The organism is Kitasatospora sp. NPDC093679 (genome assembly GCF_040683455.1).
Lineage (GTDB): Bacteria > Actinomycetota > Actinomycetes > Streptomycetales > Streptomycetaceae > Kitasatospora > Kitasatospora arboriphila.
The window spans coordinates 1-114,174 of sequence record NZ_JBFBDW010000018.1 but is presented as its reverse complement, the minus strand read 5'-3'; the positions used below and the strand labels follow the sequence as shown (position 1 = coordinate 114,174).

Sequence of the window (114,174 nt, the reverse complement as noted above, 5' to 3'; positions counted from 1 at the left end):
TAGGCCTTGCCGCCGCTGTGCTTCTTGCCGAAGCGGGCCTCGAAGCGGGCCACGCGGCCACCGGTGTCCATGATCTTCTGCTTGCCGGTGTAGAACGGGTGGCACGCCGAGCAGACCTCGGCGCGGATCTCGCCGCTGGTCTCGGTCGAGCGGGTGGTGAACTCGTTACCGCAGGTGCAGGTCACCTTGGTCACGACGTACTCGGGGTGAACGTTGGCCTTCAAGGGTCTCTCCTAGGTTTCGGGAGGGCACCGGGTCGGCGGCAGGCAGCCGCGCGTGAACCGGGACCGACGGACCAGTGTGCCAGCACCGGCCGCCTCTTCCCAAACCGGGAGGCGGCCCGGACTATTCCCGGCCCGCAGCGCCGACCGGACTGCGGGTCGCGCCGCCCGGGGTGCGGGTGGCGGTGCCCGTGGAGGGGCCGGGGGTGCTGTCGGCGGGGTTGGACGGCTGGATGCTCACCACCGACTGCGGGACGGCCCCGTCGGCCTGCAGGGCGGCCCACAGCTGGCCGGCCTGGGGGGTGCGCGGCACGACCCGGTTCGGGTCGCTGGGGGCGGACACCACCGGCAGCGTCACCATGGTCATCTGGTCCGGGCCGATGCCCTTGAGGGTGTTGGCGAGGCCGACCAGGGCGCTGACCGAGGCGAGCTCGGAGTCGGTGGTCATCGACTTGGTGAGCTTGTCGGCGATCGACCACAGGTGCGCCGGGTTGGAGGTGAGCCCGAGCGCGCCGATCTGCTTCATGATCGACTTCACCATCTGCTGCTGCAGCTCGATCCGGCCGAGGTCGCTGCCGTTGCCGACGCCGTGCCGGGTGCGGACGAAGGCCAGCGCCTGGGTGCCGCTGAGGTGGTGGTTGCCGGCCGCCAGGTGCAGTCCGCTGTCCTGGTCGGAGATGTCGACCGTGGTGGTGACGTCCACCCCGCCGATGGCGTCGATCAGGCCCGCGAACCCGGCGAAGTCCACCTCGACGAAGTGGTCCATCCGCATCCCGGTCAGCTGCTCGGTGGTCTTCACCGCGCAGGCCGGTCCGCCGACCTCGTACGCGGAGTTGAACATCGCACTGCGCAGGGCCGGGGTGCCGGTGCCGTCCGGGGCGGTGCAGGCCGGCCGGGCGACCAGGGTGTCGCGCGGGATGCTGATCACCGAGGCGGTGGTGTGCTCGCGGTTGACGTGGACGACCATCGCGGTGTCCGAGCGCGCGGTGTCGCCGACCGCTCCGCCGGCCAGCGAGTGGTTGGCGCCCGCCCGGGAGTCGGAGCCGAGCAGCAGGATGTTGAAGGCTCCGCCCACCGAGGCGGGCGGACGGCCGGGGCCGAGCTGGGTGTCGATGTCGACGCTGCGGATGTTGCCGTTGAGCTTCCAGTACGCGTAGCCGGCCGCACCCGCACCCACCAGCAGCAGCCCGACCGCGGTGAACACCGCGATGCGCAGCACCTTGCGGCGTCTGCTCCGGGGCTCTCGCTGATCGGACATCCCTTCCCCTTTCTGCTCGAACGGGGTTTTTCGAGCATAAGGGAATCCCGTCTCCGCCGATCGGCGGGGACGGGAGGGCCGCCCCGGGCACGACGGCGCCTGGTGCACGCAAAGGGCGAGGCCCCCACCGCGGGTGCGGTGCGGGGCCTCGCCCTGCGGAACGCAGCCGGGTCAGTCGCCGGAACCGGGGGTGGTCTTGGCGATCTGCATCAGGAACTCGGCGTTGCTCTTGGTCTGCTTCATCTTGTCCAGGAGCAGCTCGATGGCCTGCTGCGAGTCGAGCGCGTGCAGCACCCGGCGGAGCTTCCAGACGATCGCCAGCTCCTCGTTGCCGAGCAGGATCTCCTCCTTGCGGGTGGAGGACGCGTCGACGTCCACCGCGGGGAAGATCCGCTTGTCGGAGAGCTTGCGGTCGAGCTTGAGCTCCATGTTGCCGGTGCCCTTGAACTCCTCGAAGACCACCTCGTCGGCGCGGGAGCCGGTCTCCACCAGGGCGGTGGCGAGGATGGTCAGCGAGCCGCCGTTCTCGATGTTGCGCGCGGCACCGAAGAACTTCTTCGGCGGGTAGAGCGCGGTCGAGTCGACACCACCGGACAGGATGCGGCCGGAGGCCGGCGCCGCCAGGTTGTAGGCGCGGCCGAGGCGGGTGATCGAGTCGAGCAGGATCACCACGTCGTGGCCCAGCTCCACCAGGCGCTTGGCCCGCTCGATGGCGAGCTCGGCGACGGTGGTGTGGTCCTCGGCCGGACGGTCGAAGGTCGAGGAGATGACCTCGCCCTTCACCGACCGCTGCATGTCGGTGACCTCTTCCGGACGCTCGTCGACGAGGACGACCATCAGGTGGCACTCGGGGTTGTTGTGGGTGATCGCGTTGGCGATCGCCTGCATGATCATCGTCTTGCCGGTCTTCGGCGGGGCGACGATCAGACCGCGCTGGCCCTTGCCGATCGGCGACACGAGGTCGATGATCCGGGTCGTCAGCACGCCCGGGTCGGTCTCCAGGCGCAGCCGCTCCTGCGGGTACAGCGGGGTCAGCTTGCCGAACTCGGGGCGGTTGCGGGCGCCGTCCGGGTCCATGCCGTTGACCGAGTCGAGGCGGACCATCGCGTTGAACTTCTCGCGGCGCTCGCCGTCGCGGGGCTGGCGCACCGCACCGGTGATGGCGTCGCCCTTGCGCAGGCCGTGCTTGCGCACCTGGGCGAGCGAGACGTAGACGTCGTTCTGCCCCGGCAGGTAGCCGGAGGTGCGGACGAAGGCGTAGTTGTCGAGGATGTCGAGGATGCCCGCGACCGGGATGAGGACGTCGTCCTCACCGATCTGCGGCTCGGGGGTGCCGCCCTCGAAGCCCTCGCGGCGGCCGCGGCCACGGCGGTCGCGGTAGCGGCCGCGACGGCCCCGGCGGCCGTCGCCGAACTCGTCGTCGTCGTAGCCGCCGGCCTGCTGCCCGGCGGGCTGGCCCTGGCGGCCGGCCTGGCTGTCCTGCTGGGTGCCGGCCTGCTGCTGGCCCTGGCCGGGCTGGCGCTCGGCCCGGTCGCGGTCGCGGCGGTTGCGGCGGTCGCGGCGGGACTCGCGGCCCTCGCCGTCCTGGCCCTCGGCGGCGGCCTCGGTGCGCTCGCCGCCCTCGCGGCGGTCGCGCCGGTCACGGCGGTCGCGGCGCTCGGTGCGGGTCTCGCCCTCGGCGGGACGCTGCTCGGCGGTGCGGGTCTCGGCCTTGGCCTCGGCGACCACGGTGCCGGCCTGCTCGGCGGCGGCCTCGGCGGCCGGGGCGCCGGCGGCCGAGGTGGCACGGCGGCGGGTGCGCTCGGTACGGGCTGGCGCGGCCTCGGCGGCGGCCTGGACGGGGATCTCGATCTGGGCCTGCGGCTGCTCCGCGGGGGCGGCGGCAGCGGCGGCGGCAGCACGGGTGCGGCGGGCCGGCTTCTCCTCGGCGGCCGGGGCGGCGGGCGCCTCCTCGGCCGGGGCGGCGGCAGCGGCCTTGGCGGTGGTGCGCTTGGCGGCCGGAGCGGGCGCGGCGCCGCCGGCGAGCAGCGGGTCGCCGCCGCTCTTCTCCTTGATGGCCTCGATGAGCTGGCTCTTGCGCATCCGTCCGGTACCGCTGATACCGAGGCCCGTGGCGAGCTTCTGCAGCTCGGCGAGGACCAGGCCGTCGAGGCCTGCGGCGGCGCTGCGACGGCGCCTGGCCGGGGCCGCGGGGGCGGCGGCTGCGTCCGACGCGTCTGCGTCCGGGCGCGCGCCCATCAGATCGGTGGTGTCGCTCACTAAGGGTCCTTCCCTGGAGCGGACGTCGGCCTGTCTGGCTCGGCGACCGGTTGTGCTGTCCTGACCAACGCCGAATCACGCTGGTCCGAGGCGGTCGTCCCCCCGAAAGGACCAGCCGATCGGGTGGACGCTGCGAAAGTGCGGTGCACTGTGGTGCGAAGTGGCGCGGTGGGCCGGTTCTCGTGCCGGCCTCGCTGCCTGTTTGGTTCCCGGGCCCCCGTCGCGTGGCGGTACCTCGGGCTCCGCCCGCCCGTGCCTCAGTGCGGAGGCCGCGGGTGGGAGTCAGGTGCCGTCACGGCTTCGGGATGCGCCCCAATCGCGCAGGCAGGCTGCGTACGCGCTGTGGTGGGCTCCCGGAAAATCGTGGTCCCGTCCTTCCGGACCCTGCAGGTGCGGACGGTGCCAACCTGAAGGGGCGGGATCGGGACGTGGCGCACCGAACCCCGGAGGATGTCTGGTGCAGCAATGAGGTTAACACTACCGACCCCCTGACACATTCCCCAGCCCTGTTGTTGTCAATCGTTTCCGTTCCCGCGGGTGTGGCCGCGTTCGGTGTCGGCTCAGACGTCGAGCGGCAGGACGCACGCACCGGCACGGTCCAACTCCAGCCGGTGGGCGGCGAACCCGGGCCCGGCGAGGCCGAGCACCTTCTCCGCCGAGGCCTCGTCGGTGAGCGCCAGCACGGTCGGGCCCGCGCCGGAGATCACGGCCGGGACGCCGTGCGCGCGCAGGGCGGCCACCAGGGCGGCGCTGTCGGGCATCGCCGAGGCGCGGTAGTCCTGGTGGAGGCGGTCCTCGGTGGCGGTGAGCAGCAGCTCGGGACGGCGGGTGAGGGCCTCGACCAGCAGCGCGGCACGGCCGGCGTTGACGGCGGCGTCGGCCAGCGGAACGGTCTTGGGCAGCAGGCCGCGGGCGGTCTCGGTGAGCACCTCGGTGGCGGGCACGAAGACCACCGGGACGACCTGGTCGGACGGGTCGAGCACGATGGTGCGGGCGCCGTCCTCGGCCGTCCAGGCGACGGTGAAGTTGCCGCGCAGGCAGGCGGCCACGTTGTCGGGGTGGCCCTCCAGCTCGGAGGCGAGGGCGAGCAGGGCGTCGTCGTCGAGCGCGTGCGCGCCGCCGATGGTGACGGCGCGGGCGGCGACGATGCCGGCGCAGATGGCGGCGGAGGACGAGCCGAGGCCGCGGCCGTGCGGTATGCGGTTGGCGCAGACCACCTCCAGGCCGCGGGGCTGGCCGCCGAGGCGGTCGAAGGCGGCCCGCATGGCGCGGACGACCAGGTGGCGCTCGTCGCGCGGCAGGCTGTCGCTGCCCTCCCCGGCGATGTCGACCGAGAGGCCGGAGTCGGCGACGCGGACGACCAGGTCGTCGTAGAGACCCAGGGCGAGTCCGAAGGCGTCGAAGCCGGGGCCGAGGTTGGCGCTGGTCGCGGGGACCCGGACCCGGACGGCGGCGGCACGGAACGCAGGACCGGCCATGCGGTGGACTCTCCTGGGGAGTGAGGGCTGCCCGACGGGGTGGGGCCAGCGGTGGTACGGCGGCGGGGGACCCGCATTGCAGGGACACCCGGCGGGTGCGGGAATGTGCGCACCGATGCGCGTCCCGACGGAACCAGCCTATCGAAGACAGGTTCCACAGCGGTACACCCTGCTCGGCACCGATCTGCCGTGTTGCCGTTTGTGGCCGGATTCGATGCGGGAATGGGTCGGGAAATCGGCGCGGAATCAACACGTACGTGTCATCGCGGGACGGCCGCGGGCCGACCCCCGAAAGGGTCGGCCCGGGGCACGCGGTGCGGCTGAACCGCCGTCAGTCGAGCAGTCCGAGGCGGAGCGCGGCGGCCTCGGCGTCGACCGGGACGATCTCCGGGCGCTGCGGGGCGCCGGCCACCGCCCAGTCCGGGTCCTTGAGGCCGTTGCCGGTGACGGTGCAGACGATCCGCTGGCCGGGGTCGACCAGGCCGGCCTCGGCCTTGGCCAGCAGGCCGGCCACGCCGGAGGCCGAGGAGGGCTCCACGAAGACGCCCTCCTTGGAGGCCAACAGCCGGTAGGCGGACAGGATCTGACGGTCGGTCACCTTGTCGATGAGGCCGCCGGAGTCGTCGCGCGCGGCGATCGCGTACTCCCACGAGGCCGGGTTGCCGATCCGGATCGCGGTAGCGATGGTCTGCGGCGAGCGGACGGGGGCGCCGTCGACGATCGGGGCCGAACCCGCCGCCTGGAAGCCCCACATGCGCGGGGTGCGGGTGGCCAGGCCGTCCGCGGCGTACTCCCGGTACCCCTTCCAGTACGCGGTGATGTTGCCCGCGTTGCCGACCGGCAGGACGTGGATGTCCGGGGCGTCGCCGAGCATGTCGACGATCTCGAAGGCGGCGGTCTTCTGGCCCTCGATGCGCACCGGGTTCACCGAATTCACCAGCGCCACCGGGTACTTCTCGGACAGCTCGCGGGCGAGCGTGAGGCAGTCGTCGAAGTTGCCGTCCACCTGCAGGATCTGGGCGCCGTGGATGATGGCCTGGCCCATCTTGCCGAGGGCGATCTTGCCCTGCGGCACGAGCACCGCCGGCACCATCCCGGCCCGCACCGCGTAGGCGGCGGCGGAGGCCGAGGTGTTGCCGGTGGAGGCGCAGATGACGGCCTGGGCGCCGTCCTCCTTTGCCTTGGAGATGGCCATCGTCATGCCGCGGTCCTTGAAGGACCCGGTGGGGTTGGCGCCCTCGACCTTGAGGTACACCTCGCAGCCGGTGCGCTCGGAGAGCACCCGGGCGGGGACGAGGGGCGTGCCGCCCTCCAGCAGGGTCACCACGGGCGTGGCCGCGGTGACCGGCAGCCGGTCGCGGTACTCCTCGATCAGGCCGCGCCACTGGTGGGTGCGGGCGCCGCTCACTCTGCTCTCGGCGATGGCGTTCATGTCGATTACTCCCCTTCGACCCGCATGATGCTGGCCACGTCGCGCACGCTGTCCAGCGCGCGGAGCTTGTCGACCGTCGCCGACAGCGCGGCGTCGGTGGCGCGGTGGGTGACCACGACGAGCGAGGCGTCGCCGTCGCGGCCCTGCTGGCGCACGGTGTCGATGGAGACCCCGTGCTCGGCGAAGACGGACGCGACCTGGGCGAGCACGCCCGCGCGGTCGTCGACGTCCAGGCTGACGTGGTAGCGGGTGACGACCTCGTCCATCGGCTTGGCCGGCAGCTTGGTGTACACCGAGTCGCCCGGGCCGGTGGCGCCGGCCAGCTTGTTGCGGCAGACGGCGACCAGGTCGCCGAGGACGGCGGAGGCGGTCGGCGAGCCGCCGGCGCCCGGGCCGTAGAACATCAGCCGGCCGGCCGCCTCGGACTCCACGAACACCGCGTTGTACGCCTCGCGGACGGAGGCCAGCGGGTGCGTCAGCGGGATCATCGCGGGGTGGACCCGGGCGGTCACCGACTCGCCGTCCGCGGCGCGCTCGCAGATCGCCAGCAGCTTGACCACGCAGCCCATCTGCTTCGCCGAGGCGATGTCCGCGGCGGTCACCTCGGTGATGCCCTCGCGGTAGACCTCGGCGGCGGTCACCCGGGTGTGGAAGGCGATGCCGGCCAGGATCGCGGCCTTGGCGGCGGCGTCGAAGCCCTCGACGTCGGCGGTCGGGTCGGCCTCCGCGTAGCCCAGCGCGGTGGCCTCCTCCAGCGCCTCGGAGTACCCGGCGCCGGTGGTGTCCATCTTGTCGAGGATGAAGTTGGTGGTGCCGTTGACGATGCCCAGCACCCGGTTGACCTTGTCGCCGGCCAGCGACTCGCGCAGCGGGCGGATCAGCGGGATCGCGCCGGCCACCGCGGCCTCGTAGTACAGGTCGACACCGGCCGCGGCGGCCTTCTCGTGCAGTTCGGCGCCGTCCTGGGCGAGCAGCGCCTTGTTGGCGGAGACCACCGAGGCGCCGTTGGCGAACGCCGAGAGGATGTGCTGTTTGGACGGCTCGATGCCGCCGACCACCTCGACCACCACGTCGATGTCGCCGCGGTTGACCAGGGCCTGCGCGTCGGTGGTGATCAGGTGCTCGGGCACCCCGGGGCGCGGGCGGCCGGCCCGGCGCACGGCGATCCCGGCGAGTTCGACCGGAGCGCCGATCCGCGCGGCGAGGTCGTCGGCCGTCGTCGTCATGATGCGCGCCACCTCGGAGCCCACCACACCACAGCCCAGCAACGCCACCTTCAGCGGGCGCGTACGCATCATCCGACTCCGCTCTGCATTCTCGGTCTCCGCCGGGCAATTCCCCGTGCCCGACGGTATTCGGTCTCTACCAGTCTCCGGGACTTTCCGCACGGATCTACGGCCGGTCCATGATCTGAGACAAGGATTTCGTCAGCCGATATCCAGACGCAGGAGATCCTCCTCCGTCTCGCGCCTGACGATCACCCGGGCCGCACCGTCCTGGACGGCGACCACGGGAGGCTTGAGGGCGTGGTTGTAGTTGCTGGCCATCGACCGGCAGTACGCGCCGGTGGCCGGCACCGCGATCAGGTCCCCGGCGGCCAGGTCGGCCGGCAGGAAGGCGTCGCGGACCACGATGTCGCCGGACTCGCAGTGCTTGCCCACCACGCGGACCAGCATCGGCTCGGCGTCGCTGGTGCGGGAGACCAGGGCGACGGAGTACTCGGCGTCGTACAGCGCGGTGCGGATGTTGTCCGACATGCCGCCGTCCACGCTGACGTAGGTGCGCAGGCCGTCCAGCGGCTTCACCGTGCCGACCTCGTAGAGGGTGAAGGCGGTCGGGCCGACGATCGCACGGCCCGGCTCCACCGAGAGCCGCGGTGCGGCCAGGTCGGCGGCGGAGCACTCGCGGCGGACGATCTCCGCCAGCGAGGCGGCGATCTCGGCGGGCTCCCGCGGGTCGTCCTCGCTGGTGTACGCGATGCCGAGGCCGCCGCCGAGGTCGATCTCGGGCAGCTCGATGCCGTGCTCGTCGCGGATCTGCGCCAGCAGGCCGACCACCCGGCGGGCCGCCACCTCGAAGCCCGCGGTGTCGAAGATCTGCGAGCCGATGTGCGAGTGGATGCCGCGCAGCTCCAGGGCCGCCGGGTGGGCGAGCACCCGGCGGACGGCCTCGGCGGCGGCGCCGCCGTTCAGCGACAGCCCGAACTTCTGGTCCTCGTGCGCGGTGGCGATGAACTCGTGGGTGTGCGCCTCGACGCCGACCGTGATCCGGATCAGCACCTTCTGGCGGACGCCCTGGCGCTCGGCGACCGCCGCCAGCCGCTCGATCTCCTCGTAGGAGTCGACGACGACGTGGCCGACCCCGGCCTTCACCGCCTGCTCCAGCTCCTGCACCGACTTGTTGTTGCCGTGCAGCGCCAGGCGCTCCCCCGGCATGCCGGCGGCCAGCGCCACGGCCAGTTCGCCGCCGCTGCACACGTCGAGGTTGAGGCCCTCCTCGTGCAGCCAGCGGACGACCGCCTTGGAGAGGAACGCCTTGCCGGCGTAGTAGACGTCCGCGTCCGTGCCGAACGCGTCCCGCCAGGCGCGGGCCCGGGCCCGGAAGTCCGCCTCGTCCATCAGGTAGGCGGGGGTGCCGAACTCGGCCGCCAGCGCCCTCACGTCGAGGCCGCCGACGGTCACCACGCCGTTCCCGTCGCGGGTGACGGTCTTCGACCACACCTTCGGGTCGAGCGCGTTCAGGTCGCTCGGCGGTGCGAGGTAGTGCCCCTCGGGCAGCACGTCGCCGTGGCGGGGGCCTGCGGGGTGGGCGGAGCGGCTCATCTGTGGCTACTTCCTTGGCTTATGGCGAGGGGCGGCGCACGGTCTCCTTCGACCGTCCGCCGCCCCCGTCGTGCGCATGGGGGTCGTGCTTACATCCGCTCGGGGGCGGAGACGCCGAGCAGCGTCAGGCCGTTGGCGAGCACCGTTCGCGTCGCCTCGACCAGCCAGAGGCGCGCACGGTGCGTGTCCGTGAGCTCCTCGTCGCCCTTCGGCAGGAACATGCAGTTCTCGTACAGGCGGTGGTACTTGCCCGCGAGGTCCTCCAGGTAGCGCGCGACCCGGTGGGGCTCGCGCAGCTCGCCGGCCGTGGCGATGACGCGCGGGAACTCGCCCAGCGCGCCGAGCATGTCGTTCTCCCACTGGGTGGCGAGCAGTTCCGGCTTGAAGTCCTCGGCCGCACCCTTGTCGACGCCGAGCTCGGCGGCCTTGCGCGCGACGCCGCACATCCGGGTGTGCGCGTACTGCACGTAGAAGACCGGGTTCTCGTTCGACTGGCTGGTGACCAGGTCGATGTCGATGGTGATGGTGGAGTCGGTGGAGGAACGCGCCAGCATGTACCGCGCCGCGTCCACGCCGATCCAGTCGACGACGTCGTCGATGGTGATGATGTTGCCGGCGCGCTTGGAGAGGCGGACCTCCTGGCCGTCGCGCAGCATCTTCACGAACTGGCCGATGCGGACCTCGATGTTGCGGTCCATGTCGTCGCCGGCGCAGGCCGCGATGGCCTTGAGCCGGTTGACGTAGCCGTGGTGGTCGGCGCCGAGCATGTAGACGGAGACCTCGGAACCGCGGTCCCGCTTGCTCAGGTAGTAGGCGGCGTCGGCGGCGAAGTAGGTGGTCTCGCCGTCGGCCTTGATCAGGACACGGTCCTTGTCGTCGCCGAAGTCCGTGGTGCGCAGCCAGATGGCGCCGTCCCGGTCGAAGACGTGGCCCTGCTCGCGCAGCCGGTCGATGGCCTGCTCGACGGCGCCCGAGTCGTGCAGCGACTTCTCCGAGAACCAGGTGTCGAAGTGCACCCCGAACTCTTCCATCGACCGCTTGATCTCGGCGACCATCAGCGTGAGGCCCTCGGCCCGGAAGACCCGGAGCTGCTCGTCCTCGGGCAGGTCGAGCACGCCCGGCACGCCGTCGGTGATCGCCTTGGCGATGTCGGCGATGTACTCGCCGACGTAGCCGTCCTCGGGGACGGGCTTGCCGTTGGCGACGGCCTGCAGCGACCGCGCGAACTTGGTGATCTGCACGCCGGCGTCGTTGAGGTAGTACTCGGTGGTGACGTCGGCACCGGTGGCGCGCAGCACGCGGGCCAGCGAGTCGCCGACGGCCGCCCAGCGGACGCCGCCGATGTGGATCGGGCCGGTCGGGTTGGCCGACACGAACTCCAGGTTGATCGTCAGGCCCTTGAGGGCCTCGTTCCGGCCGTACGCCTGGCCGGCCTCGACCACCGTGCGGGCCAGCAGGCCCTGGGTGGCGGCGTCGAGGGTGATGTTCAGGAAGCCCGGACCGGCGATGTCGACCTTCGCGACGCCGGTGGTCTCTCGCAGGCGGGCGGCCAGCAGGTCCGCGACGGCTCGCGGCGGCATGCCTGCCGGCTTCGCGAGCTGGAGGGCCACGTTGGTGGCGTAGTCACCGTGGTCCCTGTTCTTGGGCCGCTCGACCGTCACGTGCTCGGGCACGGCGACGGCCAGCTCGCCCGCCTCGACGGCGGCGCTCACTGCGGCCTGGACTGCCTGGGAAAGCTCTGCGGGTGTCACGACGCCAAGCGTAGGCGAGACGGGGTGTCCGTCCGCCACCCGGTTTACCCGTTGAGACGCGTTGCACCAGGGAGCGGGACCGTCAAGGGCGATCTGTTCGCCGAGAGCGGAATGCGGCGGAGGGCTCGGGGCGCTCGCCGCCGCCGAAGGCGTAGCCGGACGGGCCGTCCCCGCCGGCCCCCGCCGCCGGGCCCTGCCGCACCAGCCGGCGCACCAGCGCGACCAGGTCCGCCGGGTCGAAGGGCTTCGCGAGGTAGCCGTCCACGCCCACCGACTCCCCGCGGTCGAGGTCGGCCGGCGTGCAGGCGCTGACGATGGCGATGGGCAGCGCCCGGGTCTCGGCGGAGGCGCGCAGCCGGGCGGCGGTCTTCAGGCCGTCGAGCCGCGGCATCACCACGTCCAGCGTCACCACGTCGGGGCGCACCCGGCGGACGACCTCCAGGCACTCGGCGCCGTCGGCAGCGGTGACCACCTCGAAGCCCTCGAGCTCGAGGTTCACTCTGATCAGCTGGCGGATCACCTCGCTGTCGTCCACCACGAGGACCCGCCCGGACGTTCCCGGCACATCACCGAGGGTAGCCGCGCGCCCACCCCCGCGTCCGGCCTTTCCCCACTTCCGCCCTCCGGGCCGCGGCCGCGCCGCCCCGCGAAACCCGTGCACGGATCACCCGTCGGGCCTGGTAGTGTTCTCCACGTCGCAGCAAGCGACGGCCGAAAGGCCCCCGTAGCTCAGGGGATAGAGCACCGCCCTCCGGAGGCGGGTGCGTAGGTTCGAATCCTACCGGGGGCACTTCACCGCAAGTGTCACGAAGGCCCGGGTCCACTGGACCCGGGCCTTCGTCGTGTCCGCGGGCTTCGCGCCGGACGGCGGACCCCGGGCTGAGCGTCCGTCAGCCGCTCGGGGACACTGGGCCGCACGCTCTGGTTCGTGCGACGGAGGAGACGGCATGAGGTACGCGGACGGGCCCACGGCGCAGGGCGGGATCCGGGTCGGGGCGGCGCCCTCGCGGGTCTGGGAGCTGGTGACCGACATCGGGCTGCCCTCCCGGCTCAGCCCCGAACTGCACCGGGTCGAATGGCTCGGCGGGGCCGTCGCACCCGCGGTGGGTGCGCGCTTCGCGGGCTTCAACCGGCACCCCGTGGCGGGCGACTGGCGGACGGTCTCGCAGATCGTCGAGTTCGACGCCGAGCGGGTCTTCGGCTGGGCCGTCCTGGACGCGGACGGCCGGTTCGGCGAGCCGGCGGACGACCTCCGGGACCGGATGGCCACCTGGCGCTTCGAGCTGTCGCCGCAGGCGGACGGCACCCTCGTCCGGCAGTCCGTGCGGATCGGGCCCGGCCGCTCCGGGGTCAGCGCCTGGATCGAGCGCATGCCGGAGCGGGAGGAGGAACTGGTCGCCCGCCGGCTCGACGAACTCCGCACCGGCATCGGGGCCACCCTCGCCGGGATCAAGGCGCTCGCCGAGCGCGGCCCGGCGGCCTACCGGCCCGGCGGCTGACGCGGCACCTGCGGGTGCGGGCCGCGGCGCGCGGTCAGGCCGGGCGGGTGCGGTGGGTGCGGTGCTTGACGAGGAGGGTGAGGGCGAGGACCTCGGCGGCGCCGCAGAGGACGGCGGCCCAGGCGGGGAGCAGCAGGACGCCGGGGACGAGCAGGACGGCCGTGAGGACGAGGCAGGGGACGTACCAGCCGAGGACGGACCGGGTCGGCTCGCCGTAGCGCAGGGCGATCGCCGCGTTGGTGGTGTAGAAGCCGAGCACGCCGCCGCAGAGCGCCCAGTCGGCGCCGGACGGCAGGTGGTGGGTGGGTTCCGCGACGGCGGTGCCGAGGGCGGCGGCGAGCAGGGTGACCGCGGCGACCAGGAAGTACGGCAGGTACATCACGGTGTCGCGGATGATCCGGTGCGCCCGGTCGGCCTGGGCGCGGCCGAGGCCGCGGGCGGCGACGGTCGTGCCCCAGACGAAGAAGACCGCCGCGAGCTCGGCGACCAGCAGGAAGGCGGCGAGGGCGGCGGCGCCGGAGGCGGCGGTGAGGTGGTCGGCGAAGGTCGCGACGACGGTGAAGACGCTCTCGCCGAGGACGATCACCACGAACAGGGTGATCCGCTCGACCAGGTGCTCGATCGACAGTTGGGCGTACAGCGCGGTGCCGTACTCGCTGCGGATCGCGAGCAGGGCGATCTCCAGGGCGATGGCGATCCCCCAGAGGGCGAACCGCCAGCCGTCCGGGAGGAAGGCGGAGACCGTCCACAGCGCGGCCGGGACGAGGCAGTAGGTCACCGGGCGCCAGAGCGGCAGTGCGGTCTCCCGGCGCAGGGCGGGACGCAGCCAGACCAGGAAGCAGACCACCCGCACCCAGGCGGCGCCGAGGGCGTAGAGCCAGGCGTGTCCGCCGAGGCCCTCGGGGGCGGCGGCGGCCATGACGCCGAGGCCGGGCATGGCGGCGATCAGCATGGGCTGGCTGAGCGCGCGGTCGATGTCCCGGCCGGAGACGTTGACGGTGGCCATCAGGTTGACCCAGGCCCACCAGGCCGGGAAGAAGAGCACCAGGAACCTGCCGAACTCGGCGCCGCCCGGGTCGCCGTGCAGGCCGCGGGCCAGGATGGCCACGGTCACCACGAAGACCAGGTCGAAGAAGAGCTCGAACCAGTCCGCCCGGCGTTCCTCGGGCTCGGCTGCGGCCGGCGCGCTGTCGGCGGCGGTCACGGTGTGCGGCACCTCCCGTTGTCCCGGTGCCGGGAGTGTACGGGGCAACCGGCGCACGCGAGCCGGAACGCGCCCCCGGCGCGCGCGAGGCAGGCGCGAATGCCCCGGGTCAGCGGAGGACGTCACTCTCCGGGGTGATCTCGGCGGGCACGCCGATCTCGTAGACCAGCCGGCTGCGCTCGGCCGCGAGGACGATGTCGGCGGTCTCCACGGGCAGGCTTCCGGCCCAGTGGGTGCGCTCGATCGAAAGCACGGTGGAGCCCAGCGCCACGTCCAGCGGGCCGGACTCGGCCTCCAGCACCGGGCGGGCGGTGACGTCCTCGGTGACCCGGGTGACGGTCAGTCCGATCCGGGCCATCCGCTCGACCACGCCGAGCCCGGCCAGCGGTCCGTACTCGGGCCGGGCGGCCGCGGTGCCGCCGGTCAGTGCGAGCGGCTCCCAGCTGGTGGAGAGCTGCGCGGGCCGGTCGGCGGCGAGGAAGACGTACTGGGTCTGCATGATCGGGTCGCCCTCGGCGATCCGCAGCCGCAGGGCGAGTGCACCGGTGGCCCAGGTCTTCTGGGAGTCGTGCGTCCAGTGCGGGACGCCGCCGGGTCCGGGGTCGCGGGACGCCCCGGCGAAGGGGCTGCCGGCCGCGTCGTAGCGTCCGCGGGGGATCCGGGCGGGCGCCGGACGACGGCGGACGTAGGTACCGGAGCCCGGACGGCCCTCGGTCAGGCCCTCGGCGTTGAGCACCCGGAGCGCCTGCCGGACGGGCTGTTCGGAGAGTCCGTGCTGGCGGCAGAGGTCGGCGATGCTGGGCATCCGCGCGCCCGGCTGGTGCTCGCCGGAGAGGATCCGCGAGCGCAGCAGGTCGGCCAGTCGCAGATAGGCCGGTCGCCCCAACTCGCCCACGTCAACCCCCGTCTCACGGATCCTCGGATCAGCTTGACAACGCCGTACGCGAGCTTTCAAGCTCGCATTCGAGGCTGACGATACGTGGTCGGCCGGCTGCGGAGTGTTCGTCGGAGGGGTGCAGCAGCATGATGTGGATCGCCCGGTTCCCCGGTGTGCCCGAGTCCGTGCGCGCGGCGCGGCGGATGGTCCGCGAGGCGCTCGGCCCCTCGCCCGGGGCCGAGGACGCGGCGCTGGTCGTGTCCGAGCTGGTGACCAACGCGGTCGTGCACAGCCGGTCCGGCGCGGGCGGCGTGCTGTGGGTGGAGGTCCGGCGCCGGCACGGGACGGTCCGGGTCTCGGTCACCGACGGCGGCACGGCGGCCGGCCCGGCGCCGCACGGCCCGCCGCCCCCGCTCCCGCACCGGCCGCCGGTCGACGCGGGCGACTTCGGCCGGGGGCTGCGGATCGTCGACGCGCTGGCGGCGCGCTGGGGGTCGGTCGGCGAGGCGGCCGACGGGCGGCGCACCGTCTGGGCCGAACTGGCACCCGCTCGGGGCGAGGGCCCGCCGGAGCGGCCCGCCGACCCCGCCGGCCCCGTCGGTCCCGCGGGTGACGTCCCTGCACCGGAGGCGGAGCCGCCGTCCGTCCCGGCGCGGCGCTGCCGGCTGTGCGGCACGCCGCGGCCGCCGCGTCAGGGTGCCGCGGTGACGGCCTGGCGGTAGAGGGTGGTCATGGTGTGGTCGAAGTACGAGCTGTAGGAGGTGTCGTCGGTGTCGCCGCCCTCCTGGTAGCCGCCGATGACGCCGACGACCTCGCCGGTGCGGGTGCTGATCCAGGGGCCGCCGCTGGTGCCGCCGGGGTAGCCGGGGCAGTCGATGCGGCGCTGGGTGGTGGACCGCCGGGTGACGGTGTCGGTGCACAGCAGCGGGGCCTCGGTGCGGGCCGGGTAGCCGTAGAGGCGGACCTGCGAGGTGAAGGTGTCGTCCAGCCCGAGGGCGTTGCCGCCGACGACGTCCTCGATCCGGTGGCCGTCGGAGGCCGGGGCGACCCGGAGGATCGCGTAGTCGGCGTCCTCGTCGCGGTCCTGCGTCCAGTCGTCGGGGGCGTAGATCGCGGTGACCTTCCAGCTGCCGTACGGGGCGCTGCCGTCGCGGTACGCGGGGACGAAGCTCAGGCCGTCGGTGCTGCCGACGCAGTGGGCCGCGGTGAGGACGAGGTCGCGGGTCGGGCTCTGCAGCACGCTGGCGGAACAGAAGTGGTGGCCCGGCCCGACGGTGCCGCTGAACAGGGCGCCGACCCGGGCGGCCGACGGGTCGGCGGGGGCGGTGGCGGTGGTGCCGAGGACGGGGGCGGCGTCGAGGACGGCGGTGGCGGCGGGCGAGGCGGTGGCGGGCGAGCTGCCGAGGACGTGGGCGGCGGCGAGCAGTCCCGCCGTGGCGAGGGCCGCCGGCGTGGCGAGCAGCGACCGGAGCCGGGGGCGGGACGTGCGGGGGCTGCTCATCGGCGAACTCCTCCTGACCGGGGGTGTCGGCTCCACTCTGGGCCGCCGGGCTGTGAAGCGGGTGATCCGAAGGTGGGAAAGCGGTGAGAGATCCGTACACGATCCCGCCCCGGCCCCGGAGGAGTCCAGGGCCGGGGCGGCGTGTCGCCGGGCCGGGGAGGTGCGGTTCAGCGCGGTTCGGCGGCGGGGCGGGCGGTGGCCTGGGCCGGTTCGGCCGCGGTGCTCCCGGCCTCACCGGGCGCCGGCCTGTGGTCGATCATCAGGAAGGCGATGACCGCGGCGACCAGCAGGATGCCCATGGCGACGGTGGTGGCGATCGCGTAGCCGTGCACCTGGCCCTGTTTGAGGACGAGCGGATCGGCCGCGTTGCGGGTGGCCAGCCAGGTCGCGGTGGCGCTGGCCGCGATGGTGTTGAGCAGCGCGACGCCGATCGAACCGCCGACCTGCTGGGCGCTGTTGATGATGGCCGAGGCCGCGCCGGTCTCGTTCGGCGCGACGCCGAGGGTGGCCAGGCTCAGCGAGGGCATGAAGACCAGGCCCATGCCGAAGCCGAGCAGCAGTTCGGCGGGCAGCACCATGGTCGCGTAGGGGCTGTCGACCTTCATCTGGGTCAGCCAGGCCATGCCGCCCGCGCCGAGCAGCAGGCCGGGGACGACGAGCGCCCGCGAGGGCACCCGGGTCATCAGGTTGGCCGCGATGCCGGTGGCGCTGATGATGATGGCCGCGGTCATCGGCAGGAAGGAGACGCCCGCCATGACCGGCGAGAAGCCCTTGACCACCTGCATGTAGTAGGTGAGGAAGAGGAACAGGCCGAACATGCCGATCACGGCCAGGCCGACGGCGATGGCGCCGCCGCCGCGGTTGCGGTCGGAGACGATGTGCAGCGGCAGCAGCGGGTGGTCGGTGCGGCGCTCGAAGAGGACGAAGACGAAGAGCAGCGCGACACCGACGCACAGCGAGGTCAGCACCAGCCAGTCGCCCCAGCCGCGGGAGACGGCCTCGGAGGTGCCGAACACGATCAGCAGCAGTCCGCCGCAGCCGAGGACGGCGCCGGGCAGGTCCAGCTTGACGCGGTGGCCCTTGGCGACGTGGTCGCGCTTCAGCAGGGCGTACGCGGCGAGGGCGGCGCCGATGGCGATCGGGATGTTGACGAACAGGCACCAGCGCCAGTTCAGGTACTCGGTGAGCAGGCCGCCCATGATCAGGCCGATCGCGGCGCCACCGCCGGCGAGGGCGCCGAAGATGCCGAAGGCGGTGGCACGTTCCTTCGCGTCGGTGAAGGTCGTGGAGAGCAGCGACAGCGCGGAGGGTGCGAGGAGTGCGCCGAAGGCGCCCTGCAGGGCGCGTGCACTGAACAGCATCCAGGGTTCGGTGGCGAATCCGCCGATCGCGGAGGCCAGCGCGAAGCCCAGCAGGCCGATCAGGAAGGTGCGTTTGCGGCCGAAGAGGTCGCCGATCCGGCCGCCGAGGAGCAGCAGGCCGCCGAAGGCCAGGGTGTAGGCCGTGATGACCCACTGCCGGTTGCCGTCGGATATGCCCAGGTCCTTCTGGGCGGAGGGCAGGGCGATGTTCACGATCGTCGCGTCGAGGACGATCATCAGCTGGGCGATGGCGATGACTGCCAGGGCCCACCAGCGACGGGGGTCGACCGCCTGCTCGTCCTGTGCGTGCTGGAGGGACACCGTGGGCCGCCTTCCGGAGGGGATGGTGGGAAGGGCGCACGCAGCGCTCCTCCCAGGGAATCTCTCGGGATGGCGAGGGGCAAGGTTTTTTGTCAGTAAATGTCTGAATTAGGACTAAAGTCCTAAACATCTCACCGTCTTCCGGCCGACCCCGGCCGGTCTCCGGCCCGGTCACGGGTCGCACCGGCCCGCCGCGGCGGCGGGCCGGTGCGACCCCCCGGGCGCGGGGATCCGACGGCTGCGGTCAGAGCGCGGACAGCTCCGCCACCAGGTCGTCGAGGCCGAGCGAGCCCTGCGACAGCGCGGCCATGTGCCAGGCCTTGAGGTCGAACTCCTCGCCGCGGGCCTCGGCCGCGGCCCGGGCGGCGGCGCGGCCGGTCAGCCAGGCGCGCTCGCCCAGCTTGTAACCGATGGCCTGGCCGGGCATGCCGAGGTAGCGGACCAGCTCGCTGTCCAGGAAGTCGGCGGACAGGCCGCAGTACCGGCCGAAGAACTCCCGGGCGTCGTCGGGCAGCACCGCCTCGCCCGGCTTGAACGGGGAGTCCGCCGGGAAGTCCAGGCCGGCGTGCATGCCGATGTCGACGATGACCCGCAGCACCCGCATCATCTGCGCGTTGAGGTAGCCGAGCCGGTGGCCGGGGTCGGTGAGGTAGCCGAGCTCGTCCATCAGGCGCTCCGCGTACAGCGCCCAGCCCTCCAGGTTGGCGCTGACGCTGCCGAGGGTGACCTGGTAGGTCGAGAGCCGGTCGGCGAGGTACGTCCACTGCGCGAGCTGCAGATGGTGGCCGGGGACGCCCTCGTGGTACCAGGTCGAGACGAGGTCCCAGACCGGGAAGGACTCGCGGCCGAGGGTGGGCAGCCAGGTGCGGCCGGGACGGGAGAAGTCGAGCGAGGGCTGGGTGTAGTAGGGCGCTGCGGCACTGCCGACCGGGGCGAGCCGTGACTCGACCTTCAGCAGCGGCTCGGCGAGGTCGAAGTGGGTGCCCTGGAGGTCGGCGATGGCGCCGTCCATCAGGCCCTGCAGGTAGTCGCGGGCGTTCTCCTCGCCCTTGATCGCCGGGCCGTCGGTCTCCAGCCAGTGCATCGCCTCCATCGGGGTGGCGCCGGGCAACACCTTCTCGGCCTCGGCGCGCATCTGCGCGTCCAGGTCGTGGAACTGCTCCCAGGCCCAGGCGTACGCCTCGTCGAGGTCGAGGGCGGCGCCCGTCCAGTAGCGCACCCAGCGGGTGTAGCGCTCGCGGCCGACGGTGTCCGGGACGTCGGCGGCGGCCGGGCCGTACACGTCGCGCAGCCAGTCGCGCAGGGCGGCGAGCGCGTCCGAGGCGGCGACGGCGGTGGCGGTCAGGCCCTCGCGCAGCGACTCGGGGGCGTCCTGCACGAACGCGCCGAACCAGCCGCCGGGGGCCTCGCCCTCCAGCCACTCGCCGATCTGGCCGACCACCGTGGCGACCTGGCGGGGGCCGGACAGCAGGCCGCGCTCGACGCCCTCGGCGAGGGTGGCGCGGTACTGGTCGAGAGCGGCCGGCACCCGGGCGAGACGACGGCCGATCAGCTCCCACTCCTGCTCGGTGCCGGTCGGCATGAGGGTGAACACCTCGCGCACGTCGTGCACCGGCGAGCCGAGGTTGCGCACCGCGCGGTACTCCTCGCCCGCTTCGTGCAGGGCGAGTTCGGCGGTGAGGCGCTCGCGGAGCAGACGGGCGCAGCGCCGCTCCGCCTCGTCGTCGGCGGTTCCGGCGGCCTCGGCGGCGTCGAGTTCGGCGAGGGTGGAGCGGGCGAGGTCGGCGAGCGCCGCGCGGCCGGCCGGTGAGAGGTCGGTGATGCGGTCGTCGTCCGGGTTGAGGCCGAGGTACACCGCGGTCAGCGGGTCGAGGTCGGCGAGGGCGTGGACGTAGGCGTCGGCGATACGGCGCGGGGTGGGGCCGTCGACAGCGGGGGTGATCGGTTCTTGGACCATTCGGCCATCCTGTCGCAGCATTCGGCGATTTCAAGACCCTTTCGGTACGGGCTCGCACGATTGACGGAGGGTCCGGCCCGCCCGGGGTGGACGCCGCGGCGCAACGGGTCACCGGGTGTGCGCGGGCCTGCGCCGAGGGTGCCGGGACACGACCGCGGCCCCGGTGCGGCCCCGGTGCGGCCCCGGTGCGGCCCCGGTGCAGCCCCGGTGCAGCGAGGTGCGGAAACGGGCGGTGCGGGCGCTCCCCCGCGGCGGGCCGAAGCCCTAGGCTGGCGGCCATGGCAGCCAGACCAGCGAGTTCTCCCGCCGCTCCCGCCGCTCCCGACGACGACGCTTCTACGGAGGAGCGGCCGCGCCGCGCCGCGTACCGCCGGCTGTCGGTCGAGCAGCGCCGGGAGCAGCTGATCGCGGTGGCGTTGGAGCTGTTCAGCTCGCGGCCGCCCGAGGAGGTCGGCCTGGACGACGTGGCGCAGGCCGCCGGCGCCTCGCGCCCGCTGGTCTACCGCTACTTCGCCGGCGGCAAGCAGCAGTTGTACGAGGCGGCGCTGCGCAGCGCGGCCGAGGAGCTGAGCCGCCGGTTCACGGTGCACGGCGGGGGTTCGCCGACCGAGCAGTTGTCGAGTGTGCTGGACGCGTACTTCGACTTCGTGGCCGAGCACGCGGCGGGCTACGGCGCGCTGCTGCGCGGCGGTTCGGTGGTGGAGACGGCACGGACCTCGGCGATCGTCGACGAGGTGCGGCGGGCGGCGCTGAGGCGCACGCTGCGGCACCTGGGGGTGCGCTCGCCGGGGCCGCGGATGACCCTGCTGGTGCGGTCGTGGATCTCCGTGGTGGAGGCGTCGGCGCTCAGCTGGCTGGACGAGGGCCGGCAGATCCCGAAGGAGTCGCTGCGGGACTGGCTGGTGGACGAGTTCGTCGCGATGAGCGCCGCGACGGCGGTGCACGACCGGCAGGCGGCCCGGATGCTGGCCGGGGTGCTGGCGATGGAGCCTCCGGACGGGCCCGCGGCCGCGCTGGTGGCGCGGCTGCGGGCGCTCCTGCCGGCACAGCCGGGCGCACCGGACCGGGGCAGGGCCTGAGGGCGTCTCTTGAACGGCGTGCGGATGGCCGGCCCGGGAGGTGCCCCCACGCGCCTGCGAATCGGCCTCCCGAGCGCCCTTTGAAGCCGGCCCCTACGCGCTGCCCAGGAGTTGGCACTGGCGGCCGAGGTCGCCGACTTCGAGTTCGACGACGTCGCCGGGGCGCAGGAAGGACGCGCCGGGGTGGCCGAGGGTGACGCCGGCCGGGGTGCCGGTGACGACGACGTCGCCGGGTTCCAGCACCATGAAGCGGCTGAGGTAGCGGACGGTCTCCAGCACCGGGAAGATCATGTCGGCGGTGCTGCCGTCCTGCCGCAGCGCCCCGTTGACCCAGAGCCTGAGCGGGAGCCGCTGCGGGTCGCCGACCTCGTCGGCGGTGACCAGCCAGGGTCCGAGCGGGGTGAAGGTCTCGGCGGACTTGCCCTTGTCCCACTGGCCGCCGCGCTCGTGCTGGAAGGCGCGTTCGGTGACGTCGTTGGCGGTGGTGTAGCCCGCGATGGCGGCCGCCGCCTCGGCGTCGCTCTCCAGGTAGCGGGCGGTGCGGCCGATCACCACGGCGAGTTCGGCCTCGTAGTCGGTCTTCTCGGCGCCGCGCGGGATGAGCACGGTGTCGTTGGGCCCGACCACGGTGTTGCTGGGTTTGAGGAAGACGACCGGTTCGGCGGGGATCGCGGCGCCGGCCTCGGCCGCGTGGTCGCGGTAGTTGAGGCCGATGCCGACCACCTTGCCGGGGCGGGCGACGGGGGCGCCGATCCGCAGGCCGTCGAGGTCGATCCGGGGCAGCGCGCCGGAGGCCGCCTCGGCGGCCAGTGCGGCGGTGGCCGCCCGGTCGAGGCCGGCGAGGAAGGCGCCGTCGATGTCGCGGGTGCGCCCGGAGAGGTCGTACGCGGTGCCGTCGGGGCCGAGGACCGCGGGACGCTCGGCGCCCGCGGGGCCGACTCGGAGGAGCTTCACTGGCCGTCACCACCTGGTTCGTCGCATGTCGACGGGAGCTCACACGCCTCGCCGCCCTATGCATCCGAGGTATATCAAGGGATCTGACCTGCGAACCAGTGGGTGACCTTCGGCGAATTCCTATCAATTCACACAAGGCCGGGAGGGCCGGAATCGGCTGGCCGTACGGTTGACAACCCGCCGCCCGGCTGACCACCGCAGGGCGCGACCGCCACCGCCGGCACCACCGGTCAGGTCTCGCGCTCCGGCCGGTACTCCTCCTCCGGTACTCCGAAGGTCCAGGCGACGCCGGCCCGGGCGGTGCGGGTCGACGGCGGCACGCGCAGCCAGTAGGTGCGGAAGGTACCGTCCGGCTCCGCGGTGGAGTTGACCACCTCGACCATCACCACCGGCTCGTCGTCCGGCAGGACGATCCGCCAGAGCACGCCGGTCTCGTCGCGGTGCAGCGGCTCGGCGCCGGACTCGGCGAGGTACCGGTCGTAGCCGTAGTGCTCCAGCATCACCCGGCGCAGCTCGGCGTTCTCCTCCGCGCGGATCCGCTCCGGGGTGAGGCCGCCGAGGCCGTCCAGGAAGTCCGCCGGCACCGGCATGCCGCGCCAGGCGTGCAGGGCGGTGCCGTCCGCCCAGGCGAGGGCCGGGCCGTCGGCGCGGTCGAGCCGGCCGGCCTCGTCCCGGTGCAGTTCGGTGGGCCGCTCGGCGATCAGCGCGACCTGCTCGTACGGCCACCACCAGCCGGTCTGCCGGGCGGCGTCGGCGAGCGGGGCGAGCGCCGGCCCGTCGAGTTCGCCGGCGGCGTCGAAGGCGGCCAGCCAGGGCGCGTCGTGCTGGCCGAGGACGGCGTCGAGCAGCGCGACCCGGACGGCCGCGCGGGCGGCACGCGCCCGGCTGCGGATCTCGGTGTCGTCGTCCGGACCGGCCTCCGGGGCGAGGCCGTCCAGGACGGCGCCGCGGATCCGGCCGGCCAGGGCCTGGTTCTGCGTCCACAGTTCGCCGCCGGTGAGCGCCCACAGCTCGGCCCAGCCGGGGGCGCCGAGCCGGGCGTGCACCCGGGCGCGGGCCTGCTCCCAGGGGTGGGTGCGGACCTCCTCGCGGACACCGGCCGCGCCCTCGGCGCGCAGCGCGAGCGCGGCCCGGACGGCGGCGAGCGGTGAGTCGTACCAGCGCACCTCGGCGGGCTCGGGCAGGCCGGCCGCGCGGTACGCGGCGCGCACCGCCCGTTCGGCCGCGGCGCGGTCCGCCGCTCCGGTGGCCGCCGCGGCGGCCCGCCAGCGGGCGGTCGCCCCGGCGGGGGCGCTCTGCTGCAGGGTGTCGGTCATCGTGCCGTCCTTCCTCGTCCCGTCCGTGCTCGATCGGTGCCCGGGTCCGTGCCCGGACGGTGCTCAGTCCGCCACGACGCGCACGGCGCCGGGCACGTACTCGCGCTGCCGCACCACCCGGTACCAGCCCTTGGGCAGCGGGATCACGGCGTGCTCCTCGTGCACCACCCGGCCGCCCTCGGGCAGGTGCAGCCAGGCGGTGCCGAACGGCCCGGCCTCCCGCCGCAGCGTGCCCGGCCCGACCACCGCGTGGGCGTGCCCGGTGACCTCGCCGAGCGCCAGCACCAGCCGGCCGCGGGTGTCCCGCGGCAGCGGCGGCAGGTCGGCCACCACGCGCGGCACCGCGGCCTCCCCCACCGGCACGATCAGCACGTCACCCTGGCGGTACATGTGGCACTCCCCGGCTCCGGGCCGACGGGGTGCCGGCCGCAACGAGGGGAAAGCTAGGGCCCGGCTCTGACAGCGCGTCGGCGCGCGGCCCCTCGCGCCGGGGTGTCGGCGCGGCCTGGTAGACAGAACCCGGCCGACCGGACGTCCCCAGGAGCAGCGCATGGCGATCAGCAAGCACATCGAGGAGTTCGGCGGGCTGCCCGTCGTCGACGTCCTGGCCGCCCTGGAGGACGGCCGCGAGCTGCCCGCCGCCGACGCCGCCGCCTGGCGGATCGCCCTGGACTACGACGACGAGAAGACCTTCGCCGAGGCCTGGCAGCGCTTCCTCGGCGCCGTCGACACCCGGCGGGTCACCACCGTCGTGATCGGCAACTGGTCGCAGGAGGAGCCGGAGCCGCTCGCCGGCCCGCTCGCCGAGATCACCGGTGCCGCGGGCCGGCTGCCCGCGCTGCGCGCCCTGTTCGTCGGTGACATCACCTTCGAGGAGTGCGAGATCTCCTGGCTGCAGATGTGCGACATCACCCCGCTGTTCACGTCCTTCCCGCGGCTGGAGGAGCTGGTCGTGCGCGGCGCCGGCCAGGACTGGGAGGGCAACGGCGGGCTGGAGATCGCCCCGCTGCGGCACGAGCACCTGCGCCGGCTGCGGCTGGAGGCCGGCGGCCTGCCTGGCAGCGTCCTGCGGTCCGTCGCCGCCTGCGACTTCCCCGCGCTGGAGAGCCTGGAGCTCTGGCTCGGCGTCGAGATGTACGGCGGCGACTGGACGCTGGACGACCTCGCGCCCTTCCTCGCCGGCACCCGGCTGCCGGCACTGCGCAGGCTCGGCCTGCAGAACACCACCCGGCAGGACGAGGTCTGCGCCCGCGCCGCGCAGGCCCCGGTGGTGGCCCGCCTGGAGCACCTCGCGCTCTCCATGGGCGCGCTCACCGACGAGGGCGCCGCCGCCCTGCTGGAGGGGCAGCCGCTCACCCACCTCGCCTCCCTCGACCTGCACCACCACTACCTCTCCGCGGAGATGCAGCAGCGGCTGCGCGAGGCCCTGCCGGACGTGGCGATCGACCTCTCCGACGCCCAGAAGTGGGACGACAACTGGCGCTACGTCGCCGTCTCCGAGTGACCCGGACAGGCAGGAGCCTCCGATGAGCAGGACCTTCCACGGGCTTCCCGTGTGCAACGTGCTGACCGCCCTGGACGCGGGCGAGGAGCTGCCCGCCGCCGGGGCGGCAGCCTGGCGGATCGCCCTCGGCTACCGGTACGACGGCAAGACGGAGTTCGCGGAGGCCTGGCAGCGCTTCCTGGACGCGGTCGACACCACGCGGGTGCGCGCACTCGTCGTGGGCGCCTGGTGGGCCGGCGACTACGACGGCCTGGCCGGCCCGCTCGCCCGGATCGTCGACGGCGCCGACCGGCTGCCCGCGCTGGAGGCGCTGTTCGTCGGCGACGTCCGCTCCGAGGAGTGCGAGATCTCCTGGCTGGAGATGTGCGACATCACCCCGCTGTTCGAGTCCTTCCCCCGGCTGACCGACCTCGCCGTGCGCGGCGGCAACGGCCTGCGGCTGCGGCCCGTCCGCCACGAGCGCCTCCGGTCGCTGGCCTTCGAGTCCGGCGGCCTGCCGGCCCGGGTGGTCCGCGCCCTCGGCGCGTGCGAGTTTCCGGCGCTGGAGGAGCTCGACCTGTGGCTGGGCGTCGACGAGTACGGCGGCGACCACACCCTGGAGGACCTGGCGCCGCTGCTCACCGCCACCCGGCTGCCCGCACTGCGCAGCCTCGGCCTGCAGAACAGCGAGTACCAGGACGACATCGCCGCCGCCGTCGCGCAGGCCCCGGTCGTGGCCCGGCTGGAGCACCTGGCCCTCGGGATGGGCGTGCTGACGGACGAGGGCGCCGCCGCCCTGCTGGAGGGGCAGCCGCTCACCCACCTCGCCTCCCTCGACCTGCACCATCACTACCTCTCCGCGGAGATGCAGCAGCGGGTCGCCGAGGCGCTGGCCGGTGTCGACGTCGACCTGTCCGAGGCGGAGGACGAGGAGGACGAGGAGGACCGCTACGTGGCGGTCTCCGAGTAGCCCATGACCGACCGGCTCACCGTCCTCGGCAACCCGGGCCACCGCCGCGTCGCACTGTTCGCGGCGGCGGCGCGGGCCGCCGGGCTGCCCGAACCCGCCGTACTGCCCTGGCTGGACGTGCTGCGCGGCGGGTACGCGCTGCCGCCCGGCACCGTCCTGCGGATCGACTCCCCCGGCGAGGACGCGGCGGTCGACGCGCTGCTGCGCGGGCCGGTGCTCGGCGCCGGGTACGCGCCTACCCGGGTCGAGGGCGGCGCCGCCTGGTACGCCGGGGTGTGCGCGGCGCTGCACGGCCTCGCGGCGCTGCCCGGGGTGCGGCTGCTCGGCGACCCGGCGGAGATCGCGGTGATGTTCGACAAGCGGTCCGCGCACCGGCGGCTCGCGGCGGCCGGCGTGCCGGTGCCGCCCGCGCTCGACGGGCCGCCGCCGCGGGGCTGGGCGGAGCTGGCGGACCGGCTGGCCGCGGCCCGGATGCGCCGGGTGTTCCTGAAGCCGGTGCACGGCTCCTCGGCCTCCGGCGTGGTGGCCCTGGAGTTCGGGCCGCGCGGCCAGGTGCAGGCCACCACCTCCGCCGAGCTCGCCCCGGACGGCCTGCACAACTCGCTGCGGGTCCGCCGCTACCGCACCCCGGCGGAGGTCGCCGCCCTGGTCGACGCGCTCGCACCGGACGGCCTGCACGTCGAGCAGTGGGTGCCGAAGGCCTCCCAGGGCGGCCGCTCGGCCGACCTTCGGGTGGTCGTCGTCGCCGGCCTGGCCACCCACGCGGTGGTGCGCACCAGCACCCGCCCGATGACCAACCTGCACCTGGGCGGCGCCCGCGGCGACCTGGCGCTCGCCCGGGAGGCCGCCGGCCCGGCCTGGCCCCGGCTGCTGGAGACGGCGGAGCGGGCCGCGGCCTGCTTCCCGAACTCCCCCGTGGTCGGCGTGGACGTCCTGCCGACCGCCGGCTGGCGGAGCGCCGTGGTCGGCGAGGTGAACGCCTTCGGCGACCTGCTGCCCGGCCTCACCGGCCTGCCCGGCGGCCCCGCCGAGGGCCTGGACACCTACGGCGCCCAGATCGCCGCACTGCTGCACGCCGGCCCCCACCGGGCGCCCGGTCGCACCACCCGGACGGAACCACCCCGATGAACCATCAGATGCCCGACATGAACGACGTGATCGGCAGCCACGACCTGCTGCTGGTCACCCTGGACACGCTGCGCCTGGACGTCGCGCAGGAGCTGGCCGCGGCCGGCCGCATCCCGCACCTGGCGGCGCACCTGCCCGGCGGGCGGTGGGAGGAGCGGCACACCCCGGGCAGCTTCACCTACGCGGCGCACCAGGCGATCCTGGCCGGGTTCCTGCCGACCCCGGCGAGCCCGGACGGCCCGCACCCGCGGTTGTTCGCGGCCCGCTTCGCCGGCTCGGAGACGACCGAGCCGCGCACCTGGGTGTTCGACACCCCCGACCTGCCCTCGGCGCTGGCCGCCGCCGGGTACCGGACGGTCTGCATCGGCGGGGTCGGCTTCTTCAACAAGCAGGGCCCGCTCGGGTCGGTGCTGCCCGGGCTGTTCCAGGAGTCGCACTGGGCACCGGAGATGGGCGTGCCCTCCCCCACCTCCTTCGAGGCGCAGGTCGCCCGCGCCGAGCAGGTCTGCGCCGAACAGCCGGACGGGCAGCCGCTGTTCCTCTTCGTCAACGTCTCCGCCCTGCACCAGCCGAACTGGTTCCACCTGCCCGGCGCGACCCGCGAGCACGGCGACACCCGGGAGAGCCACGCCGCCGCGCTGGAGTACGTGGACGCGCACATCGGCCGGCTGTTCGCGGCGATGGGCCGGCGCCGTCCCTGCTTCGCGATCGTCTGCTCCGACCACGGCACCTGCTACGGCGAGGAAGGCTACACCGGCCACCGGCTGGGCCACCCGGTCGTCTGGACGGTCCCCTACGCGCACTTCGTGCTGAACGCCACCGAGGAGTCCGCCCGATGAGCACCGCACCGGCCACGGCCGACTCCCCGTACCGGGCGTACGTCTACGCCTACCCGCACAAGACCGCCTACCGGCCGCTGCCGGGGCGTCCTGCGCTGCGCGAACTCTGGGCGGGCGAGCCGCAGCACGCCCTCTCGCTCTACCTGCACGTCCCGTTCTGCGAGGTGCGCTGCGGCTTCTGCAACCTGTTCACCCGGATCGGCAGCCCCGAGGGGCTGACCACCGCCTACCTGGACGCGCTGGAGCGGCAGGCGTCGGCGGTGCGGGAGGCGCTGGACGTGGACGCCCGGTTCGCGCTCGCGGCCTTCGGCGGCGGCACGCCCACCTATCTGACCGCGGCCGAGCTGGAGCGGCTCTGCGACATCGCCGAGCAGCGGATGGGCGCCGACCTGCGGGCCGTCCCGCTCTCGGTGGAGGCCTCCCCCGACACCGCGACGGCCGACCGGCTCGCCGTCCTCGCCGAGCGCGGCACCACCCGGCTCAGCCTCGGCGTGCAGTCCTTCCTCGACGAGGAGGCCCGCTCGGCCGTCCGCCCGCAGAAGCGCGCGGCGGTGGAGGCGGCGCTCGGCCGCGTCCGGGCGGCGGGCATCCCGGTGCTCAACATCGACCTGATCTACGGCATCGACGGCCAGACCGAGAAGAGCTGGCTCGCCTCGCTGGACGCCGCGCTCGCCTGGCAGCCGGAGGAGCTGTACCTCTACCCGCTGTACGTGCGGCCGCTGACCGGTCTCGGCCGACGCACCGCCGACGGCCCCACCCCGGAGTGGGACACCCAGCGGCTCGCGCTCTACCGGGCCGGCCGGGACCACCTGCTGGCGTCCGGCTACGAGCAGGTGTCGATGCGGATGTTCCGCCGGACGGGCGCGGCCACCGCGAGCGCCGGCGAGTACGCCTGCCAGACCGACGGCATGGTCGGCCTCGGCTGCGGCGCCCGCTCGTACACCTCGTCCCTGCACTACTCCTTCGACTACGCGGTGGACGCCCGCGAGGTGCGCGGCATCATCGACGACTACGTCGCCGCCGAGGACTTCACCCGGGCCGAGGTCGGCCGGGCGATGGACGCCGACGAGTCGCGCCGCCGCCACCTGCTGCAGTCGCTGCTGCAGGCCGACGGGCTCGAACTCGCCTCCTACCGGCGGCGGTTCGGCTCCCTCCCGGCCGAGGACTTCGCCGCCGAACTGGCCGTCTTCGAGGCCCGCGGCTGGCTCGCCGAGGCTCCCGGGCGGCTGGCGCTCTCCGCCGAGGGCCTGGCGCACTCGGACGCCGTCGGTCCGATGCTGTTCTCGCCCGCGGTCCAGGCCGCGATGGACGCGTACGAGGCGAAGTGACCGTCGACCTGGGGATGCCGGGGCCGCGCCCGGCCGAGATCCCGATGGACCTCACCCTGCTCTACCGCGGCCCGCTGGCCTCCTGCGACTACGACTGCCCGTACTGCCCGTTCGCCAAGCGGCGGGACAGCCCCGAGCGGCTGCGCGCGGACCGTGCCGCGCTGGAGCGGTTCACCGCCTGGGCCGCCGCGCGGACCGGCGACACCCTGTCGCTGCTGTTCACCCCGTGGGGCGAGGGCCTGGTGCGCTCCTGGTACCGGCGGGCCCTCGTCGACCTCTCGCACCTGCCGCACGTGCGCCGGGTGGCGATCCAGACCAACCTCAGCTGCCGCACCGACTGGCTGGCCGCGGCCGATCTCGACACCCTGGCCCTGTGGATCACCTACCACCCGGGGCAGGTCGACCGCGGACGCTTCCTGGCGAAGCTCCGGGAGCTGGCCGCACTCGGGGTGCGGCACAGCGTCGGCATCGTCGGCGAGCCGGAACACATCGATGCCGCACGGGAGTTGCGGGCAGATCTGCCCGCCTCGACCTACCTGTGGGTGAACGCGGCGGACGGCCGGAGCTACACCGACGAACAGGCCGCCGCCTGGACGGCGGTCGACCCGCTGTTCGGCTGGAGCAGGGACCCGCACCCGAGCGGCGGCCGCCCCTGCCGCACCGGCGAGTCGGTGGTCTCGGTGGACGGCGACGGCACGGTGCGGCGCTGCCACTTCGTCCGCCCGCCGCTGGGCAACCTCTACGACGGCTCCTACCGTGCCGAGTTGCTGCCCCGGCCGTGCCCGCTTCCGGTCTGCGACTGCCACATCGGCTACGTCCACCTGGAGGGCCTGCCGCTGTACGACGTCTTCGCCGGCGGCGTCCTGGAGCGCATTCCGCACGGCTGGTGACCCGCGCCCCGGGGCGCGGGCCACCCGGTCAGCCGGTCAGGCCGGGCCGAGCATCAGCTGCGCCGCCTGCTCCGCCGTCATCTCCTCCGGGACGGCGGCCAGTCGGGCCGCCAGGCTGCGGTGGCCGGTGGCCCGCTCCAGCTCGGTGAGGAAGGCGTCCGCCTCCTGGTCGGAGGCGAAGTCCCAGACCAGCAGCCGGTGCACCATCGCGACCGCCGCGACCTGCGGCAGCCCGCCGCCGCCCGCCGCGCGCCGCCACTGCGGCACCAGCCGGCCGAGCGAGCAGCGGGCCTCGCCGACCAGCGGATGGGCCGGGCCGAGGTGGTGCTGCACCACCGGGATCAGCTCCAGCAGCATGCCGAAGGCCGACACCAGGTCCCCGGTCAGCGCGACGGCGTGCGCCAGCCGGGCCTGCGAGGCGAGCGCCCGGGCGTCGTACGGGCCGAGCGCCTGCACCAACGCCGGCTGCACCTCGCGCAGCAGGTGCACGGCGCCGAACGGGTCGCCGGCCTCACCCAGCGCCCGGGCCTGCTCCAGCCGGACCTCCAGGGTGTCGGGGTCGCCCGGGCCGAGCGCCTGCGCGGCATCGGCGGCGACCTGGCCGAGCAGGTGGACGGCGCCCGCGGCGTCGCCCGCGGCGCACCGCCGGTCGCCGAGCCGCCGCCAGGCCGCGAGGGCGTCCCGGTCGTAGCGGCCGAGCAGCGCGGTCATCTCGCGGGCCACCGACTCCAGCAGGTGGACGGCCGCGTCCGGAGTCGGCGCCTCGTCCGCCCGGTCCCGCAGCCGCACCAGCAACTCCCGTACGGCGGACGGGGCTTCGGGGCTCGCGGGCACGGCCCCGTGCGGAGCGGCCGGGGTCGGGGCCGCTGCGGGGGTGGGGATCGGGGCCGGGGCGGGGGCGACCGGGCCGGCCGGCACCGGCGAGGGCCCGAAGCCCGGCAGAGCGGCGGGCTGGGCCGGAACGCCGACCGGGCCCGCGGACACGGGCGGCGCGGGCTGCACCGGGGGCGCCGGCTGCGCGGACGGTGCGGGCGGGAATCCGGCGGGCGGCTGAACCGGCGGGGCACCCGCCGCCGCCGACGGCCCGAAGCCCTGCGGTACGGCGGTCTCCAGCACGGTCGCGACCGGCGGCGCGGCCGACGCCGGCACCGGGGCCGGAGTCGGCGAGGGGGCCGGGGCCGGCACTCCCGCGGCACCGGTCTTGGCCAGCCGGATCCCCGACGGCGCCGCCGGGGCGGGCAGCACGTAGTCCTGCGCGGCCTCCTCGGCGGCCGGGGCGACGTCGGCAGCAGCAGCGGACCCCGCGGCGGCAGGTGCTGCAGGCGCGGCCAGCGCCCAGCCGTCCGCCGGCAGGCCGTCCACGGACGCGGCGTCGGCGGTCCCGGGGTCCTGCGGCGGGGCGGCGGGGGCGGTCGGCTCGGGCACCTGGCCGAACCGGTCGGCGGGCTCCTCGATGGGCGGCATCCTCGGTCCTCGTTCGCTGCGGGTCGTCGGCGGTGGACGGGCGCCATCCTCCCATCGACCGGGGCCGTCCGGATCCCCCGGACGGCCCCGGTGCGAGGATGGAGGCGGGCCGCGGCGACGATGCCGCCGCCCGGGTGGAGGAGGACCCGTCATGGCCAAGCAGGCCCCGCAGAGCGATCCGGTGCAGGACGCGCCGCAGATTTCCGCGCCGAAGCACGCGGCGGCCGGTGTCCCGGCCGTGCTGCACAGCCTGAGGATGGCCGGCGAGCAGATGAGCGCCCGCCGCACGCTGGCCGTGCTGAGCAAGGTGAACCAGCCGGACGGCTTCGACTGCCCCGGCTGCGCCTGGCCCGAGCCGGGCAAGACGCACACCGCGGAGTTCTGCGAGAACGGCGCCAAGGCCGTCGCCGAGGAGGCCACCGAGCGCCGGATCACCGCCGACTTCTTCGCCGCGCACCCCGTCCCGGAGCTGGCGCAGCGCTCCGGCTACTGGCTGGGGCAGCAGGGCCGGCTGACCGAGCCGATGCTGCTCGACGAGGGCTCCGACCGGTACGTGCCGGTCTCCTGGGAGCGGGCCTTCGAGATCGTGGCGGAGGAGCTGCGCGCCCTGGACACCCCGGACGGCGCCGCCTTCTACACCTCGGGCCGCACCAGCAACGAGGCGGCCTTCGCCTACCAGCTGTTCGCCCGCCGGCTCGGCACCAACAACCTGCCGGACTGCTCCAACATGTGCCACGAGTCGTCGGGGTCGGCGCTCACCGAGACGCTCGGCGTGGGCAAGGGCAGCGTCTCGCTGAAGGACCTCTACCAGGCCGACCTGATCATCGTGGCGGGCCAGAACCCGGGCACCAACCACCCGCGGATGCTCTCCGCGCTGGAGCGGGCGAAGCGGGCCGGGGCGACGATCGTCTCGGTCAACCCGCTGCCGGAGGCGGGCCTGGAGCGGTTCAAGAACCCGCAGAACGCCCGCGGCCTGGCCGCCAACGGCACCAAGCTGACCGATCTCTTCCTGCAGATCCGGCTCGGCGGCGACCTGGCGCTGTTCCGGGCGCTCAACCAGCTGGTGCTGGCCGCCGAGGGCGGCACGGACGAGGCGTTCATCGCCGAACACTGCCACGGCTTCGAGGAGTTCGCCGCCGAGGCGAAGTCCACCGACCGCGCCGAGGTGCTGGCCGCGACCGGTCTGCCGTGGGAGCAGATCGAGGAGCTGGGCCGCCTGGTGCTGGCCTCGAAGAAGATCATCGTGTGCTGGGCGATGGGCCTGACCCAGCACCGGCACGCCGTGCCGACGATCCGCGAGGTCGTCAACTTCCTGCTGCTGCGCGGCAACGTGGGCCGCCCGGGGGCGGGCGTCTGTCCGGTGCGCGGGCACAGCAACGTGCAGGGCGACCGGACGATGGGCATCTTCGAGCGGCCGAGCACGGCGTTCCTGGACGCGCTGGGCCGGGAGTTCGACTTCGAGCCGCCGCGCGAGCACGGCCTGGACTCGGTCGACACCATCCGGGGGATGCGCGACGGCCGGGTGAAGGTGTTCTTCGCCATGGGCGGCAACTTCGTCGCCGCGACCCCGGACACCGAGGTCACCGAGGCCGCGATGCGCCGCTGCCGGCTCACCGTGCACGTCTCCACCAAGCTCAACCGCTCGCACGTGGTGACCGGAGCCCGCGCACTGATCCTGCCGACGCTCGGCCGCACCGACCGCGACTGGACGGAGGCCGGCGCGCAGTTCGTCTCGGTCGAGGACTCGATGGGCATGGTGCACTCCTCGCGCGGCGGGCTGCGGCCGCCGTCCGACGGCCTGCTCTCCGAGGTGGCGATCGTCTGCCGGCTGGCCCGGGCCGCCCTCGGCCCCGAGGACCCGACCCCGTGGGAGGAGTTCGCGGTCTCCTACGACGCCGTCCGCGACCGGATCTCCCGGGTGGTGCCCGGCTTCGAGGACTTCAACGAGAAGGTGCGCCGGCCCGGCGGCTTCGCGCTGCCGCACGGGCCGCGCGACAGCCGGACCTTCCCGACCGCGACGGGCAGGGCCAACTTCACGGTCAACCCGCTCACCGCGCCCGAGGTGCCCGAGGGCCGGCTGCTGCTGCAGACGCTGCGCTCGCACGACCAGTACAACACCACGATCTACGGCCTGGACGACCGTTACCGCGGCATCACCGGCGGTCGGCGCGTGGTGCTGGTGAACCCGGCCGACGCCGAACGGCTCGGCCTCGCCGACGGCCTGTACGTCGACCTGGTCGGCGAGTGGAAGGACGGCGTGGAGCGGCGGGCCCCGCACTTCCGGGTGGTGCACTACCCGGTGGCCCCGGGCGGCGCGGCCGCCTACTACCCGGAGACCAACGTGCTGGTGCCGCTGGACTCCACGGCGGAGATCAGCAACACCCCGACCTCCAAGGCCGTGGTGATCCGCTTCGAGCCGGACACCGGCGCGCCCGTCGGCTAGTGCCGCGCACGGCGGCGCGCGGGGGGCTCCCCCGCGCGCCGCTCTGCGTCGTGTCCGTGAACGGTGGGCCGCCGGCCCCTTGCCTACTGGGCGGTCGGGCTGCCGGAGGCCGGGGCCGAGGCGGTGCGGGAGGCGGATTCGGTGGAACCGGCCGAGGCGGACGGGGTGCCGCTGCCGGTGGGCGTGCCGGAGCCCGACGGGGTGCCCGAGCCGGACGGGGTGCCGGAGCCGGACGGCGTGCCGCTGCCGGTGGGCGTACCGGAGCCGGTCGGGGTGCCGGTCGGGGTGCCGCTGGCGGGCGGCGGGGTGGGCTTGGTCGGGGTGGGCTGGGTGGGCCGCGGCGGCAGGGTGGTCGGCTTGGCCGGGGCGATCCGCGAGGCGCCGACGGTGACCTGCGGCACCTTCCAGTCGCCGCCCTTGTCGTCGGCGGCCGAGTCCGGGTCGGGCCGGACGGCGCCGAGGATCGGCATGGCACCGATCTTGGAGACCTTGACCACGTCGCCGGTGTGCGGCGCCTGCACGATCAGGCCGCCGCCGATGTACATGCCGATGTGGGTGGCGCCGCCGAAGTAGACCACGAGGTCGCCGGGGCGGATCTGGTTCAGCGGGACGTGCTTGAGCTGCGCCCACTGCTCCTGGCTGGTGCGCGGGATCGGCTTGCCGGCGTTCAGCCAGGCCTGCGAGGTGAGGCCGGAGCAGTCGAAGACGTCCGGGCCGGCGCCGCCCCAGACGTAGTCCTTGCCGAGCTGCTTGAGCGCCCAGGCGACCGCCTTGCGGCCGGCCTCGGAGGGGGTGCGCTCGCCCTTGCCGAGCGCACCGGAGGCGAGGAAGGCGAGCTGGGCCTCGTCGGCCTGCTGCCGCTCCAGTGCCTCCAGTTCGCTGCGCTGGGCGCCGGTCAGCGAGCCGACCATGTCCTCGACGGCGGCGAGCCGCTTGGCCACGTCGGCCTTGGCGGCCTCCTGCTGGGTGGCGAGCGCGGTGGCCTGGACGAGCGCCTGCTCGGCCTGGGCCTGCAGCTCGACGAGGGTGGCGCGGTCCGACTTGAGGCGGTCCAGGAAGGCCTTCTGGGAGCGGCCCGCGGCATCGAGCAGCTGGGCGATGACGACGGCCTGGTAGGGGTTCTCGGCGAGCATGAAGTCGGCGAGGTCGGAGGCCCGGCCGCTGCGGTACTGGGCGGCGGCGAGCTGGGCGGCGATGTCCACGCCGGCGTTGACCGCGGCCTGCTGGGACTCGACCCGGGCGCGGAGGTCGGCGACCTGGGCCTGCTGGGCGGCCTGCCGGGCGACGGCGGCGTTGTACTGCTCGGTGGCGGCCTCGGCCTCCTGGTAGAGCTGGTGCAGCCGGTCGAGCATCGGGCCGAGGGTGGTCTTGGCGTCGGCCAGCGGGTCGGCGCCGGCGGCCGCGGTGAGGGTGGGCGCCGGGGTCGGCGCGGCGTACGCGGCGGTGGCCAGCGGCAGCGACAGCGCGGCCGCGGCGAGCACGGCCCCGCACCGCATGGCGGCCCGCACCCAAGGTCGGACGCCGTTCTCCGTACGCTGCCCAGCCGACATCGGCCGCCCTCCCCAGTCCAGCCCGGCCCGGGCCCGCGCCCGGTGATCTCTCCGGAGAATCCTGCCATGTGACCGGCAGGTAACGGCAGGGGGCCTGCGGTCCGTCCGGTGAATTCTCAGCGAGTCCTCACCCGGGGGGTTCACCGGCCCGGTCGAGGGGGTGTGAGGCAAGTCTCACCAAACCCCCACGAAGGTGGATCCAAGCGGACACAACGGCCCTACAGAGCCTCGGTTTCCACACTTTCGCAATGTTCGTGCAACCCTCGATCCACCATCGGAACCACGATTCCCAACCCTGTTCACCTTCCGTTCACCCGGGCTCCCTACGGTCACGCCTGACAGCAGCGTCAGTCCGACAACTACGACGATTGTTTGGTTATGGAACACATCACGTTCCTGGTGGCCGTTGTGATCATCACGGCGCTCGCCTTCGACTTCACCAACGGGTTCCACGACACCGCCAACGCGATGGCCACCTCCATCGCGACGGGAGCCCTCAAGCCCAAGGTCGCGGTCACCATCGCCGCAGTCCTCAACTTCGCCGGAGCCTTCCTCTCCGTGAAGGTGGCCACCACCATCTCCGGCGGCATCGTCAACGAGAAGGCCGGCCTCCAGCCGTCGATCATCTTCGCCGCCCTGGTCGGAGCGATCCTCTGGAACCTGCTGACCTGGCTGAAGGGCCTGCCCTCCAGTTCCTCGCACGCGCTGTACGGCGGCCTCATCGGCGCCACCGTGGTCGGCGTCGGCATGAACGGCGTGAACTTCGACGTCGTCGTCACCAAGATCCTGATCCCGGCGGTCGCCTCCCCGCTGGTGGCCGGTCTGGCCGCCTGGGGCGCCACCCGCCTCGCCTACCTGATCACCCGCGGCGGCCGCGAGGAGACCACCGAGAAGGGCTTCCGGCGCGGCCAGATGTTCACCTCCTCGCTGATCTCGCTGGCGCACGGCACCAACGACGCGCAGAAGACCATGGGCATCATCACCCTGACCCTGGTCTCCGTCGGCGCCCTCAAGCCCGGCGCGCTGCCCCCGACCTGGGTCATCGTCAGCGCCGGTGCGGCGATCGCGCTCGGCACCTACATGGGCGGCTGGCGCATCATCCGCTCCATGGGCAACGGCCTGACCGAGATCCGCCCCCGCCAGGGCCTCGCCACCGAGACGGCCGCCGCCACGGTCATCCTCACCTCGACCCACATGGGCTACGGCCTGTCCACCACCCAGGTCTGCTCCGGCGGCATCATGGGCGCCGGCCTCGGCGGCCCGAAGCGCGAGCTGCGCTGGAGCCTGGTGCGCCGCATGGTCTACACCTGGGGCCTGACCCTGCCCGCCGCCGCCGCGGTGGCCGGTCTCGCGGCCTTCGTCGCGGACCAGGGCGCCTGGGGCGTGGCCCTGGTCGGTGCGGCGCTGGTCGCCGGCTCGGGTGCGATGTGGATCGCCTCCCGCCGCCAGCCGGTGCACGCCGGCAACGTCAACGACGTCCAGGAGGTCGAGGTGCCCGCGCAGGCCACCCCGACCCCGGCCACCACCACCGTCGCGGCCTGACCGGCCGACCAGTCAGAGAGGACGGGTAGCCGTGCACATCAAGTGGGACGCCCTCGCGCAGACCGCGGGCCTCAGCTTCGCCATCACCGTCGCGGTGGTCGCCGCCTTCGCCCTCGGCATCCTGGCGCTGTCGCGCCGCGAGGCCGCGCAGGAGGCCGTCCGGTCCGGGATCCCGGGGGCCGGCAGCGGCAACCTGGCCCTGGCCGGTGCCGCGCTCTGCTTCAGCATCTGCGCCTCGGTGGTCTTCTACGGGATCACCCTGATCGCCGGCCACTGAGCCGCACGCACGACGGAAGGGCCCGCGGGGTACGCACCCCGCGGGCCCTTCCGCGTGCCCGGGCCGGCCGGACCGACCCGGCCGGGTCTCAGTCCTCGACGAGCTCCGGGGTGCGCGCCGCCGGCGCGTCCATGGTGGTGCGCAGCGGGGTCTCCCGGATGAACAGCACGACCAGGAAGGCGAGCAGCGCGAACGGCGCGGCCAGCAGGAAGACGATGCCGACGCCGTGGCCGAAGGCGTCCGTCACCAGCGGGACGATCGGGGCGGGCAGTCGGTGCAGGTCGGGGATCTCGCCGCCGCCGAGGGCGCTGCCGGTCGGGTGGACGCCCGCCCGGGCGAGGTTCTCGGCGAGGTAGCGCGCCACCCGGTCGGCCATCAGGGCGCCCAGCGCGGAGACGCCGACCGCGCCGCCCATGGTGCGGAAGAAGGTGACGACGGAACTGGCCGAGCCGAGCTCCTCGCGCGGCACGGTGTTCTGCACGGCGAGCACGAGGTTCTGCATGGTCAGGCCGAGGCCGAGGCCGGCCACCGCCATGTAGAGGGCGAGCGGCCCGTACGCGGTGTCGGCGCGGGCGGTGCCGAGCAGTCCGAAGCCGACGGCGAGCAGCAGGGTGCCGGCGACGAGGTAGCCCTTCCAGCGGCCGTAGCGGGTGATCAGCTTGCCGGCGACGGTGGAGGAGACGGCGAGGCCGAGGATCATCGGCAGGGTGAGCAGGCCGGCCGCGGTGGGCGACTTCTCCTTGGCCAGCTGGAAGTACTGGCTGAGGAAGGTGGTCGCGCCGTACATGCCGACGCCGACCAGGACGCTGGCGACCGCGGAGAGCGTCACCGTGCGGTGGCGGAAGAGGTGGAGCGGGATGACCGGTTCGGCGGCGCGGCGCTCGGCGGCGACGAAGAGCACGGCGAGCACGGCGGTGCCGGCGAGCATCGCGGCGGACTGCCAGGACACCCAGTCGTAGTTCTTGCCGGCCAGGCTGACCCAGATCATCAGCAGGCTGGCCGCGGCGGTGACGAGCAGCGCGCCGAGGTAGTCGATCCGGGCCTTGCGCCGCGGGGCGACCGGCAGCCGCAGGGTGCGCTGCAGCACGGCGATCGCCAGCAGCGAGAACGGGATGCCGACGTAGAAGCACCAGCGCCAGCCGAGCCAGTCGGTGTCCACGATGACGCCGCCGATGAGCGGGCCGCCGATGGTCGCCAGGGCGAAGACCGCGCCGAAGTAGCCGCTGTAGCGGCCGCGCTCGCGGGGCGTGACCATCGCGGCGAGGCAGATCTGGGCGAGTGCGGTGACGCCGCCGGCGCCGATGCCCTGCAGCACGCGGCAGGCGATCAGCTCGCCGGTGTTCTGCGACAGGCCGGCCAGGGCGGAGGACAGGATGTAGATCACCAGGGCGATCTGCACCAGCAGCTTCTTGCTGACCAGGTCGGAGAGCTTGCCCCAGATGGGGGTGGAGGCGGTCAGCGACAGCAGGGTGGCGGTGATCACCCAGGTGTAGGCGGACTCGCCGCCGTGCAGGTCGGTGAGGATCGTGGGCAGGGCGTTGGAGACGACGGTCGAGGAGAGCACGGCCACGAAGAGGCCCAGCAGGAGGCCTGACAGCGCTTCCAGGACTTGCCGGTGCGTCATGGGGGTCGTCGGGGTCATGGAGGTCCTTCAGCGTGAATTTTCGTTGCCTAAAGCAACCGTAAGCGGGATGGTTGAGTTAGGCAACTTTCTTCAAGCGCAAGCAAAGCCCGGCCCCGCCGCGACGGCGGAGGGCCGGGCGGCACCCGGAGGACTGTCAGGCCGGGGCGGACTCCTCGGCCCGCATGGACTCCGCGGCCAGCTCGTTGAAGCGGCGCAGCAACTCGGCGAAGCGCTCCACGTCCTCCTCGTCCCAGGCCGACATCAGCTCGCGGAACCGCTCCATCCGGGCGTCCCGGGCGCGCAGGTAACGGGCGGCGCCGTCCTCGGTGAGCGAGAGCAGCGAGGAACGGCGGTCCAGCGGGTCGACCTCGCGGCGCAGCAGGCCCAGCGCCTCCAGGTGCTTCACCTGCCGGCTGATCGAGGCCTTGCCGATCCCGAAGTGCAGCCCGATGTCGGTCAGCCGCACCCGACCCGACTCCTCCACGTACGCGAGCATCACGTACGCCGCGGCCTCCAGCTCCGGATGCACCCGCCGCGCCATCTCCGCGGCCCGCGTCCGCCCGCGGCGGAAGAGCAGCGCCACCTCCCGCTCGACCGCGCGGAACGCCTGGTCGGCCGACTCCTGGTCATTCATGGCGCCAGTATCCCGTAGGCCGCGCCTCCACCCCCGGACAACTGCTTCATGTTATGAAGCATCCGTTTCACACCCTTTGCCCCTCGCCCTCAAGGAGGCGGCCGATGGCCGGCCCGCGCCCCGGATTCCTCGCCGAGGTCAAGGACGCGGTCACCCCGCGCGCCTTCCTGCTCGTGCTCGGGGTGCTGCTGCTCCAACTCGCCTTCACCGCCAGCTACGTCGGCGCGCTCCACGACCCGACCCCCCATCAGCTCTCCGTCGCCGTGGTCGGCCCCGCCCAGGCCGTCCTCCAGGGCACCTCGGCCCTCCACGACGTCCCGGACCGGGCCGTCCGGCCCAGCACGGCGGAGGACCGGGCGAGCGCCGTCCAGCTGATCAAGGACCAGAAGGTGTACGCCGCCTGGCTGATCGACCCCACCGGCAGCAAGGACACCCTGCTGGTCGCCACCGCCCGCGGACCGGCCGCGGCGACCGCCGCCGAACGAATCGTCGGCTCGCTGGAGTCCGCCCAGCAGCGGACCCTGGGCACCGAGGACGTCGTCCCGCTCGCCCCCGGCGACGCCGAGGGCCTCTCCTCCTTCTACCTGGTGGTCGGCTGGTGCGTCGGCGGCTACCTGGTGGCCTCGATCCTCGGCATCAGCGCCGGCTCCCGGCCCGCCGACACCGACCGCGCGCTGCTGCGGCTCGGCACGCTCCTCCTCTACTCCGCCGCGGCCGGCCTCGGCGGCGCACTGATCACCGGACCGGTCCTGGACGCCCTGCCCGGCCCGGTCCTGCCGCTCTGGGGGCTCGGCACCCTGGTGGTCTTCGCGGTCGGGGCCTTCACCATGGCGATGCAGTGCCTCTTCGGGGTGGTCGGGATCGGCATCGCCGTGCTGATCTTCGTGGTGCTCGGCAACCCGAGCGCGGGCGGGGTCTATCCGCCGCCGCTGCTGCCGCCGTTCTGGCGGGCGATCGGCTCCTGGATCCCGAACGGCGCCGGCACCGACGCCGCCCGCTCCATCGCCTACCTCGGCGGCACCGCCCTCACCCCGCCCTTCCTCGTCCTCGCCGCCTGGGCCGTCGCCGGCGTCGCCATCACCCTCCTCACCGCCGACCGCACCGGCGAGACCCCGGCGGAGGATGCCGCCTAGGGGCGTGGGGAACTGCACACCCCCCGTACGACGAACCGTCCGAAGTGATGGGCCCCGTCGGCGGCATGCCCTCAGGCTTCGGCGGCGGCGAAGCGGCCCGGATCGGCGACGACGGCGCGGACGACCCCGATCCCCGCGCCGAGCAGCGGCCCCCGCCGCCCCAGCCGTGAGGCCGTCAGCCAGTCGTCGCGCCAGGCCCGGACGGTGACGCGGTCGGCCAGTTCGGTCCGCATGGCGGGGAGCAGCCAGGCGGCCAGCTCCGCGTAGCCGCCGCCGAGCACCAGCGCCGCCGGGTCGAGCAGGTTGACGGCGCCGGCGGCGGCCACGCCGAGCGCCGAGCCTGCGGCCTCCAGCGCGGCGAGGACGGCCGGGTCCCCGTCGGCGGCGCGGCGGGCGAGCAGGGCGACCCAGTCGCCGCCGGTGTCGGCGAGTCCGGCGGCGCGGAGCACGGCGGCCTCTCCCGCGTACTGCTCCAGGCAGCCGCGGGCGCCGCAGGGGCAGGCGGGCCCGTCCGGGTGGACGGGGACGTGGCCGAGTTCGCCGGCGTAGCCGCGGGCCCCGCGCAGGAGCCGGCCGTCCACCACGAGGGCGGCACCGATGCCGGCTTCGGCGGAAAGGTGGAGGAAGTCGTCGGGGCCTTCGCCGAGCCAGAGTTCGGCGAGGCCGCCGAGGTTGGCCTCGTTGTCGACGTCGATGGGCAGGTCGGCGAGGGGGTTGGCGTCGGCCTCACGCAGGGCGCGGCGGAGTTCGGCGGAGAGCGGCAGGTCGGACCAGCCGAGGTTGGGGGCGCGTTCGACGACGCCCTCTGCGGCGCCGACGAGGCCGGGGACGGCGACGGCGAGGCCGGCCGGGGTGAGGCCGCAGGAGTCGGCGACCTCGCGGAGCAGAACGGCGAGGTCGCGCAGGACGGCTTCGGCGGGGCGGTCGCGGTTGGTGACGTCCTGGCGCAGCCAGCCGCGGACTTCGCCGCGGAGGTCGACGACGCAGGCGGCGAGGTGTTCGACGCCGATCTCGCCGCCGAGGCCGGCGGGTCCCTGCGGGTCGAGGGCGAGGGCGGTGCCGGGCCGGCCTACCTTGCCGCTGGGGACGGCGGGGCCGCATTCGGTGAGGAGGCCGGCCGTGGTGAGTTCGTCGACCAGGGAGGAGACGGCCGCCCGGGTGAGGCCGGTGGTGGCGGCGACCTCGGCGCGGGAGCGTGGTCCGGCCGCGAACTCGCCGAGGACGAGGGCCAGGTTGGCCCGGCGCATGCCCTGCTGACTCGCGGGCCGGGCCCGTCTGGCGTCCGTGTCCCTCATCTCCTCGTCACCTCTCGTTCGACGGCCGAACACCCGGTCGACCGGTTGCAGGGTATCCACGTGCGCCCGTCCCGTTCGCGCGGCACTCGGGGCCGCGCGAACGGTACCGGCCGCACGGGCCCCGACCTGCACCGGGGCCCGCGACCGCGCTCGTCGCGGGCCGACTCGCGGGCGGCCGGTCAGGCGCCGAGCAGCGGGGCGCCGGCGGCGAGCACGGCGGCGATCCTGGCGGCCGCGGCCTCGTCCTTCTCGACCGGGTCGAGGACGGGCCCGGCGGCGGTGCCCCAGCGGCGGGCGACCTCGGCGGGGTGCTCGCCGGTGAGCAGACCGGCGGCCTGGGCGGCGGCGCCGAGGGCGACGAGTTCGCCGGCGGCGGGCACCTGGACGGCCCGGCCGGAGAGCCGCCGCACGGTGTCCTGCCAGGCGCGTCCGCGGGCTCCGCCGCCGATGAGCAGCAGCGGCGCGTCACCCGCGGTCTCGCTGCCGGCGGCGAGCACCAGGTCGAGGGCGGCGAGCAGGGCGTACGCGGCGCCGTCGTAGGCGGCCTGGAGCAGTTGGCCGGGGGTGGTGTCGTGGCGCAGGCCGTGGACGAGGCCGGCGGCGTGCGGCAGGGCGGGGGTGCGCTCGCCGTCGAGGAACGGCAGGACGACGGCCTCGCCGCCGGGTTCGACGGCCTGCCGGTCGAGGCCGAGCAGGGTGGCGAACCGGTCGACGGCGAGGGTGCAGTTGAGGGTGCAGGCGAGCGGCAGCCAGTCGCCGTGGGCGGCGGCGAAGCCGGCCACGGTGCCGGTCGGGTCGGCGGGCCGGCCGCGGGTGACGGCGTAGACGGTGCCGGAGGTGCCGAGCGAGAGGGCGGGCTGTCCGTGGACGGCGCCGGTGCCGCCGCCGAGGCCGAGTCCGAGGGCGGCGGCCGCGTTGTCGCCGGCGCCGAGGGCGACGGGGATGCCGGGCCGCAGTCCGCCGAAGGGGCCGGTGGTCTCGCCGGCCGCGGTGCCGGGCGCGGCGAGCGGCGGCAGCAGGCCTGGGTCGAGGCCGACGAGGTCGAGGATGCCGGTGTCCCAGCCGTGCTCGCCCCACCAGCCGGTGCCGGAGGCGTCGCTGCGTTCGGCGGCGGGCCGACCGGTGAGCCGCTCGGTGAGGTACTCGTGCGGCAGCCTGACGGCGGCGACCCGGCCGGTGAGGCCGCGGTCGCGCAGCCAGGCCCACTTGGTGACGGTGAACGAGGCGTTGGGGACGCTGCCGGTGCGCCGGGCCCAGTCCTCCCGGCCGAGTTCGTCGACCAGGGCGGCGGCCTGTCCGGCCGAGCGGGTGTCGTTCCAGAGCAGCGCGGGGTGCACCGGGTCGCCGTCGGCGTCGAGGGCGACGAGCCCGTGCTGCTGGCCGCCGATCGCGAGGGCCTCGGCCCGCCCGGCGCAGCCGGTGCCGGCGATCGCCTCCTGCAGTGCCTGCCACCACTGCCGCGGGTCGCTCTCGCGGGCGCCGCCGCCGCCGGTGACGGTGTGCGCCGCCCGGCCCTCCCCGAGCACCTCGCCGGTGGCGGTGTCCACCGCGAGCGCCTTGGTGGACTGGGTGGAGCTGTCCACCCCGATGACGATCCCTGCCATGACTTCCTCTCCGTCCGCCGCGTCGGGGCCTTCCCTTCCGTACGCTGGGATATTAGTTTGTTTTCTGCCCTGACGAATAGACCCCCTGGAGCACCGAGATGCCCACCCCCACCCCCGCGGACAAGTTCACCTTCGGCCTGTGGACCGTCGGCTGGCAGGGCCGCGACCCCTTCGGCGACGCCACCCGCCCGGCCCTCGACCCGGTGGAGACGGTGCACCGGCTGGCCGAATTGGGCGCCCACGGCGTGACCTTCCACGACGACGACCTGATCCCGTTCGGCTCCTCGGACGCGGAGCGCGACGCGATCGTCAAGCGCTTCCGCACCGCCCTGGACGCCACCGGCCTGAAGGTCCCGATGGCCACCACCAACCTCTTCACCCACCCGGTCTTCAAGGACGGCGCCTTCACCGCCAACGACCGCGACGTCCGCCGCTACGCGCTGCGCAAGACGATCCGCAACATCGATCTCGCGGTGGAGCTCGGCGCCACCACCTACGTCGCCTGGGGCGGCCGCGAGGGGGCCGAGCACGGCGCCGCGAAGGACGTCCGGGTCGCGCTGGACCGCCTGAAGGAGGCCTTCGACCTGCTCGGCGAGTACGTCGAGGAGCAGGGCTACGACCTGCGCTTCGCCATCGAGCCCAAGCCGAACGAGCCCCGCGGCGACATCCTGCTGCCGACCGTCGGCCACGCGCTGGCCTTCATCGGGAGCCTGGAGCGCCCGGAGCGGGTCGGCCTCAACCCGGAGGTCGGCCACGAGCAGATGGCCGGGCTGAACTTCGCGCACGGCATCGCCCAGGCGCTGTGGCACGGCAAGCTCTTCCACATCGACCTCAACGGCCAGTCCGGCATCAAGTACGACCAGGACCTGCGCTTCGGCGCCGGCGACCTGCGCAGCGCCTTCTGGCTGGTGGACCTGCTGGAGTCGGCGGGCTACGACGGCCCGCGGCACTTCGACTTCAAGCCGCCGCGCACCGAGGACTTCGAGGGCGTGTGGGCCTCGGCCGCCGCCTGCATGAGCAACTACCTGATGCTCAAGGAGAAGGCCCTGGCGTTCCGCGCCGACCCGGCGGTGCAGGAGGCCCTGCGGGCGTCCCGCCTGGACGAGCTGGCCCGGCCGACCGCCGAGGACGGCCTGGCGGCGCTGGTCGCCGACCGCGGCGCGTTCGAGGACTTCGACGTGGACGCGGCGGCCGCCCGCGGCATGGCCTTCGAGCAGCTCGACCAGCTCGCGATGGAGCACCTGCTCGGCGTCCGCTGAGCGGCGTGCCGCACCGGCCGTCCGCCGGGGGCGCTCAGACCCGCTCGGGTTCGAGGTCCTCGGCGGGCGGCTGGAGCCCGCTGCGGGTGAAGACCCAGCGGTTCATCGCCCAGAAGCGGAAGATCATGGCCAGGAAGGTGCCGACGATCATGCCGCTGAGGAAGTCGGCGACCTCCTGCGTGAGCGCGGTGACGTCCGGCTCGCGGAGGTCCAGGACGTACCGGGAGAAGATCAGCGGCAGGTCGTTGACGACCACCGCGAGCGCGCTGACCACGAAGAAGAGGATCGCCTCGCGCTGCCGGCCGTTCGCCCGGAACGACCACTGGCGGTTGAGGACGTAGGAGACCACCGTCGCGATCACCGTGGCGACGGTCAGCGCGACCACCGGCTTGTGCTGCAGCACGGTGAACTTCAGCCCGAGGTCGATGACGGTGGTCAGCACGAAGCAGGTGCCGCCCACCAGCAGGAACTTCACGAGCTTGCGGTGCCGCACCAGGAACGGCCGGTACCGCTCCGGGACTCGGGCCAACGCGCGTTGCGTAGGGGACGGCATTTCGGCAGTCTCGCACGCCCGGGTCCGTACGGCGTACTCGTGACGTCCGCACGGGGTAACGACCCGGGGCGCACGCCGCAGGGGCGCGCGGTGCCGCTCGGCACCCCGCGCCCCTGCGCCCGCCGCGCCTCAGGCGGCGACCAGTACCTCCGCCGGCTCCAGGGCCAGCTTCAGCACCTCGCGGACGTCGGCGACGGCGTGCACGGTGAGCCGCTCCAGCACCTCGGCGGGCACGTCGTCCAGGTCCGCCTCGTTGCGCCGCGGGATGATCACCGTGCTGACCCCGGCCCGGTCGGCGGCGAGCAGCTTCTGCTTGACGCCGCCGATCGGCAGCACCCGGCCGGTGAGGGACACCTCGCCGGTCATCGCCACGTCGGTGCGCACCTTGCGCCCGGACAGCAGCGAGGCGAGCGCGGTGGTCATGGTGATGCCGGCGCTCGGGCCGTCCTTGGGGACGGCGCCCGCCGGGACGTGCAGGTGGATGCCGCGGTCCCGCAGCCCGGTGACGGGCAGTTCGAGTTCGGCGCCGCGCGAGCGGAGGTAGGAGAGCGCGATGTGCGCGGACTCCTTCATCACGTCGCCGAGCTGACCGGTGAGGGTGAGCCCGGTGGAACCGGTCTCGGCGTCGGCGAGCGAGGCCTCGATGTAGAGGACGTCGCCGCCCGCGCCGGTGACGGCCAGCCCGGTGGCGACGCCGGGGACGGCGGTGCGCCGCTCGGCGGGCTCCTGGGCGGACTCGGGGGTGTGGTGCGGCCGGCCGATCAGCCCGCGCAGGTCGTCGGCGCCGATCGCGGCGGGCAGCCGCCGCTCGCCGAGTTCGCTCTGCGCGGCGACCTTGCGCAGGATGCGCGCGATCGAGCGCTCCAGGTTCCGCACGCCCGCCTCGCGGGTGTACTCGCCGGCGAGCCTGCGCAGCGCGCCCTCGTCGACCGCCACCTCGTCGTCCCTCAGCCCGGCCTTGGCGAGCTGCCGGGGCAGCAGGTGGTCGCGGGCGATGACGACCTTCTCGTCCTCGGTGTAGCCGTCGAGCCGGACGAGCTCCATCCGGTCGAGCAGCGGCTCGGGGATCGCCTCCAGCACGTTGGCGGTGGCGAGGAAGACCACGTCGGAGAGGTCGAGCTCGACCTCCAGGTAGTGGTCGCGGAAGGTGTGGTTCTGCGCCGGGTCGAGGACTTCGAGCAGGGCGGCGGCCGGGTCGCCGCGGTAGTCGGAGCCGACCTTGTCGATCTCGTCGAGCAGGACGACCGGGTTCATCGAGCCGGCCTCCTTGATCGCCCGGACGACGCGGCCGGGCAGCGCGCCGACGTAGGTGCGCCGGTGGCCGCGGATCTCGGCCTCGTCGCGGACGCCGCCGAGCGCCACCCGGACGAAGGAGCGGCCCATGGCCCGGGCGACGGACTCGCCCAGCGAGGTCTTGCCGACGCCGGGCGGGCCGACCAGGGCGAGCACCGCACCGCCGCGGCGGCCGCCGATCTGCCCCAGCCCCTGGTCGGCGCGGCGCTTGCGGACGGCCAGGTACTCGACGATCCGGTCCTTCACGTCCGAGAGGCCGGCGTGGTCGGCGTCGAGCACGGCGCGGGCGCCGGCGATGTCGTAGGAGTCGGTGGACCGCTCGTTCCAGGGCAGTTCGAGGACGGTGTCCAGCCAGGTGCGGATCCACGAGCCCTCGGGCGACTGGTCGCTGGACCGCTCCAGCTTGTCGACCTCCTTGAGGGCCGCCTCGCGGACCTTCTCCGGCAGGTCGGCGGCCTCGACGCGGGCCCGGTAGTCGTCCTCCTCCGAGGCGGACTCGCCGTTCAGCTCGGCGAGCTCCTTGCGGACGGCCTCCAGCTGGCGGCGGAGCAGGAACTCCTTCTGCTGCTTGGCGACCCCTTCTTCCACGTCCTTGCGGATGGTGTCGTTGACCTCCTCCTCGGCGAGGTGGTCGCGCAGCAGGGTGAGCGCGTACTCCAGACGGGCCAGCTGGTCGGCCTCCAGCAGCACCTTGAGCTTCTGCTCGGCGGTGGCGAAGGGCGCGTAGCCGATGTTGTCGGCGAGTTCGCCGACGCCGTCGATGGCCGCGACCCGGTCGACGATCTGCCAGGCGCCGCGCTTGCGCAGCCACTGGGTGGAGAGCGCCTTGTACTCCTTCACGAGGTCGGCGGCCCGGCCGGCCACGGCGGTGCCGGCGGAGGACTCCCGGAAGGGCGTGGTCTCGACCCACAGGGCGGCGCCGGGGCCGGTGGTGCCGGCGCCGATGCGCACCCGGCGCACGGCGCGCACCAGCGCGGCCGGGTCGCCGTCGGCGAGGCGGCCGACCTGTTCGACGGTGGCCAGCGTGCCGGCGGCGGCGTACGAGCCGTCGAGGCGCGGGACCAGCAGCACCTGGGGCTTGCCCGGGCCGGTCGCCGCCGCCCGGGCGGCCTCGACGGCGGCGCGGACCTCGGCGTCGGACAGGTCGAGCGGGACGACCATGCCCGGGAGCACCACCTCGTCGTCGAGCGGCAGCACGGGCAGGGTGAGCGGAACGGACGTCGATGCCATGATCTCTCCCCAGTCAGTGAAGTTGAGCTGACCTGACTAAGGATTGGCGGGGCACGATTGTTCCCCGGGCGTCGTTCGCTGTGAGCGATCACCGACGGCGACCGGCGAAGCGCAGGTCGGGCGGGCGGAGGCGCAGGGAAGCGCCGCCGGGCGCGGGCGGGCGGGCGGGGGAAGCGCGGGTCAGACGCGGACGGGCAGCGGGGCCGGGGCGGGCCGGCGGCGCCGGAGCGGGCGCCGGGGGCCGCGGCGCAGCGGGCGCCAGAGGGCGATGCCGATCAGCAGGGCGGCCGGGTGGCCGATGCCGGTGACGAGGTCGGTCCCGTCGAGGAACTGCTCGCCGACCAGGACGGCGGCGATGCCGAGGGCGAGGTTCCGGCCGGCCGGGGGCAGCAGGCCGGCGAGCGCGCCGAGGCTGGCGAGGACGCCGTAGCTGACGCCGATGTCGAGGTCGCCGAGGGCGTCGACGGGCAGCGCGCGGACGGCGACCGCCGCCAGCACCACGGCCTGGGAGAGCAGGGTGGCGCCGACGTGCCCGGCGGCGAACACCCCGGCCGCCCGGCGGCCGCCGACCCGGCGCTCCAGCGGGGCGACCGTCAGCAGGAAGGCCCATAGATAAGGGGTCCACACCGGGCCGGCCACCCAGAGGCCGCTGGCCGCGAGGGCGAGCACGGGGTGGTGCGCGAGGTTGTGAACGTCGGTGGAGGAGAGCGCCTGCAGCCGGTGCACCAGCTGCGGGTCCCCGAACCGGGTGAAGAGGGTGGTGCCGAGCAGCAGGGCCAGGTAGCCGAGCGCGAAGGGGTTGCGCCGCGGAGTGGGGAGCGCTGCGCGCAGCCCCCGGAGCAGATCGCGCGCGCGGTCGCGGACCAGGTCGCGGCGCGCCGCCGCACGGCCGGTACCGCTCGCCGCCATGGGGCCCTCCGTCCGCCGGACTGCCGTCACCCGCCCCCGTGTGCAACGTGTCGAGGGCGTGCGGGGATCCGCACGGACGGTGCCCGCGGAGACACCGGTGGCCCTTGTCGTGACCACGATACGTTCCCAGGCTGGGAGCCCGCTGGGGAAGAGCTGTGAAGAATGCTTGAGCTTCGACGCACCGGCTGCACGCCTTGGTCCGTACCTGCCCTCCGTTCACGGAGAAGCAGCCCAAAAGTAAGGGGCACAAGCCGCACTCGGAACCATACGGATCGTTACAACTGCGAATTTCGCCCGGTAAGGTATCGCCCCGTGCCCGGTCCCGACGGGGATCGGCATCGATCCGTGGCCCGGATGTGTCCGGGCCACCTGCCGGAACGCCCCCGGTGTCCGTACTCTGCGTGGAGTGCGGGTCGGGTGTGCGGACCACACACGGCGCATCCACGCCGCGCAGGGGGCCGACGGCGGAACGGCACCCAGCCGACGCGGCAGGCCGGGCACAGCCCACATACGGACCGAAACGACTACGACGCGGCGCCGCCACCCCCACAGGTGTCGGCCCGCAGCCCTGGGGGCGGTGGCGTGACCGTGACAGAGATTCAGCAAGAGACCGGCAGCAGCCCGGTCGGTACGCAGCGGCGAGTACTGGTGGTGGAGGACGAACCGACCATCGCCGAGTCCATCGCAGCCCGCCTGGGAGCGGAGGGCTTCAAGGTCGCCGTGGCCCACGACGGGCCCGGCGCGGTGGACGGCTTCCACACCTGGCAGCCCGACCTGGTGGTGCTCGACATCATGCTGCCGGGCTTCGACGGCCTGGAGGTGTGCCGCCGGATCCAGGCGCAGCGCCCGGTGCCGGTGCTCATGCTGACCGCGCGGGACGACGAGACGGACCTGCTGGTCGGCCTCGGCGTCGGTGCGGACGACTACATGACCAAGCCGTTCTCCATGCGCGAGCTGGCGGCCCGCGTCAACGTGCTGCTGCGCCGCGTCGAGCGCGCCCAGCAGGCGGCGAGGACGCCGGCGCTCGGCTCGCTGCGCTTCGGCGAGCTGGAGATCGACCACGTGCAGCGCCGGGTGCGGCTCGGCTCGGGCGACGTCCACCTGACGCCGACCGAGTTCGACCTGCTGGCCTGCCTCGCCGCGCAGCCGCGCGCGGTGCTCACCCGCGAGCAGCTGCTCGCGGAGGTCTGGGACTGGACGGACGCCTCGGGCACCCGCACGGTCGACAGCCACGTCAAGGCGCTGCGCCGGAAGATCGGCGCCAGCTGGATCCGCACGGTGCACGGCGTCGGGTACGCCCTGGAGGCACCCCTTTCCTGAGCCGGTGCACCGAGGGCTGGGCCGCCGGGGGGCCCACGCCTTCAGCCGACGCACCGCTCCGACCGCAGGGGCACGATGACCTTTCCACAGCAACGCAGAGGGGACGCCGCCGAGCGTCCCGGCCCCGGCCTGGCCGGCCGGGCCGCCCGCCGGGTGTGGGACGACATGCGGCCGTTCGACCCGGTGCGGTCCATCAAGGGCAAGCTCGCCCTGCTGGTGATCGTCTCCGTCTGCCTGGCCACCGGGATGGTGGTCGTGGCGATCCGGTCCGAGACGCAGATCCGGATCATCATGATCTTCTCGATGATCGCGTCGCTGCTGTTCATGCAGTTCCTCGCGCACGGACTGACCGCGCCGCTGCGCGCGATGACCGCCGCGGCCCGGGCGATGGCCCGCGGCGACTACAGCACCCGGGTGGACACCTCCTCCCGGGACGAGATCGGCGAGCTCGCCGACTCCTTCAACCGCATGGCGGCCGATCTGGAGGCCGCCGACCGGCACCGCCGGGAGCTGATCGCCAACGTCTCGCACGAGCTGCGCACGCCGATCGCGGCGCTGCGGGCCGTCCTGGAGAACGTGGTGGACGGCGTCGTCCGGCCCGAGCCCAAGACGCTGGGCGCCGCGCTGGAGCAGACCGAGCGGCTGGGCCGGCTGATCACCCACCTGCTGGACCTCTCCAAGCTCGACGACGGCGTGGTGCCGCTGGACACCCGCCCGTTCGAGGTGCGGCCGTTCCTGGACGGCGTGCTCCGCGGGGTGACGGTGGACGGCGCCACCGCGGGCGGCGCCTACGGCCGCCGCGGCGACGTGCGGCTGAGCCTGGACGTGCAGCCGGACGGCCTGACCGCCGTCGCCGACGAGGAGCGGCTGCACCAGGTGGTCGCCAACCTCGTCGACAACGCCTGCAAGCACTCCCCGGCGGGCGGCACGGTGACCGTGCGGGCCCGGCCGGGCGAGCAGGGCGGCGCCCTGCTGCTGCAGGTCGAGGACGAGGGCCCCGGCATCCCGCTACAGGACCGCGCGCGGGTGTTCGAGCGCTTCGGGCGCAGCGGCAGCGCGACCGCGCAGGGCCCCGGCAGCGACGGCGGCACCGGACTCGGCCTGGCCATCGCCCGCTGGGCGGTGGACCTGCACGGCGGCGAGATCCGCGTCGCCGAGACGGACCGGGGCTGCCGGATCGAGGTCACGCTGCCCGGCGAGGCACCCCTCGCCACGGGGCTCCCCACCGGGTGACACGCCGTACCCGAACGTTGTCACACAACTGGGACACAACGGGGCCGGTCCGACATCGGACCGGCCCCCGCCCGCCTCCGGGTGCCCATATTGTCTGATTTTGTGGGGATAATGGTGCAGACCGAACGTGTCCAGCTACCCCTACCCGCGGGTTTCTAACGCGCACAACCGGCCAAATTCCGGCCTATCACTGTGATCTGGGCGACGCCTGGCCAGGGGGGACTGCGCGATCACTGGTCGGAGGCGTAGCCTTAATCCCCGCTGTCCACCATCCCAAAAGGAAGCGGAAGAGGGCGGTTGCCCCGATGTCGCCACACCCTGAAACCCCCAGCTCGGCAAGCTCCACTGGCTTCGGCCCCAATGAGTGGCTCGTCGACGAGATCTACCAGCAGTACCTCCAGGACCCGAACTCGGTCGACCGAGCCTGGTGGGACTTTTTCGCCGACTACAAGCCCGGTACCGAGGTGACTCCAGTGACCCAGGCCGCAACCCAGGTCGGCTCCGTGCCGACCCCCGTTGCTGCTCCTGCTGCCCCTGCTGCTCCCGCCGCCGCACCGGCGCCCGCTGCACCGGCCGCGCCGGTCCAGCCGGCCGCCGCGCCGCTGGCAGCAGCCCCTGCCGCGCCGCCCGCGCCGAAGGCCGCCGCCCCGGCTGCGCCCGCGCCGGCCGCGCAGGGAACCGAGCTCGTCCAGCTGCGCGGCCCCGCGAAGGCCGTCGCCACGAACATGGACGCCTCGCTGGAGGTGCCGACCGCGACGTCGGTGCGTGCCGTCCCGGCCAAGCTGCTGATCGACAACCGCATCGTCATCAACAACCACCTGCAGCGCGCCCGCGGTGGCAAGGTCTCCTTCACCCACCTGATCGGTTACGCGCTCGTCCAGGCCGTCAAGGCCTCGCCGGGCATGAACCACAGCTACAAGGTCGAGGACGGCAAGGCCTACCTGGTCAAGCCGGAGCACGTGAACCTCGGTCTGGCGATCGACCTGGTCAAGCCGAACGGCGACCGCCAGCTCGTGGTCGCGGCGATCAAGAAGGCCGAGACCCTCGACTTCTTCGGCTTCTGGCAGGCCTACGAGGACATCGTCCGCCGCGCCCGCGCCAACAAGCTGACCATGGACGACTTCACCGGGGTCACCGTCTCGCTGACCAACCCCGGCGGCATCGGCACCGTCCACTCCGTGCCCCGCCTGATGCAGAACCAGGGCACCATCGTCGGCGTCGGCGCCATGGAGTACCCGGCCGAGTTCCAGGGCTCCTCCCCCGACACCCTCGCGCGTCTCGGCGTCTCCAAGATCATGACGCTGACCTCGACCTACGACCACCGCGTCATCCAGGGCGCCGCGTCGGGCGAGTTCCTGCGCACGATCCACCAGCTCCTGCTGGGCGAGCACGGCTTCTACGACGAGGTCTTCGAGTCGCTGCGCATCCCCTACGAGCCGGTGCGCTGGGCGACCGACGTGGCCGCCACCCACGACGACGAGGTCAACAAGACCGCCCGCGTCATGGAGCTCATCCACGCGTACCGCGTGCGCGGCCACCTGATGGCCGACACCGACCCGCTGGAGTACAAGCAGCGCAAGCACCCCGACCTGGACGTCGTCCAGCACGGCCTCACCCTGTGGGACCTGGAGCGCGAGTTCGCGGTCGGCGGCTTCGGCGGCCAGAAGATGATGAAGCTCCGCGACATCCTCGGCCTGCTGCGCAACACCTACTGCCGCACCGTCGGCATCGAGTACATGCACATCCAGGACCCGAAGCAGCGCAAGTGGCTGCAGGAGCGCCTGGAGAAGCCGTACACCAAGCCCGAGCGCGAGGAGCAGCTGCGCATCCTGCGCCGCCTCAACTCCGCCGAGGCCTTCGAAACGTTCCTGCAGACCAAGTACGTCGGGCAGAAGCGCTTCTCGCTGGAGGGCGGCGAGTCCCTGATCCCGCTGCTCGACGCGACGATCGACGCCGCCGCCGAGCACCGCCTGGACGAGGCCGTCATCGGCATGGCCCACCGCGGCCGCCTGAACGTGCTGGCGAACATCGTCGGCAAGCCGTACGCCCGGATCTTCGGCGAGTTCGAGGGCAACCTCGACCCGAAGTCGATGCACGGCTCCGGCGACGTGAAGTACCACCTGGGCGCCGAGGGCACCTTCACCGGCCTGGACGGCGAGACCATCAAGGTCTCGCTCGCGGCGAACCCCTCGCACCTGGAGACCGTCGACCCGGTCGTCGAGGGCATCGTCCGCGCCAAGCAGGACGTCCTGGACCAGGGCGGCACCACCTTCCCGGTGCTCCCCATCCAGGTCCACGGCGACGCGGCCTTCGCCGGCCAGGGCGTCGTCGCGGAGACCCTGAACATGTCTCAGCTGCGGGGCTACCGCACCGGCGGCACGATCCACCTCGTGGTCAACAACCAGGTCGGCTTCACCGCCGCCCCGGCCTCCTCCCGCTCGTCGATGTACTGCACCGACGTGGCGCGCATGATCGAGGCGCCGATCTTCCACGTGAACGGCGACGACCCCGAGGCCGTCGTCCGCGTCGCGCGGCTCGCCTTCGAGTTCCGGCAGGAGTTCCACAAGGACGTCGTCATCGACCTCATCTGCTACCGCCGCCGCGGTCACAACGAGGCCGACAACCCGTCCTTCACCCAGCCGCTGATGTACGACCTGATCGACAAGAAGCGCTCGGTCCGCAAGCTGTACACCGAGGGCCTGATCGGCCGCGGCGACATCACCATGGAAGAGGCGGAGCAGGCGCTCCAGGACTTCCAGGGCCAGCTGGAGAAGGTCTTCGCCGAGGTGCGCGAGGCGGCCACCGCGCCGGCCCCGGCCACCAACGGCAAGCCGGTCGCCGACTTCCCGGTCTCCATCCAGACCGGCATCTCCGAGGAGATGGTGAAGCGGATCGCCGCCTCGCAGGTCAACCTGCCGGAGTGGCTGACCGTCCACCCGCGTCTGCTGCCGCAGCTGCAGCGCCGCGCCGCCTCGGTCGAGGACAACACCATCGACTGGGCCATGGGCGAGACCCTCGCCATCGGCTCGCTGCTGATGGAGGGCCACCCCGTCCGCCTCGCCGGCCAGGACAGCCGCCGCGGCACCTTCGGCCAGCGCCACGCCGTCCTCATCGACCGCAACACCGGCGAGGACTACACCCCGCTGCTGTACCTGACCGAGGACCAGGCCCGCTTCACCGTCTACGACAGCCTGCTGTCGGAGTACGCGGCGATGGGCTTCGAGTACGGCTACTCGCTGACCCGCCCCAACGCGCTGGTCATGTGGGAGGCGCAGTTCGGCGACTTCGTCAACGGCGCCCAGACCATGGTCGACGAGTACATCGCCTCCGCCGAGCAGAAGTGGGGCCAGCACTCCGGCGTCGTCCTGCTGCTGCCGCACGGCTACGAGGGCCAGGGCCCGGACCACTCGTCCGCCCGCCCGGAGCGCTTCCTCCAGCTCTGCGCGCAGAACAACATGACGGTCGCCATGCCGACCTCGCCGTCGAACTACTTCCACCTGCTCCGCTGGCAGGCCCACAACCCGCACCACAAGCCGCTCGTCGTCTTCACCCCGAAGTCGATGCTGCGTCTGAAGGCCGCGGCGTCGGCCCGGGCCGAGTTCCTGTCGGGCTCGTTCAAGCCGGTCATCGGGGACACCACGGTGGACCCGTCGCAGGTGCGCAAGGTCGTCATCACCTCCGGCAAGTTCTACTACGACCTGGAGGCGGCCCGCGCCGAGCGCGGTGTCACCGACACCGCCCTCGTCCGCGTCGAGCGGCTCTACCCTCTGCCGGTGGCCGAGCTCCAGGAGGAGCTGGCCCGCTACGGCGACGACGTCCAGTTCGTCTGGGCGCAGGAGGAGCCGGCCAACCAGGGTGCCTGGCCGTTCATCGCGATGAACCTGGTCGACCACCTGCAGGTCGTCGTCGGCCGCAACGCCAACGGCGCCCGCCTGCGCCGGGTCGCCCGGACGGCCTCCTCGGCCCCCGCGGTCGGCTCGGCCAAGCGCCACGCCGCCGAGCAGCAGGCCCTCGTCGACGAGGTGTTCTCGCTCTGACGCGCCGTCGCTGACGCACCGTCACAGGGCCCGGTCCCGCCGTCCAGGCGGGGCCGGGCCCCGGCCTTTCCCACGCACGCCCCGGCGTCCCCGGCGCCCCGGCTCTCCTGCCGGGGTGTCAGGTCGCTACGGTAGGGCCCGTCGTACCGCACCTCCGGGGGAGCCGCCGCATGTCCAACGATCTGCCGTCCGTGTTCCAGCCGCTGCAGCCGGAGGACCCGAGGGAGGTCGGCGGCTACCGGGTCTTCGCCCGGCTCGGCGCCGGCGGCATGGGCCGGGTGTACCTCTCCTACACCCCGGGCGGCCGGCCGGTCGCGCTGAAGGTGGTGCGCGCGGAGTTCGCCGAGGACGGCGAGTTCCGGCGGCGCTTCGCCCAGGAGGTCGCCAACGCGCAGCGGATCCACGGCCTGTACACCGCGCAGGTGATCGACGCCGGCCCGGACGCCGATGCCCCGTGGCTGGTCACCGCGTACGTGCCCGGGCCCTCGCTGCAGCAGGTGATCCGCGAGCACGGCGCGCTGCCGCCCCGCACCGTGCTGCTGCTGGTCGGCGGCATCGCCGAGGCGCTGCAGGCGATCCACGGGGTCCAGGTCGTGCACCGGGACCTCAAGCCGGCCAACGTGCTGGTCGCCTCGGACGGCCCGCGGGTCATCGACTTCGGCATCGCCCGGGCCGCGGACGCCACCGCGCTCACCGGGACGGGGTACCGGATCGGCTCCCCCGCGTTCATGTCGCCCGAGCAGGCGCAGGGCAGACCGGTCACCGCCGCCACCGACGTCTTCGCGCTCGGCGCGCTCGCGGCGTACGCGGCGGGCGGCGCACCGCCGTTCGGCGAGGGCCCGGACACCGCGGTGCTCTACCGCGTGGTGCACGAGGAGCCGGACCTGGCGGCCGTCCCGGCCGGCCTGCGGGAGCTGCTGGCGCGCTGCCTGGCCAAGGACCCGGCGCGGCGCCCCGCTCCGGCCGAGGTCATCGAGGCGGCCCGCAGCCATCCGGCGGTCGGCGGCCAGCTGCGGTTCGCCGACGACTGGCTGCCCGACCGGGTGAACACCGAGATCACCCGCCGCTCGGACCTGCCGCGCACCCCGCCGACCCCGTTGCCGGTGCCGCCCGCCGCGCCGCCGATGCCGACCGCTGCGGCCACCGCGCCGTCGATCGGCGCCCCGCCGGCCGCCGCCCCGCCGTACCCGGCGCCGCAGTACCCGGCCGCGCAGTCCCCCTACCCGGCGCCTCCCCACCCGGCGTCGCCGTACCCGACCGCGCCGGCCGGTGCGGTGCCGCCGCCGGTGGGCGCGTTCGGTCCGCCGCAGCCGGCCGGCGCCCCGACCGTGCCGGTGGCGCCCGGCCCGCAGCCCGGTCCGCACTCCGGTCCGCCGGCCGCGGGCGGGCCCGTCCGCCGGGGCGGCGTCTCCTGGAAGACCCTGCTGGCCGTGGCCGCGGCGACGGCGGTGGTCGGCACCGGGGTCGGCGTGGCCCTGTCCTCGGGGAACGGCGGTGGCGGTACGGGCGGCAGCACGCCGAGCGCACAGGCCGACGGCACCCGCCGGACGGCCGGCGGGTCGCAGGACTCGGCGGCGCCGACCGCCGCGCAGGGCGGCAAGGGCGGGTCCACCGGGAAGCCCGCCGGCGGGTACACCCCGGTCTACACCGACCAGGTGCTCTCCAGCCCCGACTACACGTACGTCTTCGACCTGACGACCGGCAAGGTGGTGTCCTCCTCGACCAACCCGGCCTGGGTGCTGGAGCCCAGTTACGGCCACTTCAACTGGTCGAGCGGCTCGGACGCCTTCCTGACCACCGAGAACCACCTCACCCCGGCCGAGTGCGCGACGGGCGTCGAGCAGCAGCCGGTCGCCGACGTGAAGTACGAGGCGCTGCCGGTCGGCGGGCTGTTCTGCCTGCGCAACCGGGAGAACGGCGGCATCGTCGTGGTGAAGACCGTCGAACAGGGCAACACCAGCGACTCCCGGGCGAAGGTCTCGATCAGCTACTTCCGCCGCAACGGCTGATCGGCGGCGGACTATCCTGACCGGGTCACACCCCACCGGACCGGAGCACAGCGTGTACTTCACCGACCGAGGCATCGAGGAGCTGGAGAGCCGTCGCGGCGACGAGGAGGTCACCTTCGAGTGGCTGGCCGAGCGGCTGCGGGAGTTCGTCGACCTCAACCCGGACTTCGAGATCCCGGTCGAGCGGCTGGCCACCTGGCTGGCCCGGCTCGACGACGAGGACGAGGACTGATCCGCAGCACCGCGAAGGGCTGCGGACGCCGCACGACGAGGGCCCGGAAGGCATCCGCCTTCCGGGCCCTCAGGCGTCTCGGGGTCGCGGTGTCCGGGTCGGGTCGGGGTTGACTTCGAAACCTCGCGATATATCGTGTCTATCAGTCGACGCGATATACATCGCGAAACGGGAGGACGGGGAACCATGAGCGAGTGGACGGTCGAACAGCCCGACAGGATCACCATCGACGAGCCCGTCGAGGCCCTGCACGTACGGATCATGAGCGGCGCGGTCAACGTCGTCGCCGCCGAGGGCCCGGCCCGCCTGGAGGTCACCGAGCTGGAGGGCGAGCCCCTCAACGTCGACCTGACCGGCGGCGTGCTCACCGTGGCCTACAAGGACTTCGACTGGAACGAGCTGAGCGAGACGGTGAAGTCCGTCCAGTCGGTGAAGGCCTTCCTCTCCTCGCTGCGCCGCAAGCGGCGCGCCGTCGTCTCGCTGGCCGTCCCGGCCGGCACCGAGGTCAAGATCGGCTCCGCCTCCGCGGACACCACCGTCTCCGGGGTCACCGGCCCGGTCGCCGTGCACGGCGCGAGCGGCGCCACCACCCTGGTCGGGCTCTCCGGCCGGATCCAGGCCAACACCGTCTCCGGCGACGTGGACGCCCAGTCGGTCTCCGGCGAGCTGCGCGTCAAGTCCGTGTCCGGCCAGCTCACCGTGGTCGCCGGCACCGCCGACAAGGTGCAGGCCAAGACGGTCAGCGGCGCGGTCACCCTCGACCTCGACGTCCAGACGCCGACCGACATCACCGTCACCACGGTCAGCGGCCCGGTCGGCGTCCGGCTGCCCTCGGTCGCCGACGCCAAGGTCGAGGCCGGCACCACCACCGGGGACGTCACCTCCACCTTCGCCGAGCTCACCGTGGCCGGCAGCTGGGGCGCCAAGCGGCTCTCCGGCCAGCTCGGCAGCGGCACCGGCCGCCTCCAGGTGACCACCGTCTCCGGCGCGATCACCGTGCTGCACCGGCCGGAGGACGAGGACGCGCCCCCCGCCAAGGAGCTCACCGCCGGCCCGGACGGCCCCGACCTGACCAAGCCCGACCTGACCGAGGAGGCCTGAGCGATGTCCCCCGTCTTCGGCCACGGCCGGCTCCGCCTCTACCTCCTCAAGCTGCTGGACGAGTCCCCCCGGCACGGCTACGAGGTGATCCGCCTGCTGGAGGAGCGCTTCCAGGGGCTGTACGCGCCCTCCGCCGGCACGGTCTACCCCCGGCTCGCGAAGCTGGAGAAGGAGGGCCTGGTCACCCACAGCACCGAGGGCGGCCGCAAGGTCTACCGGCTCACCGACGCGGGCCGCGCCGAACTGGCGGCCCGTCAGGACGAGCTCGCCGAGCTGGAGGTGGAGATCCGCGACTCCGTCGCCCATCTCGCCGGCGCGATCCGCGAGGACGTCCGGGACACCGCGAAGGACCTCCGCGAGGAGCTCTGGGGCGCCGCCCGCCAGGCCCCCCGGCCGGAGCCCGCGTCCGGCGGCGGCGACCCATGGGCCGGCCCCTGGGGCGACAAGGAGGCCTGGCAGCGCGCCAAGGAGGAGTACGAGCGGTTCAAGTCCCAGGCCAAGGAGCAGGCCAAGCGCGCCAAGGAGCAGGAGCGCGCCGCCAAGGCCAAGGCGAAGGCCGCCGAGGCGGAGGCCCGTCGGCTGCGCGAGCAGTCCAGGGCCGCCCGCACCGCCGCTCAGCAGGAGGCCCTGCGGATCAAGCGGCGGGTGGAGGAGCAGGTCCGCGAGCACACCGCCCGCGGCGAGTGGTCCACCGGGCTCGCCGAGGGGCTGGCCGAGCTCACCCGCAGCCTCGGCGGCCTGGCCGACGCCGCCCGCTGGGGCCACCCGGCGCCGGCCGAGGAGGTCCGGATCACCCGGGTCGACCTCGACGAGGACGGTGCGGACGACGCCGCCACCGAGGAGCTGCCCGGCTGGGCGCGCACCGACCCGGACGCCGACCCGGCCCGCGAGCTGGAGCGGCTGCTCGACCGCTTCCGCGACCACGTCCGGGACACCGCCCGCGACGGCGGGGTGAGCGCCGATCAGCTCGCCCGCGCGCAGGCCACGCTGGCCGCCGCGGCCCGGCGGCTGTTCGGCTGAGCGCACGTCACGGCGGAGGGGCCCGACGGACCGTCGTTTCTCGGGCCCCTCCGCCGTGTGTCAGGGCTCCCGTGTCAGGGCGTCAGCACGATCTTGCCGAAGACGTCGCCCTTGGCGAGACGGGCGAAGCCCTCGCGCGCCTCGGTGAGCGGCAGCACCGAGTCGATCACCGGCCGCACGCCGGTGTTGGCGCAGAGCGCGAGCAGGCCGGCGAGCTCCTCCTTGGTGCCCATGGTGGAGCCGACCACCTTGAGCTCCAGGAAGAAGATCCGGTTCAGCTCGGCGGCCTTCGGGCTCGGGCCCGAGGTGGCGCCGGAGATCACGATCGTGCCGCCGGGGCGCAGCGACTTCACCGAGTGCGACCAGGTGGCGGCGCCGACCGTCTCCATCACGGCGTCCACCCGCTCGGGCAGCCGGGCGCCGCTCTCGAAGGCGGCGTCGGCGCCGAGCTCCACGGCGCGGGCGCGCTTGGCCTCGTCCCGTCCGGTGACCCAGACCCGCAGGCCGGCGGCCTTGGCGAGGACGACCAGCGCGGTGGAGACACCGCCGCCGGCGCCCTGGACGAGGACGGTGTCGCCGGGCTTGACGCCGGCGTTGGTGAAGAGCATCCGGTAGGCCGTCAGCCAGGCGGTGGGCAGGCAGGCGGCCTGCTCGAAGCTGAGCTCGGCGGGCTTGGGCAGCAGGTTCCAGGTGGGGACGGCGACCTTGCCGGCGAAGGTGCCCTGGTAGCGCTCGGTGAGGATGGAGCGCGGCTCGGCCGGGCCGACGCCGTGGCCGCTCTGGCCGACGACGGAGTGGATGACCACCTCGTTGCCGTGCTCGTCGACACCGGCGGCGTCGCAGCCGAGGATCATCGGCAGGCGCTCGGCGGGCAGGCCGACGCCGCGCAGCGACCAGAGGTCGTGGTGGTTGAGGGTGGCGGCCCTGACGTTGACGACGCTCCAGCCCTCGCGGGCTTCGGGCTCCGGGAGTTCGCCCAACTCCAGTGCGCTCAGCGGGTCGTCCGGATCGATGCGGGCGGCGTAGGCAGCGAACATGGTCCGGACGATATCGGCGCGGGCGGGGCGGCCGGTACCACGCAACCGTGTGACCTGCGCTACCGGAGGAACGCACCGGGGGCGCGTGGAGGCATGGCCTCCGCGCGCCCCCTGGGTGGTACGCCCCGGGCGACGGGCCGTCAGGCGCGGGCGACGCCCTCGGCCCGGGCGGCCTCGGCGACGGCCTTGGAGACCGCCGGCGCGACCCGCTCGTCGAAGGGCGAGGGGATGACCTTCTGCGGGGTCAGCTCGTCGGCGACCACGGCGGCGAGCGCCTGGGCGGCGGCGAGCTTCATGCCCTCGGTGATCCGGGTGGCGCGGACCTGCAGGGCGCCGGCGAAGATGCCGGGGAAGGCCAGCACGTTGTTGATCTGGTTCGGGAAGTCGCTGCGGCCGGTGGCGACGACCGCCGCGTACCGGTGCGCGACCTCGGGGTGGATCTCCGGGTTCGGGTTGGCCATGGCGAAGACGAAGCAGCCCTCGGCCATGGTCGCGACGACGTCCTCCGGGACGGTTCCGCCGGAGACGCCGATGAAGACGTCGGCGCCGGCGAGCGCGTCGGCCAGCGAGCCCTTGAGGCCGGTCCGGTTGGTCAGGGCGGCGATCTCGGCCTTGACGTCGGTGAGGTCCTCGCGACCCTGGTGGACCACGCCGCGGCGGTCGCAGACGGCGACGTCGCCGATGCCGGCGGCGAGCAGCATCTTGGCGATGGCGATGCCCGCGGCGCCGGCGCCGGAGATGACGGCGCGCAGGGTGCCGACCTCGCGGCCGGTCACCTTGGCGGCGTTCCACAGCGCGGCGGTGGTGACGATCGCGGTGCCGTGCTGGTCGTCGTGGAAGACCGGGACGTCCAGGGCGTCCTGCAGCCGGCGCTCGATCTCGAAGCAGCGCGGGGCGGAGATGTCCTCCAGGTTGACGCCGCCGAAGGACGGGGCCAGCCGGACGACGGTCTCGACGATCTCGTCCACGCCGGTGCAGGCCAGCGCGATCGGGACGGCGTCCACGCCGCCGAACTGCTTGAAGAGGATCGCCTTGCCCTCCATCACGGGCAGCGACGCCTCGGGGCCGATGTCGCCGAGGCCGAGCACGGCGGTGCCGTCGGTGACCACCGCGACGGTGTTGGACTTCCAGGTGTAGTCGTTGACCAGCTCGGGCTGCTCGGCGATGGCGGTGCAGACCCGGGCGACACCGGGGGTGTAGGCGAGGGACAGGTCGTCCGCGTCGCGCACCGGAACCGTGGCCCGGACCTCCATCTTGCCGCCGCGGTGGAGCGCGAAGACGGCGTCGACCGGATCGTCGGTGTCCTGGGTGTTGGGGTGGATGATCTCCGCTGCCACGTTGACCTCTTCGTCAATGATCAGCGAGGACGCCCGGCCGACGGTCGATCGACACCGCGGACGCCGCCACGGGGGACGGCGACGCCGGGTACGCGAGGCGTACCCGGTGTCCGGGGTCGGGGCGCGGCCGTCGGGCGACGCCCTCGAAATGAGGGTTTTGGGTTCTGCGTGCTGTCCGGTCGTGCCCAGGCGCATCCGCATCGGGACGGACGGTGACACACCGGCGAGCCTAGGTGGGACAAAGGCACCGCACCTGTGCCTTTTCGTCCTCGTCGTGTGCCGTTCACCGCACGGAGGCCCTTGACATTGCCCGGATCCCGGTGGAATCCGACAGCCCGGACCGACCCGCGGCAGGACGGTACACGCACCCGCAGGAGTGAACGCAGACACGGAGGGGAGCTGGTGCCTCGGCTACGGAGTCGGCGTCGTCGACTTCCGGTCCTGCGCACCCCGAATCCGCCCCGCTCGATTGTGAGCAGCGGAATCGGCGGTCTGCCTTCGTTCGTCGGGGGTTACCCGATACCAGATTCTGACATACCCGCGACCTCGGACAGCAGGGCGGGATGGCAGGATCACATTTCCCACACCGACATCCGGACGCTCCCGTTCCGCTCGCGGACGGTACCTTCCGGCCAGCAGCGCCACCCTCGCCTGCTCCACCGCTCCCCCGCTCCCCCAGGAGGACCACCGCATGCACGCCTTCGCGCCCCGCCCCGCCCGCACCATCGCCGCGGGGGCTGCGCTCGTCGCGGGAACCCTGCTGCTGACCGCGTGCGGCAGCTCCGGCCCGGCCAAGCCCAGTGAGGACGACCTGCACGGCCGGCTGCCGGAGAGCATCCGCACCAAGGGGGTCCTCAAGATCGCCTCCGACCTGAACTACGCCCCGGTGGAGTTCAAGGCCTCGGACGGCTCGGCGGTCGGCATCGACCCGGACATCGCGGCCGAGCTCGGCAAGCAGCTCGGCGTGAAGGTGGAGATCGCCGACACCGCGTTCGACAAGCTGATACCGGGCCTGCAGGCCGGCGACTTCGACCTGGCGATGTCCGCGATGACCGACAACCGGCAGCGCCGGGAGGGCACCGACGACGCCGGCAAGGTGGTGAACCCGGGCGTCGACTTCGTGGACTACTTCATCGCCGGCACCCAGATGCTCGTCCCCAAGGGCAACCCGGAGAAGATCGCCAAGCTGGACGACCTGTGCGGCCACACCGTGGCGCTGCAGCGCGGCACCACCCAGGACGCGATCGTCGAGCGGCAGGTCGGCGCCTGCGCCCGGGCGCACAAGCCGCTGACGGTGAAGCTGTTCGACAACGACACCGAGGCGCTCGCCGAGCTCGCCGCGGGCCGCGCCGACGCCGACCTGAACGACTACCCGGTGGCCGCGTACGTCGCCGCGAAGGGCGGCCCCAACGGCGCCAAGTTCGACATCGCCGGCGCGCAGCTCCAGCCGTCACCCTACGGAATCGCCGTGAACAAGAAGAACACCGAACTGCGGGACGTTCTGGTCAAGGCGCTCAACCAGATGATCCGCGACGGCTCCTACGAGAACATCCTCCAGAAGTGGGGCGTCGCCGCAGGTGCGGCGCAGAACGCCGTGGTCAACGGCGGCTTCTGAGTCCGGACGCTCCGGCCGGGTTCCCCGGCCGGGCGCCTCCAAGTCTGCATACTTATACGCAGGGTGACAGGGGGCCGGAATTCGTCCGGATAGCGGACAAGAAGGCCCCCCGTTATCCGATTTTGATCTGAATCGGGGCCCGTTCACCGTCCGTGAGTGGCAGGATTCCACCCAACTCGGATCGAACACCGCCTCCCCCGAGGCGCCCCTCTCTGCGAGGCGGTCCGACGCGCGCTCACCTCGGCGGAGGGTGGCGACATGCACGGCTTGAATTTTCGAACAAGTGAACGGCCGGCCCGGCGCCGCACGACGGAGTGCGACCAAAGGCCGGGCGACCGCCACCCCCCGGCGTAGCGCTCCGCTCGTCTCTCCCCCAGGAGGAGATCCCCCTCATGACCGCTCGCACCCTGCGCCCCCGTCTCGTCGCGGCCGGCGCCGCCCTCGCGGCCGGCACCCTGTTCCTCACCGCCTGCAGCTCGTCGTCGAGCAGCTCCGGCTCGGGTGCCGCGACCCCGACGAGCTCCGTCAAGGCCGCGTCGGCCGACCCGTCGCTGGCCGCCCTCGTCCCGGCGGACGTGAAGTCGGGCGGGAAGCTCACCGTCGCCACCGACGCCTCCTACGCCCCGAACGAGTTCAAGGACGACAAGGGCGCCATCGTCGGCATGGACGTCGACCTGGCCAAGGCCATCGCCGCGAAGCTGGGGCTGCAGGCGGACGTCCAGAACGCCGACTTCACCTCGATCATCCCGGGCATCGCCGCCAAGAAGTACCAGCTCGGCATGAGCTCCTTCACGGACACCAAGGAGCGCGAGCAGACGGTCGACATGATCACCTACTTCACGGCCGGCTCCGCCATCGCCGTGAAGAAGGGCAACCCGGACAAGATCGACCCCAAGGACCTCTGCGGCAAGAAGGTCGCCGTCCAGACCGGCACCACCCAGGCCGACGAGATCAAGGACGTCCGCAACCCCGAGTGCGTCAAGGCCGGCAAGCAGCCGATCCCGGGCGACGGCGACAAGTTCTCGCTGCAGACGGACGTCACCCAGGCCCTGGTGGCCGGCCGCGACCAGGTCATGATGGCCGACTCCCCGGTCATCGACTACGCGCTGAAGCAGACCAACGGCCAGCTGGAGAAGATCGGCGACACCTACGACAGCGCCCCCTACGGCATCGTCGTGGCCAAGAACTCCGAGCTGACCAAGGCCGTCCAGGGCGCCGTCCAGGCCCTGATCGCCGACGGCACGTACAAGCAGATCCTCGACAAGTGGGGTGTCTCGGCGGGCGCGATCGCCACGTCCGAGGTCAACGCCGCCAAGAGCTGACGTTCTCCAACCAACCCCCCGAGGCTACTCAACGTGAACCCTATCGATCAGGGGTCGGTGAAGACGGGACGGCCTGAGACCATCAAGGCCGTCCCGGTCCGCCACCCCGGACGCTGGGCGGGAGCGGTCGTCGTCGCCGTCCTCGCGGCGATGCTGATCCACGCCCTGGTGACCAACCCGGCCTTCCAGTGGTCGGTCGTCGGCGACACCCTCTTCAACGACCAGATCATGCACGGCCTGCTCGTCACCCTCGAACTGACCGCCCTGGCGATGGTCATGGGCGTGGTCGGCGGCATCATCCTCGCGGTGATGCGGCTCTCGCCCAACCCGCTGCTCTCCGGAGTGGCCTGGGTGTACATCTGGATCTTCCGCGGCACCCCCGTGCTGGTGCAGCTGGTGTTCTGGAACTTCCTCGCCGCGATCTGGCCGAAGCTCTCCATCGGCATCCCGTTCGGCCCCGAGTTCGTCTCGGGTTCGACCAACGCGCTGATCCCGGTCTTCGTCGCCGCGCTGCTGGGCCTCGGCCTGAACGAGGCGGCCTACATGGCCGAGATCGTCCGCGGCGGCCTGCAGTCCGTGAGCGAGGGCCAGACCGAGGCCGCGCACGCCCTCGGCATGAGCCAGTTCAAGACGATGAAGCGGATCGTCCTCCCGCAGGCGATGCGGGTGATCATCCCGCCGACCGGCAACGAGACCATCTCGATGCTGAAGACCTCGTCCCTGGCGAGCGTCATCGCCCTGGAGGAGCTCTACCAGGCCGGCCACAACATCTTCTCCCGCACGTTCCAGACCATCCCGGTCCTGATCGCGGTCAGCATCTGGTACCTGGTCCTGACCTCGATCCTCACGGTCGGCCAGTACTACATCGAGCGGCACTACGCCCGCGGCGCCAACCGCACCCTGCCGCCCACCCCGCTGCAGCGCGTCCGCGGCATGTTCACCGGCCGCCGCAAGCCGGCGACCACGCACGACGTCGTCCCGGGTCTGGAAGGAGGCGGTCACCTGTGAGCGACCTTGAGAAGACCCCCGCCGACGCGACCCGCGCGATGGTCCGGGCGGAGCGCGTCCACAAGTCCTACGGCCTCGTCGAGGTGCTCAAGGGCATCGACCTGGAGGTCAAGCAGGGCGAGGTGTTCGTGCTGGTCGGGCCGTCCGGCTCCGGCAAGTCCACCTTCCTGCGCTGCATCAACCACCTGGAGAAGATCAACGCCGGCCGGCTCTACGTCGACGGCGACCTGGTGGGCTACCGGCAGAAGGGCGAGAAGCTCTACGAGCTGAAGGACAGCGAGGTCGCGCTCCAGCGCCGCGACATCGGCATGGTCTTCCAGCACTTCAACCTCTTCCCGCACATGACGGCGCTCGAGAACGTCATCGAGGCCCCGGTGCAGGTCAAGGGCGAGACCAAGGCCGCCGCCAAGGAGCGCGGCATGGCCCTGCTGGAGCGGGTCGGCCTGGCCAACAAGGCCGGCAACTACCCGTCCCAGCTCTCCGGCGGCCAGCAGCAGCGCGTCGCGATCGCCCGTGCGCTCGCCATGCAGCCCAAGCTGATGCTGTTCGACGAGCCCACCTCGGCGCTCGACCCCGAGCTGGTCGGCGAGGTCCTCGACGTCATGCGCGGCCTCGCCGAGGAGGGCATGACCATGGTCGTGGTCACCCACGAGATGGGCTTCGCCCGCGAGGTCGGCGACGCGCTGGTCTTCATGGACGGCGGCGTGGTCGTCGAGTCCGGCGACCCGCGCGAGGTGCTCTCCAACCCGCAGCACGAGCGGACCAAGCTGTTCCTGTCCAAGGTCCTCTGACCTCCGCTCCGCAGACGCCCGCCGCCCCCGAGGACGGCGGGCGTCTTCGCGCCCCGGCCCTCAGGTAATACCCTTGAGGCAGCTTGCCTGTTACCGGCCCTGGAAGGACCATCCGTGGAGCTCGCCTCGTACGCCGACTACGCCGTCCGGCTGGTGAACACCGAGGAGCCGGAACGCGGCCGGGACGCCCTCACCTCGGTGGACGCCGTCCGCGGCCTGTTCGGGACGGCCGGCCGCGCCGCCGCGCTCGCCGACGAGGCCGACCTGCCCCGGCTGCGGGCCGTCCGCACCCGGCTGCGCGGCGTCTTCGAGGCCGCCGCCGAGGGCGACGAGATCCGCGCCGTCGACCTGCTCAACAGCCTGATGGTCGAGTACCCCGTCAGCCCGCTGGTCTCCGGCCACGACTACCTCGACGAGGCCGGCCGCCCGCGCTGGCACCTGCACCTGGCCGACAACGCGGCCACCGCCACCGCCAACTACACCGCCGTGGCCTGCATGGGCCTGGCCATCCACCTCACCGAGCTCGGCGCCGACCGGCTCGGCATCTGCCAGGCCGCGCCCTGCCGCAACGCCTACCTCGACACCTCGACCAACCGCTCGCGCCGCTACTGCTCCGACCGCTGCGCGACCCGCGCCAACGTCGCCGCCTACCGCGCCCGCAAGCGCGAGGAGGCCGCCCGCGCGGCCCTCGCCGCCCGCGACTGAGGCCGTTCGGCACCCGGGGCGATCCCGCCGGGGCGTGTCCTCGAAGGACGGCCGGGTGGTCGGTTCAGGGGTGCCCCCTACGAGGCATCCGCATGCCGTGAAGGCGGCGACCTACGGCTCCACGTCCAGTGGCGCGTGTACGCCGAACCGGGCCGCCAGGCCCGGGAGGCGGCCCAGGACGGCGCCGTTCAGCAGCCGTTCCAGGCTCCGCGGCGGCGCCAGCCAGGCCGGCCGGGGCCGCAGCCGCAGCAGCACCCGGCCGAGCACCAGCTCGGCGGGCACCGCCCCGTACTCCCGGCTGTCCGAGGTCACCAGCGGGTTGTCCGACAGCAGCCACCAGCCGCCCGGACGGCGCCCGACCGCCCGCTTCACCACCAGCAGGTCCTGCCGCAGCGGATGCCGGACCACGACCACCGCACCCGGCCGGATCCGCGCGCCGTACCGGACGAGCACCCGGTCCCCGTCGTGCAGGGAGGGCCGCATCGAGGGGCCCGCCACGTCGATCACCCCGAGCGGCAGCAGCCCGCCGCCGTCCGGCTCCCGGTCCTCGGCCATCCGCCCCTCCCCTGCCCGTGTCGGCCCGTGTCGCCGTCCAGTCTCCAGCATGGCGGCACGCCCGGCGCCCGCCCGATATCGACCGGTTGTGGCTCCGTCTTTTGCCCTAGGCCACCGGGCCGACCGCGAAACGGCCGCTGCGGCGGGGTAATCTCGCTCGCGGGAAGACGATCTAAGGAAGGACTTCCATGTTCTCTCGTCTGTTTGCTCCGCGAGCCACCGCGCACGCCCACTGCGACCTGCCCTGCGGCGTGTACGACCCGGCCCAGGCCCGCATCGAGGCCGAGTCCGTGAAGGCCACTCAGGAGAAGTACCAGGCCAACGAGGACCCGCACTTCCGTGCGCGCGCCATCGTCATCAAGGAGGAGCGCGCCGAGCTGGTCAAGCACCACCTCTCCGTGCTGCACACCGACTACTTCAAGGCCCCGCACTTCGAGGCCTACCCGCAGCTGCACGACCTGTTCAACAAGGCCGGCAAGGCCGCCTCGGCCGCCAAGGCCTCGACGGACCCGGCCACCGGCCAGGCCCTGCTCGACCTGATCGCCGAGATCGACCGCATCTTCTGGGAGACCAAGAAGGCCGCCTGATCACGCATCAGTAACCGGGGGCCCGGCCGCGCGCAGCGGCCGGGCCTCCGGCGTGCCCGGGGCGTCCGGCAGGTCGCCCGGCGGCCGTCGGCGTAGGCTCGTGGCACGGGTCGGGCCGCCCCGGGCCGACCCGCCGCCCCGAGCGAGGGAGGCCGCGATGCGCACCGCTGCGGCACCCCGGCACCACCCGTCCCGGCGGTCCGCCCGCCGGAGGTCCGGCTCGCCGACCGGGCCCAGGTCGGGGCCGCCGGCACGGGTGCGGGAGCCGGGAGGACCGCGGGCCGGAGCAGGTGCGCACGATTGACCTTTCCGCCCGGCGGGTCCGTCCGAGTACCCTCGCCGTATGATCCGCACCGCCGAGGCCGCCGACGTCCCCGTCATCCACGCCATGATCCGCGAGCTCGCCGAGTACGAGCGCGCCGTGGACGAGGCGCGGGCGACCCCGGAGCAGCTGCACGACGCGCTGTTCGGCGAGCACCCGGCCGTGTTCGGGCTGATCGCCGAGGACGACGCCGGCGAGCCGGTCGGCTTCGCCCTGTGGTTCCGCAACTTCTCCACCTGGCGCGGCACCCACGGGATCTACCTGGAGGACCTGTACGTCCGCCCGTCGGCGCGCGGCGGCGGCCACGGCAGGGCGCTGCTGGCCGAGCTGGCGCGGATCTGCACGGCCCGCGGCTACGCCCGCCTGGAGTGGTCGGTGCTGGACTGGAACGAGCCGTCGATCGGCTTCTACAAGTCGCTCGGCGCGGCGCCCCTGGACGAGTGGACGGTCTTCCGGCTGACCGACGGCGCGTTGGCCGAGCTGGGCGGCACGGTGGGGGGTTGACCGGCCGCCCGTCGCCCGTTCCCGTGATCGTGGCCGGAGATCGCGACATCGGCCCCCCGATAGCGGTAACGTCTCGGGCGGATGCGCGGCGTTCCGACTGCCCCGGGTGGGTATGAACCGGTACGTACCGCACCACCCCTCGGACGAGTTGGGGCGAAGCAGTTGAGCGAAGCAAGAGGAAGTGCCGCGGCCGTCCGGCCGCAAGCACCGCGCGTCACCCAGGAGGTGAGGGTGTCCCAGATCGACGGTGAGCCCGACGTGAAGGACTTCGTCGAGGTCCGGCTGCCCGCGGCGGGTGCCTACCTCTCGGTGCTGCGAACAGCGACGGCGGGCCTCGCGGCCCGCTTGGACTTCACCCTGGACGAGATCGAGGACCTCCGCATCGCGGTGGACGAGGCCTGCGCCATCCTGCTCCAGCAGGCGGTGCCGGGTTCCGTCCTGAGCTGCGAGTTCCGGCTGGTCGGCGACTCGCTCAAGGTGACCGTGTCGGCGCCCACGACCGACGGCCGTGCCCCCGAGCGGGACACCTTCGCCTGGACGGTGCTCTCCGCACTGGCCGGCGAGGTGGACTCGTCCGTGGGCGAGGACAACACCGTCATCATCAGCCTGCACAAGAAGCGCGGCGGGTCTCCTGCCCAGCCGTAGCGCCGTGCGCCTCGGGCCGTACGCGCAGGTGCCGCCCGGCGGGGCCGGCGCCCGGCGCGTGCGGCTCCCCCGTACCGCAGTCCGCTGCGGTACAGCCAGTGAGAAGTGCTCCCGGAACGGAACGGGTGATCGCCGTGAGTGATCTGGACCGCACAGGGGCCGCCGCGGTGCCGGCGGCCACCGCAGACGTGGCCGTACCGCCCCAGGCGAGCGCTGCCCGCGTCGCCGACGCCAACCCGACCGACGACGCGTACCCGAAGGACGCCCAGCGGATGACCCAGCCCACCGATCCGACACCGGAGCAGCCCGCCGCGGCGGCCGCGCCCGCGGACGAGGAGCTGTCGTCCGCCGCGACCGCGGTGCGCGGCGCGGTGCCCGCCCAGGGCCACCGCTCGGCGGCGCCGGACCGCGAGGCCGCCCGCGCGCTGTTCGTACGGCTGTCCCAGCTGCCGGACGGCTCGCCGGAGCGGGTGGAGATCCGCAACCAGCTGGTGCGGATGCACATCCCGCTGGTCGAGCACCTGGCCCGGCGCTTCCGCAACCGCGGCGAGCCGCTGGACGACCTGACCCAGGTCGCCACCATCGGCCTGATCAAGTCGGTCGACCGCTTCGACCACGAGCGCGGGGTGGAGTTCTCCACCTACGCGACGCCGACCATCGTGGGCGAGATCAAGCGGCACTTCCGGGATAAGGGCTGGGCGGTCCGGGTGCCGCGCCGGCTGCAGGAGCTGCGGCTGTCGCTGACCACGGCGACCAGCGAGCTCTCGCAGCGGCACGGGCGCTCGCCGACCGTGCACGAGCTGGCCGAGCACCTCGGGATCTCCGAGGAGGACGTGCTGGAGGGCCTGGAGTCCGCCAACGCGTACTCGACGCTCTCGCTGGACGTGCCGGACAGCGACGACGAGTCGCCCGCCGTGGCGGACACCCTCGGCGCGACCGACGAGGCGCTGGAGGGCGTCGAGTACCGGGAGTCGCTGAAGCCGCTGCTCGCCCAGCTGCCGCCGCGCGAGCAGAAGATCCTGGTGCTGCGGTTCTTCCGCAACATGACGCAGTCGCAGATCGCCGCCGAGGTGGGCATCTCGCAGATGCACGTCTCGCGGCTGCTCGCCCGCACCCTGGCCCAGCTGCGGGAGAAGCTCCTCGTCGAGGAGTGAGGGCGGGCCCCGGCCGGCCCGGGGCGGTGACGCAGAAGGCGGAGGGGCGCGGTTCGGACCGCGCCCCTCCGCCTTCGTCCGTGTCCGGACCCCGGATCAGCCCTGCTCGCCGTAGAGGGCGGCGGTGACCTTCGGGTTCAGCAGCGAGACGATGCCGGCCAGGCCCAGCAGGCCGACGGCCACCGCGGCGACCCGGACGGCGCCGCCGCCCTGCCACATGTAGTAGGCCACCGGCAGGCAGATGGAGTTGGTGAGCAGCGCGGGGCTGCGGCCCCAGCGGCGCAGCCGCAGCAGCGCCCGGCCGGCCAGCAGCGGGAGGAGGCCCATCAGCAGCAGGACGGCGGCGCCGGCGGCGCTGCGGCCGGCCGCGGCGTGGTCGCCGGCGAGGGAGGAGACGGCGTCGTAGAGGCCCCATCCGGCGAGTGCGGCGCCCTCCAGCAGGGTGATCGCGGCACCCGTGAGCAGCGGGGCCGGGCGGGGCCCGGCGGGGCTCGTGGCGCCCTCCTGGCCGGCGGCGGGGGCGGGTGCGGTGCGGGCGGTCTTCGCGGTCACTCCAGCAGGGTAACCGCCGCACCTCCGGTACCGACCCGTAGGCTGGCGTTCATGCGCGCTCTCCTGGTCGTGAACCCGATGGCGACCACCACCAGTGCCCGCACCCGCGACGTGCTGATCCACGCCCTGCGCAGCGACCTGAAGCTGGAGGTCGCGCAGACCCGGTACCGCGGGCACGCGGGCGACCTGGCGCGTGCCGCGACCGAGGACGGCGGGGTGGACCTGGTGGTCGCCCTGGGCGGCGACGGCACGGTCAACGAGGTGGTGAACGGGCTGCTCGCGCACGGCCCGTCCGAGCGGGTGCCGCGGCTGGCGGTGGTGCCCGGCGGTTCGACCAACGTCTTCGCCCGCGCGCTGGGGCTGCCGAACGACCCGGTGGAGGCGACGGGTGCGCTGCTGGACGCGCTGGCCGTCCGGCGGGAGCGCTCCATCGGGCTGGGCAAGGCCCTCTCGGAGGGGGAGCCGGACCGCTGGTTCACCTTCACCGCGGGGCTGGGCTTCGACGCCGGCGTGGTGGGGCGGGTGGAGGAGCAGCGCAGGGCGGGCCGGCGTTCCACGCACGCCCTCTACGTGAACCAGGCGCTCCGGCACTACGTCACCGAGCGTGAGCATCGCCGGAACGGCCCCATCACCCTGGAGATCAACGGGCAGGAGCCGGTGCCGGGCCTGGTGCTGTCGATAGTCAGCAACACCTCGCCGTGGACCTTCCTCGGGAACCGTCCGGTGTACCCCTCGCCCTCCGCGTCTTTCGAGACGCACCTTGACATCTTCGGCATCACTCGAATGACGGCGTTCGGCACCGCTCGAACGGTCCGTCAGATTCTGCGGTCGCACACCCCTGCGGACGGCGCCGCGGCGGCCTCCGGACCGAGCGGGAAACACGTCGTCTCCTATCACGACGTCAGACACTTCACCTTGGTTTCACAGGAACCGGCCCCGTTTCAGGTCGACGGGGACCACCTTGGAGACAGGAGTCGCGTCAGTTTCACAGGCGTTCGGCGGGCACTGCGTGTGATTGTGTGACCAGAAGGGGGTCCCACCCTTCTTCTCGAACGCGCTAGCCCCCTTCACCCCATAGAAGTACGGGCTGTGAGCTATGCGACACCGAAGAATCAAAAATTCCTTGCCGAAGGGGGTTGTATCCGGGCCGCAGGTTTGCGAACCTCTACATGGCGATCGGGACGGGCCGCAGCGGGACACGCGGAACTCCCTCGAATCGCCCGAACCCCACCTCAGCGCAGACCACCCGGGCCCGATGGGCCTTTGGTCGCTTTTGCTGTTGAGGGATTCGTGAAAGCGTTCACATTCACAAGCCGTCGATTGCGTCGGCCGGGCCACCGCCCGCCGACCGGAGGAGTTGGACGACCATGGACTGGCGCCACCGCGCTGTCTGCCGCGAAGAGGACCCGGAGCTGTTCTTCCCGATCGGGAACACCGGTCCTGCTCTGCTGCAGATCGAGGAAGCCAAGGCCGTGTGCCGCCGCTGTCCCGTCATGGACCAGTGCCTGCAGTGGGCGCTCGAGACCGGCCAGGACGCCGGCGTCTGGGGCGGTATGAGCGAGGACGAGCGTCGCGCGATGAAGCGCCGTGCCGCCCGCAACCGCGCCCGCACCGCCTGACACGCCGCCAGCACCACCTGATCAATCCATGATCAAAGGCCCTGTCTCCGAGTGTTCCCAGGGCCTTCCGCACGAAGGGTCGCGCCGCACGGCGCGACCCGGACGACGCCGAGCCGCCAGGGGCCTTGATACTGCTCACTGAGAGCAATATTGTGGACCTGGGCCGTTCACCGTGTGCAACACACGAGTGCAGCGCGTCGCACCCACAGAGCCCCCGTTCCGGCCGACTCCCCCCGACGGCCGGAACGGGTTGAGAGGCCCTGCCGACCCACCCCCCCGGTCGGCAGGGCCTCGTGGCGTTCCCGGGCCGCGCCGCCGCTACTTCACCGGGATCTCCAGGACGACCTTGGTGCCGCCGTCCGGGGCGGCGACCATGTCGAAGGTGCCGCCGAGCTCGCCGGTGACCAGGGTCCGGACGATCTGCAGGCCGAGGTTGCCGGCCTTCTGCGGATCGAAGCCCTCGGGCATGCCGCGGCCGTCGTCCTGCACGGTGATCAGCAGGTACTCCTCCGGCTTGACGCCGCCGTTCCAGCTGTCGGACCAGCCCATGCCGGTCGCCGGGGCCCGCCCGCGCAGGGCGCTGACCTCCAGGTTGCCCGCCGCCTTCGGGCCGAACGCGTGTTCGAGGGCATTCTGCAGCAGCTCGGTGAGGATCATCGCGAGCGGGGTGGCGACCTCGGCGGTGAGGATGCCGAAGCTGCCGGTGCGCTTGGTGCCGACCAGACCGTCCTGGGAGAGCTCCATCACCATGGCGAGCACCCGGTCGGCGATCTCGTCGAAGGCGACCTGCTCGTCGAGGGTCTGCGAGAGGGTCTCGTGCACGATGGCGATCGAGCCGACCCGCCGGACCGCCTCGTCCAGCGCGGCCCGGCCCGCGTCCGAGTCCATCCGGCGGGACTGCAGCCGCAGCAGCGCGGCGACGGTCTGCAGGTTGTTCTTCACCCGGTGGTGGATCTCCCGGATGGTCGCGTCCTTGGTCATCAGCTCGCGGTCGCGCCGCCGCAGTTCGGTGACGTCGCGGCAGAGCACCAGGGACCCGGTGGGGGTGCCCTTGGGCTTGAGCGGGATGGAGCGGATGATCACCACCCCGCCCTGCGCCTCGACCTCGGTCTGCCGGGGCGCCCAGCCGCTGGCCATCTTCACCAGGGACTCGTGCACCGCGGAGCGCGACGGCGGAGCCAACTCGGCGGTGGTGCGGCCGAGATGACTTCCCACCAGGTCGGTGTTGAGGCCGATCCGGTGGTAGGCGGAGAGCGCGTTGGGGCTGGCGTAGGTGACGATGCCGTCCGCGTCGAGCCGGATCAGGCCGTCGCCGACGCGGGGCGCCGCGTCCATGTCGGTCTGCTCGGCCGGGTAGGGAAACGTTCCGGCAGCGATCATCTGGGCCAGGTCGGATGCGCTCTGCAGGTAGGTGAGCTCCAGCCGGCTGGGGGTGCGGACGGTCAGCAGGTTGGTGTTGCGGGCGATCACGCCCAGCACCCGGCCCTCGCGCCGGACGGGGATGGACTCGACCCGGACGGGCACCTCCTCGCGCCACTCCGGGTCGCCCTCGCGCACGATCCGGCCCTCGTCGTAGGCCGCGTCCAGCAGCGGGCGGCGGCCGCGCGGCACCAGGTGGCCGACCATGTCGTCCTGGTACGAGGTCGGACCGGTGTTCGGCCGCATCTGGGCGACCGAGACGTACCGGATCCCGTCCCAGGTGGGGATCCAGAGCACCAGGTCGGCGAAGGAGAGGTCGGAGAGCAGCTGCCACTCCGAGACCAGCAGGTGCAGCCACTCCACGTCGGCACCGGTGAGGGTGGTGTGGCGGCGGACGAGTTCGTTCAGCGAGGGCACAGGGCGAGCCTAACGAAAACGGCCCCGCGGGACCTTCCGTGACGTTGTCCAGACCAATGTCGGCGCACCCCTGGACAACCACAATTGGTCTAGTCCACAATGGGAAACGCACCAAGGAGAGGCCCCCGCGCACACTGCCCTGACCGCGCGAGTCCCCTTCTCGGTCGGCGCACCGGTGGCCCGGGAGTCCCGCACAACTCCCGGCCGCACCGGCCGCCGACGACAGCTCCGGGCTGCGGTGCCGCACGGGTTGAGGGTCCTGTGTCGGCGCCGTGGCCCGTAGTGCTTTCCGGGCGCCCGCCGACACGGCGGACCCGGACGGACGGCCGCCGGACGGGCGGCCGCGGACGTACGAGGACGCACGAGAGGGGCGCGCGGGGTTTCCCACCCCGCGCGCCCCTTCCGTGTGCCCGATGCGCCGGGCGTCAGTGGGTCTCGGTGACCTTGGCGAGGGCGCGCGGCGCGTCCGGGTCCTGGCCGCGGGCGATCGTCACCTCGTAGGCGAGCAGCTGCAGCGGCAGGATCTCCAGGATCGGCTGCACCTCCTCGGGCACGCCGGCCGGCAGCGCGAAGCCCGCCGAGGCCGCCTCGACCTGGGCCTCCTGACCGATCACGACGAGGTCCGCGCCACGGCCGCGGAGCCGGTCGAGGACCGGCTGCAGGGCCTCGCCGCCCTTGCCGTCCGGCACGATGGCGATCACCGGGGAGACGTTGTCCACCATGGCGAGCGGGCCGTGCAGCAGGTCGGCGCCGGAGAACGGCGACGCCGGGATGTAGGTGGTCTCCATCAGCTTCAGCGCCGCCTCGCGGGCGGTCGGGTAGCCGTAGCCGCGCGAGGTGATGACCAGGCGCTGGGCGAAGCGGTAGCGCTCGGCGAGGGACTTGACCTCGGCCTGGCGCTCCAGGACGCCGGCGGCGAGGCCGGGCAGGGCCTTGGCGGCCGAGCCGTCGCCGCCGCGCAGGCCCTCGACGAAGAGGTACAGCGCCAGGAGTTCGGCGGTGTACGTCTTGGTCGCGGGCAGCGCCTTCTCCGGGCCGGCCAGCACGTCGATGTGGAACTCGGAGACCTCGGCCAGCGGGGAGCCGGCGTTGTTGGTCACCGCGAGGGTGATGGCGCCGGCCTCGCGGGCGGCCTTGGTGGAGGCCACCAGGTCGGGCGAGCCGCCGGACTGGCTGACCGTGACGACCAGGCAGTCCCGGAGGTCGGGCTTGGCGCCGTACGCGGTGGTGGTGGACATCGAGGTGAGGCCGGCGGGCTTGCCGAGCAGGACCTCGATCAGGTACTTCGCGTACAGGGCCGCGTTGTCGGAGGTGCCGCGGGCGGTCAGCAGCACGAAGCGCGGGTTGCGGGCGGCGATCTCGGCGGCGATCTCGCGGATCTTGGGGGCGCCCTCGTCGAGGATGCGCTGCAGGACGGCCGGCTGCTCGGCCATCTCCGCCGCCATGATCCTGCCGGGGACGGTCTGCGGGTCGGACATCGGTGTGCCTCCGTTGAGATGGTTCGGCCCGCTGCGGGCTGCTGGCCCGGCGGGTCCCTCACGGCGGCGAGTCCGCACACTCGCTGCAAAGGTGTTGCCGCTCGATCCTACGGTGTCCGGGCCCCGGAACGAACTCCGGAGCCCGGCCGGGCGGCTCAGGACGGGTTGTTGATCAGCGCGTCGATCTTGGCGTCGGCGGCCTTGGCCGCGGCCTCCACCGAGGTGCCGGCGAAGACGTCGTTCAGCATGTCGACGAGGACGTTCTGCTTCTCGATCGCCGCCCAGCCCGGGGCGACCGGGGTGAACCAGGCGTCCGGGACGGCGTTGGCGGCGGCCGCGGTGGCCGGCTTGTTCCTCAGCGGGGCGAGCTGGGTGAGGTTGTTCGGCAGGGTGTCCTTGTCCGCCAGCACCTGCTGCGACTTGGCGCTGGTGAACATCCGGATCCAGTCCTTGGCGAGGTCCTGGACCTGCGACTTGGCGGTGACCGCGAGGTCCGAGCCGCCGATGAAGGAGGGCAGCGGCTTGCCGTTCGGACCGGGCATGCCGGCGACCTTCACGACGTCCTTGAGCTTGGGGTCGCCGGAGAGCGGCTCCAGTGCGGCGGCGGCCTCCCAGCCGTTGCCGTAGAGCATCGCGGTGCGGTGCTTGCCGAGCACCGCCGCCTGGTCGAGCTCGTTCACCGTCAGGTCGCCGTGGTTGTACCGCTTGACCAGGTCGACGAAGTGCTGGATGCCCTGCTGCGACTTCTCGTCGCTGAGGGTGCCGTGCCAGCGGCCGCCGTTGTCGAAGCGGGCGATGGCGCCGCCGTACGCGGCGACGTAGGACATCGCGGCGTACCAGTAGGGGCCCGGCAGGTAGAGCGGCGAGAAGGCCTTCCCGCTGCGGTTCTTCGCCTGGATCTTGTCGAGGGCGGCCATCAGCTCGTCCTCGGTGGCCGGGACGGAGGAGCTGCCGGTGGCCTCCTGGAACATCGCCGAGTTGTAGATGGCGACCCGGGCACCGGCGTAGTACGGCACGCAGAAGAGCTTGTCCTGGTAGGTGCAGGTGTTGACCAGGCCGCGGATCCAGGTCTGGTTGTTGTCGAAGGCCGTGCGGTCCACCGGCGCGAGCGAGCCGTTGAGGATGTACTTCATCGTCTCGGTGTTGCCGAGCTCGACGACGTCGGGCACCCGCTCGCCCTTCAGGGCCTCGTCCAGGTTGGCGATCTTGTCCTTCCAGGTCTGGTACCGGAGCCGGAGCTCGACCTTCGGGTACTTGGCGGCGAACTCGTCGTTCACCTGCTGGACCAGCTCGGGCCAGCTGGTCTGGGCCTCGCCCATCAGCCAGACGGTCACGGTCCCCGTCTCCGCGGCGGCCGAGGCCGCCCCGTCCCCGCCCGGGGAGCCGCTGCTGCCGCATCCCACCGCGGTGGCCAGCAGGGCCGCCATGCCGATCGCCGCCGTCAACTGCCGCTTCACGCTTCCTCCGGAGGGTCGGGGAAGGTCTGCGCATTGGTACAGACCAGTTCGCCGAGACTGGACCAGACCACTGGTCGCGTCAACGGCGCACAGGGGCCTGCGCACCAGTCGTTGCAGAGCCGTTGTCATGCAGGCACGCACGGTGAGCACGCACTCACCGCACGCTCCATTAGGGCCGCCTTAAGGTCCACTTGAGGGAGGGTTAGGCCCGAGGACGGATCGTTCGCCATCTATGGCTGTTCATGGGGCATTCGCCCGATTTTCCGGCCGGGATGGTCCAGTCCAAGCCCCGTCGACCACCAGATGCGCACGGCCGTGTCAAGCGTTGATAACGGTGTGCCCCGAGCACTCGCGAACCCTTGACGGCCTTCTTTGGTACGTGCCAATCTCCAGGGCAGTTGGTCTACACCAATGGTCTACTCCACCAGGCCGGTTGCCGCTCCACCCTGCTGTTCCCCCTTCGCAATCACCGGTGACATTCCCCCCGGCACGACGCTTCAGGGCCACGCCCCCACAGCCCGGTGCCACACCTTGCTCATCCCTCTGGAGGATGGTTTGAACCGCAAGCTCGCCGCCGTGGCCGCCATTGCCACCGTTCTCGTCGCGTCCGCCTGCTCCTCGTCCGGCTCCTCCGGCGACGCCAAGCAGGCCACCCTCAGCAAGGACGGCAAGGGCAAGAAGATCACGGTCTGGCTGATGGACGACGCCCAGAAGGGCTGGCCGTCGGTCGTCGAGGCTGCCAAGAAGCAGTTCAAGGAGGAGACCGGCGCCGACGTCGACATCCAGTGGCAGACCTGGACCAACTACACCACCAAGCTCGACACCGCCCTGCTCTCCGGCAACGCCCCCGAGGTCGTCGAGCTCGGCAACACCCAGACCGCCAAGTACATCGAGGCCGGCTCCTTCGTCGACCTGACCGGCGTGAAGTCCCAGTTCGAGAACTCGGACAAGTACCTGGACTCGCTGGCCGCCTCCGGCCAGACCCCGGACGGCTCCAAGACCTACGCCGTCCCGTACTACGCCGGCGCCCGCGTCCTGATCTACCGCAAGGACCTGTTCGCCGCGGCCGGCGTCACCAACCCGCCGACCACCCTGGCCGAGCTGAAGGACGCCCTCACCAAGGTGAAGGCCGCCAACGCCTCCGTGCCGAACTTCTCCGCCCTGTACCTGCCGGGCCAGAACTGGTACACCGCCGCCTCCTTCGGCGCCGGCACCTTCGGCGTGAAGAACATCGTCGCCAAGAGCGACGGCGACAAGTGGACCGGCACCCTGACCGACCCCAAGTTCATCGAGGGCGTCAAGGTCTGGAACGACCTGCAGAAGCAGTTCTCGGTCGGCGGCGCCACCACCGACGAGGCCACCCAGGACGCCCTGATGGCCAAGGGCAACATCGCCGCCATCGTCGGCAACGGCTGGGAGCTCGGCTCCGTCGCCGACCCGAAGGTCGGCGACCCGACCCTGAAGGACAAGCTCGCCAGCATCGCCCTCCCGGGCAACGCGGCCGGCCAGCCCACCCCCGCCTTCCTCGGCGGCTCCGACCTGGCCGTCCCGGCCAAGTCCGCCAACCCGGGCCTGGGCGCGACCTTCCTGCAGATCTTCACCAACACCAAGCAGCAGACCGAGCTCGCGAAGTTCGCGATCCCGAACGCCAAGAACCTGGTCGCCGCCTACAAGGCCGCCGCGCCGGAGAACAAGGCGACCGGTGACGCCGCCGAGGGCCAGACCTGGTTCATCCCGAACTCCCCGATGTGGTCCGGTGCCGACGAGACCGCGCTGAAGAACGCCTTCGGTGCGATCGCCGCCGGCGGCGACCCGGCCGCGGAGCTCAAGAAGGTCGAGGAGACCGTCCTCAAGGACCTGAACGGCTGACGAAGCGTGCAGGGGGTGGGCAGTCCGTGCGCGAGCGCGGACTGCCCACCCGCGCAGGTACCGAGCAGTTCCGCGGGCCGGGAAGGACCCAGATGAGCGTGACAACGAACGAAACGCCGGTGACGGTCGAGGAGACCGCGGCCGCCGCCCCGCCGCCGCGCAGCCGCGGCTTCCTGGCGGGCGGCCACTACATCCCGTACGCCATGATCCTGCCGGCCGTCGCGGCCCTGGTGGGCGTTCTGGCGTACCCGCTGTACCAGCTGTTCGACCTGTCGTTCCAGAACATCAACCGGTACTCGTACCTGGTCAACCCGGCGCTGTCGAAGTACGTCGGGTTCGAGGGCTACGGCAAGGTCCTCGGCGACGACCAGTTCTGGGAGGTCGTGCTCCGCTCGGTCTGGTTCACCCTGGAGCTGGTCGTCCTCTCCATGGTGCTGGGCATGCTGTTCGCCCTGCTGCTCAACCGGGTCTCCGGCTGGGTCAAGGTCGTCTGCATCACCGTGATGATGTTCGTCTGGGCCATCCCCGCGCTCGTCACCGGCACCATCTTCCGCTGGCTCTTCGCCTCCAACGGCGGCGTGGTCGACTACATCGGCTACCTGTTCACCGGCGACGAGAAGACCAAGCACTACGACTGGTTCGCCGACCCCGCCGTCGGCCTCTACGTGGTCGGCGCCGCGGTCATCGTGTGGGGCGCGCTGCCCTTCCTGGTGCTCGGCCTCAACGCCGCGCTCACCCAGGTGCCCAAGGAGCTGATGGAGGCCGCCAAGCTGGACGGCGCCACCGGCCTGCAGGCCTTCCGGCACGTGGTGATCCCGGTCATCAAGCCGTTCCTGATGATCAGCACCGCGCTGAGCTTCATCTGGGACTTCCAGGTCTTCGCGCAGATCTTCTCGCTGCGCAACACCTCGCCCGAGCCCGGCTACTGGACGATCGGCACCTACCTCTTCCAGAAGGGCATCGTCGCCTCGAAGTACAGCGACTCCTCGGTGATCTCGATCGCCATGATCCTCCTCATGCTGGCGGTGCTCGTCTTCTACATCCGCCAGATGCTCAAGATCGGAGCCCAGGACCGATGACCACCGTCGACACCACGGCCGCCGCGGCCGCCGCGCCGAAGGTCCGGGCCAAGGTCCGCGCGACCGGCCAGAGCCCGGTGATGACCTGGGTCTGGAACACCCTCGGCCTCGGCTTCGCGGTGGTGATGGGCTTCCCGATCTACTGGATGATCATCACCACCTTCAAGTCCAACAAGGACCTGATCGCCAAGGACCCGACCTTCTGGCCGCAGGCGTTCTCCTTCGACAGCTACAAGACGATCTTCGAGGACAAGGAGTTCCTGCCGGGCCTCCAGAACACCGTCGTCATCACGCTCGGCGCGGTGGTGCTCGGCCTCGTCGTCGGCTTCCTGGCCGCCGTCGCCGTCGCCCGGTTCGGCTTCCGCGGCCGCAACTTCTTCATCGTCACCATGCTGGTCGTCCAGATGGTTCCGCTGCTGGCGATCATCGTCCCGCTGTTCGTGGTGATGAACAAGGCCGGCATGACCGGCTCGCTCTTCGGCGTCATGCTGGCCTACCTGGTCTTCACCGTGCCCTACGTGGTGTGGACGCTGCGCTCGTTCATCGTCAACATCCCGGCCGAGCTCGACGAGGCCGCCATGGTCGACGGCTGCACCCAGTGGGGCGCGTTCTTCCGCGTCATCCTGCCGCTCACCCTGCCCGGCCTGATCACCACCGGCGTGTACAGCTGGATCCAGGCGTGGAACGAGTTCATCGTCGCCAACGTGCTGCTCTCCACCGGCGGCCAGAAGACCTCGATGATCTGGCTGACCTTCTACGCCACCACCCCCACCCGCGGCGCCGACTACGGCTCGCAGATGGCCGGCGCCCTGATGGTCTCGCTGCCCGTGATCGTGCTCTTCGTGATCTTCCAGAAGAAGGTGTCGGCGGGCCTGACCGCCGGTGCGGTCAAGGGCTGACAGTCACAGGCGCGGCCCGCCCCCCGCACCACCCTCACCTCCCGCACCCCACCCAGGGAAGGAACCATGGCGATTCCCGGTACGGAAAGCGTCGAACTGCTCACGGACGCCGGCGCGGTGCTCCAGCCGGGCTTCGCCGGGCTCACCGCCCCCGAGTGGCTGCGCCGCAGACTGGGCTCGGGCGAGCTGGGCGGCGTCGCGCTGTTCGGCCGCAACATCCGTACCCCGCAGCAGGTCGCCGCGTTGACCGCCGAGATGTACGCGCTCAACCCGGAGCTGCTGATCGCCACGGACGAGGAGGGCGGCGACGTCACCCGGCTGGAGGTCTCCAGCGGCTCCTCCTACCCCGGCAACCTGGCGCTCGGCGAGGTCGACGACACCGACCTCACCGAGCGGGTCGCCCGCTCCATCGGCCTCGACCTCTCGTCGGTCGGCATCAACCTCGACTACGCGCCCGACGCGGACGTCAACTCCAACCCCGACAATCCGGTGATCGGCGTCCGCTCCTTCGGCTCCGACGGCGACCTCGCCGCCCGGCACACCGCCGCCTGGGTCCGCGGCCTGCAGTCCGCCGGGGTGGCGGCCTGCGCCAAGCACTTCCCCGGCCACGGCGACACCTCCGGCGACTCCCACCTCGGACTGCCGCGGATCGACCTCAGCTCGGAGCAGGTGCAGGAGCACCTCAAGCCGTTCCGCGCCGCCATCGCGGCCGGCGTGAAGTCGATCATGACGGCGCACATCCTCTTCCCGGCCTACGACGCGGACCTGCCCGCCACCATGTCCCGGGAGATCCTCACCGGCCTGCTCCGCGGCGAACTCGGCTACACCGGGCTGATCGTCACCGACGGCATCGAGATGGGCGCCATCTCCGGCACCCACGGCGTCGCCGCCGGCTCGGTCCGGGCCGTCGCGGCCGGGGCCGACACCATCTGCGTCGGCGGCGGCCTGCAGGACGAGGAGGCCTTCCTCTACCTCCGCGACGCCCTGGTCTGGGCCGTCCGCGAGGGCCGGCTCTCCGCCGAGCGGCTGCACGAGGCCGCCGAGCGGAACCGGGCCGTCGCCCGCTGGTCCGCCGCCGAACGGGCCGTCCAGGCCGGCTCGCACGGCGAGGTCGGCATCGGACTGGCCGCCGCCCGCCGGGCGCTGCGCATCCACGGCGACCTGCGCCCGCTGGAGGGTGTGCCGCACGTGGTGGAGTTCTCCCCCGGTGCCAACATCGCGGTCGGCGACCAGACCCCGTGGGGCGTCTCCGGCCCGCTCACCGAGCTCGTCCCCGGCACCACCCACACCCGGGTCGGCGCCCCCGCCACCCGGATCGAGGGCTCCGGCCTGCTGCACGTGGCGGTCGCCGCCGAGGGCTCGGACGTCGACGTCCGGCCGCTGCTCGGCGCCGCGGTCAACCGCCCGCTGGTGATCGTCGTCCGCGACGTGCACCGGCACCCGTGGATGCTGCGGGCCGCGCTCGCCATGACCGCCGCCCGTCCCGACGCGGTGGTGGTGGAGATCGGCACGGCGCACGCCCTGGCCGACACCTTCGGCAGCCGCGGCACCACCGTGCTCGCCACCCACGGCGGCGCCCGGGTCTGCGGCGTGGCCGCGGCCGAGGCGCTGGCCGGGCTGGTGCTGGGCGCGGCCTCCGCCTGACGGGGCGGGCCCTCCCCGCGGGTGGGGCCCTTCACCGGGGCGGGGCCCTTCACCGGGGTGGAGTGCTCGACCGGGTGGGGAGCCCCACCGGTGCGGCGTCCGACCGGAGGGTGCACGGGGCCCGGGGTGGGGGGGCAAGGGGGGACGGACCGGAGTCGCATCCGGCTCCGGCAGGCCGGGACCGTCCGGCCGAACCCGGGACCGCAGGAGCTCACACTCGGCGGCCCCCGCGTGCGACCATGTGCTGATACAACGACGGAGGAGCCGGTGACGGCTGCAGGGCGAGGAGTGAGAGCGGCCATGAGCGGCGAGAGAGGCACGGCGGCCCTCCCGGAGGGCACCACGGTGCCGGCGCAGTCCACGGCGGCCACCGGTACGGCCGCGCGGGTGCCCAAGTACTACGGGCTCAAGCGCCACCTGCTGCAGCTGACCGAGACCCAGCCGGCCGGCACCCCGGTGCCGCCGGAGCGGGCGCTGGCGGCCCAGTTCGACACCTCGCGCACCACCGTCCGGCAGGCGCTGCAGGAGCTGGTCGTCGAGGGCCGGCTGGAGCGCATCCAGGGCAAGGGCACCTTCGTCGCCAAGCCCAAGGTCGCCCAGGCGCTGCAGCTCACCTCCTACACCGAGGACATGCGCGCCCAGGGCCTGGAGCCGACCTCCCGGCTGATCGAGGTCGGCTACATCAGCGCCGACGAGCGGCTCGCCCCGCTGCTAGACATCAAGCCCGGCAGCCGGGTGCTGCGGATCGAGCGCCTGCGGCTGGCCAACGGCGACCCGATGGCGATCGAGGTCGCGCACCTGTCGGCCAAGCGCTTCCCGGCGCTGCGCCGCAACCTGGTCAAGCACAACTCGCTCTACACCGCGCTGCGCGAGGTGTACGGGGTGACGGTGGCGGAGGCCGAGGAGACCATCGAGACCACGCTCGCCAACCCGCGCGAGGCGGGCCTGCTCGGCTCCGACCTGGGTCTGCCGATGCTCCAGCTCTCCCGGCACTCCTTCGACGCGGAGGGTGCCCCGGTGGAGTGGGTGCGCTCGATCTACCGCGGCGACCGGTACAAGTTCATCACCCGCCTGCAGCGGCCGGAGCAGCCTCCGGCCTGAGCCGCCTCCGCACGCACCACCCCCTGATCCGGTCGGCCTCCGCCGACCGGATCAGGACGTTTCTGCGCGAACCGGTGACACAGGTCACGTCCGTGCCCTACATTTCGCTCCCGTACTGACTGCCGATCACCAAAGGTGCTGCTCGGCGGGCGGGCGGAGGCAGCTCCGCGCGCTGCGGCGCCGACGAGGTGAGCCCTCTTCAGCCGGAGCCGCAACATGTCGTCAGAAGTGCAACCCCCCACCGCGGACGGGGCCGCCGGCCCCCTTCCCGCCGTCACCCCGGCCCGCGTGCTGGCCGCGATCTGCCTGGCCGTACCGGTCGTGGCGACCCTCTGGGTGTCCTCGTACACCAAGGCCGACCCCGAGGTCGGCGGGATGCCGTTCTTCTACTGGTACCAACTGCTGTGGGTGCCGGTCTCGGCGCTCTTCACGGTCGGCGCCTACCTGCTGATCAAGCGCGACGAGAAGGCCCGCAAGGCCGCCCGGGGCGGTGACGCGTGATGCACACCGGCATCAACGTGACCGCACTGACGGTCTTCCTGCTGTTCTTCGCGCTGGTCACCGTGATGGGCTTCCTGGCCGCCCGGTGGCGGCGCGCCGACGACGCCCTGCACCTGCACGAGTGGGGCCTCGGCGGCCGCAGCTTCGGCACCTGGGTGACCTGGTTCCTGCTGGGCGGCGACCTCTACACCGCGTACACCTTCGTGGCCGTCCCGGCGGCGATCTACGGCACCGGCGCGGCGGGCTTCTTCGCCGTGCCGTACACGATCATCGCCTACCCGCTGGTGTTCCTGTTCCTGCCGCGGCTGTGGTCGGTCTCCCGGGTGCACGGGTACGTGACCCCGGCCGACTTCGTGCGCGGCCGGTACGGCTCCAAGGCGCTCTCCCTGGTGGTGGCGCTCACCGGCATCCTCGCGACCATGCCGTACATCGCGCTGCAGCTGGTCGGCATCCAGGCGGTGCTGGACGTGCTCGGCGTCGGCGGCTCCGGCAACTGGTTCATGAAGGACCTGCCGCTGTTCCTCGCCTTCGCGGTGCTCGCGGCCTACACCTACTCCTCCGGCCTGCGGGCCCCGGCGCTGATCGCCTTCGTCAAGGACACCCTGGTCTACATCGTGATCATCGTCGCGGTGATCTACATCCCGATGCGGCTCGGCGGCTACGGCCACATCTTCGACGCGGCCGCCCAGAAGTTCTCGACCGTCAACCCGGCCACCGGCAAGCCCTCCGGCTCGCTGGTGCTCGGCCCGAGTTCGCACTGGACGTACGCCACGCTGGCCCTCGGTTCGGCGCTGGCCCTGTTCATGTACCCGCACTCGGTGACCGGCGTACTGGCCTCCAAGTCGCGGAACACGGTGCGCCGCAACATGGCGATCATGCCCGCGTACTCGCTGATGCTCGGCCTGCTGGCGCTGCTCGGCTTCATGGCGATCGCGGCCGGCGTGGGCAAGGGCGTGCAGGGCTTCAACGCCCAGCTCTCGGTGCCGCAGCTGTTCGAGAACATGTTCCCGGACTGGTTCACCGGCGTGGCCTTCGCCGCGATCGGCATCGGAGCGCTGGTGCCCGCGGCCATCATGTCGATCGCCGCGGCCAACCTGTTCACCCGCAACATCTACAAGGAGTTCCTGAAGCCGGAGGCCACCCCGGCGGACGAGACCCGGGTCGCCAAGATCGCCTCGCTGCTGGTGAAGGTCGGCGCGCTGGTCTTCGTCCTGGCGATGGACAAGCAGTTCGCGATCAACCTGCAGCTGCTCGGCGGCCTGTGGATCCTGCAGACCTTCGTCACCATCGTCGGCGGCCTGTTCACCCGGTGGTTCCACCGCTGGGCGCTGCTGGCCGGCTGGGCCGCAGGCATGGCCTACGGCACCTGGACGGCGTACGGGATCTCCTCCAAGGCGACCAAGCACTTCGGTGGGAACTCCGCGGAGATCCCGGTCATCGGCGAGATCGGCTACATCGGCCTCACCGCCTTCGTGCTGAACCTGCTGGTCGCGGTGGTGCTCACGCTCGTACTCAAGGCCGCGAAGGCTCCCGAGGGCGAGGACGAGACCCGCGCCGTCGACTACACGGCCGACGCCGGCGACGAGGCCGTGGAGAAGGCGCCGCAGCCCGCAGCCGCGCACTGAGGTCGGCGGGGCCCGGACAGGGCCTCACAGGGCCCTGCAAGGCCGAGCAGGGCCGAGCAGGGCATAGCCAAGCAAGGCCGAACGGGGCCGGCGGGGACCCGGCGGAGCCGGGTCGGTCGGCCAGCGCGCGGGGGCACGGGGCGCACAGTGCTGCGCATCGTGCGCCCTGTGCTCGCGCCGCCACCACCGTCAACACTGGTGGTGGCGGCGCGATCATCGTGTCCGGGCGCGACTCCCCACGGGCGCGCCCTCCCCCACCACCCAGGGGCGCCGCCGGCGCTGCGCGCAGCGCGACACGACCGAGACGGGGAGACGGGCGATGGCAGAGGCCGGCACCATCCTGAACGGGCACCGCACCGAACGCGAGGACAGCCGCCCGCTGCCCTCCGTCCTGATCGCCACCCGGCACGGCGAGTCCGTCGCCAACGTGGAGTTCCGGCTGGCCGAAGAGGCCGGTGCGCTGACCGTCCCGATCAACAGCCGCGACGCCGACATCCCGCTCTCCCTGCACGGCCAGGCCCAGGCACAGGCACTGGGCCGCTGGTGGGCCGGACTGCCCGCCGCCGACCGGCCGCGGGCGGTGTGGTGCTCGCCGTACGTCCGCACCGCGGAGACCGCGCGGATCGCCGTGGCGCAGGCCTCCGGGCTGGGGGCGGTGCCAGTGGGCGTGCCGGTGCGCTACGACGAACGGCTGAGGGACAGAGAGCTCGGCGTCCTGGAGATGCTCACCCGGGCCGCCATCGAGAAGGAGCACCCCACGGAGGCGGCACGGCGGCGGCGGATGGGTGAGCTGTACTACCGGCCGCCGGGCGGCGAATCGTGGCTGGACGTGGCACTGCGGGTGCGGGGGGTGCTGCGGGACCTCTGCGAGGAGGAGGCGGGACGGCCGGTGCTGGTGGTCGCGCACGACTGCACGGTGCTGATGCTCCGGCACATCCTGGACCGCCTCACCGAGGCGCAGCTGCTCGCCCTTGAGCCCGTCCGCAACTGCTCGACCAGCCTGTGGCGCGCCTCGGACGGCCGGCTCCGTCCCGACTTCTGGAACACCACCGACCACCTGCCGGGCGGGCAGGTCGGCTAGTGCCGGACCTCCCCGGGGCCACCGCCGCCGGTCGTCATCTCAGTAGGCGGCGCTCCTTGGCGGTGGCGACGGCACCCGCACGGGTCTCGACGCCGAGCTTGTCGTAGATGCGGCCGAGGTGGGTCTTGACGGTCGCCTCACTGATGAACAGGACGCGGGCGATCTCCCGGTTGCCCAGCCCCTCGGAGAGACGGGCGAGGATCTCCTGTTCGCGTTCGGTGAGCCGGGGGGCCGGGGCTCTCATCTGCGCCATCACCCGGCTCGCCACCGGCGGTGAGAGCACGGTGCGGCCGGCGGCCGCCGCGTGCACGGCCCCGAACAGCTCCTCCGGACGCTCGGCCTTCAGCAGGTAGCCGGTGGCCCCGGCGTCGATGGCGCGGGTGATGTCGGCGTCGGTGTCGAAGGTGGTGAGGACGAGGACGTACGGCCCGTCGGGCTCCGCGGTGATCCGCCGGGTCGCTTCGACGCCGTCGATGCCGCTGCCCAGTTGGAGGTCCATGAGGACCACCTGCGGCCGGAGCCTGGCGGCGAGGGTGACGGCCTCCTCCCCGCTGCCGGCCTCGCCGACCACCTCGATGTCGCCCGCGCTGGCGAGCAGCGCGAGCAGGCCCGCCCGGACGACCGCGTGGTCGTCGCAGACGAGGAGCCGAACCGGCGGGTTCATCCCGGCCTCCCGGTGTGCAGGGGAACGGCGGCGGAGAGCACGGTGCCCTCGCCCGGGGTGCTCTCGACGGTGAGGGTGCCGCCGAGCTGGCGGAGTCTGGCCCGCATGGCCGGCAGGCCGTGGCCGCGGGAGGCCGTCGCCCCGGAGGTGTCCGGCGGCAGGCCGCAGCCGTTGTCCGCTATGTCGAGGACGGCCTGGTCGCCCAGGTAGGAGAGGGTGAGCGCGGCGGCGGAGGCGTCGGCGTGCTCACGGACGTTGGCGAGGCCGCCCTGCGCTATCCGCAACAGCGCGGACTGGGCGGCGGGCGGCAGCGGGACGGGCGTGCCGTCGAGGTGGAAGCGGACGGGCAGGCCGGTCTCCGCGCTCTCACGGTCGGCGAGGGCCCGCAGGGCGTGGTCGAGCCCGCCGCCGTCGGCCAGCTCGGCCGGTGCGAGGTCGTGGACGAAGCGGCGGGCCTCGGCGAGGTTGCGGCCGGTGACGGCAACGGCCGTACGGACGTGGCGGCGTGCCGTGTCCGGGTCGGCGTCCCAGGTGCGGTCGGCGGCCTGAAGCAGCATCTGCTGGCTGGAGAGGCCCTGGGCGAGGGTGTCGTGGATCTCCATGGCGAGGCGTTCCCGTTCGGCGAGGGTGCCCTCGCGGCGCTCGGTGGAGGCGAGGTCGCGACGGGTGCGGACGAGGTCGTCGACGAGTGCCCGTTGCCGGGCGGTCTGTCTCCGCATGGTGAGGAAGACGGCGGTGGCGAGGGCCGCGACGGTGGGCGGCAGGATCAGCAGGGTGGCGTCGGCCTGGCCGGGCAGCCGGGCCTGGCCGACGGTGACCAACGCGGTGAGCACGGCGACCAGCGGCAGGGCGGCCTTGGTGGGCAGGGTGCGCAGCGCGGTGTAGACGAGCGGGACGGCGCACCAGGCGAAGCTCGGCGCCAGCAGGACGAGGACCACCCAGAGGGCGACGACCAGCGCGAGCACGCCTGCTGCGGTACGGCTGCGGCGGACGGCGTGCGCGGCGGTGCGCCGCGTGGCGTGGCCGACTGCGCTGCTGCTGGGCCGGATGGCAGCCCGATTTGATGGTGCCGGCTCGCCGACGGCGTCCTCACCGGCACCGTCCTCACCGGCACCGTCCTCGCCGGCACCCTCCTCACCGGACGGACCGGCGTCCGAGGCGTCCGCGCGGGGCGGGGCGAGCAGCCGGGATCCGGTGAGCTGGGCGGCGGCGAGTGCGACGGAGAGGCCGATCACCCAGGGGGTGGCCGGGCTGTCGGGGTGGTGGGTGAGGAAGCGGCTGAGGGACCCGGCGAGGAGCAGCAGGAAGGCCGCGTCGAGGACGAGCACGAGGCGGCGTTCGTCGGCGTCGGTGCGCTGCGGCGGTCGCACGTGGTCCTCCTGTTCTGCGGGGTCCGGTTGTTCTGCGGGTCTGGCTGCGGGTGCCGCCCCGATGTGATGTGGTGCGCGCTGACCCTCGGTGTCCCGACGCTCCGGCGTTCCGACGCTCCGGCGTTCCGACGCTCCGGCGTTCCGGCCGCCGGTCGGCACCGGCCCACGGACACCCACCTGCCGGTGACAGGCCGAGGGTCGGCCCCAAGGACCGGTCACGAACCGACCGTTTCCTGGTTGGGATTCTGGCCGGTCCGCCGATGCCGCACATCGGCCGATCGGTTGACCCCGGTGTCCTCCATCATGCCTGCGGAGGCGAGCCGGAACGCCGACGCGGTGGAGGGGGTGCGGCCTTGAGGATCGAAGTGTGTCCGAGCCGCAGGGGCCGGACCGGTGAGTCGCCGAGGAGTCGGAATGAAGAAGACGTCGATGCGGGCACGAGTGCTGGGCGGCGCCGTGGCGGTGGCCGCCCTGGGGGCGGGCACCTTCGGTGCGGTGGCGGCGAGCGCGGAGACTCCCGGCGCCGCCGGTGCCCCTGCGGTGGCCCGCGCCGAGGCCGGTGGCAAGGACGTGGTGTCCTCCTCGCACCTGTCGGTGGACGCCGCGACCAAGGCCGCACTGGCCGCGATGGACGCGGCCGGCAAGGGCGGCTACAAGGTCTCGGTCGCCGTGGTGGACCGCAACAGCAACACGATCGTGGCGCTGCGCGGCGACGGTGCCGGTCCGCAGTCGCCCGAGTCGGCCGAGCGCAAGGCCTTCACCGCGGTCTCCTGGAACGCCCCGACCTCCGAGCTGGCGAAGCGGCTGGCCCAGACGCCGAACCTGAAGGACATACCGGGCACCTTGTTCCTGGGCGGCGGCGCCCCGGTGCAGGCCAAGGGCGCACCCGTGGCGGCCATCGGCGTCGCCGGTGCCCCGAGCGGCGACCTCGACGAGCAGTTCGCCCAGGCGGGCGTCGCCGCCCTCGGCAAGTAACGCCGCGCGCCGCCGGCGCCGGGTGCCCCGCCCCGCGGCCCGGACCGTCCCGCCCCCGCGAGTGGCCGGATGACGGGCGGCCGGGCAACCGGGCGGCCGCCGTCCCTACCCGGGGGACGCGGCGGCCGCCCCATCACCGGGGACTCGCCCTGCCACCACGCCTCCGAGCACCCGCAGGCTCTGGCGGGCACCCACCGGCACCTCTCAAGCACGCCCCTCTGCCCGCTCCTTCGCGCTACACCCCTGCCGCGATCTCGGGGCTGGCGAAGGCGCGGCGGTAGGCGTGCGGGGTGGTGCCGAGGCGGCGGGCGAAGTGGTGGCGGAGGGTGGCGGCGTTGCCGAAGCCGCAGCGGGCGGCCACGGCGTCGATCGGCTCGGCGGTGCCCTCCAGGAGCCGCTGGGCGAGCAGCAGCCGCTGGCCGGTGAGCCAGCGGTGCGGGGTGGTGCCGGTCTCCTGCTGGAAGCGGCGGGCGAAGGTCCGCGGGGACATGTGGGCGAGGGCGGCGAGCCGCTCCACGGTGGCTTCCTCGTCGAGGTGGTGCCGCATCCAGTCCAGGACGGGGGCGAGCGAGTCGACGTCGGACTCGGGCAGTGGGCGGTTCACGAACTGGGCCTGGCCGCCTTCCCGGTGCGGTGCGACGACCATGCGCCGGGCGATGCCGCGGGCGACCTCGGCGCCCTGCACCTTGCGGACGAGGTGCAGGCAGGCGTCGATCCCGGCGGCGGTGCCGGCGGAGGTGATGACGGGGTCCTCGTCGACGTAGAGCACGTCGGGTTCGACGGTGGTGAGCGGGAAGCGCCGGGCCATCTCGGCGGCGTGCTTCCAGTGGGTGGTGGAGCGTCGTCCGTCCAGGAGCCCGGCGGCGCCGAGCAGGAAGCTGCCGCTGCAGATGGAGAGGGCGCGGGCACCGCCCTCGACGGCCGCGCGCAGGGCCGCGACGAGGGCGGGCGGGTACTCGTCGCGCAGGCCGGTGGCGGTGAGGACGATCAGGTCGGCCCGGGCGAGGCGTTCGGGCCCGTACGGGACGTCGACGCTGAAGCCGGCGTGGGTGCGCTTGGGCCCGGGCCGGTCGGAGGCGAGGGCGAACTCGTACACGGGCAGCCCCTCCTCGCTGCGGTCGAGGCCGAACACCTCGCAGGCGACACCGAGTTCGAAGGGATGGACCTCCTCCAGCACGACGGCGACCACGTTCTTCAACTCGGCGGTCTTCAACTCGGCGGTCCTCGACTCGGTTCCGGGCTTCGGCATGGCTCCAGGATGGCGCTGGCAGTAATTCGATGCAAGAGGTCATTCCTGCCACTCGCCGGGCTCCCGGTCGGCCGGGAGAGTAGTGGCATGACTTCCACCGTGTTCGAGAACGCCATCGCCCTGTCCGTCCTCGTCGGCTCGTTCGCCCTGGTCGGGGCCGTCGTCGGTCGGGAGCTCGACCGCACCGGCCGGCACGGCCGCGACAACTGGCACCGCCCCGGCGGCTATCCCGCCGATCCGTCCGTCCCCGATCGGCTGCACCGACCCCCGGCCGTCCGGGACGGGGCCCCGGACGGCAGACTGGACGGATGGACGTCGTCATCCGCCGCGCCCGCGAACGGGACCTCGAACCGGCCGGCGAGCTCTCGGTCGAGGTCTACGTCGGTGACGGCTACAGCCTGGCCGAAGGGCCGTACGCCGGACTCCTCCGCGACACCCGCCGCCGCAGCGAGGAGGCCGAGCTCCTCGTCGCCGTCGACGGCCGGGACGAGCATGTGCTCGGCTGCGTGACCTTCGCGGTCGGCGGTACGGCCTGGGCCGACATCTCGCAGCCGGACGAGGGCGAGATCCGGATGCTGGCGGTCGCCCGGGCCGCCCGCGGCCGCGGAGTCGGCTCGGCCCTCGTCAGGGCCGCGATGGACCGCAGCCGCGAACTCGGCCTGACCGGCATGGCCTTCTCCACCCGCCCGGACATGACGGACGCCCACCGGGTGTACGAACGGCTCGGTTTCCGCCGCGCCCCCGAGCGCGACTGGGCCCCGATGCCCGGTATCGACCTGATGGTCTATGCCCTGACGTTCTGACGTGACTCGCCCCGAACGATTCGTTCGACCGGAGCCCGACCACACCGACACCCGCACCCGCACCGCACCCGCACGTGAACTCGACGGGCCGGGCGGAAGCACCCGCCGGCGACGGTGCCGAGCCGATGCCGATGCCGATGCCGATGCCCACGGCATCACCCGGCCGAGCCGCCCTCGAACCGCCCCGGAGCCATCGGCGAGTTGCAGGGGCAGGCGGTCAGGGTGAGCCCGACACCGCACCGAAGCCAGGACCGGCGGCACAGCGGCCGCCTCGCCGCGGCGGAAAGGGACTTGGTCACGGCGGAAAGGGTCCAGCTGCAGAGCCGGCGGTCCTCGCTCCGCGAGATTCGCCGATCCCCTGGGCTCCGGGCCGACCCGTCGAACCGGGCGGCACCCCCGTACCGTCACTCATGACTGGAGATCGTAGGCCATCGGGCCCGAACACTCCCGCGGCGGTGGCCGTTCCGTGAGCGGAGCGCGGGGGCGACGAGTGGGTCGGGTGTGCCCGAAGTGTGCACGGCCCGTTCGGCGAGGCCGTCGCAGCCACGGACGCGACACGCAGCGTGCACAAGATATGGGGGTACATCAGGGAGACACCACAACATGTATGCTCACTCTCGCTGTCGACGCAGGGGAACCCGGTGCAAGTCCGGGACTGCCCCGCAACGGTGAGCAGGCCCGTGAACGCCCGGGCCCGCGCAGTCCGAGGGCCTGCCGACGGTGTGCCACCGGCTTCCCCGCAGATGCCATGAAGCACAGCTGTACGTCCGGGCCTCGCGGGTGGGCCGGGTGGCGACGCGCACCCCCGACACGGTCGGGCGGTGCCGGTCCCCCCTGCCACGCGCATGCCCGGACGCGCCCCCGGCCCCCGGCCCGGGGGTGTCCGAAGCGTCCGCTGCCGCCACAGGAGAGAGTGCGCCTTGACCGTCGCTGCCTCAGTCACCCTGCCCTCCCAGGGATCCGCCGACAACGACCGGCCCGACCCCGGTGCCGCGCTGCTCCGGCTGCTCACCGACCGCAGCACCGACCTCCCCCAGGTGGACCCCGGCCACGTCGCCGCCGCCGCGCTGCGCGGCCGCCACGCCGGTTCGGACTTCGCCGAGCTCCGCGGGCTGGCCGTGGAGGCCGCCGCGTCGATGATCGCCGAGGACCCGCAGTACTCGAAGCTCGCGGCCCGCCTGCTGGCGCTGGAGATCCGCGACGAGGCGGTCTCCCAGGGCGCGGTCACCTTCGCCGCCTCGATCGCCGTCGGCCACGCCGAGGGCCTGATCGGCGACACCACCGCGGCCTTCGTGGCCAAGCACGCGGCCGCCTTCGACGCGCTGGTCGACCTGCAGGGCGACGACCGCTTCGAGTACTTCGGCCTGCGCACCGTGCAGTCCCGCTACCTGCTGCGCCACCCGATCACCCGCAAGGTGGTCGAGACCCCGCAGTACTTCCTGCTGCGCGTGGCGGCCGGCCTCGCGATCGGCGACACCGAGCAGTCGGTGGCCGAGGTGGCCGAGCTCTACCGACTGATGAGCCGTCTGGAGTACCTGACGTCCTCTCCGACGCTGTTCAACTCCGGCACCAAGCACCCCCAGATGTCGTCCTGCTACCTGCTGGACTCGCCGCTGGACAACCTGGACTCGATCTACAACCGCTACGCGCAGATCGCCCGGCTGTCCAAGCACGCCGGCGGCATCGGCCTGTCCTACTCGCGGATCCGCTCCCGCGGCAGCCTGATCCGCGGCACCAACGGCCAGTCGAACGGCATCGTGCCGTTCCTGCGCACCCTGGACTCCTCGGTCGCCGCGGTCAACCAGGGCGGCCGCCGCAAGGGCGCGGCCTGCGTCTACCTGGAGACCTGGCACGCCGACATCGAGGAGTTCCTGGAGCTCCGCGACAACACCGGCGAGGAGGCCCGGCGCACCCACAACCTCAACCTGGCGCACTGGATCCCGGACGAGTTCATGCGCCGGGTGAACGCCGACGAGGACTGGTCGCTGTTCTCCCCCGCCGACGTGCCCGAGCTGGTCGACCTGTGGGGCGCCGACTTCGACGAGGCCTACCGCAAGGCCGAGCAGGCCGGCAAGGCCGTCCGCACCATCCCGGCGCAGACCCTGTACGCCCGCATGATGCGCACCCTGGCGCAGACCGGCAACGGCTGGATGACCTTCAAGGACGCCTCCAACCGGGCCGCCAACCAGACCGCGCTGCCCGGCCGCACCGTGCACTCCTCCAACCTGTGCACGGAGATCCTGGAGGTCACCGACGACTCCGAGACGGCCGTCTGCAACCTCGGCTCGGTGAACCTGGGCGCCCACGTGGCCGCCGGCGCCACCGCCGCCGACCTGCTGAACGCGATGGACTGGGAGCGCCTGGACGCCACCGTCCGCACCGCGGTGACCTTCCTCGACCGGGTCATCGACATCAACTTCTACCCGACCACCGAGGCGGGCACCTCCAACTCCCGCTGGCGGCCGGTCGGCCTCGGCGTGATGGGCCTGCAGGACGTCTTCTTCCAGCTGCGGATCGACTTCGACTCCGCCGAGGCGAAGACCCTCTCCACCCTGATCTCCGAGCGCATCATGCTCACCGCCTACGAGCGCTCCGCGGACCTCGCCGAGCAGTTCGGCCGCCACGAGGCGTACGGCGAGACCCGCGCGGCCCGCGGCGAGCTGCACATCGACCACTTCGGTGCCGCCGCCCCGCAGTGGACGGAGCGCTGGGACGCGCTGCGCGCCCGGATCGCCGAGACCGGCCTGCGCAACTCGCTGCTGCTGGCGATCGCGCCGACCGCCACCATCGCCTCCATCGCCGGCGTGTACGAGTGCATCGAGCCGCAGGTGTCCAACCTGTTCAAGCGCGAGACGCTCTCCGGCGAGTTCCTCCAGGTCAACCCGTACCTGGTGCGCGAGCTCAAGGAGCTCGGCGTCTGGGACCAGCAGACCCGGGACGCGCTGCGCGAGACCAACGGCTCGGTGCAGGACCTCAACTGGCTGCCCGCCGAGGTCCGTTCGCTGTACCGCACGGCGTGGGAGCTGCCCCAGCGCGCGCTGATCGACCTGGCCGCGGCCCGCATGCCGTACATCGACCAGAGCCAGTCGCTGAACCTCTTCATGGCGGCGCCGACCATCGGCAAGCTCAGCTCGATGTACGCGTACGCCTGGAAGGTCGGCCTGAAGACCACGTACTACCTGCGGTCGCGCCCGGCCACCCGGATCGCGCAGGCCGCCACGGGCGCCCGCGCCGCCGTGCCGGTGCCCGCGCCGACCATGAGCCAGGCCGAGCAGGACGCCATCGCCTGCTCCCTGGAGAACCCCGAGTCCTGCGAGGCCTGCCAGTGAGCACCGAAGACCGTCAGAAGATGCTGCTCGACCCGGGCTTCGAGCTGACGCTGCGCCCGATGCGCTACCCGTCGTTCTACGACCGGTACCGCGACGCCATCAAGAACACCTGGACGGTGGAGGAGGTGGACCTGCACTCCGACGTCGCCGACCTCGCCAAGCTGAGCGAGGGCGAGCGGCACATGATCGGCCGGCTGGTCGCCTTCTTCGCGACCGGTGACTCGATCGTCGCCAACAACGTGGTGCTGAGCCTCTACAAGCACATCAACTCCCCCGAGGCCCGGCTCTACCTGTCCCGGCAGCTGTTCGAGGAGGCCGTGCACGTCCAGTTTTACCTGACGCTGCTCGACACCTACCTGCCCGACCCGGACGACCGCGCGGCGGCCTTCGCGGCGGTGGAGAACATCCCCTCCATCCACCAGAAGGCGCAGTTCTGCTTCAAGTACATGAACGCGGTCGACCACATCGACTCGCTGCAGACCAAGGAGGACCGCCGCGCGTTCCTCCTGAACCTGATCTGCTTCGCGGCCTGCGTCGAGGGCCTGTTCTTCTACGGCGCCTTCGCGTACGTGTACTGGTTCCGCAGCCGCGGCCTGCTGCACGGCCTGGCCACCGGCACCAACTGGGTGTTCCGCGACGAGTCCATGCACATGGACTTCGCGTTCTCCGTCGTGGACACCGTCCGCGAGGAGGAGCCGGACCTCTTCGACGAGCAGATGGCCAAGCAGGTCACCGAGATGCTGGAGGAGGCCGTCGAGGCCGAGCTCCAGTTCGCCCGCGACCTCTGCGGCGAGGGCCTGCCCGGCATGAACACCGAGTCGATGCGCCAGTACCTGGAGGCCGTCGCCGACCAGCGCCTGGCCCGTCTCGGCCTGCCGATCCGCTACGGCTCCACCAACCCCTTCGGGTTCATGGAGCTGCAGAACGTCCAGGAGCTGACCAACTTCTTCGAGCGCCGGGTCTCCGCCTACCAGGTCGCCGTCGAGGGCTCGGTCTCCTTCGACGACGACTTCTAGGCCGCTTCCGGGCCGCCTCCGGGCCGCACGGCGCCGAAACCGGCGAAGGGCCGCACCCGGGATCCGGGTGCGGCCCTTCGCCGCGTGTTCCGCCGTACCGTCAGTCGTTGGGGACGGTGGCGTACTTGGGGGTGCCCTCGGACATCTGGCGCAGGGCGTCCTTGCGGTCCCGCTTGGAGAGCCGGTCGATGTACAGGTAGCCGTACAGGTGGTCGGTCTCGTGCTGCAGGCAGCGGGCGAAAAAGCCGGTGCCCTCGACCCGGACGGGGTTGCCGTCCTTGTCCTGGCCGGTCACCGCGGCGAAGTCGGGGCGGGCCAGTTCCATGTACGCGGTCGGCACGGAGAGGCAGCCCTCCGGCGAGTCGTCCAGCGCGCGGCGGCCGGCCGGCAGCTCCTCCAGCACCGGGTTGACGACGTGGCCGACGTGGCGCACGCCCTCGTCGTCCGGGCAGTCGTAGACGAAGACCTTGAGGTCGACGCCGATCTGGTTCGCGGCCAGGCCGACCCCGTCGGCGGCGTACATCGAGACGAACATGTCGTCGATGAGCGCGGCGAGTTCACCGTCGAACGCGGTCACCGTGGCGACCTCGCGGTGCAGCACCGGGTTGCCGAACACCGTGATCGGGCGGGCGGTGCCCTTCGAGACGTCGGGCAGCTCGCCGACGACCTGCTGCTCCGCCGTCTCGTCCTGCTCGGGGTGGTCGTGCTCGTGCTCGTCGGCCATCGCTGGTTTCCGCTCCGTGGTTCCGTCCAGGTGTACCGCTCAAGGGTACGGCGCCTGGCGGACCCGTTCCTCAGCAAACCTCTTCGAGGTCCCGGTACGCCCGGGTGGCGGGGGAGGCGGCCACCCAGCGGTCCAGCAGGGTGCGCACCAGCGAGGCCGGCGCGGCGATCCCGCACTCGCGCTCGGCGAGCCAGGAGGTGCCGGCGCTGCCCTGGCTGAGGTGGCTGAGGTGGCCGGGGTGGGTGGGGTCGCCGTCGTCGTGCGGGTCGTGGTGCGCGGTGTGGCCGTCGTCGATCGCCATCCGGCTCTCCGAGCAGGCCCGGCACAGCAGCCGCACCGAGCTCGTCCAGTCCTCGGCGGCGTACCCGGCGTCGGCGACCAGCCGCTCCAGGGCGTCCCGGTCACCCGCGGTGGCGGCCTGCAGCAGCACCACGAAGGTCGGCACCGGCGAGGGCGCCCACAGCTCGATCTCGTCGAAGACGGGGTAGGCGACGCCGTCCGCGACCCGCTCGCCGTGCGGGGCGCCGTCGTGCAGCACGACCTCGCCCCAGCGGCGGCCGGAGGACGGCAGCGGGATGGACAGCACCTCGATCCGGGCCGGGTCGAGCCGGCGGCCCCAGACCACCTCGGACTCGCCGTCCGGGGAGAGCCGCACCGGGGTGGTGCCGAGGTCCAGGTCGACGGGCCCGTCCGCGGCGGTGCCGGGCCCGCCGGGGAGTCTCAGTCCGTACGCCTGCCAGGCCCGGCGGGCGAGCGGCCAGTCCTGCAGGGCGGTGGCGGTGATGCCGAGGTTCCACCAGTCGGGGGCGCCGGTCTCGCGGTCCAGCAGGGCCACGGCGCGCAGCCCGGCGGTGCGGGCCTGCTCCCAGTCGCGACGGAACTTGTGCAGCAGGGCGAGGTTGAACCAGGAGTCGGAGAGCCACGGCTCCAGGTCGGCGGCCATGACGAGCAGCGCGCCGGCGTCCTCGTAGCGGCCGTCGCCGATGAGCGTGAAGGCACGGTCGGTCGTCTGCCGCCAGGTGGCCGACGGCCGGTGCCGTGCGCGGTGGAAGATCCTCACGTTCCGTCCCTGCCGTTGTCGTCCGCCAGTTCTCAGCACCTGCTCCGAGGCCGGCTGCTGCAACGGGAACGATCCGGTGTGCCGGGTGGCCCCGCATCCGGTGTTCCACGCTACGACCGCATCCAACCACGCCTGCGGCGGCCCGCGCTCCCTGCGCGGCGGTTCAGGCCGGTTCGCGGCCCGCGGTGCCCACTCTGGCCAATGCGTCGACCACGGCGGGGTCGTAGGCTCCGCCGCGTTCCAGCCGCAGGCGTTCCAGGGCGGCGAGGCCCGCGGTGGCCTCGGAGAGGCCCCGGGCACGGGCCTCCGTCCGCAGGTCGTCGTGGGCGTTGGCGACCCGGATGATCCGCGCCGCCAGCGGCAGGCTGCGGTCGGCGGCGCCGTCCGGCAGCCGGCAGGGGTCGGCGAGCCGGGCGACCTGTTCGCCGACCCGCCGCGGGACGCCGGTGCGCCGGATGACCTCGCTGCCGAGGCGGGCGATCCGCTGCTGCTCGGCGGCGGACAGCAGGGCGGTGGCACCGCCGGGGACGGGTTCGACGAGGGAGAGCTGGCCGATGTCGTGCATCAGCGCGGCGTACTCCAGTAGGGCGAGGTCCCTGGTCCCGAGCCCGAGTTCGCGCCCCAGCGCGCACGCCGTGTCGGCGACCCGGCGTGCATGCCCCGGTGGGGTGTAGCCGGCGGTCTCGGTGGCCCGGGCGAGCGCCTCGATGGTCTGGCCGGTGGTGGCGCGGATCTCGGCGGCCCGCCGGAAGGACGCCTGGGCGAGCAGCAGCGGGGTGCAGAAGAGCGGCAGCGCCCACAGGCCGACCTCGCCGGCCAGCAGGCTCACCAGCGTGCCGGTGGCGACGATCGCCGATCCGATGCCGAGCAGCGAGCGCAGTTCGTCCTCCAGTGCGGCGCCGAACCGCAGGCCGGCCCGGGCACGGTGCAGGACGGCGGCCAGCACGGTGTCGCAGAGCGCGGTCAGCGCGGCCACGCCGGTCAGCAGGGCCCCGTAGACCGGTCCGGAGAGCGGGGCGCGGTCGAGCAGCCCGCTGCCGTAGACCGGCTGGAAGAGCACGGCGGCGAAGGCCGTGGTGAGCAGCCTGCGGGCGGCGGTGTCGGCCCGCACGGTGTCCCCGCGGAGCGCGCCGGGGCCCGTGCCGTCGGCCCGGCCCCTGCCGCCGCTGCCGCCGGTGGTGGCGGTGCCCTTGGTGCGGCCCGAATCGGTGCCACCGGGGTCGGTGCGGCGGCGGGCACGGACGGCGGGCAGGGCGAGCGGCAGCTGTCCGGCGAGGGTGCCGAGCCCGGTGACCGCGACGACCTGCAGCGTTCCGTGGTCGGTGGAGGTCGCGTGGAGCGGTCCGAGCAAGGCGTAGGCGAGCGCCGCGGCGCTGCCGAGCGGGGCCTGCTCGCGGTCGCCGGGCAGGGTGATCCGCGTCCACTCGCCGACCGCGACGGCCGCGCCGAAGGCGAGCGCCACCCGTGGCTGGGCGAGTCCGTGCAGGGCGACGTGCAGCAGCGCGGCGGCGAGCAGCAGCGCCGCGGCGGCGTGGACGGCGGACGGCGGGAGCCGGAGGCCGCGCCGGCCGGTTCTCACGGGGTGCCGCCCGCGCTGATCCGGCCGCCGGGCCCGGGCACCCGGCGGGCGGGCTCGGGGACGCCGAGCGGGATGTCGGGCACCTCGCCGTCCCAGCCGCCGGGCGGCGGCGGTTCGGGCTGCCAGCCGTGCCGGTCGACGGCGGCGACCAGGGCGGTGACCATCACCGGGTCGAACTGGCTGCCGGCGCAGCGCTGGAGTTCGACGACGGCCTCGGCGACCGGGCGGCCGCGCCGGTAGGAGCGGGTGGAGGTCATCGAGTCGAAGGCGTCGGCGACGGAGATGATCCGGGCGAACTCGGGGATGCGCTCGCCGGCCAGCCCGGCCGGGTAGCCGCGGCCGTCGAGCCGTTCGTGGTGGTGCAGGATGCCCTCGCGGGCCTCACCGAGGAAGGCGAGGTCGCGGACGAGTTCGTGGCCGAAGACGGGGTGCACCTCGACGGCGCGGCGTTCGGCCTCGGTGAGCGGGCCGTTGCGGCGGAGCAGTTCGGTGGCGACGCCGAGCTTGCCGACGTCGTGCAGGGTGCCGGCGAAGTGCAGGGTGCGGATCCGGTCCTCGGCCATGCCGAGCTGGCGGGCCATCAGGACGGCGGCGCGGCCGACCCGTTCGCTGTGGCCGCGGGTGTAGGCGTCCTTGATCTCCACGGCCTGGACGAGGGCGCGGACGGTGGCCCGGTGGGTGGCGGCCTCGCGGTGGCCCTGGGCGAACATCCAGGCGGAGATGGACAGCGGCAGCAGGGCGAGGACGGCGGCGAAGGCGCCGTAAGGGCCCTGCCACAGGACGGCGACCATCAGTCCGCCGGCGCCCTGGACGAGGGCGGGCAGCACGACGGCGCCGGTGGCGCGGGCGAGGTCGGCGGGGTGGGTGCCGCGGGCCCGGCGGGCCGCGCAGAGCTGCCGCATCACCCCGACCAGGGCGGCGTTGACCAGGCAGAACACGGCGACGGCGGCCAGGGCGCCGAGGGCGGCGGTCGGGAAGTGCGTGCCGAACAGCAGGTGCGGTCCGCCGAGCAGGCGGTAGACGGCGGCGGCGGCGAAGGCGGCGACGGCCAGCTGGGCGGCGTTCCACAGCCGGCGGAGCCGGCGGGGGGCCGGGACGTGGGCGGTGAGCGCGCCGGGGACGGCGACCAGTGCGGCGGCGGCGGGCGCCAGCAGCAGGACACCGGCGAAGAGCACCGGGAAGAAGCCGCGGCCGGGCAGCGCCCGGACGGCCTCGCGGGCCTCGCGGGGCGGGCGGCGCAGCAGTCGGCGGCCGAGCCGGGCGCACGGGGTGGGCAGGCCGAGGGCGAGCGACTCGGCGCAGGTGTGCAGGAAGGCGAGCAGGCCGAGGCGGGGCCAGTCGACCGGGCCGCCGAGCGGGCCGTGGACGGGGACGGCGAGCGGAATCAGGCAGCAGAGGGCGCCGGCCAGTACGGCGGCGGCGTACCGGGCCGCGGTGCCGGTGAGGGCGTCACCCTCGCATTCGCTGGCGATGTCAGCCTCCCCCGCCGTGGCCGGCCCGTCCGGTCCGCGGGCCAGTGAGGAGAATAGGCCCCGGTTCGCGGGCCGGGGCGCACGATCGCGCAATGACGCTGCCGACACCGGGCCAGCTCACCCGAACGAGTGAAACGATCCAATGGTGGGGACGACTTGAGCCCGGATCACCCGGGGCGCGGCCCTGAGAGCGCTTCCCGAAGGCTTCCTTAAGAGAGGCCCAAGCCTCGCCCAGAACTCTTGACCCGACCAGTGGTCCAGTCCATTTTGGGGATTGACCCCGTCCGGAAGGGGGCGGCCGCCACCGCGGCCGCAGTTGCTCCACGGCATCGTGCGCGGATGCCGACCGTCCTTTGTGCCCGGCGCCGCCCGAACCTCCCGGGCGGCGGTCCCCCCATGCCCCGGAGAGGTCCCCGATGGAACGTGCCCAGCTCCACTCCCCCGCACCCGGCCGGCACCGCCGCCGGCGCGGTGCCGCCGCCGCGGCGGCGATCGCCGTGCTCGGCCTGGCCGCCGCCGGTGCCGCCGCCGCCCTGAGCGGTGGCGACGCCCTGGCCTCCACAACCGCGGCCGCGCCGCTCGGAAGCAACTGGTACGCCTCGGCCCCGTACCTGATGCCGGAGGACAACTCGCCGCCGGACGTCGCCGCGGTGATGGACGCGACCGGTCAGAAGGCCTTCCAGTTGGCCTTCATCCTCGACTCCGGCGGCTGCACCCCGGCCTGGGGCGGCACCTCCTCGATCGACACCGACACCGCCATGCCGGCGGTGATCCAGAAGATCCGGGCGAAGGGCGGCGACGTCTCGATCTCGGTCGGCGGTTACGGCGGCAACAAGCTCGGCCAGGGCTGCGGCACCCCGGAGGCGACCGCGGCCGGCTACCAGAAGGTGATCACCAAGTACCAGCTGAAGGCGATCGACTTCGACCTGGAGGAGCCGGAGTACGAGAACGCGGCGGCGATCCACAACGAGATCGGCGCGGCGAAGATCCTCCAGCAGAACAACCCCGGCCTCTACGTCTCGATCACCACCGCCGGCACCAACGCGGGCACCGGCTGGTTCGGCACGCAGATGCTCAACGAGGCCAAGTCGCAGGGCTTCACGCCGAACAACTACTCGATCATGCCGTTCGACGGCGGCTTCAACGGCGCGGCGGCCCAGACCGACGCGCTGGTGAAGTTCAACAAGATCCTGCAGACCACCTTCGGCTGGGACGAGGCCACCGCCTACGCCCACGAGGGCGTCTCGCTGATGAACGGTCGGACCGACGCCGCCGAGTACTTCAAGCAGGCCGACTTCCAGACGGTGCTGGACTTCGCGACCGCGCACAAGCTGGCCCGCTACACCTACTGGTCCGTCAACCGGGACCGCCAGTGCGCCGGCACGGTGGACCCGGGCCTGTCCGGCTCCTGCTCCAGCGTGGCCCAGAACGACTGGGACTTCACCAAGTTCACCGTGAAGTTCGCCGGGGCGACCCCGCCCACCGGCACCCCGACCGCGACGGCCTCGCCGACCTCGTCGAGCTCGCCCACCTCGTCGGCCTCGCCGACCGGCAAGCCGGGCACCTGCACGCTGCCCGCGTGGAACGCGTCGACCGTCTACACCAACGGCAACAAGGTCTCGTACCAGGGCCACAACTACCACGCGAAGTGGTGGACCCAGAACGAGATCCCGACCAACAGCGGCCAGTGGGGCGTCTGGGCCGACGACGGCCCCTGCTGACGCTCACGGCGGGTGCGGTGAGGGCCGGCGACCGGGCACGACCGGTCGCCGGCCCTCACCGGTGCCGTCGGGGCACGGCCGCCGCGCGGGCGGACGCTACTCGGCCGCCGCCGCGGTGGCCGTGGTGGCGCCGTGCCCGGCGCCCCCCTCGGCCTGCGCCTGGGCGGTGCGCTGGCCGGCCCGAATCGAGTCGATCCGGGCGAGCACCTTGGTGCGCAGGTCCGCCGGGGTGTCGTCACAGCCGCAGGAGCGCTTGATCAGCGCCTTGATGGCCTGTTCGAGCCCGTACTTCTCCAGGCAGGGCGAGCACTCCTCGAAGTGCACGCGCAGCTTGACGCAGTCGCCCTCGGCCATCTCGTTGTCGAGGAATTCGTAGAGGTGGTCGAGCACCTCGCCGCACTCGGTGTCGTGCGGATCGCCGCAGCTCATGAGCCCGCGCCCTTCGCTTCCTGCCCTGCGCCGCTGCCCGCCGGGACGAGTCCGCGCTCACGGGCGTAGTCCTCCAGCATGCCGCGCAACTGGCGGCGGCCACGGTGCAGCCGGGACATCACCGTACCGATGGGTGTACCCATGATGTCCGCGATCTCCTTGTAGGCAAAGCCCTCGACGTCCGCCAGATACACGGCGATCCGGAATTCCTCCGGGATCGCCTGCAGGGCGTCCTTGACGTCGCTGTCCGGGAGGTGGTCCAGCGCCTGGGCCTCCGCCGACCGCAGGCCGGTCGACATGTGCGACTCGGCCCTGGCGAGCTGCCAGTCCTCGATCTCCTCGGCCGCGGTGCGCTGGGGCTCGCGCTGCTTCTTGCGGTACGAGTTGATGAAGGTGTTGGTGAGGATGCGGTAGAGCCACGCCTTGAGGTTGGTGCCCTCGCGGAACTGGTGGAACGACGCGTACGCCTTCGCGAACGCCTCCTGCAGCAGGTCCTCCGCGTCCGCGGGATTGCGGGTCATCCGCAGGGCGGCCGAGTACATCGGGTCGAGGAAGGCCAGCGCGTCGCGCTCGAAGCGCTCGCGGCGCGCGTCCTCGCTCTCGTCCGCGGACACCCGGAAGGTGTCCTCACCGATCGCCTCGGCAAGCTCGTCACCGGTGAGCGTCCCGCCCTCCGGCAGGCCCTCGCCCGGCACGGCCTCGTCCTCGGTCCCGACGACCGGACCCACCTCCTCGGAGCTGCGGGGCCCACCCACCGCGGGCCGACCCGAAATGGAGGATATCCGGCCCACCGGCTTCTCGCCCGCGACAATCCATTCCGACCAGTCGGGCACGAAGGCGCCTTGCGCCGCGCGCTCCTCCGGCCGCTCGGGGCACGCGATCGAACCCATGGACGCTGCCTTTCACCCGGGACTTGCTGACGGTCCTCACAACCGCGCGGCACCGCCGTGCATTCCCGCCGTCGCTCACCCGATCGACGGAACCGATCCCAGCCAGTCCCCGACCGCCGCGACCAGCGCCTCCAGGGTCTCCTCCTGGCCGACCGGCGCCCGCTTGGGCACCACGAAGCCGTGGTTGCCGTACGGCACCTCGACCAGCCGGTGGCCCTCCGGCAGCACGGGGAACTCCTCCGGGGTGCCGAAGGTGTCCGCGCCGCCCTGCACCACCAAGGTGGGCAGGCCGCTGTTCAGCAGCTCCTCGGCCCGGCTCCTCTCCGGCTTGCCCGGCGGGTGCAGCGGGAAGGCCAGCGCCAGCACCGCGGCCGCCCCCGAGGCGAGGCCCGTCCGGCAGGCCACCCGGGCGCCGGCGCTGCGGCCGCCCACCACCAGGGGCGGTCCCTCGGCGGCGAGCCCGGCCGCGACCGGCAGCCACGCCTCGTCCAGGGTCTTCGGCGCCGGGCCCAGCTTCCTGCCGGCCACCCGCCACGGCTGCTCGACCAGTGCCACCGACACGCCCCGGGCCGGCAGCGCGGCGGCCAGCGCCTGCAGGTCCCGCGCCTCCACGCCGCCGCCGGCCCCGTGCCCGAGCGCCAGCAGCACCCGGGGCCGCTCGGCCGCGAACGTCGTCACCCGGGCATCGCCGACCGGCGTCGGCACCAGCTTCTGCATCACCAGCTTCTGCATGGGGCCGAGCCTAGGCCGTGGGGCGGCCCGCGCCGGGCGGCCGCCCTCGGGCCGGCGCCGCCGGACCGGGCCCGCGCCGTCAGAAGAGCGTCGTGCGGTCGTCCTCGGTCAGCTCCCGGACGAGTTCGGGGCCGTTGTTGCGGATGCTGCCGACCGCGGCGCCCACCGGGTGCACGGTGAGCGCACCGGGCGGCGGCGGCACCAGCAGGGCCCGCAGCGCCGCCGGGTCGTCCAGGCCCGGGTCGAGCCAGGCGTCGAAGGAGCCGGGGTCGAGGAAGAGCGGCATCCGCTCGTGGATCGGGGCGAGCATCGGCTCGGCCTCGGTGGTGACCACGGTGCAGGTGACCCGCCAGGCCTGCGGGTGGTCCGCGGGGAGGGTGCGGTCCCGCCAGAACTCGTACAGGCCGGCGAGCGCGAGCGGGCTGCCGTCCGCCCGGGAGACGAAGTACGGCTGGCGCGGCGGCCGGTCGGGGCCTGCCGGTGCGGTCTGCCACTCGTAGTAGCCGTCGGCCGGGAGCAGGCAGCGGCGGGAGGCGAAGGGCTGGCGGTAGGCCGGCTTCTCGTGCACGGTGTCGGCCCGGGCGTTGATCATCTTCACCGCGGTCTCCGGCGACCTCGCCCAGGACGGGATCAGGCCCCAGCGCAGCACCCGCAGCTGCCGCACCGGCCGCTGCCGACCCTTGGGCGGCCGGTCCAGCACCGCGTAGACCGGTGAGGTCGGGGCCACGTTCCAGTTGGGCGCGATCGTCTCGGCCGGGTCCCACTGCTCGACGCCGAACACCTCGACGATGTCCTCGGGCCTGCTGCTGGAGGCGAAACGACCGCACATGGGGGCCAAGCCTGCCATGCCGGCCGGACGGCCCGGGGGCGGTTCCGGCAGCCGGACGGCCGCTCCCGGGAGGGCCCCCGGGGGAAGGGCTCGGGGGGCCCGGGACCGGCCGGGGACGAACCGGAGCGAACCGACCGCTACCGCCGCGGCGTCCTGGCATGGGAGGCTGCCGGACCGGCAGCACCACGGGAGGCAGGACGAGCATGGAGATCGCGGACGTCTGGCAGCGGGTGGCGGGCGTCCAGCCCGAACCGCCGGGCTGGCTGGTGCTCACCACCGCCGCGCTCGCCCTGCTGGCGATCCTGCCGGCGCCGGTCTGGCGGGTCACCCGCACCGTGGTGACCATCGCCCACGAGGGCGGCCACGGCGTGGCGGCCCTGATGACCCGCCGGCGGCTCTCCGGGATCCGGCTGCACTCCGACACCTCGGGCCTGACCATCTCCTCCGGCCGCCCGACCGGCCCCGGGATGATCCTCACCGCGGCGGCCGGATACGTGGCGCCCTCGCTGCTGGGCCTGGGCGGCGCCGCGCTGCTCGCCGACGGCCGGATCACCGCCCTGCTGTGGATCTCCATCCTGCTGCTGGCCGGGATGCTGGTGATGATCCGCAACGCCTTCGGCCTGCTCGCGGTGGTGCTCACCGGCGCGCTCTTCCTGGTGGTGTCCTGGTACGGCGGCAGCCAGGTGCAGGCCGCGTTCGCCTACCTCGGCGTGTGGTTCCTGCTGCTGGCGGGGGTGCGGCCGGTGGTCGAGCTGCAGGCCAAGCGGCGCTCCGGCGGGGCCCCGGACTCGGACGCGGACCAGCTGTCCCGGCTCACCGGGGTGAGCGCGGTGCTGTGGGTGGCGCTGTTCCTGGTGGTGTCGCTCTCCTGCCTGCTGGGCGGGGCGAGCTGGCTGCTGCACTGGAAGCACTGAGCCCGGGCACCGGCGCGCCGCCGACGGCGGGTGGGCACACCGTGGGCACGGAATCACCGCAGACCCCCCGTCCGCCATGCGATCGGGCACCGGGCCGTCGTCGGGCGGCCCCCTAGACTTGGCGCATGACCGATGCCCTGTGGCCCGCCCCCGTCGCCACCGCAGCCGTGGACGCGACCGTCACCATCCCCGGCTCCAAGTCGGCGACCAACCGCGCGCTGGTGCTGGCCGCGCTCGCCGACGGCCCCGGCTGGGTCCGCCGGCCGCTGCGCAGCCGCGACTCCCAGCTGATGGCGGACGGCCTGCGGGCGCTCGGCGTGACGGTCGAGGAGACGGTCAACGAGGCCAGCGGCGGCACCGGCGGCGGCGAGGCATGGCGGGTCATCCCCGCGCCGCGGCTGCTCGGCCCGGCCCGGGTGGACGTCGGCAACGCCGGCACGGTCATGCGCTTCCTGCCCCCGCTCGCCGCGCTCGCCGACGGCCCCGTCCACTTCGACGGCGACCCGCGCTGCTACGAGCGACCCCAGCACGGCGTGATCGACGCGCTGCGCGCCCTCGGCGTGCGGATCGACGACGGCGGCCGCGGCGGCTTCCCGCTGACGGTGCACGGCACCGGCGCGGTGGACGGCGGCGCGGTCGACGTGGACGCGTCCTCGTCCTCCCAGTTCGTCTCCGCCCTGCTGCTGTCCGGCGCCCGCTACAACAACGGCGTCGAGATCCGGAACACCGGCGGGACGGTCCCCTCGCTGCCGCACATCCGGATGACGGTCGACATGATCCGCAAGGCCGGCGGCCAGGTGGACGCGCCCGAGGACGGCGGCGAGAAGGACGTCTGGCGGGTCACCCCCGGCGCGCTGATCGGCCGCGACCTGGTGGTCGAGCCGGACCTCTCGAACGCGGCGCCGTTCTTCGCCGCGGCGCTGGTCACCGGCGGCCGGGTGACCGTCCGCGACTGGCCGAAGCACACGTACCAGCCGGGCGACCAGCTGCGCGACATCTACACGCAGATGGGCGGCGCCTGCCGGTTCACCGACGAGGGCCTGGAGTTCACCGGCACCGGCAAGGTCCACGGCATCGAGGCCGACCTGCACGACGTGGGCGAGCTGACCCCGGTGATCGCCGCGGTGGCCGCGCTCGCGGACTCCGAGTCCCACCTGTACGGCATCGCCCACCTGCGGATGCACGAGACCGACCGGCTGGCCGCGCTCGCCAAGGAGATCAACGACCTGGGCGGCGACGTCTCGGAGACCGAGGACGGCCTGCGGATCCGGCCTCGTCCGCTGCACGGCGGCGTCTTCCACACCTACGAGGACCACCGGCTGGCGACCGCCGCCGCGGTGATCGGCCTCGCCGTGGAGGGCGTGCAGGTGGAGAACGTGGCGACCACCGCCAAGACCCTGCCGGACTTCCCGCAGATGTGGGCCGACCTCCTCGGCCAGGGCTGACGGGGGCGAAGCAGCATGCGCCGCTACGGCAAGGACGCCGACGAGGACGACATCCGCAACCGCCCGGCCCGCCGGGGCTCCCGGCCCCGCACCCGGATCCGGCCCAAGCACGAGGACGCCGCCGAGGCGATGATCCTCACCGTCGACCGCGGGCGGCTGACCTGCCTGGTCGACCAGGGCACGAAGAAGGAGCGCGAGGTCGTCGCCATGAAGGCCCGCGAGCTGGGCCGCAAGGGCGTCGTGGTCGGCGACACGGTGAGCCTGGTCGGCGACCTGTCCGGGGAGCCGGACACGCTGGCCCGGATCGTCCGGGTCGCCGAGCGCAGCTCGGTGCTTCGGCGCACCGCGGACGACGACGACCCGTACGAGCGGATCGTGGTCGCCAACGCCGAGCAGCTGGCCATCGTCACCGCGCTGGCCGACCCGGAGCCGCGGCCGCGGCTGATCGACCGCTGCCTGGTGGCGGCGTACGACGCCGGGATGGAGCCGCTGCTGGTGCTCACCAAGTCCGACCTGGCGCCGGCCGAGCCGCTGCTGGAGTCGTACGCGCCGCTGGGCATCTCCTACGTGGTGACCCGGCGCGACGAGCTGGAGACGACCGGCGCGGAGGCGGTGCGCGAGCACCTGCGCGGGCTGTCGACGGTGTTCATCGGGCACTCCGGCGTCGGCAAGACCACGCTGGTCAACGCGCTGGTGCCGGAGCGGCAGCGGACGACGGGCCACGTCAACGCGGTGACCGGCCGCGGCCGGCACACCACCGTGTCGGCGCTGGCGCTGCGGCTGCCGCCGCCGCCCGGGGCCAAGCCGGGTTCGAGGAAGGCGCTGGATCCGGGCTGGGTGATCGACACCCCGGGCTTCCGCTCGTTCGGCCTGTCGCACATCGACCCGTCCCGGGTCATCCTCGCCTTCCCGGACCTCGAACCGGGCACGGTGGACTGCCCGCGGGCCTGCAGCCACGACGAGCAGGACTGCGCGCTGGACGCCTGGGTGGCGGACGGGCACGCCGAGCCCGCCCGGCTGTACTCGCTGCGCCGGCTGCTCGCGAGCCGCGAGACCCGCGAGGGCGACTGACCGCCACTGCGGGGACTCCGGGCCGTCCGAGGTGTCGGACGGCTCCCGGCCGGTGATCCTAGGAGCGTGGGACACGCTCGCATGGATGCTCCGAGGGGCAAGGGAGTCAGCCCGATGGCATGGGCCATGGTGATCCTCGCCGGTCTGCTGGAGACCGGCTTCGCGATCAACCTCAAACTGAGCCACGGCTTCACCCGGCTCTGGCCCACCATCAGCTTCTGCGCGTTCGCGCTGGGCAGCTTCGGCCTGCTGACGCTCTCCCTCAAGTCGCTGCCGGTCGGTTCGGCGTACGCGGTCTGGACGGGGATCGGCGCGGCCGGCACCGCGGTGTACGGGATGGTCTTCCTGGAGGAGTCCAGCAGCGTGCTGAAACTGGTGTCGATCACCCTGGTGATCGCCGGCGTGGTGGGGCTCCAGCTGAGCGGCTCCGGACACTGATCCGCACGCCGGTTCGGTCCGCCGTGCGAGCCGCGCTGACCCGGAGGGCCCCGGGTCGCTAGGGTTCGGGCATGGCCGATTACCACGACGACCTCCGACTCGCCCACGTCCTCGCCGACTCGGCCGACTCGGTCACCCTGGAGCGCTTCAAGGCGCTGGACCTCAAGGTCGAGACCAAGCCGGACCTCACCCCGGTCAGCGACGCCGACAAGGCGGCGGAGGAGCTGGTCCGCAGCGTGCTGCAGCGGGCCCGTCCGCGCGACGCCGTGATGGGCGAGGAGTACGGGCTGCAGGGATCGGGCCCGCGCCGCTGGGTGGTCGACCCGATCGACGGCACCAAGAACTACGTCCGCGGCGTGCCGGTGTGGGCGACCCTGGTGGCCCTGCTGGAGGAGGGCATCGACGGGGAGCTCCAGCCGGTGGTGGGCATCGTCTCGGCGCCCGCGCTGAACCGCCGTTGGTGGGCGGCGCGCGACCTCGGCGCGTACGCCGGGCGCAGCCTCGCCAAGGCGACCCGGATCCACGTCTCCGAGGTGTCCCGGGTCGAGGACGCCTCCTTCTCGTACTCCTCGCTGTCCGGCTGGGAGGAGCGGGGCCGCCTCGACCCGTTCCTGGACCTCACCCGGGCCTGCTGGCGCACCCGGGCGTACGGCGACTTCTGGTCGTACATGATGGTCGCCGAGGGGTCGGCGGACATCGCTGCGGAGCCGGAGCTGAGCCTGTGGGACATGGCCGCGCCGTGCATCGTGGTGCAGGAGGCGGGCGGCCGGTTCACCGGCCTGGACGGGGTGGACGGCCCGAACGGCGCCGACGCGGTGGCCACCAACGGTCTGCTGCACGCGGAGGCGCTGCGCCGGCTGAGCGTGTGAGCTGCCGAGCACGTGAACTGCTGAGCGGGTGAGCGGCCGGCCCGTCCGGCGGCGGGCGCGTTTCGGAGGGCGGGCGTGTTTCGGCGGGTGGTCGGCGAGGTTGCCGGCCACCCGCAGCGCGTTCCGGGCGGCGCTGAGGTCGCGGCAACTCCCTTGCAACAGAAGGCCCCTAGGCTCGTCGGGCCAGCGGCCGGTACCCGGTACCGCGCCTCCGTTCCCCGTGCGCCCCACCCCGCCGGGCCACTGCCGAGGGGGACTCCCCACGTGCGTACGCTCAGCAGCATCCGCCACCGGCTCGCCCTGCTCCTCGCCCTTCCGACCGGCGCCCTGGTGCTCCTCGGCGCGACCGGCACGGCCGCGCAGGCCGGGCGGTTCGCCGACGCCGGCCGGACCGGCGACCGGGTGGCCCTGGTGGTCGCCACCGAGGAGTTCGTCCACCAGCTCCAGCGCGAGCGCGGCCTGACCGCGGGCCTGCTCGGCGGCGAGGAGTCGTTCCGGGCCAGGGTCGGCCCGCAGCGGGAGGCCGCCGACACGGCCCGGCGGGCGCTCGACCGGTCCCTGGCCGCCGACCCGCCCGGCGCGGAGCGGGTGCGTGCGGCGCTCACCGGGCTGAGCACGCTGGCCGGGCTGCGCGGCCGGGCCGACACCGGCGCCGCCGACCGGGCGGAGGCGCTGAGGTTCTACACGGGCGCGGTCACCGCGCTGAACGCGGCGGCCTTCGCCGACCGGGACACCACCGGCGACCGGCCGCTGGCGGACGCGCTCGCCACGCTGGAGGCGCTGAGCCGGGCCACCGAGGCGGCGGCGCTGGAACGCGGCACGCTGAGCGGCGTGCTCGCGGCCGGCTCGTTCCGGGGCGGCGACTACCCGGCGTTCGTGCGGATCACCGCCGACCGGGGTGCGGCGCTCGCCGACGTGCCGCGCACCGCCCTGCCCGAACGGACCGCCGCACTGGACGCCGCGCTCCGCGGCCCCGCCGCGGTGGCCGCGGCCGGCATGGAGCAGCAGGCCCTGGACGGCTGGGCGGCAGCCCGGCTGCCGGTCCGCGCGGACGCCTGGTGGCAGGCGGCGACGGAGCTGGTCGACGGCCTGTACCTGGTGCAGTCCCAGGCGGCCGGCGACGCGTCGGCACGGGCCGCGGAGCTCCGCTCGCAGGCGCTGCGGGCCCTGCTGGTGGACGCCGGGCTGGCGCTCGCCGCGGCCGTCGGCGCGGTTCTGCTCGGCCTGCTGGCGACCCGGTCGATCACCCGGCCGGTGGCGGCGCTCGCCGCGGAGGCGGAGGAGCTGGCCGACCGGGTGCTGCCGGAGGCGGTGGAGCGGGCGCGGGCGGGCGGCGGGACGGCCTCGCCGGGCGCGGCCGCGGCGGCGGGCACCGCGGAGCTGGAGGTGCTGGGTGCGGCGCTGGACCGGGTGGCGGGGACGGCCGTCCGGCTGGCCGTCGAGCAGTCGGTGCAGCGCCGCAACACCGCGGGGTCGCTGGCCGGCCTGGGCCGGCGCAACCAGTCGCTGGTGATGCGCCAGCTCGGCCTGCTGTCGGCGCTGGAGCGGAGCGAGCAGGACCCGGCGGCGCTGGCGAACCTGTTCGAGCTGGACCACCTGGCGACCCGGATGCGGCGCAACGCGGAGAGCCTGCTGGTGCTGGTCGGCGAGGCGAGTCCGCGCCACTGGCCGCAGCCGGTGGCCCTGGGCGACGTGGTCCGCTCGGCGCTGGGCGAGGTGGAGGACTACCGCCGGGTCGTGCTGCGCCGGGTGGACGGGGTGCTGGTCGACGGGGGCGCGGTCGCGGAGGTGGCGCACCTGCTGGCCGAACTGATCGAGAACGCCCTGACCGCCTCGCCGCCGGACACCGACGTGGAGGTGTTCGCGCGACTCGGCGTGGACGGCTGCCTGGTCGTGGTGACGGACCACGGACCGGGCCTGGACGAGTCGGCGCTGGACCTGGCGAACACCCGGCTGGCGGGGCGGGAGAGCTTCCTGGTGGACGGCGGCGGACAGCTCGGCCTCTACGTGGTGGGCCGGCTGGCGGAGCGCCTGGGTGCGGTGGTGCGGCTCTCCCCGGCGCCGGTGCACGGGGTGACGGCGACGGTGGCGCTGCCGTCGGCGCTGCTGGCGGACGGGGTGCGGCCGGTGCCGGCGGTCGGGGTGGCGGGATGACCGGGTTCGACGCGGGCGAGGTGGTCCGCCCGTTCGTGATCACCGCGGGCCGCACCAGGCCGGTCCGGGACGAGCTGCGGGTGGAGACGCTGGTGACGGCGCAGCCGGCCGCGCTGGCGGCGCCGCTGGGGTTCGAGCGGCACCGGATCGTGGAGCTGTGCCAGTACCCGCGGTCGGTGGCCGAGCTGGCGGCGCTGCTGACGGTGCCGCTGGGGGTGGCCCGGGTGCTGGTCGCCGACCTGGCGGCGGAGCGGTTCGTGCGGGTGCACGAGCGGGCGGCGGAGGACGTGTCCGTGGCGCTGCTGGAGCGGATCCGGGACGGCCTGCTGCGGCTCTAGGGCTTGTGTGATGTTGTGATCAGTTGGGCGGTCGTACGAGGTCGTCTATCCAGATCATCGAGGCGCGAAGATGGAGGCCGGCGAGGTAGC

Annotated in this window: 96 protein-coding genes, 1 tRNA gene and 1 riboswitch (1 of these 98 only partly in view); of the genes, 53 read left to right on the top strand and 44 right to left on the bottom strand. The window is 73.3% G+C overall.

Annotated elements, in window-relative coordinates; genetic code table 11:
• From rpmE to AB0O09_RS17535, 9 genes are all read right to left on the bottom strand, one after another.
• Positions 1-224, bottom strand: partial view of a 50S ribosomal protein L31 gene (gene rpmE / locus AB0O09_RS17575; RefSeq protein WP_263103648.1) — the 5' portion only. Its footprint begins 1 nt before the window's first position; 224 of the gene's 225 nt are visible here — the first part of the coding sequence; the start codon lies at positions 222-224; the stop codon is cut by the window's left edge — 2 of its three bases fall inside, at positions 1-2.
• A 121-nt stretch (positions 225-345) separates the two neighbouring features.
• Entirely contained in the window at positions 346-1,479 is a 1,134-nt protein-coding gene (locus tag AB0O09_RS17570; protein ID WP_363542539.1) for an LCP family protein, read from the bottom strand.
• Positions 1,480-1,650: 171 nt separating this feature from the next.
• Entirely contained in the window at positions 1,651-3,738 is a 2,088-nt protein-coding gene (rho, locus tag AB0O09_RS17565; RefSeq protein ID WP_363542538.1) for a transcription termination factor Rho, read from the bottom strand.
• A 560-nt stretch (positions 3,739-4,298) separates the two neighbouring features.
• Complete coding sequence (thrB, locus tag AB0O09_RS17560; protein ID WP_344625897.1) at positions 4,299-5,216, bottom strand: homoserine kinase; 918 nt, start codon at positions 5,214-5,216, stop codon at positions 4,299-4,301.
• Between the two features lie 331 nt (positions 5,217-5,547).
• Positions 5,548-6,648, bottom strand: a complete 1,101-nt coding sequence (gene thrC / locus AB0O09_RS17555; protein ID WP_344625896.1) for a threonine synthase — start codon at positions 6,646-6,648, stop codon at positions 5,548-5,550.
• Positions 6,649-6,653: 5 nt separating this feature from the next.
• On the bottom strand, positions 6,654-7,946 hold the full coding sequence (locus tag AB0O09_RS17550) for a homoserine dehydrogenase (protein ID WP_363542537.1): 1,293 nt from the start codon (positions 7,944-7,946) through the stop codon (positions 6,654-6,656).
• 129 nt (positions 7,947-8,075) lie between these two features.
• Positions 8,076-9,470 carry a diaminopimelate decarboxylase gene (lysA, locus tag AB0O09_RS17545; RefSeq protein WP_363542536.1) on the bottom strand — a complete coding sequence of 465 codons (1,395 nt, stop codon included), beginning with the start codon at positions 9,468-9,470 and terminating at the stop codon, positions 8,076-8,078.
• A gap of 89 nt (positions 9,471-9,559) precedes the next feature.
• Complete coding sequence (argS, locus tag AB0O09_RS17540) at positions 9,560-11,221, bottom strand: arginine--tRNA ligase (RefSeq protein ID WP_363542535.1); 1,662 nt, start codon at positions 11,219-11,221, stop codon at positions 9,560-9,562.
• Between the two features lie 82 nt (positions 11,222-11,303).
• Positions 11,304-11,786 carry a response regulator gene (locus AB0O09_RS17535; RefSeq protein WP_363542534.1) on the bottom strand — a complete coding sequence of 161 codons (483 nt, stop codon included), beginning with the start codon at positions 11,784-11,786 and terminating at the stop codon, positions 11,304-11,306.
• A gap of 153 nt (positions 11,787-11,939) precedes the next feature.
• Here AB0O09_RS17535 and AB0O09_RS17530 point away from each other — a divergent pair.
• Positions 11,940-12,011, top strand: a tRNA-Arg gene (locus AB0O09_RS17530).
• Positions 12,012-12,168: 157 nt separating this feature from the next.
• Complete coding sequence (locus AB0O09_RS17525) at positions 12,169-12,720, top strand: SRPBCC family protein (RefSeq protein ID WP_363542533.1); 552 nt, start codon at positions 12,169-12,171, stop codon at positions 12,718-12,720.
• 34 nt (positions 12,721-12,754) lie between these two features.
• Here AB0O09_RS17525 and AB0O09_RS17520 read toward each other — a convergent pair whose 3' ends face one another.
• The gene (locus tag AB0O09_RS17520) at positions 12,755-13,924 is read right to left on the bottom strand and encodes a low temperature requirement protein A (RefSeq protein ID WP_363542532.1); all 1,170 of its coding nucleotides are present in this window, start codon (positions 13,922-13,924) and stop codon (positions 12,755-12,757) included.
• Between the two features lie 109 nt (positions 13,925-14,033).
• A complete protein-coding gene (locus tag AB0O09_RS17515) occupies positions 14,034-14,819 on the bottom strand; it encodes a GntR family transcriptional regulator (RefSeq protein WP_363542531.1) in 786 nt (261 codons plus the stop codon).
• A 128-nt stretch (positions 14,820-14,947) separates the two neighbouring features.
• Here AB0O09_RS17515 and AB0O09_RS17510 point away from each other — a divergent pair, with 128 nt between their 5' ends.
• A complete protein-coding gene (locus AB0O09_RS17510; protein WP_363542530.1) occupies positions 14,948-15,523 on the top strand; it encodes an ATP-binding protein in 576 nt (191 codons plus the stop codon).
• Here the strand turns inward: AB0O09_RS17510 and AB0O09_RS17505 are convergent.
• The 3 genes from AB0O09_RS17505 to AB0O09_RS17495 form a co-directional block, all read right to left on the bottom strand.
• Positions 15,493-16,302 (bottom strand): serine protease, encoded by an 810-nt coding sequence (locus AB0O09_RS17505; protein WP_363542529.1) that lies wholly within the window; start codon positions 16,300-16,302, stop codon positions 15,493-15,495. The genes AB0O09_RS17510 and AB0O09_RS17505 overlap by 31 nt on opposite strands.
• A gap of 167 nt (positions 16,303-16,469) precedes the next feature.
• Positions 16,470-17,984, bottom strand: coding sequence for an MFS transporter (locus tag AB0O09_RS17500; RefSeq protein WP_363542528.1), 1,515 nt, complete (start codon positions 17,982-17,984; stop codon positions 16,470-16,472).
• Between the two features lie 244 nt (positions 17,985-18,228).
• Positions 18,229-19,941 (bottom strand): DUF885 domain-containing protein, encoded by a 1,713-nt coding sequence (locus AB0O09_RS17495; protein ID WP_363542527.1) that lies wholly within the window; start codon positions 19,939-19,941, stop codon positions 18,229-18,231.
• 278 nt (positions 19,942-20,219) lie between these two features.
• On the opposite strand from AB0O09_RS17495, the gene AB0O09_RS17490 reads away from it, so the two are divergent.
• Positions 20,220-21,020, top strand: coding sequence for a helix-turn-helix domain-containing protein (locus AB0O09_RS17490; protein WP_363542526.1), 801 nt, complete (start codon positions 20,220-20,222; stop codon positions 21,018-21,020).
• A 93-nt stretch (positions 21,021-21,113) separates the two neighbouring features.
• On the opposite strand, the gene AB0O09_RS17485 is transcribed toward AB0O09_RS17490, so the two are convergent.
• The 3 genes from AB0O09_RS17485 to AB0O09_RS17475 all read right to left on the bottom strand — a co-directional run bounded on the left by AB0O09_RS17485 (position 21,114) and on the right by AB0O09_RS17475 (position 23,680).
• Entirely contained in the window at positions 21,114-21,974 is an 861-nt protein-coding gene (locus AB0O09_RS17485; protein ID WP_363542525.1) for a fumarylacetoacetate hydrolase family protein, read from the bottom strand.
• 230 nt (positions 21,975-22,204) lie between these two features.
• A complete protein-coding gene (locus tag AB0O09_RS17480; RefSeq protein ID WP_363542524.1) occupies positions 22,205-23,290 on the bottom strand; it encodes a DUF6745 domain-containing protein in 1,086 nt (361 codons plus the stop codon).
• Positions 23,291-23,353: 63 nt separating this feature from the next.
• Entirely contained in the window at positions 23,354-23,680 is a 327-nt protein-coding gene (locus tag AB0O09_RS17475) for a hypothetical protein (protein WP_363542523.1), read from the bottom strand.
• A gap of 160 nt (positions 23,681-23,840) precedes the next feature.
• On the opposite strand from AB0O09_RS17475, the gene AB0O09_RS17470 reads away from it, so the two are divergent.
• The 6 genes from AB0O09_RS17470 to AB0O09_RS17445 are packed head-to-tail and all read left to right on the top strand — an operon-like array spanning position 23,841 to position 29,928.
• On the top strand, positions 23,841-24,794 hold the full coding sequence (locus AB0O09_RS17470) for an STM4015 family protein (protein WP_363542522.1): 954 nt from the start codon (positions 23,841-23,843) through the stop codon (positions 24,792-24,794).
• Between the two features lie 22 nt (positions 24,795-24,816).
• Complete coding sequence (locus tag AB0O09_RS17465; RefSeq protein WP_363542521.1) at positions 24,817-25,743, top strand: STM4015 family protein; 927 nt, start codon at positions 24,817-24,819, stop codon at positions 25,741-25,743.
• A 3-nt stretch (positions 25,744-25,746) separates the two neighbouring features.
• Positions 25,747-26,871, top strand: a complete 1,125-nt coding sequence (locus tag AB0O09_RS17460) for an STM4014 family protein (protein ID WP_363542520.1) — start codon at positions 25,747-25,749, stop codon at positions 26,869-26,871.
• Positions 26,872-26,888: 17 nt separating this feature from the next.
• Positions 26,889-27,710 (top strand): STM4013/SEN3800 family hydrolase, encoded by an 822-nt coding sequence (locus AB0O09_RS17455; protein WP_363542564.1) that lies wholly within the window; start codon positions 26,889-26,891, stop codon positions 27,708-27,710.
• A complete protein-coding gene (locus tag AB0O09_RS17450) occupies positions 27,707-29,038 on the top strand; it encodes an STM4012 family radical SAM protein (RefSeq protein ID WP_363542519.1) in 1,332 nt (443 codons plus the stop codon). The genes AB0O09_RS17455 and AB0O09_RS17450 overlap by 4 nt, the downstream gene beginning before the upstream one ends.
• A gap of 44 nt (positions 29,039-29,082) precedes the next feature.
• Positions 29,083-29,928 carry an STM4011 family radical SAM protein gene (locus tag AB0O09_RS17445; protein ID WP_363542563.1) on the top strand — a complete coding sequence of 282 codons (846 nt, stop codon included), beginning with the start codon at positions 29,083-29,085 and terminating at the stop codon, positions 29,926-29,928.
• A 36-nt stretch (positions 29,929-29,964) separates the two neighbouring features.
• Here the strand turns inward: AB0O09_RS17445 and AB0O09_RS17440 are convergent, their stop codons facing one another.
• Positions 29,965-31,392 carry a hypothetical protein gene (locus AB0O09_RS17440; RefSeq protein WP_363542518.1) on the bottom strand — a complete coding sequence of 476 codons (1,428 nt, stop codon included), beginning with the start codon at positions 31,390-31,392 and terminating at the stop codon, positions 29,965-29,967.
• A gap of 151 nt (positions 31,393-31,543) precedes the next feature.
• Between AB0O09_RS17440 and AB0O09_RS17435 the strand changes: the two genes are divergently transcribed.
• Positions 31,544-33,835, top strand: coding sequence for an FdhF/YdeP family oxidoreductase (locus AB0O09_RS17435; RefSeq protein WP_363542517.1), 2,292 nt, complete (start codon positions 31,544-31,546; stop codon positions 33,833-33,835).
• Positions 33,836-33,918: 83 nt separating this feature from the next.
• Here the strand turns inward: AB0O09_RS17435 and AB0O09_RS17430 are convergent, their stop codons facing one another.
• Entirely contained in the window at positions 33,919-35,385 is a 1,467-nt protein-coding gene (locus AB0O09_RS17430) for an NlpC/P60 family protein (protein ID WP_363542516.1), read from the bottom strand.
• Positions 35,386-35,763: 378 nt separating this feature from the next.
• On the opposite strand from AB0O09_RS17430, the gene AB0O09_RS17425 reads away from it, so the two are divergent.
• Positions 35,764-36,927, top strand: coding sequence for an inorganic phosphate transporter (locus AB0O09_RS17425; RefSeq protein ID WP_363542515.1), 1,164 nt, complete (start codon positions 35,764-35,766; stop codon positions 36,925-36,927).
• A 31-nt stretch (positions 36,928-36,958) separates the two neighbouring features.
• Positions 36,959-37,204: a hypothetical protein gene (locus tag AB0O09_RS17420; protein WP_363542514.1), complete on the top strand. Its 246-nt coding sequence runs from the start codon at positions 36,959-36,961 to the stop codon at positions 37,202-37,204.
• A gap of 88 nt (positions 37,205-37,292) precedes the next feature.
• Here AB0O09_RS17420 and AB0O09_RS17415 read toward each other — a convergent pair whose 3' ends face one another.
• On the bottom strand, positions 37,293-38,846 hold the full coding sequence (locus AB0O09_RS17415) for an MDR family MFS transporter (protein WP_363542513.1): 1,554 nt from the start codon (positions 38,844-38,846) through the stop codon (positions 37,293-37,295).
• Positions 38,847-38,982: 136 nt separating this feature from the next.
• The gene (locus tag AB0O09_RS17410) at positions 38,983-39,462 is read right to left on the bottom strand and encodes a MarR family transcriptional regulator (protein WP_363542512.1); all 480 of its coding nucleotides are present in this window, start codon (positions 39,460-39,462) and stop codon (positions 38,983-38,985) included.
• A 104-nt stretch (positions 39,463-39,566) separates the two neighbouring features.
• On the opposite strand from AB0O09_RS17410, the gene AB0O09_RS17405 reads away from it, so the two are divergent.
• Entirely contained in the window at positions 39,567-40,595 is a 1,029-nt protein-coding gene (locus tag AB0O09_RS17405) for a DUF3533 domain-containing protein (RefSeq protein ID WP_363542511.1), read from the top strand.
• A gap of 71 nt (positions 40,596-40,666) precedes the next feature.
• Here the strand turns inward: AB0O09_RS17405 and AB0O09_RS17400 are convergent, their stop codons facing one another.
• The gene (locus AB0O09_RS17400) at positions 40,667-41,890 is read right to left on the bottom strand and encodes an ROK family protein (RefSeq protein WP_363542510.1); all 1,224 of its coding nucleotides are present in this window, start codon (positions 41,888-41,890) and stop codon (positions 40,667-40,669) included.
• A 179-nt stretch (positions 41,891-42,069) separates the two neighbouring features.
• Positions 42,070-43,494, bottom strand: coding sequence for a xylulokinase (gene xylB, locus AB0O09_RS17395; RefSeq protein WP_363542509.1), 1,425 nt, complete (start codon positions 43,492-43,494; stop codon positions 42,070-42,072).
• A 98-nt stretch (positions 43,495-43,592) separates the two neighbouring features.
• Here xylB and xylA point away from each other — a divergent pair, with 98 nt between their 5' ends.
• Positions 43,593-44,753 carry a xylose isomerase gene (gene xylA, locus AB0O09_RS17390; RefSeq protein WP_359980713.1) on the top strand — a complete coding sequence of 387 codons (1,161 nt, stop codon included), beginning with the start codon at positions 43,593-43,595 and terminating at the stop codon, positions 44,751-44,753.
• 34 nt (positions 44,754-44,787) lie between these two features.
• On the opposite strand, the gene AB0O09_RS17385 is transcribed toward xylA, so the two are convergent.
• From AB0O09_RS17385 to AB0O09_RS17375, 3 genes are all read right to left on the bottom strand, one after another.
• Positions 44,788-45,282: a GtrA family protein gene (locus AB0O09_RS17385; RefSeq protein ID WP_363542508.1), complete on the bottom strand. Its 495-nt coding sequence runs from the start codon at positions 45,280-45,282 to the stop codon at positions 44,788-44,790.
• Between the two features lie 153 nt (positions 45,283-45,435).
• Positions 45,436-47,829 (bottom strand): endopeptidase La, encoded by a 2,394-nt coding sequence (gene lon, locus AB0O09_RS17380; protein ID WP_363542507.1) that lies wholly within the window; start codon positions 47,827-47,829, stop codon positions 45,436-45,438.
• Positions 47,830-48,009: 180 nt separating this feature from the next.
• Entirely contained in the window at positions 48,010-48,738 is a 729-nt protein-coding gene (locus tag AB0O09_RS17375; protein WP_363542506.1) for a rhomboid-like protein, read from the bottom strand.
• 588 nt (positions 48,739-49,326) lie between these two features.
• Here AB0O09_RS17375 and AB0O09_RS17370 point away from each other — a divergent pair.
• The 7 genes from AB0O09_RS17370 (at position 49,327) to AB0O09_RS17340 (ending at position 59,690) form a co-directional block, all read left to right on the top strand.
• Positions 49,327-50,058: a response regulator transcription factor gene (locus AB0O09_RS17370; protein ID WP_030267975.1), complete on the top strand. Its 732-nt coding sequence runs from the start codon at positions 49,327-49,329 to the stop codon at positions 50,056-50,058.
• A 75-nt stretch (positions 50,059-50,133) separates the two neighbouring features.
• Positions 50,134-51,291, top strand: a complete 1,158-nt coding sequence (locus tag AB0O09_RS17365; protein ID WP_363542505.1) for a HAMP domain-containing sensor histidine kinase — start codon at positions 50,134-50,136, stop codon at positions 51,289-51,291.
• Between the two features lie 305 nt (positions 51,292-51,596).
• Positions 51,597-55,328 carry a multifunctional oxoglutarate decarboxylase/oxoglutarate dehydrogenase thiamine pyrophosphate-binding subunit/dihydrolipoyllysine-residue succinyltransferase subunit gene (locus AB0O09_RS17360; protein ID WP_363542504.1) on the top strand — a complete coding sequence of 1,244 codons (3,732 nt, stop codon included), beginning with the start codon at positions 51,597-51,599 and terminating at the stop codon, positions 55,326-55,328.
• Between the two features lie 170 nt (positions 55,329-55,498).
• Entirely contained in the window at positions 55,499-57,337 is a 1,839-nt protein-coding gene (locus tag AB0O09_RS17355; RefSeq protein ID WP_363542503.1) for a protein kinase, read from the top strand.
• Positions 57,338-57,389: 52 nt separating this feature from the next.
• Positions 57,390-57,569: a DUF6104 family protein gene (locus AB0O09_RS17350; protein ID WP_030267971.1), complete on the top strand. Its 180-nt coding sequence runs from the start codon at positions 57,390-57,392 to the stop codon at positions 57,567-57,569.
• A gap of 186 nt (positions 57,570-57,755) precedes the next feature.
• Positions 57,756-58,670: a DUF4097 family beta strand repeat-containing protein gene (locus tag AB0O09_RS17345; protein WP_363542502.1), complete on the top strand. Its 915-nt coding sequence runs from the start codon at positions 57,756-57,758 to the stop codon at positions 58,668-58,670.
• A 3-nt stretch (positions 58,671-58,673) separates the two neighbouring features.
• Positions 58,674-59,690 carry a PadR family transcriptional regulator gene (locus tag AB0O09_RS17340; protein ID WP_363542501.1) on the top strand — a complete coding sequence of 339 codons (1,017 nt, stop codon included), beginning with the start codon at positions 58,674-58,676 and terminating at the stop codon, positions 59,688-59,690.
• A 74-nt stretch (positions 59,691-59,764) separates the two neighbouring features.
• On the opposite strand, the gene AB0O09_RS17335 is transcribed toward AB0O09_RS17340, so the two are convergent.
• Both AB0O09_RS17335 and AB0O09_RS17330 read right to left on the bottom strand, forming a co-directional pair.
• Positions 59,765-60,727: a zinc-binding dehydrogenase gene (locus AB0O09_RS17335; RefSeq protein WP_344624432.1), complete on the bottom strand. Its 963-nt coding sequence runs from the start codon at positions 60,725-60,727 to the stop codon at positions 59,765-59,767.
• 140 nt (positions 60,728-60,867) lie between these two features.
• Positions 60,868-62,064 (bottom strand): NADP-dependent malic enzyme, encoded by a 1,197-nt coding sequence (locus AB0O09_RS17330; protein WP_344624433.1) that lies wholly within the window; start codon positions 62,062-62,064, stop codon positions 60,868-60,870.
• Between the two features lie 691 nt (positions 62,065-62,755).
• Here AB0O09_RS17330 and AB0O09_RS17325 point away from each other — a divergent pair.
• From AB0O09_RS17325 to AB0O09_RS17305, 5 genes are all read left to right on the top strand, one after another.
• Positions 62,756-63,679, top strand: a complete 924-nt coding sequence (locus tag AB0O09_RS17325) for an ABC transporter substrate-binding protein (protein WP_363542500.1) — start codon at positions 62,756-62,758, stop codon at positions 63,677-63,679.
• Positions 63,680-64,071: 392 nt separating this feature from the next.
• The gene (locus AB0O09_RS17320) at positions 64,072-65,001 is read left to right on the top strand and encodes an ABC transporter substrate-binding protein (protein ID WP_363542499.1); all 930 of its coding nucleotides are present in this window, start codon (positions 64,072-64,074) and stop codon (positions 64,999-65,001) included.
• 33 nt (positions 65,002-65,034) lie between these two features.
• Positions 65,035-66,009 carry an amino acid ABC transporter permease gene (locus tag AB0O09_RS17315; protein ID WP_363542498.1) on the top strand — a complete coding sequence of 325 codons (975 nt, stop codon included), beginning with the start codon at positions 65,035-65,037 and terminating at the stop codon, positions 66,007-66,009.
• A gap of 38 nt (positions 66,010-66,047) precedes the next feature.
• Positions 66,048-66,800 (top strand): amino acid ABC transporter ATP-binding protein, encoded by a 753-nt coding sequence (locus AB0O09_RS17310; RefSeq protein ID WP_363542562.1) that lies wholly within the window; start codon positions 66,048-66,050, stop codon positions 66,798-66,800.
• Positions 66,801-66,914: 114 nt separating this feature from the next.
• Complete coding sequence (locus tag AB0O09_RS17305; protein WP_095873204.1) at positions 66,915-67,505, top strand: CGNR zinc finger domain-containing protein; 591 nt, start codon at positions 66,915-66,917, stop codon at positions 67,503-67,505.
• A gap of 111 nt (positions 67,506-67,616) precedes the next feature.
• Here AB0O09_RS17305 and sodX read toward each other — a convergent pair whose 3' ends face one another.
• A complete protein-coding gene (sodX, locus tag AB0O09_RS17300; RefSeq protein ID WP_363542497.1) occupies positions 67,617-68,060 on the bottom strand; it encodes a nickel-type superoxide dismutase maturation protease in 444 nt (147 codons plus the stop codon).
• A gap of 188 nt (positions 68,061-68,248) precedes the next feature.
• Between sodX and sodN the strand changes: the two genes are divergently transcribed.
• The 4 genes from sodN (at position 68,249) to AB0O09_RS17280 (ending at position 71,272) form a co-directional block, all read left to right on the top strand.
• Complete coding sequence (gene sodN / locus AB0O09_RS17295) at positions 68,249-68,647, top strand: superoxide dismutase, Ni (RefSeq protein ID WP_030267960.1); 399 nt, start codon at positions 68,249-68,251, stop codon at positions 68,645-68,647.
• Positions 68,648-68,990: 343 nt separating this feature from the next.
• Positions 68,991-69,473, top strand: a complete 483-nt coding sequence (locus AB0O09_RS17290; protein ID WP_363542496.1) for a GNAT family N-acetyltransferase — start codon at positions 68,991-68,993, stop codon at positions 69,471-69,473.
• Positions 69,474-69,704: 231 nt separating this feature from the next.
• The gene (locus AB0O09_RS17285; RefSeq protein ID WP_344624440.1) at positions 69,705-70,118 is read left to right on the top strand and encodes an anti-sigma regulatory factor; all 414 of its coding nucleotides are present in this window, start codon (positions 69,705-69,707) and stop codon (positions 70,116-70,118) included.
• A 134-nt stretch (positions 70,119-70,252) separates the two neighbouring features.
• Positions 70,253-71,272 (top strand): RNA polymerase sigma factor SigF, encoded by a 1,020-nt coding sequence (locus AB0O09_RS17280; RefSeq protein WP_363542495.1) that lies wholly within the window; start codon positions 70,253-70,255, stop codon positions 71,270-71,272.
• A gap of 96 nt (positions 71,273-71,368) precedes the next feature.
• Here AB0O09_RS17280 and AB0O09_RS17275 read toward each other — a convergent pair whose 3' ends face one another.
• Positions 71,369-71,824: a hypothetical protein gene (locus AB0O09_RS17275; RefSeq protein ID WP_363542494.1), complete on the bottom strand. Its 456-nt coding sequence runs from the start codon at positions 71,822-71,824 to the stop codon at positions 71,369-71,371.
• Between the two features lie 51 nt (positions 71,825-71,875).
• Between AB0O09_RS17275 and AB0O09_RS17270 the strand changes: the two genes are divergently transcribed.
• Positions 71,876-72,847 (top strand): diacylglycerol kinase family protein, encoded by a 972-nt coding sequence (locus AB0O09_RS17270; protein ID WP_363542493.1) that lies wholly within the window; start codon positions 71,876-71,878, stop codon positions 72,845-72,847.
• Positions 72,848-73,191: 344 nt separating this feature from the next.
• Complete coding sequence (locus AB0O09_RS17265) at positions 73,192-73,443, top strand: WhiB family transcriptional regulator (RefSeq protein WP_030267905.1); 252 nt, start codon at positions 73,192-73,194, stop codon at positions 73,441-73,443.
• Positions 73,444-73,761: 318 nt separating this feature from the next.
• Here AB0O09_RS17265 and AB0O09_RS17260 read toward each other — a convergent pair whose 3' ends face one another.
• The 3 genes from AB0O09_RS17260 to AB0O09_RS17250 all read right to left on the bottom strand — a co-directional run bounded on the left by AB0O09_RS17260 (position 73,762) and on the right by AB0O09_RS17250 (position 78,214).
• Positions 73,762-75,279: a PAS domain-containing sensor histidine kinase gene (locus tag AB0O09_RS17260; RefSeq protein ID WP_363542492.1), complete on the bottom strand. Its 1,518-nt coding sequence runs from the start codon at positions 75,277-75,279 to the stop codon at positions 73,762-73,764.
• Positions 75,280-75,704: 425 nt separating this feature from the next.
• The gene (locus AB0O09_RS17255; RefSeq protein WP_359979453.1) at positions 75,705-76,757 is read right to left on the bottom strand and encodes an SIS domain-containing protein; all 1,053 of its coding nucleotides are present in this window, start codon (positions 76,755-76,757) and stop codon (positions 75,705-75,707) included.
• 155 nt (positions 76,758-76,912) lie between these two features.
• Positions 76,913-78,214: an extracellular solute-binding protein gene (locus AB0O09_RS17250; RefSeq protein ID WP_363542491.1), complete on the bottom strand. Its 1,302-nt coding sequence runs from the start codon at positions 78,212-78,214 to the stop codon at positions 76,913-76,915.
• A gap of 555 nt (positions 78,215-78,769) precedes the next feature.
• Between AB0O09_RS17250 and AB0O09_RS17245 the strand changes: the two genes are divergently transcribed.
• The 8 genes from AB0O09_RS17245 to AB0O09_RS17210 all read left to right on the top strand — a co-directional run bounded on the left by AB0O09_RS17245 (position 78,770) and on the right by AB0O09_RS17210 (position 88,013).
• On the top strand, positions 78,770-80,083 hold the full coding sequence (locus AB0O09_RS17245; protein WP_363542490.1) for an extracellular solute-binding protein: 1,314 nt from the start codon (positions 78,770-78,772) through the stop codon (positions 80,081-80,083).
• Between the two features lie 98 nt (positions 80,084-80,181).
• On the top strand, positions 80,182-81,162 hold the full coding sequence (locus AB0O09_RS17240; protein WP_363542489.1) for a sugar ABC transporter permease: 981 nt from the start codon (positions 80,182-80,184) through the stop codon (positions 81,160-81,162).
• The gene (locus AB0O09_RS17235) at positions 81,159-82,061 is read left to right on the top strand and encodes a carbohydrate ABC transporter permease (protein WP_344624449.1); all 903 of its coding nucleotides are present in this window, start codon (positions 81,159-81,161) and stop codon (positions 82,059-82,061) included. The genes AB0O09_RS17240 and AB0O09_RS17235 overlap by 4 nt, the downstream gene beginning before the upstream one ends.
• A 66-nt stretch (positions 82,062-82,127) precedes the next feature.
• Positions 82,128-83,705 (top strand): glycoside hydrolase family 3 protein, encoded by a 1,578-nt coding sequence (locus AB0O09_RS17230; protein ID WP_363542488.1) that lies wholly within the window; start codon positions 82,128-82,130, stop codon positions 83,703-83,705.
• A 300-nt stretch (positions 83,706-84,005) separates the two neighbouring features.
• Positions 84,006-84,806, top strand: coding sequence for a GntR family transcriptional regulator (locus AB0O09_RS17225; protein WP_344624451.1), 801 nt, complete (start codon positions 84,006-84,008; stop codon positions 84,804-84,806).
• Between the two features lie 216 nt (positions 84,807-85,022).
• The gene (locus tag AB0O09_RS17220) at positions 85,023-85,307 is read left to right on the top strand and encodes a DUF3311 domain-containing protein (protein WP_363542487.1); all 285 of its coding nucleotides are present in this window, start codon (positions 85,023-85,025) and stop codon (positions 85,305-85,307) included.
• Complete coding sequence (gene mctP / locus AB0O09_RS17215; protein ID WP_363542486.1) at positions 85,307-86,932, top strand: monocarboxylate uptake permease MctP; 1,626 nt, start codon at positions 85,307-85,309, stop codon at positions 86,930-86,932. The genes AB0O09_RS17220 and mctP overlap by 1 nt, the downstream gene beginning before the upstream one ends.
• Positions 86,933-87,251: 319 nt before the next feature.
• On the top strand, positions 87,252-88,013 hold the full coding sequence (locus AB0O09_RS17210; protein WP_363542485.1) for a histidine phosphatase family protein: 762 nt from the start codon (positions 87,252-87,254) through the stop codon (positions 88,011-88,013).
• 34 nt (positions 88,014-88,047) lie between these two features.
• On the opposite strand, the gene AB0O09_RS17205 is transcribed toward AB0O09_RS17210, so the two are convergent.
• Complete coding sequence (locus AB0O09_RS17205) at positions 88,048-88,677, bottom strand: response regulator transcription factor (protein WP_363542484.1); 630 nt, start codon at positions 88,675-88,677, stop codon at positions 88,048-88,050.
• Positions 88,674-90,047 carry a sensor histidine kinase gene (locus tag AB0O09_RS17200; RefSeq protein WP_363542483.1) on the bottom strand — a complete coding sequence of 458 codons (1,374 nt, stop codon included), beginning with the start codon at positions 90,045-90,047 and terminating at the stop codon, positions 88,674-88,676. The genes AB0O09_RS17205 and AB0O09_RS17200 overlap by 4 nt, the downstream gene beginning before the upstream one ends.
• A 414-nt stretch (positions 90,048-90,461) precedes the next feature.
• On the opposite strand from AB0O09_RS17200, the gene AB0O09_RS17195 reads away from it, so the two are divergent.
• On the top strand, positions 90,462-91,022 hold the full coding sequence (locus AB0O09_RS17195) for a heme-binding protein (RefSeq protein ID WP_363542482.1): 561 nt from the start codon (positions 90,462-90,464) through the stop codon (positions 91,020-91,022).
• A gap of 235 nt (positions 91,023-91,257) precedes the next feature.
• On the opposite strand, the gene AB0O09_RS17190 is transcribed toward AB0O09_RS17195, so the two are convergent.
• Positions 91,258-92,271, bottom strand: a complete 1,014-nt coding sequence (locus AB0O09_RS17190; RefSeq protein ID WP_363542481.1) for a helix-turn-helix domain-containing protein — start codon at positions 92,269-92,271, stop codon at positions 91,258-91,260.
• 308 nt (positions 92,272-92,579) lie between these two features.
• Here AB0O09_RS17190 and AB0O09_RS17185 point away from each other — a divergent pair, with 308 nt between their 5' ends.
• The 3 genes from AB0O09_RS17185 (at position 92,580) to AB0O09_RS17175 (ending at position 97,419) form a co-directional block, all read left to right on the top strand.
• Positions 92,580-93,074 carry a GNAT family N-acetyltransferase gene (locus AB0O09_RS17185; RefSeq protein ID WP_344624459.1) on the top strand — a complete coding sequence of 165 codons (495 nt, stop codon included), beginning with the start codon at positions 92,580-92,582 and terminating at the stop codon, positions 93,072-93,074.
• Positions 93,075-93,664: 590 nt separating this feature from the next.
• Positions 93,665-93,808, top strand: a riboswitch (cobalamin riboswitch).
• 210 nt (positions 93,809-94,018) lie between these two features.
• Positions 94,019-96,403 carry a ribonucleoside-diphosphate reductase subunit alpha gene (locus tag AB0O09_RS17180; protein ID WP_363542561.1) on the top strand — a complete coding sequence of 795 codons (2,385 nt, stop codon included), beginning with the start codon at positions 94,019-94,021 and terminating at the stop codon, positions 96,401-96,403.
• A gap of 20 nt (positions 96,404-96,423) precedes the next feature.
• Positions 96,424-97,419: a ribonucleotide-diphosphate reductase subunit beta gene (locus AB0O09_RS17175; protein WP_363542560.1), complete on the top strand. Its 996-nt coding sequence runs from the start codon at positions 96,424-96,426 to the stop codon at positions 97,417-97,419.
• Between the two features lie 100 nt (positions 97,420-97,519).
• Here the strand turns inward: AB0O09_RS17175 and def are convergent, their stop codons facing one another.
• From def to AB0O09_RS17155, 4 genes are all read right to left on the bottom strand, one after another.
• Entirely contained in the window at positions 97,520-98,143 is a 624-nt protein-coding gene (gene def, locus AB0O09_RS17170) for a peptide deformylase (protein ID WP_344624460.1), read from the bottom strand.
• A 70-nt stretch (positions 98,144-98,213) separates the two neighbouring features.
• On the bottom strand, positions 98,214-99,203 hold the full coding sequence (locus AB0O09_RS17165; RefSeq protein WP_030267884.1) for a hypothetical protein: 990 nt from the start codon (positions 99,201-99,203) through the stop codon (positions 98,214-98,216).
• A 163-nt stretch (positions 99,204-99,366) separates the two neighbouring features.
• Positions 99,367-100,782 carry an HD domain-containing phosphohydrolase gene (locus tag AB0O09_RS17160; protein ID WP_363542480.1) on the bottom strand — a complete coding sequence of 472 codons (1,416 nt, stop codon included), beginning with the start codon at positions 100,780-100,782 and terminating at the stop codon, positions 99,367-99,369.
• Complete coding sequence (locus AB0O09_RS17155) at positions 100,779-102,347, bottom strand: HD-GYP domain-containing protein (RefSeq protein ID WP_363542478.1); 1,569 nt, start codon at positions 102,345-102,347, stop codon at positions 100,779-100,781. Before AB0O09_RS17155 ends, AB0O09_RS17160 begins: the two co-directional genes overlap by 4 nt.
• 323 nt (positions 102,348-102,670) lie before the next feature.
• On the opposite strand from AB0O09_RS17155, the gene AB0O09_RS17150 reads away from it, so the two are divergent.
• On the top strand, positions 102,671-103,975 hold the full coding sequence (locus AB0O09_RS17150; protein ID WP_363542477.1) for a chitinase: 1,305 nt from the start codon (positions 102,671-102,673) through the stop codon (positions 103,973-103,975).
• Positions 103,976-104,071: 96 nt separating this feature from the next.
• Here the strand turns inward: AB0O09_RS17150 and rsrA are convergent, their stop codons facing one another.
• The 4 genes from rsrA to AB0O09_RS17130 all read right to left on the bottom strand — a co-directional run bounded on the left by rsrA (position 104,072) and on the right by AB0O09_RS17130 (position 106,855).
• Positions 104,072-104,404: a mycothiol system anti-sigma-R factor gene (gene rsrA, locus AB0O09_RS17145; RefSeq protein ID WP_363542476.1), complete on the bottom strand. Its 333-nt coding sequence runs from the start codon at positions 104,402-104,404 to the stop codon at positions 104,072-104,074.
• A complete protein-coding gene (locus AB0O09_RS17140; protein WP_317634021.1) occupies positions 104,401-105,132 on the bottom strand; it encodes a sigma-70 family RNA polymerase sigma factor in 732 nt (243 codons plus the stop codon). Before AB0O09_RS17140 ends, rsrA begins: the two co-directional genes overlap by 4 nt.
• Positions 105,133-105,369: 237 nt before the next feature.
• Complete coding sequence (locus AB0O09_RS17135; protein ID WP_363542475.1) at positions 105,370-106,026, bottom strand: alpha/beta family hydrolase; 657 nt, start codon at positions 106,024-106,026, stop codon at positions 105,370-105,372.
• Between the two features lie 79 nt (positions 106,027-106,105).
• A complete protein-coding gene (locus AB0O09_RS17130; protein WP_363542474.1) occupies positions 106,106-106,855 on the bottom strand; it encodes an SOS response-associated peptidase in 750 nt (249 codons plus the stop codon).
• Between the two features lie 203 nt (positions 106,856-107,058).
• On the opposite strand from AB0O09_RS17130, the gene AB0O09_RS17125 reads away from it, so the two are divergent.
• From AB0O09_RS17125 to AB0O09_RS17095, 7 genes are all read left to right on the top strand, one after another.
• The gene (locus AB0O09_RS17125) at positions 107,059-107,769 is read left to right on the top strand and encodes a M50 family metallopeptidase (protein WP_344625555.1); all 711 of its coding nucleotides are present in this window, start codon (positions 107,059-107,061) and stop codon (positions 107,767-107,769) included.
• Between the two features lie 125 nt (positions 107,770-107,894).
• On the top strand, positions 107,895-109,214 hold the full coding sequence (gene aroA / locus AB0O09_RS17120; protein WP_359983402.1) for a 3-phosphoshikimate 1-carboxyvinyltransferase: 1,320 nt from the start codon (positions 107,895-107,897) through the stop codon (positions 109,212-109,214).
• A 15-nt stretch (positions 109,215-109,229) separates the two neighbouring features.
• Positions 109,230-110,285 (top strand): ribosome small subunit-dependent GTPase A, encoded by a 1,056-nt coding sequence (gene rsgA, locus AB0O09_RS17115; protein WP_363542473.1) that lies wholly within the window; start codon positions 109,230-109,232, stop codon positions 110,283-110,285.
• A 114-nt stretch (positions 110,286-110,399) separates the two neighbouring features.
• The gene (locus AB0O09_RS17110) at positions 110,400-110,723 is read left to right on the top strand and encodes a multidrug efflux SMR transporter (protein WP_263103730.1); all 324 of its coding nucleotides are present in this window, start codon (positions 110,400-110,402) and stop codon (positions 110,721-110,723) included.
• Between the two features lie 71 nt (positions 110,724-110,794).
• Positions 110,795-111,592, top strand: coding sequence for a histidinol-phosphatase (hisN, locus tag AB0O09_RS17105; protein WP_363542472.1), 798 nt, complete (start codon positions 110,795-110,797; stop codon positions 111,590-111,592).
• A 264-nt stretch (positions 111,593-111,856) separates the two neighbouring features.
• Positions 111,857-113,746, top strand: a complete 1,890-nt coding sequence (locus AB0O09_RS17100) for a nitrate- and nitrite sensing domain-containing protein (RefSeq protein ID WP_363542471.1) — start codon at positions 111,857-111,859, stop codon at positions 113,744-113,746.
• Entirely contained in the window at positions 113,743-114,084 is a 342-nt protein-coding gene (locus AB0O09_RS17095; protein WP_359981210.1) for a DUF742 domain-containing protein, read from the top strand. Before AB0O09_RS17100 ends, AB0O09_RS17095 begins: the two co-directional genes overlap by 4 nt.
• The last annotated feature ends 90 nt before the right edge of the window (positions 114,085-114,174 follow it).

Bases quoted from the DNA above. Each gene is read 5' to 3' on its own strand.
- AB0O09_RS17570 (WP_363542539.1), bottom strand. From the start codon at position 1,479: ATGTCCGATCAGCGAGAGCCCCGGAGCAGACGCCGCAAGGTGCTGCGC.
- thrB (WP_344625897.1), bottom strand. From the start codon at position 5,216: ATGGCCGGTCCTGCGTTCCGTGCCGCCGCCGTCCGGGTCCGGGTCCCC.
- thrC (WP_344625896.1), bottom strand. From the start codon at position 6,648: ATGAACGCCATCGCCGAGAGCAGAGTGAGCGGCGCCCGCACCCACCAG.
- AB0O09_RS17550 (WP_363542537.1), bottom strand. From the start codon at position 7,946: ATGATGCGTACGCGCCCGCTGAAGGTGGCGTTGCTGGGCTGTGGTGTG.
- lysA (WP_363542536.1), bottom strand. From the start codon at position 9,470: ATGAGCCGCTCCGCCCACCCCGCAGGCCCCCGCCACGGCGACGTGCTG.
- AB0O09_RS17525 (WP_363542533.1), top strand. From the start codon at position 12,169: ATGAGGTACGCGGACGGGCCCACGGCGCAGGGCGGGATCCGGGTCGGG.
- AB0O09_RS17510 (WP_363542530.1), top strand. From the start codon at position 14,948: ATGATGTGGATCGCCCGGTTCCCCGGTGTGCCCGAGTCCGTGCGCGCG.
- AB0O09_RS17505 (WP_363542529.1), bottom strand. From the start codon at position 16,302: ATGAGCAGCCCCCGCACGTCCCGCCCCCGGCTCCGGTCGCTGCTCGCC.
- AB0O09_RS17495 (WP_363542527.1), bottom strand. From the start codon at position 19,941: ATGGTCCAAGAACCGATCACCCCCGCTGTCGACGGCCCCACCCCGCGC.
- AB0O09_RS17490 (WP_363542526.1), top strand. From the start codon at position 20,220: ATGGCAGCCAGACCAGCGAGTTCTCCCGCCGCTCCCGCCGCTCCCGAC.
- AB0O09_RS17480 (WP_363542524.1), bottom strand. From the start codon at position 23,290: ATGACCGACACCCTGCAGCAGAGCGCCCCCGCCGGGGCGACCGCCCGC.
- AB0O09_RS17475 (WP_363542523.1), bottom strand. From the start codon at position 23,680: ATGTACCGCCAGGGTGACGTGCTGATCGTGCCGGTGGGGGAGGCCGCG.
- AB0O09_RS17470 (WP_363542522.1), top strand. From the start codon at position 23,841: ATGGCGATCAGCAAGCACATCGAGGAGTTCGGCGGGCTGCCCGTCGTC.
- AB0O09_RS17465 (WP_363542521.1), top strand. From the start codon at position 24,817: ATGAGCAGGACCTTCCACGGGCTTCCCGTGTGCAACGTGCTGACCGCC.
- AB0O09_RS17460 (WP_363542520.1), top strand. From the start codon at position 25,747: ATGACCGACCGGCTCACCGTCCTCGGCAACCCGGGCCACCGCCGCGTC.
- AB0O09_RS17455 (WP_363542564.1), top strand. From the start codon at position 26,889: ATGAACGACGTGATCGGCAGCCACGACCTGCTGCTGGTCACCCTGGAC.
- AB0O09_RS17450 (WP_363542519.1), top strand. From the start codon at position 27,707: ATGAGCACCGCACCGGCCACGGCCGACTCCCCGTACCGGGCGTACGTC.
- AB0O09_RS17445 (WP_363542563.1), top strand. From the start codon at position 29,083: ATGGACCTCACCCTGCTCTACCGCGGCCCGCTGGCCTCCTGCGACTAC.
- AB0O09_RS17440 (WP_363542518.1), bottom strand. From the start codon at position 31,392: ATGCCGCCCATCGAGGAGCCCGCCGACCGGTTCGGCCAGGTGCCCGAG.
- AB0O09_RS17435 (WP_363542517.1), top strand. From the start codon at position 31,544: ATGGCCAAGCAGGCCCCGCAGAGCGATCCGGTGCAGGACGCGCCGCAG.
- AB0O09_RS17430 (WP_363542516.1), bottom strand. From the start codon at position 35,385: ATGTCGGCTGGGCAGCGTACGGAGAACGGCGTCCGACCTTGGGTGCGG.
- AB0O09_RS17425 (WP_363542515.1), top strand. From the start codon at position 35,764: ATGGAACACATCACGTTCCTGGTGGCCGTTGTGATCATCACGGCGCTC.
- AB0O09_RS17415 (WP_363542513.1), bottom strand. From the start codon at position 38,846: ATGACCCCGACGACCCCCATGACGCACCGGCAAGTCCTGGAAGCGCTG.
- AB0O09_RS17410 (WP_363542512.1), bottom strand. From the start codon at position 39,462: ATGAATGACCAGGAGTCGGCCGACCAGGCGTTCCGCGCGGTCGAGCGG.
- AB0O09_RS17405 (WP_363542511.1), top strand. From the start codon at position 39,567: ATGGCCGGCCCGCGCCCCGGATTCCTCGCCGAGGTCAAGGACGCGGTC.
- AB0O09_RS17400 (WP_363542510.1), bottom strand. From the start codon at position 41,890: ATGAGGGACACGGACGCCAGACGGGCCCGGCCCGCGAGTCAGCAGGGC.
- xylB (WP_363542509.1), bottom strand. From the start codon at position 43,494: ATGGCAGGGATCGTCATCGGGGTGGACAGCTCCACCCAGTCCACCAAG.
- xylA (WP_359980713.1), top strand. From the start codon at position 43,593: ATGCCCACCCCCACCCCCGCGGACAAGTTCACCTTCGGCCTGTGGACC.
- lon (WP_363542507.1), bottom strand. From the start codon at position 47,829: ATGGCATCGACGTCCGTTCCGCTCACCCTGCCCGTGCTGCCGCTCGAC.
- AB0O09_RS17375 (WP_363542506.1), bottom strand. From the start codon at position 48,738: ATGGCGGCGAGCGGTACCGGCCGTGCGGCGGCGCGCCGCGACCTGGTC.
- AB0O09_RS17365 (WP_363542505.1), top strand. From the start codon at position 50,134: ATGACCTTTCCACAGCAACGCAGAGGGGACGCCGCCGAGCGTCCCGGC.
- AB0O09_RS17360 (WP_363542504.1), top strand. From the start codon at position 51,597: ATGTCGCCACACCCTGAAACCCCCAGCTCGGCAAGCTCCACTGGCTTC.
- AB0O09_RS17355 (WP_363542503.1), top strand. From the start codon at position 55,499: ATGTCCAACGATCTGCCGTCCGTGTTCCAGCCGCTGCAGCCGGAGGAC.
- AB0O09_RS17345 (WP_363542502.1), top strand. From the start codon at position 57,756: ATGAGCGAGTGGACGGTCGAACAGCCCGACAGGATCACCATCGACGAG.
- AB0O09_RS17340 (WP_363542501.1), top strand. From the start codon at position 58,674: ATGTCCCCCGTCTTCGGCCACGGCCGGCTCCGCCTCTACCTCCTCAAG.
- AB0O09_RS17335 (WP_344624432.1), bottom strand. From the start codon at position 60,727: ATGTTCGCTGCCTACGCCGCCCGCATCGATCCGGACGACCCGCTGAGC.
- AB0O09_RS17325 (WP_363542500.1), top strand. From the start codon at position 62,756: ATGCACGCCTTCGCGCCCCGCCCCGCCCGCACCATCGCCGCGGGGGCT.
- AB0O09_RS17320 (WP_363542499.1), top strand. From the start codon at position 64,072: ATGACCGCTCGCACCCTGCGCCCCCGTCTCGTCGCGGCCGGCGCCGCC.
- AB0O09_RS17310 (WP_363542562.1), top strand. From the start codon at position 66,048: ATGGTCCGGGCGGAGCGCGTCCACAAGTCCTACGGCCTCGTCGAGGTG.
- sodX (WP_363542497.1), bottom strand. From the start codon at position 68,060: ATGGCCGAGGACCGGGAGCCGGACGGCGGCGGGCTGCTGCCGCTCGGG.
- sodN (WP_030267960.1), top strand. From the start codon at position 68,249: ATGTTCTCTCGTCTGTTTGCTCCGCGAGCCACCGCGCACGCCCACTGC.
- AB0O09_RS17290 (WP_363542496.1), top strand. From the start codon at position 68,991: ATGATCCGCACCGCCGAGGCCGCCGACGTCCCCGTCATCCACGCCATG.
- AB0O09_RS17270 (WP_363542493.1), top strand. From the start codon at position 71,876: ATGCGCGCTCTCCTGGTCGTGAACCCGATGGCGACCACCACCAGTGCC.
- AB0O09_RS17265 (WP_030267905.1), top strand. From the start codon at position 73,192: ATGGACTGGCGCCACCGCGCTGTCTGCCGCGAAGAGGACCCGGAGCTG.
- AB0O09_RS17255 (WP_359979453.1), bottom strand. From the start codon at position 76,757: ATGTCCGACCCGCAGACCGTCCCCGGCAGGATCATGGCGGCGGAGATG.
- AB0O09_RS17235 (WP_344624449.1), top strand. From the start codon at position 81,159: ATGACCACCGTCGACACCACGGCCGCCGCGGCCGCCGCGCCGAAGGTC.
- AB0O09_RS17230 (WP_363542488.1), top strand. From the start codon at position 82,128: ATGGCGATTCCCGGTACGGAAAGCGTCGAACTGCTCACGGACGCCGGC.
- AB0O09_RS17225 (WP_344624451.1), top strand. From the start codon at position 84,006: ATGAGCGGCGAGAGAGGCACGGCGGCCCTCCCGGAGGGCACCACGGTG.
- AB0O09_RS17220 (WP_363542487.1), top strand. From the start codon at position 85,023: ATGTCGTCAGAAGTGCAACCCCCCACCGCGGACGGGGCCGCCGGCCCC.
- mctP (WP_363542486.1), top strand. From the start codon at position 85,307: ATGCACACCGGCATCAACGTGACCGCACTGACGGTCTTCCTGCTGTTC.
- AB0O09_RS17210 (WP_363542485.1), top strand. From the start codon at position 87,252: ATGGCAGAGGCCGGCACCATCCTGAACGGGCACCGCACCGAACGCGAG.
- AB0O09_RS17205 (WP_363542484.1), bottom strand. From the start codon at position 88,677: ATGAACCCGCCGGTTCGGCTCCTCGTCTGCGACGACCACGCGGTCGTC.
- AB0O09_RS17195 (WP_363542482.1), top strand. From the start codon at position 90,462: ATGAAGAAGACGTCGATGCGGGCACGAGTGCTGGGCGGCGCCGTGGCG.
- AB0O09_RS17190 (WP_363542481.1), bottom strand. From the start codon at position 92,271: ATGCCGAAGCCCGGAACCGAGTCGAGGACCGCCGAGTTGAAGACCGCC.
- AB0O09_RS17185 (WP_344624459.1), top strand. From the start codon at position 92,580: ATGGACGTCGTCATCCGCCGCGCCCGCGAACGGGACCTCGAACCGGCC.
- AB0O09_RS17175 (WP_363542560.1), top strand. From the start codon at position 96,424: ATGCTGCTCGACCCGGGCTTCGAGCTGACGCTGCGCCCGATGCGCTAC.
- def (WP_344624460.1), bottom strand. From the start codon at position 98,143: ATGGCCGACGAGCACGAGCACGACCACCCCGAGCAGGACGAGACGGCG.
- AB0O09_RS17150 (WP_363542477.1), top strand. From the start codon at position 102,671: ATGGAACGTGCCCAGCTCCACTCCCCCGCACCCGGCCGGCACCGCCGC.
- rsrA (WP_363542476.1), bottom strand. From the start codon at position 104,404: ATGAGCTGCGGCGATCCGCACGACACCGAGTGCGGCGAGGTGCTCGAC.
- AB0O09_RS17135 (WP_363542475.1), bottom strand. From the start codon at position 106,026: ATGCAGAAGCTGGTGATGCAGAAGCTGGTGCCGACGCCGGTCGGCGAT.
- AB0O09_RS17130 (WP_363542474.1), bottom strand. From the start codon at position 106,855: ATGTGCGGTCGTTTCGCCTCCAGCAGCAGGCCCGAGGACATCGTCGAG.
- AB0O09_RS17125 (WP_344625555.1), top strand. From the start codon at position 107,059: ATGGAGATCGCGGACGTCTGGCAGCGGGTGGCGGGCGTCCAGCCCGAA.
- aroA (WP_359983402.1), top strand. From the start codon at position 107,895: ATGACCGATGCCCTGTGGCCCGCCCCCGTCGCCACCGCAGCCGTGGAC.
- rsgA (WP_363542473.1), top strand. From the start codon at position 109,230: ATGCGCCGCTACGGCAAGGACGCCGACGAGGACGACATCCGCAACCGC.
- AB0O09_RS17110 (WP_263103730.1), top strand. From the start codon at position 110,400: ATGGCATGGGCCATGGTGATCCTCGCCGGTCTGCTGGAGACCGGCTTC.
- hisN (WP_363542472.1), top strand. From the start codon at position 110,795: ATGGCCGATTACCACGACGACCTCCGACTCGCCCACGTCCTCGCCGAC.
- AB0O09_RS17095 (WP_359981210.1), top strand. From the start codon at position 113,743: ATGACCGGGTTCGACGCGGGCGAGGTGGTCCGCCCGTTCGTGATCACC.